Annotated in this window: 77 protein-coding genes and 4 tRNA genes; 30 read left to right on the top strand and 51 right to left on the bottom strand. The window is 61.0% G+C overall.

Annotated elements, in window-relative coordinates:
- The 3 genes from tuf to GHK62_RS01800 all read right to left on the bottom strand — a co-directional run.
- Positions 1 to 1118 (bottom strand): elongation factor Tu (gene tuf, locus GHK62_RS01810; protein ID WP_153436641.1); only part of this gene is annotated, 1118 nt, incomplete at its 3' end.
- 263 nt (positions 1119 to 1381) lie between these two features.
- Positions 1382 to 1455 (bottom strand) — tRNA-Gly (locus GHK62_RS01805).
- A 23-nt stretch (positions 1456 to 1478) separates the two neighbouring features.
- Positions 1479 to 1563 (bottom strand) — tRNA-Tyr (locus tag GHK62_RS01800).
- A 214-nt stretch (positions 1564 to 1777) separates the two neighbouring features.
- On the opposite strand from GHK62_RS01800, the gene GHK62_RS01795 reads away from it, so the two are divergent.
- Positions 1778 to 2653: a TrmH family RNA methyltransferase gene (locus tag GHK62_RS01795; protein WP_153436640.1), complete on the top strand. Its 876-nt coding sequence runs from the start codon at positions 1778 to 1780 to the stop codon at positions 2651 to 2653.
- Positions 2654 to 2659: 6 nt separating this feature from the next.
- Here GHK62_RS01795 and GHK62_RS01790 read toward each other — a convergent pair whose 3' ends face one another.
- Positions 2660 to 2932 carry a hypothetical protein gene (locus tag GHK62_RS01790; protein ID WP_153436639.1) on the bottom strand — a complete coding sequence of 91 codons (273 nt, stop codon included), beginning with the start codon at positions 2930 to 2932 and terminating at the stop codon, positions 2660 to 2662.
- A 109-nt stretch (positions 2933 to 3041) separates the two neighbouring features.
- Positions 3042 to 3662, bottom strand: a complete 621-nt coding sequence (locus GHK62_RS01785) for an FMN-dependent NADH-azoreductase (protein WP_153436638.1) — start codon at positions 3660 to 3662, stop codon at positions 3042 to 3044.
- A gap of 136 nt (positions 3663 to 3798) precedes the next feature.
- Between GHK62_RS01785 and GHK62_RS01780 the strand changes: the two genes are divergently transcribed.
- A complete protein-coding gene (locus GHK62_RS01780) occupies positions 3799 to 4749 on the top strand; it encodes a LysR family transcriptional regulator (protein ID WP_153436637.1) in 951 nt (316 codons plus the stop codon).
- 35 nt (positions 4750 to 4784) lie between these two features.
- Here GHK62_RS01780 and GHK62_RS01775 read toward each other — a convergent pair.
- Positions 4785 to 4860 (bottom strand) — tRNA-Thr (locus tag GHK62_RS01775).
- A gap of 154 nt (positions 4861 to 5014) precedes the next feature.
- Between GHK62_RS01775 and GHK62_RS01770 the strand changes: the two genes are divergently transcribed.
- Positions 5015 to 5788, top strand: coding sequence for an NAD kinase (locus GHK62_RS01770; RefSeq protein ID WP_153436636.1), 774 nt, complete (start codon positions 5015 to 5017; stop codon positions 5786 to 5788).
- Positions 5789 to 5878: 90 nt separating this feature from the next.
- Positions 5879 to 6391 carry a hypothetical protein gene (locus tag GHK62_RS01765; protein ID WP_153436635.1) on the top strand — a complete coding sequence of 171 codons (513 nt, stop codon included), beginning with the start codon at positions 5879 to 5881 and terminating at the stop codon, positions 6389 to 6391.
- A gap of 68 nt (positions 6392 to 6459) precedes the next feature.
- On the opposite strand, the gene prfB is transcribed toward GHK62_RS01765, so the two are convergent.
- From prfB to GHK62_RS01750, 3 genes are all read right to left on the bottom strand, one after another.
- Positions 6460 to 7591, bottom strand: a protein-coding gene (prfB, locus tag GHK62_RS01760) for a peptide chain release factor 2 (protein ID WP_153436634.1) whose coding sequence is annotated in 2 segments (ribosomal slippage) — positions 6460 to 7521 and positions 7523 to 7591 — 1131 coding nt in all. Because the reading frame shifts where the segments join, the coding sequence is not laid out codon by codon here.
- 210 nt (positions 7592 to 7801) lie between these two features.
- Entirely contained in the window at positions 7802 to 10255 is a 2454-nt protein-coding gene (locus GHK62_RS01755; protein WP_153436633.1) for a penicillin-binding protein 1A, read from the bottom strand.
- A 356-nt stretch (positions 10256 to 10611) separates the two neighbouring features.
- Positions 10612 to 11856, bottom strand: a complete 1245-nt coding sequence (locus GHK62_RS01750) for an N-acetylmuramoyl-L-alanine amidase (protein ID WP_153436632.1) — start codon at positions 11854 to 11856, stop codon at positions 10612 to 10614.
- A gap of 743 nt (positions 11857 to 12599) precedes the next feature.
- On the opposite strand from GHK62_RS01750, the gene GHK62_RS01740 reads away from it, so the two are divergent.
- Positions 12600 to 15395: an Rne/Rng family ribonuclease gene (locus GHK62_RS01740; protein WP_167528124.1), complete on the top strand. Its 2796-nt coding sequence runs from the start codon at positions 12600 to 12602 to the stop codon at positions 15393 to 15395.
- 173 nt (positions 15396 to 15568) lie between these two features.
- Here GHK62_RS01740 and GHK62_RS01735 read toward each other — a convergent pair whose 3' ends face one another.
- Positions 15569 to 16726 (bottom strand): pyridoxal phosphate-dependent aminotransferase, encoded by a 1158-nt coding sequence (locus GHK62_RS01735; RefSeq protein WP_153436631.1) that lies wholly within the window; start codon positions 16724 to 16726, stop codon positions 15569 to 15571.
- Positions 16727 to 16960: 234 nt separating this feature from the next.
- Here GHK62_RS01735 and GHK62_RS01730 point away from each other — a divergent pair, with 234 nt between their 5' ends.
- The 5 genes from GHK62_RS01730 to aat all read left to right on the top strand — a co-directional run bounded on the left by GHK62_RS01730 (position 16961) and on the right by aat (position 20806).
- The gene (locus tag GHK62_RS01730) at positions 16961 to 17725 is read left to right on the top strand and encodes a DsbA family protein (protein ID WP_153436630.1); all 765 of its coding nucleotides are present in this window, start codon (positions 16961 to 16963) and stop codon (positions 17723 to 17725) included.
- 156 nt (positions 17726 to 17881) lie between these two features.
- Entirely contained in the window at positions 17882 to 18328 is a 447-nt protein-coding gene (gene aroQ, locus GHK62_RS01725) for a type II 3-dehydroquinate dehydratase (RefSeq protein WP_153436629.1), read from the top strand.
- 24 nt (positions 18329 to 18352) lie between these two features.
- On the top strand, positions 18353 to 18829 hold the full coding sequence (gene accB, locus GHK62_RS01720; protein ID WP_153436628.1) for an acetyl-CoA carboxylase biotin carboxyl carrier protein: 477 nt from the start codon (positions 18353 to 18355) through the stop codon (positions 18827 to 18829).
- 9 nt (positions 18830 to 18838) lie between these two features.
- Positions 18839 to 20182 carry an acetyl-CoA carboxylase biotin carboxylase subunit gene (gene accC, locus GHK62_RS01715; protein WP_153436627.1) on the top strand — a complete coding sequence of 448 codons (1344 nt, stop codon included), beginning with the start codon at positions 18839 to 18841 and terminating at the stop codon, positions 20180 to 20182.
- 9 nt (positions 20183 to 20191) lie between these two features.
- Positions 20192 to 20806: a leucyl/phenylalanyl-tRNA--protein transferase gene (gene aat / locus GHK62_RS01710; RefSeq protein WP_153436626.1), complete on the top strand. Its 615-nt coding sequence runs from the start codon at positions 20192 to 20194 to the stop codon at positions 20804 to 20806.
- 73 nt (positions 20807 to 20879) lie between these two features.
- Here aat and GHK62_RS01705 read toward each other — a convergent pair whose 3' ends face one another.
- The 5 genes from GHK62_RS01705 to gatB form a co-directional block, all read right to left on the bottom strand.
- Entirely contained in the window at positions 20880 to 21332 is a 453-nt protein-coding gene (locus tag GHK62_RS01705; RefSeq protein WP_153436625.1) for a DUF2155 domain-containing protein, read from the bottom strand.
- A 212-nt stretch (positions 21333 to 21544) separates the two neighbouring features.
- The gene (locus GHK62_RS01700) at positions 21545 to 21940 is read right to left on the bottom strand and encodes an NADH:ubiquinone oxidoreductase subunit NDUFA12 (protein WP_153436624.1); all 396 of its coding nucleotides are present in this window, start codon (positions 21938 to 21940) and stop codon (positions 21545 to 21547) included.
- A gap of 108 nt (positions 21941 to 22048) precedes the next feature.
- Positions 22049 to 22513, bottom strand: coding sequence for a GNAT family N-acetyltransferase (locus GHK62_RS01695; protein WP_153436623.1), 465 nt, complete (start codon positions 22511 to 22513; stop codon positions 22049 to 22051).
- 152 nt (positions 22514 to 22665) lie between these two features.
- Entirely contained in the window at positions 22666 to 23160 is a 495-nt protein-coding gene (locus GHK62_RS01690; RefSeq protein WP_153436622.1) for a GNAT family N-acetyltransferase, read from the bottom strand.
- 2 nt (positions 23161 to 23162) lie between these two features.
- Positions 23163 to 24665 carry an Asp-tRNA(Asn)/Glu-tRNA(Gln) amidotransferase subunit GatB gene (gatB, locus tag GHK62_RS01685; RefSeq protein ID WP_153436621.1) on the bottom strand — a complete coding sequence of 501 codons (1503 nt, stop codon included), beginning with the start codon at positions 24663 to 24665 and terminating at the stop codon, positions 23163 to 23165.
- Positions 24666 to 24891: 226 nt separating this feature from the next.
- On the opposite strand from gatB, the gene GHK62_RS01680 reads away from it, so the two are divergent.
- A complete protein-coding gene (locus tag GHK62_RS01680) occupies positions 24892 to 26979 on the top strand; it encodes a DUF3857 domain-containing transglutaminase family protein (RefSeq protein WP_234886738.1) in 2088 nt (695 codons plus the stop codon).
- 242 nt (positions 26980 to 27221) lie between these two features.
- A complete protein-coding gene (locus GHK62_RS01675) occupies positions 27222 to 27476 on the top strand; it encodes a YjhX family toxin (protein ID WP_153436620.1) in 255 nt (84 codons plus the stop codon).
- 69 nt (positions 27477 to 27545) lie between these two features.
- Here the strand turns inward: GHK62_RS01675 and GHK62_RS01670 are convergent, their stop codons facing one another.
- Complete coding sequence (locus GHK62_RS01670; protein ID WP_153436619.1) at positions 27546 to 28991, bottom strand: GGDEF domain-containing protein; 1446 nt, start codon at positions 28989 to 28991, stop codon at positions 27546 to 27548.
- Between the two features lie 462 nt (positions 28992 to 29453).
- On the opposite strand from GHK62_RS01670, the gene GHK62_RS01665 reads away from it, so the two are divergent.
- The gene (locus tag GHK62_RS01665) at positions 29454 to 29948 is read left to right on the top strand and encodes a nucleoside deaminase (protein ID WP_153436618.1); all 495 of its coding nucleotides are present in this window, start codon (positions 29454 to 29456) and stop codon (positions 29946 to 29948) included.
- A gap of 100 nt (positions 29949 to 30048) precedes the next feature.
- Here GHK62_RS01665 and gatA read toward each other — a convergent pair whose 3' ends face one another.
- From gatA to GHK62_RS01650, 3 genes are all read right to left on the bottom strand, one after another.
- Positions 30049 to 31530: an Asp-tRNA(Asn)/Glu-tRNA(Gln) amidotransferase subunit GatA gene (gene gatA / locus GHK62_RS01660; RefSeq protein WP_153436617.1), complete on the bottom strand. Its 1482-nt coding sequence runs from the start codon at positions 31528 to 31530 to the stop codon at positions 30049 to 30051.
- A 49-nt stretch (positions 31531 to 31579) separates the two neighbouring features.
- Complete coding sequence (gatC, locus tag GHK62_RS01655; protein WP_153436616.1) at positions 31580 to 31867, bottom strand: Asp-tRNA(Asn)/Glu-tRNA(Gln) amidotransferase subunit GatC; 288 nt, start codon at positions 31865 to 31867, stop codon at positions 31580 to 31582.
- 104 nt (positions 31868 to 31971) lie between these two features.
- A complete protein-coding gene (locus tag GHK62_RS01650; RefSeq protein WP_153436615.1) occupies positions 31972 to 32676 on the bottom strand; it encodes a metal-dependent hydrolase in 705 nt (234 codons plus the stop codon).
- A 152-nt stretch (positions 32677 to 32828) separates the two neighbouring features.
- Between GHK62_RS01650 and ruvX the strand changes: the two genes are divergently transcribed.
- Positions 32829 to 33311: a Holliday junction resolvase RuvX gene (ruvX, locus tag GHK62_RS01645; RefSeq protein WP_153436614.1), complete on the top strand. Its 483-nt coding sequence runs from the start codon at positions 32829 to 32831 to the stop codon at positions 33309 to 33311.
- On the opposite strand, the gene GHK62_RS01640 is transcribed toward ruvX, so the two are convergent.
- Entirely contained in the window at positions 33260 to 33598 is a 339-nt protein-coding gene (locus GHK62_RS01640) for a DUF6105 family protein (protein ID WP_153436613.1), read from the bottom strand. The two genes, ruvX and GHK62_RS01640, sit on opposite strands and share 52 nt — an antisense overlap.
- Positions 33595 to 33738 (bottom strand): hypothetical protein, encoded by a 144-nt coding sequence (locus tag GHK62_RS01635; protein ID WP_153436612.1) that lies wholly within the window; start codon positions 33736 to 33738, stop codon positions 33595 to 33597. Before GHK62_RS01635 ends, GHK62_RS01640 begins: the two co-directional genes overlap by 4 nt.
- A gap of 402 nt (positions 33739 to 34140) precedes the next feature.
- On the opposite strand from GHK62_RS01635, the gene GHK62_RS01630 reads away from it, so the two are divergent.
- Positions 34141 to 34959, top strand: a complete 819-nt coding sequence (locus GHK62_RS01630; protein WP_153436611.1) for a hypothetical protein — start codon at positions 34141 to 34143, stop codon at positions 34957 to 34959.
- A gap of 56 nt (positions 34960 to 35015) precedes the next feature.
- Here GHK62_RS01630 and GHK62_RS01625 read toward each other — a convergent pair whose 3' ends face one another.
- Both GHK62_RS01625 and GHK62_RS01620 read right to left on the bottom strand, forming a co-directional pair.
- Entirely contained in the window at positions 35016 to 35906 is an 891-nt protein-coding gene (locus GHK62_RS01625) for a calcium-binding protein (RefSeq protein ID WP_153436610.1), read from the bottom strand.
- 85 nt (positions 35907 to 35991) lie between these two features.
- Positions 35992 to 37644: an acyl-CoA dehydrogenase family protein gene (locus GHK62_RS01620; RefSeq protein ID WP_153436609.1), complete on the bottom strand. Its 1653-nt coding sequence runs from the start codon at positions 37642 to 37644 to the stop codon at positions 35992 to 35994.
- A 251-nt stretch (positions 37645 to 37895) separates the two neighbouring features.
- Here GHK62_RS01620 and GHK62_RS01615 point away from each other — a divergent pair, with 251 nt between their 5' ends.
- The 10 genes from GHK62_RS01615 (at position 37896) to rpmG (ending at position 49863) form a co-directional block, all read left to right on the top strand.
- Positions 37896 to 38837 (top strand): aspartate carbamoyltransferase catalytic subunit, encoded by a 942-nt coding sequence (locus GHK62_RS01615; protein ID WP_153436608.1) that lies wholly within the window; start codon positions 37896 to 37898, stop codon positions 38835 to 38837.
- Entirely contained in the window at positions 38834 to 40126 is a 1293-nt protein-coding gene (locus tag GHK62_RS01610; RefSeq protein ID WP_153436607.1) for a dihydroorotase, read from the top strand. Before GHK62_RS01615 ends, GHK62_RS01610 begins: the two co-directional genes overlap by 4 nt.
- Before the next feature lie 29 nt (positions 40127 to 40155).
- The gene (plsY, locus tag GHK62_RS01605) at positions 40156 to 40767 is read left to right on the top strand and encodes a glycerol-3-phosphate 1-O-acyltransferase PlsY (protein ID WP_184108529.1); all 612 of its coding nucleotides are present in this window, start codon (positions 40156 to 40158) and stop codon (positions 40765 to 40767) included.
- Entirely contained in the window at positions 40767 to 41918 is a 1152-nt protein-coding gene (dprA, locus tag GHK62_RS01600) for a DNA-processing protein DprA (protein WP_153436606.1), read from the top strand. Before plsY ends, dprA begins: the two co-directional genes overlap by 1 nt.
- A 228-nt stretch (positions 41919 to 42146) precedes the next feature.
- Positions 42147 to 44822, top strand: coding sequence for a type I DNA topoisomerase (gene topA / locus GHK62_RS01595; RefSeq protein WP_153436605.1), 2676 nt, complete (start codon positions 42147 to 42149; stop codon positions 44820 to 44822).
- A gap of 2 nt (positions 44823 to 44824) precedes the next feature.
- A complete protein-coding gene (gene rnr, locus GHK62_RS01590; RefSeq protein WP_153436604.1) occupies positions 44825 to 47194 on the top strand; it encodes a ribonuclease R in 2370 nt (789 codons plus the stop codon).
- Between the two features lie 41 nt (positions 47195 to 47235).
- Positions 47236 to 47691, top strand: a complete 456-nt coding sequence (locus GHK62_RS01585; protein WP_153436603.1) for a DUF983 domain-containing protein — start codon at positions 47236 to 47238, stop codon at positions 47689 to 47691.
- A complete protein-coding gene (locus tag GHK62_RS01580) occupies positions 47688 to 48404 on the top strand; it encodes an NUDIX hydrolase (RefSeq protein ID WP_153436602.1) in 717 nt (238 codons plus the stop codon). Before GHK62_RS01585 ends, GHK62_RS01580 begins: the two co-directional genes overlap by 4 nt.
- Before the next feature lie 13 nt (positions 48405 to 48417).
- Positions 48418 to 49602, top strand: a complete 1185-nt coding sequence (locus tag GHK62_RS01575; RefSeq protein ID WP_153436601.1) for an MFS transporter — start codon at positions 48418 to 48420, stop codon at positions 49600 to 49602.
- A 93-nt stretch (positions 49603 to 49695) separates the two neighbouring features.
- Entirely contained in the window at positions 49696 to 49863 is a 168-nt protein-coding gene (gene rpmG, locus GHK62_RS01570) for a 50S ribosomal protein L33 (RefSeq protein ID WP_153436600.1), read from the top strand.
- A 553-nt stretch (positions 49864 to 50416) separates the two neighbouring features.
- On the opposite strand, the gene GHK62_RS01565 is transcribed toward rpmG, so the two are convergent.
- On the bottom strand, positions 50417 to 51784 hold the full coding sequence (locus GHK62_RS01565) for a PleD family two-component system response regulator (protein WP_153436599.1): 1368 nt from the start codon (positions 51782 to 51784) through the stop codon (positions 50417 to 50419).
- A gap of 17 nt (positions 51785 to 51801) precedes the next feature.
- Positions 51802 to 52173 (bottom strand): response regulator, encoded by a 372-nt coding sequence (locus GHK62_RS01560; protein ID WP_037382972.1) that lies wholly within the window; start codon positions 52171 to 52173, stop codon positions 51802 to 51804.
- Positions 52174 to 52407: 234 nt separating this feature from the next.
- Here GHK62_RS01560 and GHK62_RS01555 point away from each other — a divergent pair, with 234 nt between their 5' ends.
- Both GHK62_RS01555 and GHK62_RS01550 read left to right on the top strand, forming a co-directional pair.
- Positions 52408 to 52680 (top strand): DUF3572 domain-containing protein, encoded by a 273-nt coding sequence (locus GHK62_RS01555; RefSeq protein ID WP_153436598.1) that lies wholly within the window; start codon positions 52408 to 52410, stop codon positions 52678 to 52680.
- A 2-nt stretch (positions 52681 to 52682) separates the two neighbouring features.
- Positions 52683 to 53339 (top strand): hypothetical protein, encoded by a 657-nt coding sequence (locus GHK62_RS01550; protein WP_153436597.1) that lies wholly within the window; start codon positions 52683 to 52685, stop codon positions 53337 to 53339.
- 89 nt (positions 53340 to 53428) lie between these two features.
- On the opposite strand, the gene GHK62_RS01545 is transcribed toward GHK62_RS01550, so the two are convergent.
- The gene (locus tag GHK62_RS01545) at positions 53429 to 54016 is read right to left on the bottom strand and encodes a GNAT family N-acetyltransferase (RefSeq protein WP_153436596.1); all 588 of its coding nucleotides are present in this window, start codon (positions 54014 to 54016) and stop codon (positions 53429 to 53431) included.
- Positions 54017 to 54091: 75 nt separating this feature from the next.
- On the opposite strand from GHK62_RS01545, the gene GHK62_RS01540 reads away from it, so the two are divergent.
- Together GHK62_RS01540 and GHK62_RS01535 are read left to right on the top strand one after the other, a co-directional pair.
- On the top strand, positions 54092 to 55384 hold the full coding sequence (locus GHK62_RS01540; protein ID WP_153436595.1) for a DNA polymerase IV: 1293 nt from the start codon (positions 54092 to 54094) through the stop codon (positions 55382 to 55384).
- A gap of 160 nt (positions 55385 to 55544) precedes the next feature.
- A complete protein-coding gene (locus GHK62_RS01535; protein WP_153436643.1) occupies positions 55545 to 56771 on the top strand; it encodes a L,D-transpeptidase family protein in 1227 nt (408 codons plus the stop codon).
- A 46-nt stretch (positions 56772 to 56817) separates the two neighbouring features.
- Here the strand turns inward: GHK62_RS01535 and dnaE are convergent, their stop codons facing one another.
- Positions 56818 to 60312: a DNA polymerase III subunit alpha gene (dnaE, locus tag GHK62_RS01530; protein ID WP_153436594.1), complete on the bottom strand. Its 3495-nt coding sequence runs from the start codon at positions 60310 to 60312 to the stop codon at positions 56818 to 56820.
- Positions 60313 to 60805: 493 nt separating this feature from the next.
- Between dnaE and GHK62_RS01525 the strand changes: the two genes are divergently transcribed.
- The gene (locus tag GHK62_RS01525) at positions 60806 to 61273 is read left to right on the top strand and encodes a DUF5680 domain-containing protein (RefSeq protein WP_153436593.1); all 468 of its coding nucleotides are present in this window, start codon (positions 60806 to 60808) and stop codon (positions 61271 to 61273) included.
- A gap of 115 nt (positions 61274 to 61388) precedes the next feature.
- On the opposite strand, the gene GHK62_RS01520 is transcribed toward GHK62_RS01525, so the two are convergent.
- The 24 genes from GHK62_RS01520 to GHK62_RS01405 form a co-directional block, all read right to left on the bottom strand.
- Entirely contained in the window at positions 61389 to 62075 is a 687-nt protein-coding gene (locus GHK62_RS01520; protein ID WP_153436592.1) for an ABC transporter ATP-binding protein, read from the bottom strand.
- An 18-nt stretch (positions 62076 to 62093) separates the two neighbouring features.
- Positions 62094 to 63404, bottom strand: a complete 1311-nt coding sequence (locus tag GHK62_RS01515; RefSeq protein ID WP_153436591.1) for a lipoprotein-releasing ABC transporter permease subunit — start codon at positions 63402 to 63404, stop codon at positions 62094 to 62096.
- An 18-nt stretch (positions 63405 to 63422) separates the two neighbouring features.
- Positions 63423 to 64751: a proline--tRNA ligase gene (proS, locus tag GHK62_RS01510; RefSeq protein WP_153436590.1), complete on the bottom strand. Its 1329-nt coding sequence runs from the start codon at positions 64749 to 64751 to the stop codon at positions 63423 to 63425.
- A 764-nt stretch (positions 64752 to 65515) separates the two neighbouring features.
- Positions 65516 to 65785: a DUF1467 family protein gene (locus GHK62_RS01505; RefSeq protein WP_153436589.1), complete on the bottom strand. Its 270-nt coding sequence runs from the start codon at positions 65783 to 65785 to the stop codon at positions 65516 to 65518.
- 159 nt (positions 65786 to 65944) lie between these two features.
- Complete coding sequence (gene mce / locus GHK62_RS01500; protein WP_153436588.1) at positions 65945 to 66349, bottom strand: methylmalonyl-CoA epimerase; 405 nt, start codon at positions 66347 to 66349, stop codon at positions 65945 to 65947.
- Between the two features lie 60 nt (positions 66350 to 66409).
- Positions 66410 to 68077 (bottom strand): ribonuclease J, encoded by a 1668-nt coding sequence (locus tag GHK62_RS01495; RefSeq protein ID WP_153436587.1) that lies wholly within the window; start codon positions 68075 to 68077, stop codon positions 66410 to 66412.
- A gap of 25 nt (positions 68078 to 68102) precedes the next feature.
- Positions 68103 to 68870: a biotin--[acetyl-CoA-carboxylase] ligase gene (locus GHK62_RS01490; RefSeq protein WP_153436586.1), complete on the bottom strand. Its 768-nt coding sequence runs from the start codon at positions 68868 to 68870 to the stop codon at positions 68103 to 68105.
- Positions 68867 to 70312, bottom strand: coding sequence for an NADH-quinone oxidoreductase subunit NuoN (gene nuoN, locus GHK62_RS01485; RefSeq protein ID WP_153436585.1), 1446 nt, complete (start codon positions 70310 to 70312; stop codon positions 68867 to 68869). The genes GHK62_RS01490 and nuoN overlap by 4 nt, the downstream gene beginning before the upstream one ends.
- A gap of 19 nt (positions 70313 to 70331) precedes the next feature.
- The gene (locus GHK62_RS01480) at positions 70332 to 71843 is read right to left on the bottom strand and encodes an NADH-quinone oxidoreductase subunit M (protein ID WP_153436584.1); all 1512 of its coding nucleotides are present in this window, start codon (positions 71841 to 71843) and stop codon (positions 70332 to 70334) included.
- Positions 71843 to 73837: an NADH-quinone oxidoreductase subunit L gene (gene nuoL, locus GHK62_RS01475; RefSeq protein WP_153436583.1), complete on the bottom strand. Its 1995-nt coding sequence runs from the start codon at positions 73835 to 73837 to the stop codon at positions 71843 to 71845. Before nuoL ends, GHK62_RS01480 begins: the two co-directional genes overlap by 1 nt.
- Positions 73838 to 73844: 7 nt before the next feature.
- Positions 73845 to 74153 carry an NADH-quinone oxidoreductase subunit NuoK gene (nuoK, locus tag GHK62_RS01470; RefSeq protein ID WP_066869967.1) on the bottom strand — a complete coding sequence of 103 codons (309 nt, stop codon included), beginning with the start codon at positions 74151 to 74153 and terminating at the stop codon, positions 73845 to 73847.
- A gap of 28 nt (positions 74154 to 74181) precedes the next feature.
- Entirely contained in the window at positions 74182 to 74796 is a 615-nt protein-coding gene (locus tag GHK62_RS01465; RefSeq protein ID WP_153436642.1) for an NADH-quinone oxidoreductase subunit J, read from the bottom strand.
- A 144-nt stretch (positions 74797 to 74940) separates the two neighbouring features.
- Positions 74941 to 75432: an NADH-quinone oxidoreductase subunit NuoI gene (gene nuoI / locus GHK62_RS01460; protein WP_136504284.1), complete on the bottom strand. Its 492-nt coding sequence runs from the start codon at positions 75430 to 75432 to the stop codon at positions 74941 to 74943.
- 64 nt (positions 75433 to 75496) lie between these two features.
- Positions 75497 to 76540: an NADH-quinone oxidoreductase subunit NuoH gene (gene nuoH / locus GHK62_RS01455; RefSeq protein WP_153436582.1), complete on the bottom strand. Its 1044-nt coding sequence runs from the start codon at positions 76538 to 76540 to the stop codon at positions 75497 to 75499.
- Positions 76541 to 76560: 20 nt separating this feature from the next.
- Positions 76561 to 78642: an NADH-quinone oxidoreductase subunit NuoG gene (gene nuoG / locus GHK62_RS01450; protein WP_153436581.1), complete on the bottom strand. Its 2082-nt coding sequence runs from the start codon at positions 78640 to 78642 to the stop codon at positions 76561 to 76563.
- A gap of 115 nt (positions 78643 to 78757) precedes the next feature.
- The gene (locus GHK62_RS01445) at positions 78758 to 79402 is read right to left on the bottom strand and encodes an NADH:ubiquinone oxidoreductase (RefSeq protein WP_153436580.1); all 645 of its coding nucleotides are present in this window, start codon (positions 79400 to 79402) and stop codon (positions 78758 to 78760) included.
- Positions 79403 to 79408: 6 nt separating this feature from the next.
- Positions 79409 to 80713 (bottom strand): NADH-quinone oxidoreductase subunit NuoF, encoded by a 1305-nt coding sequence (gene nuoF, locus GHK62_RS01440; RefSeq protein WP_153436579.1) that lies wholly within the window; start codon positions 80711 to 80713, stop codon positions 79409 to 79411.
- 11 nt (positions 80714 to 80724) lie between these two features.
- A complete protein-coding gene (locus tag GHK62_RS01435; protein WP_153436578.1) occupies positions 80725 to 81864 on the bottom strand; it encodes an NADH-quinone oxidoreductase subunit E in 1140 nt (379 codons plus the stop codon).
- Positions 81865 to 81880: 16 nt separating this feature from the next.
- Positions 81881 to 82135 carry a hypothetical protein gene (locus tag GHK62_RS01430; RefSeq protein ID WP_136504278.1) on the bottom strand — a complete coding sequence of 85 codons (255 nt, stop codon included), beginning with the start codon at positions 82133 to 82135 and terminating at the stop codon, positions 81881 to 81883.
- Positions 82135 to 83325 (bottom strand): NADH-quinone oxidoreductase subunit D, encoded by a 1191-nt coding sequence (locus tag GHK62_RS01425; protein ID WP_153436577.1) that lies wholly within the window; start codon positions 83323 to 83325, stop codon positions 82135 to 82137. The genes GHK62_RS01430 and GHK62_RS01425 overlap by 1 nt, the downstream gene beginning before the upstream one ends.
- Before the next feature lie 56 nt (positions 83326 to 83381).
- Positions 83382 to 83987: an NADH-quinone oxidoreductase subunit C gene (locus GHK62_RS01420; RefSeq protein WP_153436576.1), complete on the bottom strand. Its 606-nt coding sequence runs from the start codon at positions 83985 to 83987 to the stop codon at positions 83382 to 83384.
- A 19-nt stretch (positions 83988 to 84006) separates the two neighbouring features.
- Entirely contained in the window at positions 84007 to 84585 is a 579-nt protein-coding gene (locus tag GHK62_RS01415) for a NuoB/complex I 20 kDa subunit family protein (protein WP_153436575.1), read from the bottom strand.
- Positions 84576 to 84941, bottom strand: coding sequence for an NADH-quinone oxidoreductase subunit A (locus GHK62_RS01410; protein WP_153436574.1), 366 nt, complete (start codon positions 84939 to 84941; stop codon positions 84576 to 84578). The genes GHK62_RS01415 and GHK62_RS01410 overlap by 10 nt, the downstream gene beginning before the upstream one ends.
- 306 nt (positions 84942 to 85247) lie before the next feature.
- Positions 85248 to 85324, bottom strand: a tRNA-Asp gene (locus GHK62_RS01405).
- Positions 85325 to 85445 lie beyond the last annotated feature (121 nt).

Below are 85445 nucleotides of genomic sequence, written 5' to 3'. Positions count from 1 at the left end.
GCGAAGCGCAGCTTTTCTTCCATCGCGATCGGCACGATCAGCTCGACGTCAACCGTCACGTTGTCGCCCGGCATCACCATTTCCGTGCCTTCCGGCAGCGTCACGATGCCGGTCACGTCCGTCGTGCGGAAGTAGAACTGCGGACGATAGTTGGTGAAGAACGGCGTATGACGGCCACCTTCTTCCTTCGTCAGGATGTAGGCTTCCGCCTTGAACTTCGTGTGCGGCGTCACCGAACCCGGCTTGCACAGGATCTGGCCGCGTTCGACGCCGTTGCGGTCGACACCGCGCAAGAGCGCACCGATGTTGTCGCCGGCCTGGCCCTGGTCGAGCAGCTTGCGGAACATTTCGACGCCCGTGCAGGTCGTCTTCGTCGTCGGACGGATGCCGACGATCTCGACTTCCTCACCGACCTTGATGATGCCGCGCTCGACGCGACCGGTCACAACCGTACCGCGGCCCGAGATCGAGAACACGTCTTCGATCGGCATCAGGAACGGCAAGTCGATCGGGCGCTCCGGCGTCGGGATGTAGGCGTCAACCGCTGCCATCAGCTCGCGGATCGCGTCTTCGCCGATCTTCTTGTCGCTGTCTTCAAGCGCGGCGAGCGCCGAACCCTTGATGATCGGAATGTCGTCGCCCGGGAATTCGTAGGACGACAGCAGTTCGCGCACTTCGAGCTCGACGAGCTCGAGCAGCTCGGCGTCGTCAACCTGGTCGACCTTGTTCAGGAACACGACGATCGCCGGAACGCCGACCTGGCGGGCGAGCAGGATGTGCTCGCGGGTCTGCGGCATCGGGCCGTCGGCCGCCGAAACAACCAGGATCGCGCCGTCCATCTGCGCCGCGCCGGTGATCATGTTCTTGACGTAGTCGGCGTGGCCGGGGCAGTCGACGTGCGCATAGTGACGGTTCGGCGTCTCGTATTCGACGTGCGCCGTCGAAATGGTGATACCACGGGCCTTTTCTTCCGGCGCAGCGTCGATCTGGTCATACGCCTTGAACTCGCCGAAGTACTTCGTGATCGCTGCCGTCAGCGACGTCTTGCCATGGTCAACGTGGCCAATCGTGCCAATGTTAACGTGCGGCTTGTTGCGCTCAAATTTGCTCTTTGCCATGGGTACGTTTCCTGTGGTCAAATAAGATGGATCAGCCGGCTCGGCCGGTTTGTCGAGCCGTTTAAGGGTTTCCCGGGATTTGCGCAAGACTTAATTGTGTGCGCCGGGACGGTGCTGCACAGCCGTTCAGCGCCACAGGATCGAACGACGTGCCGGATATCAGTGCGGCGGTAAATCGAGCGCGCGAACACAAGCACAATCATCGACATGCGACGTTTACTTGAAGCGCTGTCTGAACCGTACCTTGCGATGCTGGAATGAGCTGGAGCGGGTAGCGGGAATCGAACCCGCGTATTCAGCTTGGAAGGCTGCTGCTCTACCATTGAGCTATACCCGCGGGCCTTCGATCCTGAAGCAGAATGGTGGAGGGAGTTGGATTTGAACCAACGTAGGCTGAGCCAACGGATTTACAGTCCGTCCCCTTTAACCACTCGGGCATCCCTCCATTATTCTGTCGGGATCAATCGACCAAGCATTTGAGATCGTGAAGGAAGCGGCGACGTTTGCTGCCGCCTCGCGATCTGCGCCGGGTATATGACCGCCCTCCTTCGTCCTGTCAACACGGCGAAACGCAAAATTTCAGAAATTCTCCACTGCGGCGCTGGCGATGATTGCCGAAAGCGTTTCCAACGACGACCGAACCTTACTATAAGACGCGCATGAGCAAGGACAAGAGCGGCGACAAGAGCGCCAGGGACACCCATTATGCCAATCTCCGGCGCGCCCACCGCGACGCCCGGCGCGAGCGCGGCGAGATCCCCACGCCCCGGCAGGACAAGCGCAAGAAGATGCCTGCCGACTGGAAGCCTCCGGCGCTGGCGCCCGAGCAGGTGCTTCTCTACGGCCTGCATACGGTTCGCGCTGCCCTCGACAATCCGGAACGGAAAATCGTTCGCCTCTCTGTAACCCAGAACGCAGCTGCCCGGCTCGAGCTCGGCGACCTGTCCGCGCTTCCCTTTCCAACCGAAGTCGTGACGCCGCAGGATCTGGACAGGATCCTCGGCCCGGACGCCATCCACCAGGGCGTGATGCTGGAGACGCGGCCGTTGCCGCACCGTAGGCTCGAAGCGCTGCGCGACTGCCCGCTGATTCTGGTTCTCGACCAGGTGACCGATCCCCACAATGTCGGGGCGATCATGCGCTCCGCGGTCGCCTTCGATGCCGGCGCGCTCATCACCACGATGCGCCACAGTCCGACCGAGTCGGGCGTCCTGGCAAAATCCGCCTCCGGCGCCCTGGAACTGATCCCTTATATCCAGATCACCAATCTCGCCGACGCGATCGATGAACTGCACAAGCTCGGCTTCCTGACAATCGGTCTCGATTCGGAAGGTCCGGAGCCGCTCGAAGGTACATTCGCCGGCAACAGGATCGCCCTCGTATTGGGGTCGGAGGGCAAGGGGTTGCGGCAAAAGACGCGTCAGACGGTAAGGGCGCTTGCCCGGCTCGACATGCCGGGAGCAATCAAGTCGCTCAACGTCTCGAATGCTGCGGCGATCGCGATGTATGCGGCAAGACAGTTCTTGAAGATCTAGACGGCTTTAATCGAGGAGCATGTCCGCTGGTCCGATTTCGGCCGTCGGGCATCCGTCACGCAGCTTCTTCCAGGTGCTCACGTTGAGATTCATTTCGCAGCGCGCCAGATAGGAGATGCCGCCGACCCTGATGCAGGCGGTTTGCCCGATTTCGTATTTCGATCCGTCACGGTTGCGGCAGGTGCAGCGCGCGTCAGGCGGGGCCGCGAGAACACCTCCGGCGGCCATGATCGCCGCCAGCGACAGCGTTGCTATCGGCATCGCGCGCAGACGTTTCATACGTGGATATTAGCGCGAAATGACGACCAGTAAAAACGGAGAATGCCGGCTGCTTTCACAGCCGGCATTCTCCGCAACGAACCGATATCTCACGGTCCAGATGAACGTCTTAGCTCGCCAGACGAAGGACGTTGCCGGCAGTGATCGCCTTTTCGGCCTCAGCAATCGCGAACTGCTTCGAATCGTCGCCGAGGTTGAGGCCCTCAGCGCGGACGAATTCGACATCGGTGATGCCGAAGAAGCCGAAAACTGTCCTCAGGTAGCTTTCCTGATGGTCCATGGCTGCAGCCGGGCCAGCGGAATAATGTCCGCCGCGGGTCGATGCGATGATGACCTTCTTGCCCTTTGCGAGCCCCTCCGGGCCAGCTTCGGTGTAGCGGAAGGTCTTGCCGGCGACGGCGAGCCGATCGATCCACGCCTTCAGCTGGCTCGGAATGGAGAAGTTGTACATCGGCGCACCGACCACGACGGTGTCAGCGGCCAGGAATTCTTCCAGCATCCGGCGACCGCTCTGAACGTCGGCGGCGAGAGCCGGTTCGACGCCACCGAGATCGGCCGGGGCCATGATCTGCGAGCCGGTGAGGTGCTGCACACCGTTGGCCACCAGGTCGCGATAGGTGATCTCGGCGTCCGGCCGGTCGGCCTTGATCTGAGAGACGATCGCTGCTGTCAGGCGACGGGAAACCGAATGTTCTCCGAGAATGCCGGAGTCGATATGAAGGACTTTCATGGGAGGCACCTTTATGTTGCGTTGCGGTGTCCTTCATATGATCGGAAAACAATCGCAGGATAAGTGCGCAGATATTTGACATTCTGTTTCCTGATAGAAACAATCTTTCGTGGAACGACGGCCTTGGAGGCAGGAAATGCAGGACCTTAATGACATCGCGCTCTTCGCGGCCGTCGTAAGAAACAATGGCTTCAGCGCGGCAGCGCGAGACCTGAACATGCCAAAATCGAAGCTCAGCAAGCATGTCGCGCGCCTGGAAGAGCAACTTGGCGTCCGTCTGCTCGAGCGCTCGACCCGCAAGCTGCGGATGACCGAAATCGGGACCGTCTTCTACGAGCATTGCCAGGGATTGCTGGAAGGCGTCGAGGCGGCCGAGGCCGAAATCGCGGCGGTGCGTGCCGAGCCGACGGGGATCGTCCGGCTCGGTTGCCCATTTGGCTTCACGCCGATGCTGGCTGACATCCTGCCCGGCTTCCATCGCCGATATCCCGGCGTTCGTTTGCTGATCACGACGACCAACAGGCGCCTTGACCTCGTCGAGGAGCGAATCGATGTCGCTCTGCGCGCTCGCGAACAGCTTGACACCGACAGTCAATTGATCGTGCGCCAGTTCGGCACGGTGCGCCAGCGACTCGCGGCAAGCCCGACGCTTCTCGCCCGTCTCAATGGCATCACCGTCGACAATCTTGCCGAGATGCCGACGCTTTCGACGAACGAGCACCATACCAACGACACCTGGCGGCTGCGTCATACTGACGGAACCACAATCGAAATTGGACACCGGCCGATCATCGGCTGCAGCGACTTCCTCATTCTTGAACGCGCCGCGATCGAGGGTATGGGAATTGCGCTATTGCCGGACCACATCTGCGAACGCGCCTTCCGCACCGGCGTCCTCGTTCCGGTCCTGCCGGAATGGACGTCGGGCGATGTCATGGTCCACCTCGTTTTCCCCTCTCGCCGCGGTCTGCTGCCCGCAACGCGCGCCCTGATCGACTATCTCGCCGAAAACCTGTTCACCGCCATGGCGCGCTGCGTCGAGTTCGACCCGAGACCGGCGGCATCGTTCGACCTGATCGGAAAGTGAATGTATGGGGAATACGGCTAAGCCGTTGAAAAAAATGGTGCCCCCAGAGAGACTCGAACTCCCGACCTACTGATTACAAATCAGCCGCTCTACCAACTGAGCTATAAGGGCACTTTCCGCGCTGGGAGTTATCATATTCTGATTCCGTGTAAAGCAAAAATGCGGCTTCTCCCAATTTTTCGGGTGCGTTCACGACGAGGCCGTGCCAGAAAATGGGATTAGCAACCCGACCGCCCTGCCCTTTCACGATGACGGACTGAGTCTTATGGCCCGCAAGTTCAACACACTCGCCTTCCTCGCCTCCTCGGCAGAAGAGGCGCAAAAGGCGGCCAAGGATCTCAAGGCCATTTATGGCAATCACGAAGCGGACGAGGCCGACGTGATCGTCGCACTCGGCGGTGACGGCTTCATGCTGCATACGCTGCACAAGACGATGAACTCCGGCAAACTCGTCTATGGCATGAACCGCGGCTCGGTGGGCTTTCTGATGAACCGCTACAGCACGGAAAACCTGCATCGCCGCATCGAAAAAGCTGTCGAGAATGCCTTTCACCCCCTGGAGATGCAGACAACGGACGTCAACGGCAACATATTCACGGCATTGGCGATCAACGAAGTCTATCTGTTTCGCCAATCCTATCAGGCCGCCAAACTGAAGGTCATCATCGACGGCAAGACGAGGCTTGAGGAACTGACCTGCGACGGCCTTCTCCTGGCGACGCCGGCCGGCTCGACGGCATACAACCTCTCCGCGCACGGCCCGATCCTGCCGCTCGAAGCACCACTGCTGGCGCTCACGCCCGTCAGCCCGTTCCGCCCACGGCGTTGGCGCGGCGCGCTGCTGCCCAATCACGTCACCGTCGAGATCGAGATCCTCGAGGCGGACAAGCGACCGGTCAACGCGGTCGCCGATCACCAGGAGGTGAAGTCGGTCGTCAAGGTTCGCATCGCCGAATCCGAAAAGCTGACCGCCCGGATCCTCTCCGATCCGGACCATTCCTGGTCCGATCGCATTCTTGCAGAGCAATTCTCCAATTGAAATCACACGTTGCAAGACCAATGTGATATGGTTCAAAACGGTAGCCGCCGGCCCCCGCCGTTCAGGCATTTCAGGAGGATGCGTCGACCGATGTATAAAGCCCTGCTTCTCGCGTTTTGCCTCGCCCTGCCCGCAAGCAACCTCTGGGCGCAAGAATCCCCCATCCTTCCCTCGAACATTACCTTTGTGACCAGCACCGGTTACTGGGAGGAAAGCGGCGCAGCGCTTTCACAGGATAGTGCGGAGAAAAATGCCGGCGGCGCGGCATCCGGTTCCCAGGGAAGCTCACCTGGCGGTAAGCGTGGCTACTACAAGCTCATCGCGGTTCGCCAGAACGACGGCACCGCTCAAGTGCACCTTCAGCAGGTTGCCTCGACACCCGCCGGTCCTGAAGTGCTTTCGTCGGCCGAGCTGGAAGAATTCACCGCATTGAAGCCCTATGTCACAGACATCCGGCCGGAAACTTCGACCGGAATCACCGAGCAACCGGGCATGTTCGCAACCGTCTATCTGAAGACGGACCCTTCGGCCAGGGAACCGGAATCCTGGACCGTGGTGATCGATGATGTCGGCGACATCAAGATCGAGCGCGCAACAAACTGACACCGCCACAATAAAGAAGGCCGGGCGCATGCACCCGGCCTCCAATGGTCTAGTTTCCTGGGATTGCGCTAGCTCAAGTCTTCGACAACGGCATCCGCGCCGCCCTGTACACGGTGGGCCAGAGCCGCCTCCATGAAGTCGTTCAATTCGCCGTCGAGTACATCGCCGGGGCTCGTGCTCTCGACGCCCGTCCGCAAATCCTTCACCAGCTGGTAGGGCTGGAGAACATAGGAACGGATCTGGTGGCCCCAGCCGATATCGGTCTTGGAGGCCGCCTCGGCATTCGCCGCTTCCTCGCGCTTCTTGAGCTCGGCCTCGTAGAGCCGCGCGCGCAACATGTCCCAAGCCTTGGCCCGGTTCTTGTGCTGAGAGCGCTCCTGCTGGCACTGCACCACGATGCCGCTCGGCATGTGCGTAATGCGCACGGCAGAATCGGTCGTGTTGACGTGCTGGCCACCGGCGCCCGAAGAACGGTAGGTATCGATCCGGCAGTCGCCTTCGTTGATATCGATCTGAATCGAATCGTCGACCACCGGGTAGACCCAGATGGACGAGAACGAGGTATGCCGCCGGGCATTGCTGTCGTAGGGCGAGATACGGACAAGCCGGTGCACGCCCGACTCCGTCTTCAGCCAACCATAGGCGTTGTGACCCTTGACGAGGAGCGTGGCGGACTTGATGCCGGCCTCTTCCCCGTCCTGGATTTCCATGAGTTCCACCTTATAGCCCTGGCGCTCGGCCCAGCGGGTATACATGCGCAGCAGCATGTTCGCCCAGTCCTGGCTTTCCGTGCCGCCGGCACCCGAATGGACTTCGAGATAGGTGTCGTTCTGATCCGCCTCGCCCGAAAGCATGGCCTCGACCTGCTTCTTCGCGGCTTCGTTGCGCAGCTGTTTCAACGCTTCTTCGGCGTCCGCGACGATCGCTGCGTCGCCTTCTTCCTCGCCAAGTTCGATCAGCTCGATATTGTCGTTAAGCTGTTGCTCGAACCGGCGCAGGCCGTTTATGCCGTCGTCGAGCTGTTGGCGCTCGCGCATCAGCTTCTGCGCCTCGGCGGCATCGTTCCAGAGCGACGGGTCCTCAGCCTTGTTGTTCAACCAGTCCAGTCGTCTTATCGCCTGGTCCCAGTCAAAGATGCCTCCTCAGCAGGCTTATGGCCTGCTTGATTTCGTCGACAATGTTTTCGATTTCGCTTCGCATGTTCCTGCTTCTTGTGAACCCGTAAAAACGTGACGCTCAAATAGCGACGCCCGCCGCCGATGTAAAGGCGACGGGCGGTGCTTCTTATCTGTGCATGTCGTTATCCCAAAACCGCTGCGCACTTTTGGGCGACATGCATTTGGATTTTGTGCAAGTCGCTATCCCAAAACCGCTGCGCACTTTTGGGCGACATGCATTGGATGGAAAGGGTCAGAACAGGCCGTTGGAGCCGGACGTCACCGCCTGGTTCGCCTGCGGCGAGTTCCTCAGGATCTCCTCAGGCGGCACGTATTGATCGAGACCACCGATGACGGAGAAGGAATCGGCGGGGCCAGTGCCCGGCTTGAAGGCCTCGATGATCGTGTCCGGCTCGCCTTCGACAGCCGCCATGCCTGTCTTTCGGTTGACGGGAATGAGGCTCATGCCTTCCGGCACCACGAACTTGCTGGGACGTGTGCCCTTGACCGCCTCCTGGATGAAGGCGTTGAAGATCGGCGCCGAGAGGCTGCCGCCGGTCGCCCCGCGACCGAGCGGCGCCGGATCGTCGAAGCCGAGATAAAGGCCGGCCACGAGGTCGGGGGTATAGCCCACGAACCAGGCATCCTTCTCGTCGTTGGTCGTCCCCGTCTTGCCGGCAATCGGACGGTCGAGCTTGATCTTGCCAGCTGCCGTGCCACGCGTGATGACGCCCTCCATCATCGACGTGATCTGATAGGACGTCATTGGATCGAGAACCTGCTCGCGGTTGTCCGTCAGCACCGGCTCTTCCTGGCTCGCCCAGTCATCGGCATTGCAGTTGTCACAGGTCCGATCCTCGTGGCGGAAGATGGTCTTGCCATAACGGTCCTGAATCCGGTCGATCAGCGACGGCTTGATCTGCTTGCCGCCGTTGGCGATCACGGCATAGGCCGAAACCATGCGCAGCACCGTGGTCTCGCCCGAGCCGAGCGACATCGAAAGCAGTGGCGCCATCTTGTCATAGATTCCGAAACGCTCTGCATATTCGGCAACGATGTTCATGCCCATGTCGTTGGCAAGCCGCACTGTCATCAGGTTGCGCGACTTCTCGATGCCCAGGCGAAGGGTGGAAGGACCGGCAGAGCCGCCACCGTAGTTCTCCGGGCGCCAGACCTGGCCGCCGGCAACGATCTCGATCGGCGCATCGAGGATGACCGAGGCCGGCGTATAGCCATTGTCGAGCGCGGCCGCGTACACGAAGGGCTTGAACGACGAGCCGGGCTGGCGCATCGCCTGCGTCGCACGGTTGAACTCCGACTGGGCGTAAGAAAAGCCGCCGACCATCGCCAGCACGCGGCCGGTGTGCGGATCCATCGCGACCAACCCGCCCTGTACCTTCGGCGGCTGGCGCAGCCGATATTCACCCTCTTCGCCCGCCGGTTCGACATAGATGACATCACCCGGTCCGAGCACACCTTCCGGCGATTTGGCGGTCTTGCGCTGGCCACCGGCAGAACGGTAGGCCCACTGCATGTTCTTTGCCGAAATGTGCCCTGTCACGCGCTCCGGGACGATCTTGCCGGATGCTTCCTTCTCCGGCTGGATACCGATCTGCGCACCCTCGGTGTCGACCGAAAGGACAACTGCCAGCTTCCACTCCGGCACATCGCTGAGGCTCGGGATCTTGCCGAGCGGCTCGCCCCAGTCGCCGCCGATCTCGATCGTCTTGATCGGGCCGTGGAAGCCGCGGCGCTCGTCGTAGTTCAAAAGGCCGTCCTGCAGCGCCTTGCGCGCCACGATCTGCAGATGCGGATCAAGCGACGTACGCACCGAGAGGCCGCCCTCATAAAGCGCGTTGTCCCCATACTTCTGGATGATCTGACGACGCACTTCCTCGGCGAAGAAGTCGGACGCGAAAAGGTGAGCGCCACCGCGGCGCGGGGTGACCCCAAGCGGCTGCTTCTTGGCGTCTTCGCCATCCGCCTTGGTCACGTAGCCGTTTTCCACCATCCGGTCGACCACCCAGTTGCGGCGCTCGATCGCGGCTTCCGTCTTGCGGAAGGGATGATAGTTGGCCGGCCCTTTCGGCAATGCAGCGAGATAGGCGGCTTCGGCAACGGTCAGTTCGGTTACCGACTTGTCGAAATAGGTCAGCGCGGCGCCGGCAATTCCGTAGGAGTTCAGGCCGAAGAAGATCTCGTTGAGGTAGAGCTCGAGAATTCGATCCTTGCTGTAGGCCTGCTCGATGCGGAAGGAGAGGATTGCTTCCTTGATCTTGCGATCGATCGTCTGGTCGGAGGTCAGCAGGAAGTTCTTCGCGACCTGTTGGGTAATCGTCGAAGCGCCGACCGGGCGCCGCCCGGAGCCGAAGTTCTGCAGGTTGACGGCGATGGCGCGGACGAGACCGGTGATGTCGACGCCGGGATGCTGGTAGAAATTCTTGTCTTCGGCAGAAATGAAGGCCGCCTTGACGCGATCAGGGATCGCCTGGATCGGAAGGTAGAGGCGCCGCTCGCGGGCATATTCGGCCATCAGGGCGCCATTGCCGGCGTGGAAACGAGTGGTTACCGGCGGCGCGTATTTGGCCAGCACCTCGTAGTCCGGCAGATCCTTGGTGATGGCGCCAAGGTAGATCGCGACGGCCGCAGCAACGCCAAGCAGCAGAAACGCACCAATGCCGAAAAAATATCCAATCAGTCTGATCATCAGTCAGATACCGGTACCTAATTATCGTCCCATCGCCAGGTCGTCGTCGCATGATGCGAAGGCCCGGAGGCTTCGTGTTCTCGCAAACGAAATCGACCTCGCCAAAACTCTTCGTCAGAAATCGTCTGGTATAGCGGCTACGCGCTCCCTCATATGGCGAGGAAGGTCAAGCATCAACACTCTTCCTCAACAAATCCGGGCACCTTTTCCCTAAGTGCCCGGATTGTGAGTAAAATAGGGCTGGTTTCCGATTATCCCGTGCGCATCCTGTTGAAAAGCATATCGCTGTTACCCGGGCGACACAAATCACTTCCCGTACGCCGCAACCACGCCCGATGCAGTCGATTGCGCCGAACCTAGCCGCCATTTGCGACTGCTGTTTCGCGATAGCGTCGAACGGCCGCCGCTAGCAGGCCCGACACCTTCTTGCGCCATACCGGATCAAGTAATTGCTTCTCATCGTCCTTGTTCGAAAGGAAGCCGAGTTCAAGCAGGATGGAGGGCACGTCCGGTGCCTGCAGGACGCGGAAACCCGCGTGGCGATGGGGATTGTTGATCAGGCCGATCTGGCCTTCGAAGGACGAAACGACGGTGCGCGCGAGATTGACCGAGAAGGCCTGGGTTTCGCGGCGCGTGAGATCGATCAGGATGTCCGCCACTTCCGCCGGCTCGCTTTGCAGCGGTACTCCGGCGATCTCGTCGGACAGGTTTTCGCGCTCAGCCAAGCTGGCTGCGAGATGGTCGGATGCCTTGTCGGAGATGGTATAGACCGTGGCCCCGCGAATGTCCTTTTGTTTCAGCGTGTCGGCGTGAACGGAGATGAACAGGTTGGCGCCTTTCTGCCGCGCGATCTGCACACGCTGCGGCAGCGACAGGAATTCGTCGCGATCGCGGGTCAGGAATGCCTCGACACCGGCTTCGCGCTTCAGCGTCGCGACCAGTTCCTCCGCGAAGGCGAGCGTCACATGCTTTTCCTCGGTCTTGGTGACGGTGCCGATGGCGCCCGTATCGATGCCGCCATGGCCGGCGTCGACAGCAATGACAAAGGCGCCGGGGTCCTTCACGACGGCGACCGGCCGATCGGTCTTTACCGCACGCATCGTTCCCGTCCATTGCTGGTCTACGAGAAGTTCATCGAAGCGGGCCTTGTCGATCTTCTCGGCATCAAGGATGAGTCGAAAGCTCTTGCCGTCCTCTTGCGGCTTCACTTCCGCATGGCTGACTTCCACCGGCCCCTTGGCGGACAGGACGACCCGCGACGTGCCGCCCCCCATTCCCCCATAGCGGATTGCGTCGAAAAGTCCGCGCGGCTCCAGGCTCTCCGGCTTCAATCCGAAGGAGGTTTCCGGCAAGTCGACGATGACGCGGACCGGATTTGCGACATAGTGGATTGAGAATTCCGGCTTGCGGTCGAATTCGACCACAATGCGCGTACGGGCATCGTCGCCAGCGATCCGGGCAGCAAAGGCGAGCAGTGGTTCGGCGGCCCGCACGGCGGTCGCGCTCGCGGTCGTCGCAACAAATGCAAAGGCGATTGCGCACAGAGAGCGACGCCACGACGTCACCGATCGCAAAGAACACAGACGTTTCGCCGAAGGCATCACACCGGGCTCCCCACCATTTTCTTCAGATACCAGCGGCCTGCCCTTCCGGCAAACCATCAACCCCTCAACCAATGAACCCTCATGGTTAATCAAATCTTGACAAAACCCTTATAATGGTCGCGTCGCAACGCGACTCGCTGGCGCGAACGCGTTCCTTATCGATCGATTTCACCGGGGCAAGCGAATCGATCAATATTGTGGCGGCAAAGGCTTTTCCCTTGCCAATGTGACATAGAAACCATAAAAGCGTCACAAGGAGAAAGTGTTGACGGGATAGAATCGTCGGCCGGGCAGCCGGAGCTTTTAGAGAAGCTTGGCGCCAGGAATGATCGAGCCGGAATTGCCGGTTGCAACCGTATCATGCCTTACGCGGCCGCAGGTATTCATCCGCCGTCGCCGCATTTCCTCCCCGTATACTGGATCGCAAATTTCCGGCGGTGGCCGGAGTTCTTGACGGTGATTTTCACCAGATGCCCGCAAGCGGGCGCATTCATCGGGCCTCCCCTTGGAGGTCCAGGACATTGGCATTCTTGTTTGGTCTTTGATGTGACTCAGCAGTATCGGTCAGAAGTAAAGAGGCCCCGGGACGTGACCGTTCCGGCTGCCGTCTGGCTGCTGCACCATCGCCTGCACCAAACAGGACCTTTCACATCCGGCGCAGCTTTCGACGTGTTTGACAGCCTTCCCAAGGAAGCAGGTCTGTCTGCCGTTTCACTGTTGCGCCGAGGAGCACAGCTTAGATGGCAGAGAAAATGCTTATCGATGCGTCTCACTCAGAGGAGACGCGCGTCGTTGTCGTTCGCGGGAACCGCATAGAAGAATTCGACTTCGAATCGGAACATAAGAAGCAGATCCGCGGCAATATTTACCTGGCCAAGGTGACCAGGGTGGAGCCTTCGCTCCAGGCCGCTTTCGTTGACTACGGCGGCAACCGCCACGGGTTCCTGGCTTTCGCCGAAATCCATCCGGACTATTACCAGATCCCCCTCGCCGATCGTCAGGCGCTTTTGAAGGCGGAAGCCGAAGAGGCCCGCCGCGACGACGACGTCGAGCCGGTCGAGACGGCGAGCGAGCGGAAACCGACGACGGTAGAAGCCGAGCCGGAAACCGTAGCAGAGATTGCCGAGGTCACAGAGGTTGGCGAGGTCGCAGAACTCGTTGCGGCAAACGCCGAAGCGCCTGCGGAAGTTGAAGCCGTCGCCGAGAAGCCAAAGGCGAAGGCAAAGCCGAAGCGCACCCGTCGCACCAAGGCGAAGGCTGCCGAAGAAGCTTCTGAGGCGGCCGAGAGCCAGGACGCAGGCGAAGAGGGCGGCGGCGAGATGGCCGCCATGGTCGACACCGATTCGATTTCCGAAGACGTCGATACGCGCCGTCGCCGCGACGAGGACGATGACGACGACGACGCCCATGACGGCGAAAAGGAAATCATCGAATCCGTCGGCGCCGAAGACGCCATGGAAGAGGTGCCGGACCGTCAGATCCGCAAGCCTCGCAAGCAGTACCGCATTCAGGAGGTGATCAAGCGCCGGCAGATCCTGCTGGTCCAGGTTGCCAAGGAAGAACGCGGCAACAAGGGCGCTGCGCTCACCACCTACCTTTCGCTCGCCGGCCGCTACTCGGTTCTGATGCCGAACACCGCCCGCGGCGGCGGCATTTCCCGCAAGATCACCAATCTCCAGGACCGCAAGCGGCTCAAGGAAATCGCCCGCGGCCTCGAAGTGCCGCAGGGCATGGGCGTGATCCTGCGCACGGCCGGTGCGAACCGCACCAAGGTCGAGATCAAGCGCGACTTCGAATATCTGATGCGCCTGTGGGAAAATGTCCGCACGCTGACGCTGAATTCGACCGCACCTTGCCTCGTCTACGAGGAAGGCAGCCTGATCAAACGCTCGATCCGCGATCTCTACAACAAGGACATCAGCGAGATCATCGTTTCCGGCGAGGAAGGCTACAGGGAAGCCAAGGGCTTCATGAAGATGCTGATGCCGAGCCATGCGAAGGTCGTGCAGCCCTATCGCGACGTGCATCCGATCTTCTCGCGTTCCGGCATCGAGGCGCAGCTCGATCGCATGTTGCAGCCGCAGGTAACGCTGAAGTCGGGCGGCTACATCATCATCAACCAGACGGAAGCGCTCGTTTCGATCGACGTCAACTCCGGCCGCTCGACCCGCGAGCACTCGATTGAGGACACGGCCCTCCAGACCAACCTTGAGGCTGCCGAGGAAGTGGCGCGCCAGTTGCGTCTTCGCGACCTTGCCGGGCTTGTCGTCATCGACTTCATCGACATGGAGGAAAAGCGCAATAACCGCGCGGTCGAAAAGAAGCTCAAGGATTGCCTGAAGAACGATCGGGCACGCATCCAAGTCGGCCGCATCTCGCATTTCGGCCTGCTCGAAATGTCGCGCCAGCGCATCCGTGCCTCGGTTCTTGAGAGCACGATGCAGACCTGCCCGCACTGCAACGGCACCGGTCACGTCCGCTCGCAGTCCTCCGTCGCGCTGCATGTGTTGCGCGGCATCGAGGAGTATCTGCTCAAGAACACGACGCACGACATCACCGTGCGTACGATCCCCGAAATCGCCCTGTACCTGCTCAATCAGAAGCGCGGCACGATCACGGATTACGAGCAGCGCTTCGGCGTCTCGATCATCATCGAGGCCGATGCCCATGTCGGCGCGCAGCATTTCGCGATCGACCGGGGCGAGCCGGTCGAGAACCCGGTCAAGATCGAACAGCTTCTGCATTTCGAGCCAGAACCGGAAGAAGAAGACGTGGTGATCGAGGAAGATCTGGACGAGGAGGAAGCGGAAGAGACCGCGACCGAGCGTCCGGAGCAGGCGAAGGCGCAGCAGGCCGACGAACAGGGCGGCCGCAAGCGCAAGCGTCGGCGTCGGCGCCGCGGCAAGGGTGGCGGTCAGGCGCCGGAAGCGGTCGCAGCCGAAGCTGACGAGACGATCGAGAGCGTCGCCGACGAAACCGAGGAGGCCGAGGGCGAGGAACACGCTCTGGAGGCTGCCGAAGCAGCAGACGATGGCGACCAGAAGCGCAAGCGTCGGCGCCGCGGCAAGCGTGGCGGCCGCCGCAACAAGCTGGAAGCGACCGAGGGCGAAACCTCCGGCGAAATCGCCGCGGAGGCTGCCAGCGAAGACGCCGCTGTGGAAGGAGCGGTAGAAGCCGCGGATACCGCAGACGCGGTTTCGGCCGAGGCCGCATCCGTGGAGACGGTGTCGGAAGAATTGAAACCGGCCAAGCCGAAGCGTACTCGCAAGAAGGCGGCGGCCAAGGCCGACGCTGACGAGGCGGCGCAGGAAGCGGTCGAAGCACAGCCGGAGACGGCAGATCCCGCGGCAGAAGCGGTGGAGGAAGCCGAGGCCGATCTCGAAGAGACAAAGCCGACCAGGGCCAATCGTGACCTCGCGACGATTGCGTCCGAACCGGTTATCACCTCGAATGTTTCGAGCAAGACGGAAAACAACGACGAGGAACCCCCGAAGCCGAAAAAGGGCGGCTGGTGGCAGCGTCGCGGCTTCTTCTGAGCCGGAGATTGAGTGACTGATATGGAAAAGGCCCGGGTTCACTCCGGGCCTTTTTCTTGGTTACTGCGGCCACGGAGGCACGTCGATCGTCGCAATGATTACGGTCGAGAGTGCATCATTCGCTTCCGGCGAAGATTGCGAAGACGGCCAGACCCACTTGAACCGGCATTCAATCAGGCCAGCCAGTGCGCGACGCGATCCATTGCCTCCGACATCTCGGCTGCGGATCCGGCATAGGAAAACCGCATCGTTCGGTGGCCTTCCAGGGGATCGAAGTCGAAGCCGGGCGTCGCCGCAACATTGATTTCGGCCAGCATCCGCCGTGCGAAGGCCATGCTGTCATTGGTGAACCGGCTGACGTCGACATAGGCATAGAAGGCGCCATCCATCGGCGAGGCGATCGAAAGGCCGATTTGCGGCAGGCGCTTCATCAGCAGTTCGCGGTTGGCGGCATAAGCGGCCTTGTACCCGTCCAGCTCTTCATGTGCATCGAGCGCCGCCTCGGCAGCGATCTGGGAAAGCTCCGGCGGCGAGATATAGAGGCTCTGTGCCAGGCGCTCGAAGCCGCGCACCTGCGCCTCGGGCAACACCATCCAGCCGATGCGCCAACCGGTCATGCAATAGTATTTCGAGAAGGAGTTGATCACGACCACGTCGTCGGTCACCTCAAGCGCGGTGGCCTCTTCGCCGACGAATGTCAGACCATGGTAGATCTCGTCGGAGATGAAGGCGATCCGCTCGGCACGGCAATAGTCCGCGAGCGCCTTGAGGCCGGCCCGGCCTGTCACCGTTCCTGTCGGGTTGGCCGGGCTTGCAAGCAGAACGCCCTTGAGCGGCCTGCCGATGCGCTCGGCCGCGCGCGCGAGGCTTTCCGGCGTCAGGGTGAAGCCGGTCTCCCTGCCCGCCTCGACCTCGACGACGGTCAGACCCAGCGCCTGCAGGATGTTGCGGTAGGCTGGATATCCCGGACGGGCGATGGCGACGCAGTCACCAGGATCGAAGAGCGCGAGGAACGCCAGATTGAAGCCGGCTGACGAACCGGTAGTGACTGCAATGCGCTGCGGATCGAGGGTGATGGCATGGCGGCTTTGATAGTGGCGGGCAATCGCGGTCTTCAAGGAAAGAGTACCGAGCGCGTCCGTATAGCCCAGACGCCCATGCTCAAGGGCACGTCTGGCCGCTTCAAGTGCCGCCTTCGGTGCCGGATGGACCGGTTGCCCCACCGCCATCGAGATAACCGGATGGCGGGCATCGCGACGCCGTGTGGCTTCCGCCAGCACATCCATGGCATGAAACGGCTCGACGGCACTGCGTTTCGACATCTGTGTCAATGGAAATCCTCAAGAAGCGGTTATCTGCGCCCCTTTGCCTGATCATTTTGCGCTTCACAAGTGCGAGAGTGCCGTACTTCCGCCGATTTTGCCGTTTCGTTTCGCCCCGGCACCCCCTATGCTCGTATCAGGAGAGTGCGAGAGTCTTGATAATTGTTGTCTTTCAAACACGCACATTGACGCAAACGTGTGAAATGAACGACAGACAGAGTACGGAAAGACAACGAGGAAAGAATGACCTTCAAGAAGATGATTGCCGCCGGAGCGCTGCTTGCCCTTGCTGCCAGCGTAGCATTGCCGCAGACGGCCGCCGCGCTCGATGCAAAGCAGAAAGAAGAAATCGGCGCCTTCATCAAGGAGTACCTGCTCGCCAATCCGGAGGTCATGCTCGAAGTGCAGGAGGCCCTTACAGCCAAGCAGCGCGCCAAGCAGCAAGAAGCGGCCGAAGCGGCGATCGCCACGAACAAGAAGGCGATCTTCCAATCCGAATATGACGTCACGCTTGGCAATCCCGACGGCGATGTGACGATCGTCGAGTTCTACGATTACAACTGCGGCTATTGCAAACGGGCGCTTTCCGACATGGATCAAATCCTCGCGGCGGACAAGAATGTGCGTTTCGTGCTGAAGGAATTGCCGATCCTCGGACCTGATTCCCTTGCCGCCCACAAGGTCAGTGCCGCTTTCCGCCTTATCGCTCCGGAGAAATACGGCGACTTCCACCGTGCTTTGCTCGGCGGCGAAGAGCGGGCGACGGAGGAAACGGCGATCGCCGTCGCGGCGAAACTCGGCGTCACCGAAGAACAATTGCGTGCGAAAATGGAAAAGGAGCCGCAGGACGCTGCCATGCGCGAGGCCTATTCGCTCGCAAACGAACTCGGCATTACTGGAACACCCTCCTATGTGATCGGCAACGAAGCCGTCTTCGGGGCCGTCGGCGCTGACGAGATCTCCACGAAGGTGGAAAACATGCGCAGCTGCGGCAAAACCGTCTGCTGACCCCGCGAACGCTGAAAATGCGAAGCGGCCTTGCTCGGGCCGCGACCCCTCTCGAGCGCCATCGCTTGTGGACAAATCCCCCGGGAACCCAAGGGGCTTTCCCTCGCGGGACCATCAGTCTATAGGTAACCCTCCATTATCGGACCGGAATCCCTTATGCCCTCGACGATTTTTGTGCTGAACGGCCCCAACCTGAACGCGCTCGGCAAGCGCGAACCGGGCATTTATGGCGGCCAAACGCTCTCCGATATCGAGGCCATGTGCACGTCCGAGGGAAAGTTGCTGGGCTTCGATGTCGATTTCCGACAGTCGAACCACGAAGGCACCCTTGTGGACTGGCTGCACGAAGCCGGCGACAAGGCCGCGGGCGTCGCGATCAACCCGGGCGCCTATGGCCACACGTCGATTGCCATGCATGATGCCATTCGTGCGATTGCGGTCCCCGTAGTCGAACTGCATCTTTCCAACATCCACGCGCGCGAGGAATTCCGCCACAAGTCGATGATCGCACCCGCCGTCAAGGGCGTGATCTGCGGCTTCGGCGCACAGAGTTACATTCTGGCGCTGCATGCGCTAAAGAACCTGACGGACAAGTCGAAATAAGAAGAACACGAGGCTCATATTCCCATGGCTGAAAAGAAACCGGGTATCGACCAGGCGCTGATCCGCGATCTCGCCAATATCCTCAAGGATACCGACCTGACCGAGATCGAAGTGGAGCAGGAAGACTTGCGCATCCGCGTTTCGCGCAACGGCACGCCGGTCGCGATGTCGATGCCGGCAATGCCCACTTACCAGGCACCGCCCTCGGTTGCCGCCGCACAGCCTGCTGCGGCGCCTCAGCCGGCTGCCGAGAGCGGCCGCAGCTCCAAAAATGCAGTAACCGCCCCGATGGTCGGTACGGCCTATCTGGCTCCTGCGCCGGGCGCCCGTCCCTTCATCGAGGTCGGCGCGATGGTCAAGGAAGGCCAGACGATCCTGATTATCGAGGCGATGAAGACGATGAACCAGATTCCGGCACCGCGCGCCGGCAAGGTCACCGAAATTCTCGTTCAGGACGCGGCCCCGGTCGAATATGGCGAACCCTTGATCGTGATCGAATAAGGCATGGCGATGATCTCGAAAATCCTCATTGCCAATCGCGGCGAAATCGCCCTGCGGGTGTTGCGCGCGTGCAAGGAGCTCGGCATCGCAACCGTTGCCGTACATTCGACGGCCGATAGCGACGCAATGCATGTTCGTCTCGCGGACGAAAGCGTCTGCATCGGACCGCCGCCCTCACGCGAGAGCTATCTGAACATCCATCAGATCGTCGCCGCCTGTGAAATCACCGGGGCCGATGCCGTGCATCCGGGCTACGGCTTCCTCTCGGAAAATGCCAAGTTCGCCGACATCCTCGACGCGCACGACATCACCTTCATCGGTCCGACGGCAGAACACATCCGCCTGATGGGTGACAAGATCACCGCCAAGAAGACGGCGGAAGCGCTCGGCATTCCCGTCGTTCCCGGGTCCGATGGCGAGGTAAAGCCGGAGAACGCCCTTGAGGTTGCCCGCAAGATCGGCTTCCCCGTTCTCATCAAAGCGACGGCCGGTGGCGGCGGGCGCGGCATGAAGGTCGCAAGGACCGAAGCCGATCTTGAGCATGCCGTCGCGACGGCGCGCGCCGAAGCGGCAGCAGCGTTCGGCAATGACGCCGTCTACATGGAAAAGTTCCTCGGCAAGCCACGCCATATCGAAGTCCAGATCGTCGGCGACGGCGAGGGCAATGCGATCCATCTCGGCGAGCGCGACTGCTCGCTGCAGCGCCGTCACCAGAAGGTCTGGGAAGAAGCCAACTCCCCTGCCTTGAACGTCGACCAGCGCATGAAGATCGGCCAGATCTGTGCCGACGCGATGAAGAAGATGAAATATCGGGGCGCCGGCACGATCGAATTCCTCTACGAGGACGGCGAGTTCTATTTCATCGAAATGAACACGCGCCTGCAGGTGGAGCATCCGATTACCGAGGCAATCACCGGCATCGATCTTGTGCACGAGCAGATTCGCGTCGCATCCGGCGCCGGTCTTTCTGTCAAGCAGGAAGACGTCGTCTTCTCAGGCCACGCCATCGAATGCCGCATCAATGCGGAAGACCCGCGCACCTTTGTTCCCTCCCCGGGCACGATCACGCATTTCCATGCGCCGGGCGGCCTCGGCGTGCGTGTCGATAGCGGCGCCTATCAGGGCTACCGCATCCCGCCCTATTACGACAGCCTGATCGGCAAGCTGATCGTCCACGGCCGGACCCGCGTCGAGTGCATGATGCGGCTTCGCCGCGTGCTTGATGAGTTCGTCATCGACGGCATCAAGACGACCTTGCCGCTGTTCCAGGACTTGATCAATAATCAGGACATCGCCAACGGTGATTATGACATCCACTGGCTGGAGCATCATCTAGCCGCAACATCCGCATAGGACAAAGAATTGAAAGGGACGCGCAGCAAACAACCGGACATAACGCCGGACATGTTGTTGCGCGCCTATTCGATCGGCCTCTTCCCGATGGCCGACTCGGCCGACGATCCGGAACTCTTCTGGGTGGAGCCGGAAATACGCGGAATCATCCCGCTCGACGCCTTCCACATTTCACGGAGCCTGGCGAAGACCATCCGCAGGCGCCCGTTCGAGATCCGCTACAACACCGCTTTCGAAGCGGTGATCGACGGATGCGCAAGGCCCGCGCCGGACCGGCCAACGACCTGGATCAACGAAAAGATCCGCTCGCTCTATGCGGCACTGCACCGAATGGGCTACGCGCACAGCGTCGAAGCGTGGCAGGATAACGCTCTTGTCGGCGGCCTCTATGGCGTCTCGCTCGGCGCGGCCTTCTTCGGCGAGAGCATGTTCTCGTTGCGGAGCGATGCCTCGAAGATCTGCCTCGTCCACCTTGTCGAACGGCTGCGGGCGAAGGGATTTCAACTCCTCGACACCCAGTTCACAACCGAGCATCTGAAATCCTTCGGTGCAATCGATGTGCCCAAAGCCGAATACGAGGTTTTGCTGGCGAAAGCGATGGCCTCGCCGGACCTGACATTTTAACCGCGCCACCTACGGCGGTAGCGGTCCCCCTGCCCGTCTGATGAGCGCGGCGCTTAGCGATGCCGCTTAAGGACTATTGCTTCGCTGCCGTGTCCGGCGGCGGCACGTCGGAAGTCGCCTTGCAGGATTGCAGCCAGACGTCATAGACGGGGTGCTCAACCGCATTCAGGCCCGGGCTGTCGGCGAACATCCAGCCGGTGAAGATGCGCCGGATCTTGCGATCGAGCGTGATCTCGTCGACCTCAACGAAGGTCGTCGTCTTCGGTGCCTCGGTGTCGTCGCGGCTGTAGCAGACGCGTGGAGTAACCTGCAGCGCGCCGAACTGCACAGTCTCGCCGATATAGACGTCGAACGTGGTGATGCGGCCGGTGATCTTGTCGATGCCGGAAAAAACCGCGACGGAATTGGAAAGACGGGTTGCGCGCGCGATATCGGTGGACGACATCAACGGCAGCGCCATCAGGAGCGCAAAGCCCGCTCGACGGGCCGCCAGGCCGATCCAATTCTGCAGACAGAAACCTGCCATTTCCGTCAGTCCCCCGCGCTTAATATTCGTCCCTGGAGCGGCTCGTTTCCGATTGAAACGTGCACCAACTCGAACTCCTTGCTTTCCGCTTTTCCGGATGGCGAACCGATTCCCTTGCCCGGAACTGCTCCAGGTTCAGGCGCTAAACCCGAATTGTGGCTGCGCCGTGATCGAGGGGATTCGTTCACATCTTGCGCGGATGAAACCGCAACTCAGGAGCGCGGCGTCCAGGCGTCGTAGTCGCCGGTCACGCGTGGGCGCTCGCCCGCGCCCACGATCGATCCCTTCGGGCGATAGGCCTGCGCCGTGCCAGTCGCGTTTGCACGGTGCGGCTTCTGCCATTCCCTCGGGACGTATTTCTCGTCGGCGGGGGAAACGTCTGTGCGGTGGTGCATCCAGCCGTGCCAGCCCGGCGGAATGGCGGAAGCCTCGGCAGGCCCGTTATAGATCACCCAGCGCCGCGTACGACCTTCCGAATCCGTGCCGCCCTGATAGTAGACGTTGCCGAACTCGTCCTCGCCCACGCGCTTGCCAAAGCGCCAGGTATGAAAACGGGTACCGATCGTCTGTTCGTTCCACCAAGTGAAAATCTGCAGCAGAAGCTTCATGGGTGTCTTCCTTCACCGGCCGTTGGGAAGGTAGCCGGACATCAATATCATGCACCCGCTTATGCCCCGCCACTCCTGCCTTGTCCAGTGATTCCGCTTTGCCGCCAGTCATTTCACCCGCATCTTGAAGCCGAGATGACTGCGCTCGAATCCAAGGCGCTCGTAGAAGCGATGCGCATCGACGCGCACGGCATTGGAAGTCAGTTGGACCTTCGCCGCTCCCCGCGCCCGCGCCTCCGCAATCGCGTGACGAACCATATGTTCGCCGATGCCGCGGCCACGCATGTCTTCGCGCGTTTGTACAGCCTCGATCATCAAGCTCGAGCTGCCGCGGCCGGGAAGCGATGTCAGAAGCGCAATCTGAAACGTGCCCACGACCTCGCCACCGAGATGGGCCACATAGAGCGTCTGATGCGGTGATCGACTGATCTCTTCGAATGCGGCAAGATAGTCACCGAAGGCTTCCGGCTCGGCCGTGTCGCCGTGCCCGCCCAGCCGGTCGTTCGCAAAAAGGGCAATGATCGCCGGCAAGTCGCCGCGCTCGGCTTCTCGGATTTCAAGGTCGATCGTCATTTCCGGTTTTCCTGTGATCGTCATCCTGCCGCGCAACAATCAGCAGGAGGCAACAGTTTGATGACAATCGGCGTGCATTGATTGCGAGCTAATGCATGTCGCCCAAAAGTGTACAGCGGTTTTGGGACAACGACATGCGTAAACCCAATGACCTAAAGCCTCTTCTCAAGGATCAGCGCCGGCACGCCCGATTGCTCGTCTCCGCAGTTCGGTGTCTTCCCGACTTCGGCAAAACCATGCGCCCGATAGAACGCCAATGCGTGAAGGTTCTGCGGCTCGACTTCCAACCGCATGCGCTCCGCGTCGGGAAAACAGGTTTCGAGTTCGGCGAACATATCGCGGCCGATGCCCTGCCTTTGATATTGCGGAAGGACGTAGAGCTGGTGAAGGACGACGGTCTTCGCCAGCGTCTCCGACATCGCCGCATAGCCCATGCCGGCAAGCTCGCTGCCGTTGTCGGCAACGACGAATTCCGCGTTCTTCCGTTGGAGGCGCTTTCGCAGGGCGTCAACCGAATGCCATCTGGCGGTGAGCTCATTAACCTTGTCGGCGCCGTAAAACGCGTCGTAGGTCGCGTGCCACGTCTCGGCCAGCAAGGCACGGACCTTCTCCAGGTCGCGCTCACTGGCCGTGCGGACGAAGAACATCGTTACTCCTCGATGCCGAGCTTGGCCTTGACGAGGGCTTGGACGGCTTGCGGATTGGCCTTGCCGCCGGTCGCCTTCATCACCTGGCCGACAAACCAGCCCGCAAGTGAAGGCTTTGCCTTGGCCTTTTCCACCTGGTCCGGATTGGCGGCAATGATTTCATCAACCGCCTTCTCGATCGCGCCGGTATCGGTGACCTGCTTCATGCCGCGCGTCTCGACGATTTCCGCCGGATCGCCGCCCTCGTTCCAAATGATTTCGAAGAGGTCCTTGGCGATCTTGCCGGAGATGGTCTCGGCTTTGATGAGGTCGATGATGCCGCCGAGTTGAGCGGGAGAAACCGGAGTCTCTTCAATGGTTTTGCCGGCTTTGTTCAAGGCCCCCAACAGGTCATTGATGACCCAGTTCGCAGCCATCTTGCCATCGCGACCTTCGGCTACGGCCTCGAAATAGTCGGCGATCGCCTTCTCCGAAACGAGAACCGAGGCATCGTAGACGGAAAGGCCCATATCGCGGATGAAGCGCTCCTTCTTGTCGTCCGGGAGCTCCGGAAGATCGGCTTTCAGGGCCTCGACGAAGGCGTCGTCAAATTCGAGCGGCAGCAGGTCCGGGTCGGGAAAATAGCGATAGTCGTGCGCCTCTTCCTTCGAGCGCATGGAGCGCGTCTCGCCCTTGTTCGCGTCGAAGAGCCGAGTTTCCTGATCGATCGTGCCGCCGTCTTCCAGAATGGCGATCTGGCGGCGCGCCTCGTATTCGATCGCCTGACCGACGAAGCGGATCGAGTTGACGTTCTTGATTTCGCAGCGCGTTCCGAACGCTTCGCCGGGGCGGCGAACGGAAACGTTGACGTCGGCCCGCATCGAGCCTTCGTCCATGTTGCCGTCGCAAGTGCCGAGATATCGTACGATCGAACGCAGCTTGGTGAGATACGCCTTCGCCTCGTCCGACGAGCGCATGTCCGGCTTCGAGACGATTTCCATCAGCGCGACGCCCGAGCGGTTGAGATCGACATAGGACATCGACGGATGCTGGTCGTGCATCGATTTTCCGGCATCCTGCTCCAGATGCAGGCGTTCGATGCCGATCTCGACATCCTCGAACTGGCCCTGGCGGTCGGGCCCGATGGAAATGATGATCTTGCCCTCGCCGACGATCGGATCCTTGTACTGCGAGATCTGGTAGCCCTGCGGCAGGTCCGGATAGAAATAGTTCTTCCGGTCGAAGATCGAGCGATTGTTGATCTTGGCCTTGAGGCCGAGACCGGTGCGAACCGCCTGCTTGACGCACTCTTCGTTGATGACCGGCAGCATGCCCGGCATCGCGGCGTCGACGAGCGAGACATTGGCATTGGGCGCATTGCCGAACTCCGTCGACGCTCCCGAAAACAGCTTCGAATTGCTGAGCACCTGGGCATGGACCTCCATGCCGATGATGACTTCCCAGTCGCCGGTGGCGCCAGGGATGAAGCGTTTCGGATCGGGAGTGCGGACGTCGACAATGCTCATGTCATGCTCTTCTTTGAAGCCTGAATTTCGAGCTTTCTCGGTAGAGCAATTGCACCTCCGGTGCAAGGCTTGTGAGGTGCCTCGCACCCCGGCGGCACGCTCGCATCGATACAGCACACCCGACCTACGCAACCTTGACGTTCGTACGGCTATCTTCTAGAAAATCCTGCCGCTACCTATTCTGAATTGACATATCAGCCTGGACCAATCGATTGGTGGCCGTTCCATGACCGAACGAGCGCAGCGGCTCAATAGAAGGGTCCGGTTGATGGAGCGTCGCAGCTCGTTCGTTTTTCTTCTTGCTCTCGTCTTGATGCTGCTGGGGTCGGGTTTTACGGCCAGGGCGGACGAACAAGTGCGCAAGACGCCAGCCGAAAATTGGGTGGAAATCGTCGGCATTCCTGAACTCGATCCGGCACGCAGCGCCGAGATCAGGAATGGCATCGCTTTCCTCCTGACGGATACGCAGATTCGGCATAGAAACGGCGGGTACGCGATATTCGGGCGCCTGGTTTATAAAGTGACCGACCGGGCCGGTCTGGAAAGCGGAGCAAGGCTGGACATAGAATTCGATCCTTCGCGCGAGAGGCTGTCCTTCAACCGGCTAATGATCATCAGAGACGGAGTTGTCATCGACAAGCTCGGTGACGCTAAGTTCGAGATATTTCGCCGGGAGACGGATTCCGAAAGAGGTATTTTTGACGGCCGCCTCACGGCGCATGTCGATCTCAGCGATGTGCGCGTCGGCGATATCGTGGACTATTCCACAACCTATGACGTCACCCCGACGGTGGCGAAGGATCTGCTGTACACTCGCTTCCAGGCTGAATGGGGCGAGCCCGTCGCCCTCACAAGGGAACGGATCATCTGGCCGACAGAAAAGCCGCTCAACATACGCGCGGTCAGGACAGGGCTGAAGCCAAGGGTCACACAGTCCGGGGGCGAAACGTCCTATCTATGGGAAACGGCCAATCCTGCGCCAGTGAAACCCCAGGACAATCTGCCGGTCGACTATCCTAATTTCGGCTTCGCTGAAATATCCTCAGAGTTCGACTGGCAGCCCGTCGTAGATGCCGTCCTTCCTTTCTATCAACCGACGGAGAGCTTTCCAGCCGATTTCGAGGCCAAGCTCGCTGAAATCGAAGCCCGCCATGGTGCACGCGAGGATCGCCTCATCGCCGCATTGCGACTAGTCCAGGACGAGATCCGCTATGTCAGCCTGTCGATGGGAGCGGGCTCATATGTGCCACGCCATCCTGAAGCGGTACTGGCCAGCGGCTTCGGCGATTGCAAGGACAAAGCGCTGCTCCTCGTTTCAGCCTTGCGGCGGCTGGGTATCGAAGCCGAGGCGGCTCTCACTGACATCGATGAAGGCAGGGCGCTTGAACATGCCGTTCCTGGGCTTCAGGCTTTCGACCATGTGATCGTCAAAGCGAAGATAGGCGAACGGGTCTGGTGGCTCGACGCGACCGACTACCTGCAGGGCGGACGCGCGGCGAACATTGTTCCGCCCGATTATGGCTTTGCATTGCCGCTGGTTGCTTCTGGAGCCGCGATCGAGAAACTTCCGGTGAAGGAACTGTTGGAGCCGACCCAGTCGGTCGCGGAACGGTTTGCGTTCCCGAGGCGCGATGGCGAACCCTTGGTGCTCACCGTAAACACGATCTACCGCAACGCTGATGCCGATCGGATGCGCCGCAGGCTTGCACATGCATCGAAAGCCAAGCTCGCCGACGACTACATTCAATACTACAGCCGGCAGTATCCGGGCATCAAAAGCACGGCGATGCTCGAAACCGCAGATGACCGTGACCTCAATGTTCTGACGACAAAGGAGGCTTACGAACTTCCCTCCGAGGCTCTCCTCGCCAATGACCTCGCCAAGAATTTTCCGTTGCGGGCAGATATCGGCATCGGCGGCATGCCGGCACCGACCGCGGTTGGACGTACCGGACCGATCGCGCTTGGATCTCCGGTCTACAAGAGCCACAAGGTCACCGTGACCAACCTCAAGTCCCAATTCTCCCCGCCGGAAAGGCCGGACGTCGAGAACCCGCACTTCTCACTCAAACTGAGGGGGTCGCCCCTTCCGACTGGTCTCGAACTGGAATGGAGCTTTCGAACACTGGAAGAACGCGTGCCCGCTGAAGCGATTAGCGCCTATCTCCAAGCCGTTGCCGACAGCGACCGCAAGTCGGAATGGTACTATGACTTCACCTATGCCGACACCGCTGCGGCAAGCAGCGACGATGTGTCGACGCTCAGTATCGACTTCCTTCGGGCCATCAGGACCGCTGTTCTTCTTTTACCGTAGTCGCCTGTCCAGGCGATGACTCCGCCTCCCTCTTTGCAACCTTGACGTTAGCACTTTCGTCTTCTAGAAATCCGGCGTCCGAATGGAGTCTTGATGTTCTTTCAGTCTGAGTCCCGGTAAGGGCCCTGCCCGCAGTCACCACGACTTGCGCGCACGGGCCGGAAACGTGAACCCCGCTCATCTCAGGATTTGCGGAACGTTTTCCTGCGTTCTCGAGAACGCCATTCCGGAACTCTCAAACCATGGACATTTCGCGCGCGGAACAGCGCATTCTCCATCATCTGGCCCAGGGCGGCCGCATTGAAATCATCCGCGAAGGCAAGGCAGTCGCCGAAATCCGCTGCTTCACACGTGACGGCTGGGTGTATCCCGGCGTGGACCTCGAGCTTTTCCGAAAGCTCAAACGCAAGAGGGCGATCAAGTCCTCCGGCGGCAAGCCCTATCGCATCACGGAGCGAGGCCTCTATCTCGTCAGATCGGAACTCAACAACCGCTGACGATCGAGGTCCGCGCCTACCCGGAGGTCGCAGCCTCCGGGTCTTCCGTATATAGGCCATCGTGCGCCTTCAGATTCGGGCGATCTCCTCCCGTGGAGTCCTCTTTTCCGCGGCGGAAATCGGCCCGACGACGCGATCCCGTCCCGCCGCCTTGGCGCCATAGAGAGCGGCGTCGGCTTCAGACAGCAGATGCGCCAGTTCCATCTCCGGCGGCATCGAGGTTGCGATACCGATGCTGGCCGTAACGTCGAGCCTCTCGCCATGCTCAAGATCGACGGTCACGGAACGCACAGCATGCAAGACGCGCTCGGCCACCGCCCTTGCGTCCTGGGGGGACTGGCGCACTAGCACGATTGCGAACTCCTCCCCGCCAAGCCGGCCAAAGAGATCGCCCGCCCGCAGGTTGGCGCGGATGGTCCGCGCCACGACCTGCAAGACGCGGTCCCCGACGGCATGGCCATGGGTGTCGTTGATGCCCTTGAAATGATCGATGTCAATCATCATTGCGTAGGCAGGTTCGTTGCTTTTCTCCAGTTGCGCGATCACGCTGTTCGCCCGCGCCATGAAGGCCCCGCGCGCCAGACACTGCGTCAGAAAATCGTAGTCGACCGCATGCGAAAGACGGGCGATCAGACTGCGGCGCGCTGAGTCGACACTCGCCACCGTCAAGGGCCCGAGGGCCAGCAGAGTTATCCCGAGCCGGGTCGATGTCAGCGTCGCTTCTGCAACCCCGCTCACGCCGAGACGCAAGGCGTCGGAGGCGACCGCCATCTGCGTTAAAAGACTGACGATCATCGTCAGTGTCGTGGTCGCGAAGAGACCATAGCTCAGCGCGCACCAAATCAATGCGGGAACCGGGAAGGCGATAGCGCCCGGACCGCCGACAATCAAAGCGGCACCGCAGGAAAGCACGAGCAGGATCAGAGGCAAGGGATTCGCCAACAAGGCCCGGCCGCGCTTCGAAAACGCCTTCCGTCTCGACCTGCGAACAAGCGACGGCATGGTCTGGAACACCGGCACCACAATTGTGTAGTTGACAAGGTCCGTCGTCAGCCAGGAAAGGTAAGCAGTCCAGGCGGGCTCACCGAAAAAATGCACGCTTGCAGAGGCCCCAACCACGGAAGCGCAAACACCAGCGGCCGTTGCCACAGCGAACATGTAGAGGACGGAGAGCGGTCGGCGCAGGCGTCGATCCTCCTCGCGAAGCTGCATGAAGAGGGTATAACCAAGGCCGACACCAATCAGGTTTGCGGCGTTCAACCCGATCGCCAACCAAAGACCGGATCCAGTGACGAGATCAGCCATCACATAGCCAGTTGCCGCCGAGAGCCAGCCCGCCGGCGAGGCCAGCGACGGATTGCGCAGCATCAAGCCGAGCAAAACCGCGTTCGCGGGCCAGATAGAGGCCAGCATTCCCACCGGGCGGCTGAAAATACCGAGCAGCGAGGCGCTGAAAACGACCAGTCCAAGGCAGAAAATCGAAAACGGATGAAAGGTGAACTTAACAAACGTCAATCGTTCAATACTATTCTTAAATGCCGGCAACGACCGTCCTCCACGTCGCTACGTAATTTCATGGGCCCTAATATTTCAGGAGTAGTGAACGAGGTGTGAATAAAGGCGCCAGGAGCTATGCAATCTGGGAAAGGCAGCATCCGTGAAAGAGGGACTGTAGAACCGCTCCACATGGTTGCGCGGCCGACAGAGGAAGGCTGAAGCTGATGGTCCCGAGTGCCGTGATCCAGTCTGCATCACAGCCAGGGCCTTTCGCGGCAGTTCTTGTGGTGGCGAAGAATCGGTCTTGCTGACGAATTCATAAAGGAACAAAGTTGACTTTTGATACCTGTTCATCGGGGAATTTCAGATAACCGGCGCTGGCTGGCAGCTTTCTACTTGGCGGAGAACACAAATTGCCCGCTTCGTTACCGGGATGCATAGATGGTGAATGAACTGCGATAGTTCTCGGGAGCTCACAAAATGGCAGGCACCAAGCGATCTTATGACGAGTCACTTTTGCGGAAGGCCTTCGATGTAGCGCGGCGTTCGCGCGAACGCGGGGATCACCCATTTGGTTCAATTCTCGCCGACCATGATGGCAATGTTTTACTGGAACAGTGCAATGGCTACAGTTCGGAAGGTGGCGACCGCACCGCCCACGCGGAGCGGCTTCTCGCCACGCGCGCCGGCAAAGCCTATGCTTTGGATTTCCTTGCCGGATGCACGATGTACACATCCGCGGAGCCATGCGCCATGTGCTCAGGCGCGATCTATTGGGCAGGCATAGGGCGCGTTGTGTTTGGCCTGTCCGAGAGAGAGATGAAACGACAGATAGGCGATAACCAGGAAAATCCGACGCTTGATCTCCCCTGCCACGTCGTGTTCGCCGCCGGTCAGCGTCCAACGGAAGTCGTCGGCCCCATGCTTGCGGAAGAGGCGGCGAAACTCCACGAAGAATACTGGTCTCGCCGTTAGCAGAAATGCACGGACTGTCCTGTAGCGCGCCTCAGGCGCGCTACAGGACTTTGAATTACTGCATGTCCTTGTTCCTCAAGGAAACATGCAGCAGCCGGCGTTACCACCACTTGGACGGTGTGAAGCGGCCAGCGGCCTGTTCGATGACATGCGCCGTCTTGAACAGCGTCTCCTCCTCGAACGGCTTGCCGATAAGCTGCAGACCGAGCGGAAGGCCCTTGCGATCAAGCCCGCCCGGCACCGCGATGCCCGGCAGCCCCGCCATGTTGACCGTCACGGTGAAGATGTCGTTCAGATACATCTTCACCGGATCGGCAGCGAGATCCTCGTCCGCAATGCCGAAGGCCGAGGACGGCGTCGCCGGCGTCAGGATCGCGTCGACGCCTGCATCGAAAACGAGCTCGAAGTCGCGCTTGATCAGCGTCCGGACTTTCTGCGCGCGCAGGTAATAGGCGTCGTAATAGCCGGCGGAGAGCACATAGGTGCCGATCATGATGCGGCGCTTGACCTCCTGGCCAAAGCCGGCGGCGCGCGTCTTCTCGTACATGTCGATGATGTCCTTGCCGTCGACGCGCAGGCCGTAGCGGACACCATCATAGCGCGCCAGGTTCGACGACGCCTCGGCGGGCGCGACGATGTAATAGGCCGGCAGCGCGTATTTCGTATGCGGCAGCGAGATGTCGACGATCTCGGCACCGGCATCCTTCAGCCAGGCAATGCCCTGCTGCCAGAGCGTCTCGATTTCCTCGGGCATGCCGTCGACGCGGTATTCCTTCGGGATACCGATCTTCATGCCCTTGATCGACTTGCCGATCGACGCCTCATAATCCGGCACCGGGAGATCGACGGATGTCGTATCCTTCGGATCGATGCTGGCCATCGACTTCAGGAGGATCGCCGCATCGCGCACGTCGCGCGCGATCGGGCCGGCCTGGTCGAGCGAGGAGGCAAAGGCAACGACACCCCAGCGCGAGCAGCGGCCATAGGTCGGCTTGATGCCGACGGTGCCGGTGAAGGCGGCCGGCTGGCGAATGGAACCGCCCGTGTCGGTCGCTGTAGCACCGGCGCAGAGGTGGGCTGCGACCGCCGCCGCCGAGCCGCCGGAGGAGCCGCCGGGCACGAGGTCCAGATTGGAATTCTTCGCGCGCCACGGGTTCTTGACCGGTCCGTAGTAGGACGTCTCGTTGGACGAGCCCATTGCGAACTCGTCCATGTTGAGCTTGCCGAGCATGACCGCGCCGTCATCCCAAAGGTTCTGGGTGACGGTCGATTCGTAGCGCGGCTTGAAGCCGTCGAGAATGTGGCTGCAGGCCTGTGTATGGATGCCTTCGGTGCCGAAAAGATCCTTGATGCCGAGCGGAATGCCTTCCAACGCACCGGCCTTGTCGGCGGCAATACGAGCGTCGGAAGCCTTGGCCATTTCGCGCGCCTTTTCCGGGGTCACGGTAACATAGGCGTTGATCGTGTCATTGGCCGCCTCGATCGCGGCGATGTAGGCATCCGTCAATTCGACCGCAGTGATTTCCTTGGCGGAAAGCTTCTCGCGGGCTTCGGCGATCGTGAGGCTTGTAAGTTCGGTCATGGTGCAATCGGGCTTTCGCAATCGGAAACGTCAGGGCGTGAGGCGGTTCTTACTCGACCACCTTCGGGACGAGGAAGAAGTTGCGGTCCGAATTCGGTGCATTGGCAACGATGTCGTCAGCCTTGTCGCCGTCGGCGACGGTGTCGGTGCGCTTCTTCATGTTCATCGGCGTGACCGAGGTCATCGGCTCGACGCCGTCGACATTCACCTCGGAAAGCTGCTCGACGAAGCCGAGAATGCCATTGAGCTCGCCCATCATCCGTTCGGCTTCCTCTTCGCTGACGGCGATGCGGGCAAGGCGCGCGACGCGCTTTACGGTGGCAAGGTCTACGGACATGATCGTCTCCGGTATCTCAAACTTTCCCCCGCTATAAAGACGAGTTGCGCAACGTGCAACGGGCGAATGTCGCCGACCGCACCCACGCCAGCCGCCTTTGCTTATCAGAGAGTGACGACGCCACCGACTTCAGGCGTCGCAACCAGCGTCGAGGCACCGTCCATGCCGGCGACGAAGGTCTGCGGCGTCTGGTCGATGATCGGGAACGAACCATAATGGCAGGGGATGGCGGTGTTGAACTTGAAATAGCGTTGGCAGGCAAGAGAGGCTACGGCGCCGCCCATGGTGAAGCGGTCGCCGATCGGCACGATGCCGATGTCGGGCTCGTGCAGCTCGTGGACCAGCGCCATATCCGAGAAGATATCCGTGTCACCCATATGATAGAGCGTCGGCTCGTCGTCGAAGTGAAGCACCAGGCCGCCGGCGCTGCCGAGCGAATGGGAAACGCCATCTTCGGTGATCTGCGCCGAGGAATGAAGCGCGGTGACGAGAGTTACCGAGAAGGCGCCAAGCTGGATCGTGCCGCCGGTGTTGCCCGGATCCATATTCGAGACGCCCTGCCGTCCGAGCCACATGCAAAGGTCGAAATTGCCCACCACCATGGCTCCGGTTTCCTTGGCGATCGCGACGGTGTCGCCGACATGGTCGCCATGGCCATGCGTGAGCAGGATGTGCGTCAGCCCCGCGGTCGCCGCCTTGCGCTCGCTTTCACGAAATGCCGGGTTCCCGGTGAAGAAGGGATCGATCAGGATTTTGGCCTTCGCCGTTTCGATGTGGAAGGCGGAATGGCCGAGCCATTTGATCTTCATGACGTTCTCCTTGGGTCACGGTAAGTTTGAGCGAAGCGACCGAACATGCGTGATCGTTTTTAAAGGGTTAGGCGGACCGCTCTGATGATTTATCTGTCGGACAAGCATATGGATCAAAGGACACAAGTGGAAAGATCGAATCGGGAAATCCCATGGCAATTCTTACAATCGAAGAACTGGCAGCGTCCTTGCCGCCCAACCGGGCGATTGCGGGCCTCGATCTTGGCACCAAGACGATCGGGCTGTCGGTCTCCGATCTCGGTCGGCGCTTCGCGACGCCGCGCGACGTGATCCGGCGTGTCAAGTTCGGCGTCGACGCGGAAGCGCTTCTATCCGTGGCAGCAAAGGAAAAGATCGCGGCCTTCGTCATCGGCCTGCCCGTCAACATGGACGGAACCGAGGGACCACGCTGCCAGGCGACGCGCGCCTTTGTCAGGAACATGGGAGAGAAAACCGATATTCCCTTCGTGCTCTGGGACGAACGGCTCTCGACGGTGGCGGCGGAGCGGGTCCTGATCGAGATGGACGTATCCAGAAAGAAGCGGGCCGAGCGCATCGACTCCGCCGCCGCCTCCTTCATTCTTCAGGGAGCGCTCGACAGGTTGGCATCGCTCGCGAACGCCTCCCGCGATTGAGCGGCCTGTGCGCCGAAACGTCGCCGGTACAAGGCGACGATCTGGCGACGTTTCCTGAGCCCTACGAGCGCAAATACGATGGCGCTATCGACGACCATCGCCCGCGCGACGAGCGGCGGGATGGTTTCGGGCGGTATTCCGAGCACGTGGCCATAGATCGCGAAAACCAGGTCATGCGCCTGACGCGTCAACATGAAGACGCCGAAGCTCATGTCGTAATAGGAAAGACCGTACCAGCCGGTCAGCAGCGTGACCGGGGCGGCCCAAAATATCAGGAGCCACTTCATGCGCTCCCCCTTTCCACGATCTGCCGGCAAAACAGCGGATAGAGCGCTCGCTCGGCCAGCACGAACAGCAAAAGAGCCACCGCGAGCCTCCCGATGTCGAGCGGCAGCCCCGCGAAAAACATCATCATGATGATCAGCAAGCCAGTTCTCACCGAACCGCTCCGTTCCCTATTTCCTCGAATTGCCCGGCCAATCTCCACCCTTGGGGGCGCGCCCGCAACGTAAACCATTTGTTAAGGTTAATATTCACAGACGAGCGGTGGCTTGCGGTGCGAAGACCAACGCAACACTGCGTCGCCCCCGGGTGCAGAGGCGGCGGACATCAGCGCAGGCTTTCCACAACCGCAGAGCACCCGACGCGGGTCTGCCGGATTTCCCGTGTCGGGTAGCAATTCTGAGCAGGCCGTGGTTACATTTCCTTAAGGAATTTCCCCGCATGGTTGTGCCACGAACCTGCACGCAGCCGGAATGAATATCGGATTGCATCATGAGCATCCCGGCCCCCCATGAAGGTCCTCCCGGGACGAGAGATGGGTACCGCCATGACGGTAATTTCCGCGAATTCCGCTGCATTGACAATTCTTGCCCAGAGCACATCCTTCGCGCAGAACGCTTCCGGCAACGCGGCCGATGCCATTCTGGATATCGTTTCCGGTCGGACAACAACCAGTGGCGCGGCAACGGATGCAGTCGTCTCGGCGGCAGCGAAGGCAAGGGCTTCGGAAAAGGTCGCCGATGCTCCGCGTGCAGTCGGCGGTTCGGTCTCTTCAGAAATTTCCACGGCCGCAACGAGCGCGATGAGCGCAGCGGTCGTCAACAGTTTCAACTATGATGATCCACTCATCGCATTCACGCCGATCAAAGCGTCGGCGGAGAATGCCGAGGCCTTCGTAAGGCAAGCGGTGTGGAGTCTTGGGCAATACAATCGCCGGCTCGAGCCGGATCGCACCGTGCTCCCTCGCGATGAATATAATGCTAAATATGCGGAGTGGGGTGCCACCAGGATTGCTAACGGCGAGGATGCGGCAAAAGTCAATCGAGAAGTAGAGTACTTCACAAGCGACAAGATGTATCAGAAAGAGGTTCATTACGCTCAGACGGTCAATGAGGGGAACCGTAGAATGTCGGAGATTGGCGAAGACGGACTTGCCGCAGCAAGAGCACGCCTATCCGAAGTTTTCGGCCGCGACCTCAAGATCACGTATGATGGAGATGGCAAAGCGAAGATCGAAGCTTTTGAGTTACGCTACAGTAACGGGCAAAAGATGCTCAGCTATGGTGAGGACGGCTCATTAGCGACGTACAATGAAGACGGAAGCGTTCGGAGTACATACACCGAAAAAGACGTGGCGCAGATCTAAGGCGTGTCGTTTAGTCATGCCCCACCGTCTTTTTTTTTACGGTGGGGCAGATCCTACTATGCGTATAGGCCGAAGTCGATGAAGGAACTGTTGATCGACGAGGACGCAACCCCAACCAGCGTAATATCAACATCACCAACGGTGATGTGCGCGTTGCCATTTATATCGTCAACAATCGTCAGGTCGCTGAAATCATCAGCAAGGCCGACATCGAACCGCAATCTCTCCGTGCCGATTTCGAAATCTTGAATCGTGCTTTGATCACCGGCAGATGTGAACTGGAACGTGTCGATACCACTTCCACCCCATAAAACGTTGCCACCGTCGCTGCCGTCGAGAAGATCATCGCCAGCGTCGCCATACAACTCGTCGCTACCTTGACCACCACGAAGCTGGTCTGTGCCTGCTCCACCGTACAAATCGTCATCCCCGGCGTCACCGAATAGCTGATCGTTTCCACCCTGGCCATTTACTTGGTCATTACCATCGCCACCATAGAGCCAGTCATTACCTGCAGCGGTGTAGCTTACCGCCCAAGGATTATCAGTGGTCGTATCACCATACAACGTGTCGTTGCCGCCGTTACCATATAGCGTGTCGTTGCCGCCATCGCCCTCGACATACTCGCCGAGGCTGCCGCCGGTGAACGTGTTGTCATTGCCGCGGCCATAGATCTTCACACCGGCCGTCATGGACGTGACACTGGAAAAGTCGACATCTCCGGCGAAGTAGATGGGCTTAATCGTGCCAGATATGTTGAACACGATGCTTTCAACGCTGTCCAATCCGTTGTCGGCGATCATGATGGCGGTCCAGGAGTAACCGGACTTGGGGGCGACGTAGATTCGATCGGTTCCGCCACCGCCAATGAAGGTGTCCCAATTATTATTGACGCCGCCGACGGTTCCACTCTCGCTTCCAGCGAGCTGGAATGTATCGTTTCTCACAACGCCGTATCGGTCACCTATGAATGTCTCCGCCGCGCCCGTTCCGCGCAGGCGTCCGAGATGCTTGAACCCACTGAATGGGCGGTTACGTCGCCGCCGGATAGAGCAGATCGAGCACGTAGGCGGAATCGAAGCGCGAATCGAGCATGCCGTAAGTCGACCGCCAGCCGGCTGCCAGGCGCGACTCCAGAAATGCGTCGGCGATGCGTCCCGCGCCGAGCCGGTAGAGTTCGGCGGCCGCTGCCGCGAGCGCAAGCTGCTCGACCAGCACGCGGGCCGCGCCTTCGTCGCGTTCGCAGAGCGACATGGCCGCGCGCAGAACGTCGATCGTCTTGCGACCGGAGGGGCCGAGATCGCGGCTGAAGATACCGAAGAGCTGTTCGAACAGCTCCTTGCGACGCCCGAGCACGCGCAGCACGTCGAGCGCCATGACGTTGCCGGATCCCTCCCAGATGGCGTTGACCGGCGCCTCGCGATAATGCCGGGCGAGCGCGCGCTCCTCGACATAGCCGTTGCCGCCGAGGCATTCCATCGACTCGTAGATCAAGCCGGGAGCGATCTTGCAGCACCAGTATTTCGCGACCGGCGTCATGATGCGGGCATAGGCGGCGTCCTCGGCACTGCCGTGCGCCTTGTCGAAGGCATCGGCCAGACGGAACGACAGCGCGCTCGCCGCCGCGACGTCGAGCGCCATGTCGGCCAGAACCCGCGTCATCATCGGCTGACTGATCAGCGCCTTGCCAAAAACCTTGCGGCCACGGGTGTGGTGAACGGCTTCGGCGAGCGATGCGCGCATCATGCCGGCGGAAGCCAGCGCGCAGTCGAGCCGCGTCAATGTCACCATGTCGAGGATCGTACGGATACCGGCGTCAGGCGTTCCCAGGATGAAGCCGAACGTGTCGGAAAACTCCACCTCTGACGAAGCATTGGAGCGATTGCCGAGTTTGTCCTTCAGACGCTGGAAGCGCAGTCCGTTCGCCGAACCGTCCTCGAGCAGTCGCGGCACCAGGAAGCAGCCGAGCCCGTCGCGCGTCTGGGCGAGCATCACGAAAGCATCGCTCATCGGCGCGGACATGAACCACTTGTGGCCGTTCAGACGGTAGATGCCCTCCCCCACGCGCTCCGCGGTTGAGGTGTTGGCCCGGACATCGGTGCCGCCCTGCTTCTCCGTCATGCCCATGCCGATGGTGACGGCGCTCTTCTGCATCCATGGGCGGTTGGAGGAATCATATTTGCGCGAGAGGATCTTCGGCGCCCATTCCTTCTGGACCGCCGGAGACGCGGTGATGGCGGCAACCGACGCGCTCGTCATCGTCAGCGGGCAGAGATGGCCGCATTCGAGCTGCGCCGTCAGGTAGAAGCGGATCGCCCTCGCCTTGTGCGAGCGGCCTCTTTCATCCGCCAGGTTCTCCCAGGCGGACGAATGCAGACCCGTCGTCATCGACCGGCGCATCAGCGCGTGCCAGGCCGGATGGAACTCGACGACATCAAGGCGCTCACCGCGCGGGCCGTGGGTCTTCAGCTTCGGCACGCCCTCATTGGCCATACGCGCCAGTTCCTGCGCTTCCGGCGAGGTGACGTAACGTCCAAGCACGTCGAATTCGTCACGCAACGTCTTCGGCATGCTCGACGTGATGTCGACGACGAGAGGATCGGAGCGATAGGCGTTGACACCGGACCAGGGTTTTGGCTGGTTCAGCTCGGCGAGTTTCTGTTCAGTCCGGTTCATCTGATTCATGGGCCGGTTCTAGCGCAAGTTTCGCAGGCGCGAAACAGGCGCGCCCTGGAGCCGACGCAAGTTTTCTGCGGAAGGGGTGGTGCGCCGCTTGCCCGGCCCCTGACCACGCTTTATAGAGCGAGCCAATCTACAGCGCCGCGCGTCTCATCGACGCGCAAAGGTCGCTGTAGCATATTGAATTGCTGCATGTCTTTTTCTTTAAGTCGAGGTCGATTTAAGGAGACATGCGGTAGAGAGTGCAAGGGCGGCTCATGATCACTTTCCCGCATCGCCACCTGCTCGGCATCAAGGGCCTCACGGAACAGGACATCACGCTCCTGCTCGATCGCGCCGACGAAGCCGTCAAGATCTCCCGGCAGCGGGAGAAGAAAACCTCCTCGCTGCGCGGGCTGACGCAGATCAATCTTTTCTTCGAAGCCTCGACCCGGACGCAGTCCTCGTTCGAACTGGCGGGCAAGCGGCTTGGCGCCGATGTGATGAACATGTCCGTCGGCAATTCCTCGGTGAAGAAGGGCGAGACGCTGATCGATACGGCGATGACGCTGAATGCGATGCATCCGGACGTGCTGGTCGTGCGCCACTCCTCGGCGGGTGCTGCGGCGCTGCTTGCCCAGAAAGTTTCCTGCTCGGTCGTGAATGCCGGCGACGGTCAGCACGAGCACCCGACCCAGGCGCTCCTCGACGCGCTGACGATCCGCCGTGCCAAGGGCAAGCTCTCGCGGATCATCGTCGCGATCTGCGGCGACGTCCTGCATTCGCGCGTCGCCCGATCCAACATTCTGCTGCTGAACGAGATGGGAGCGCGCGTACGCGTCGTCGCCCCGGCGACACTGCTCCCCTCCGGCATCGCGCAAATGGGCGTCGAGGTCTACCACTCCATGGCGGAAGGACTGAAAGGCGCGGACGTCGTCATGATGCTGCGGCTGCAGCGCGAGCGCATGGCCGGCTCTTTCGTGCCGTCGGTGCGCGAATATTTCCACTATTACGGCCTCGACGCCGAAAAGCTGAAAGCGGCCAAGGACGATGCGCTGGTGATGCACCCGGGGCCGATGAACCGCGGCGTCGAGATCGCTTCCGAAATCGCCGACGGCCCGCAAAGTGTCATCGAACAGCAGGTCGAGATGGGCGTTGCCGTGCGCATGGCCGTGATGGAAACGCTTCTCCTCTCGCAGAACCAGGGGCCGCGCCTATGACCAGACCACTCGTTCTGAAAAACCTGCGCATCGTCGATCCGTCGCGGGCCCTCGACGAAACGGGCACGATCATCGTCGGCAGCGACGGCCGCATTCTTGCAGCCGGCAGCGACGCCCAGAACCAGGGCGCGCCGGACGGCGCCTTCGTCAAGGACTGCGCCGGCCTTACGGCGGTCCCCGGCCTCGTCGATGCGCGTGTCTTCGTTGGCGAACCCGGAAGCGAGCATCGCGAGACGATCGAGTCGGCTTCCCGTGCGGCGGCGACAGGCGGCGTTACCTCGTTCATCGCCATGCCGGACACAGATCCGGTTATCGACGAAATCGCCCTCGTCGAGTTCGTGCAGAAGACCGCGCGCGACAAGGCGCTTGTCAACATCCATCCGGCTGCAGCCCTCACCAAGGGGCTGCTCGGGGAAGAGATGACCGAAATCGGGCTCCTTCGCGACGCGGGCGCCGTCTGCTTCACCAACGGCCGGCAGCCGGTTCACGACGCGCTGGTGCTGCGCCGCGCCATGACCTACGCGCGCGAATTCGGTGCTGTCGTCGCGCTTGAGGCCCGCGACAAATATCTCGGCGCCAACGGCGTCATGAACGAGGGCTTGCTCGCAAGCTGGCTCGGCCTTCCGGGCGTGCCGCGCGAAGCGGAGATCATTCCGCTCGAACGCGACCTTCGCATCGCCGGCCTGACCAAGGCCGCCTACCACGCCGCCGAGATTTCCGTGCCCGAGTCGGCAGACGCCGTGCGCGTCGCGCGGGAGCGCGGCACCAACGTCACCTGCGGCATCTCGATCAATCACCTGACGCTGAACGAAAACGATATCGGCGAATATCGGACCTTCTTTAAATTGTCGCCTCCGCTGCGCGGCGAAGATGATCGCGTTGCGATGACCGAGGCACTTGCAAACGGCACGATCGACATCATCGTATCGTCGCATGATCCGCAGGACGTCGACACCAAGCGCCTGCCCTTCTCCGACGCCGCCGATGGCGCGATCGGTCTCGAAACGCTGGCAGCGGCCGCGCTTCGCCTCTACCACAGCGGCCAGGTGCCGCTGATGCGGCTGATCGATGCGATGTCCACGCGCCCGGCGGCGATCTTCGGCCTCGAAGCTGGCACGCTGAAGCCGGGCGCGAAAGCCGACGTCACCGTTCTCGACCTCGATGAACCCTGGGTCCTCTATGAGAAAGCGCTGGTTTCACGCTCGAAGAATACGCCTTTTGAAAATGCCCGCTTTACCGGACGCGTCGTCCAAACTTATGTTGCGGGCAAGCTGGTGCATTCAGCGTAGACCGGAGCTGATAGGCGGGGGAGGAACCGGTGGAGTTATTATCCTGGCAGCTCGGGCTGCCCGCGACGTTCGCATGTCTCGTCTTCGGCTATCTTCTGGGGTCGATCCCCTTCGGCCTCATTCTTACGCGCATGGCAGGCCTCGGTGACGTCCGCAAGATAGGCTCGGGCAACATCGGCGCCACGAACGTACTTCGAACCGGCAACAAGAAGCTTGCCGCGGCGACCCTCCTCCTCGATGCGCTCAAGGGCACAGCCGCTGCCGCCATCGCCTCTCGGTGGGGCATCGAGGCTGGCCTTGCCGCGGGCCTCGCCGCTTTCCTCGGACATCTCTATCCGGTCTGGCTCTCGTTCAAGGGCGGCAAGGGTGTTGCAACCTATATCGGCGTGTTGCTGGGCCTTGCACCGGTAATGGTGCTCGTCTTCGGTGCAATCTGGCTCGCCATGGCCAAGATCACGCGTTACTCGTCGCTGAGCGCCCTCACAGCGACAGCCCTCGTGCCCGTTGCGCTTTATGCGACCGGGTATGGAAAAGTGGCACTGCTGTTCGCTATCATGACCGTCATCACCTGGATCAAGCATCGTGCCAACATCCAGCGACTGCTTAGCGGCACGGAAAGCCGGATCGGGGAAAAGGGATAATGTTGAACGTCAGCGCCCAACGCACAGGAATCGCGCTGACGGAACGGCAGAAAATCGCCTGGCTGCGGCTGATTCGCAGCGACAATGTCGGTCCCGCTACCTTCCGGGACCTGATCAATCACTTCGGCACGGCAGAAGCGGCGCTTGAAGCGCTGCCCGACCTTTCCCGGCGCGGCGGCTCGGATCGCACATTTCGCATTGCGACCATCGCGGATGCGGAACGGGAGCTCGAGGCGGCGCACCGGTTCGGCGCCGTCTTCGTCGGGATCGGCGAGCCGGATTATCCCCCGGCATTGAGAGAGATCGACGGCGCTCCGCCGCTCATTGCCGTGAAGGGCAATGTCCGGGCGGCGACGCGCCCTTCCCTTGGTATCGTCGGTTCACGCAATGCGTCAGTGAGCGGAGCGAAGTTCGCCGCCATGATCGCGCGCGATGCTGGAGCGGCAGGCTATGTCATCACCTCGGGGCTCGCCCGTGGAATCGATACTGCCGCCCATCGCGCAAGCCTCCGGACCGGCACGATCGCGGCACTTGCCGGCGGCCTCGACCAGCCCTATCCGCCTGAGAACATCGAGCTGCTGCAGGAGATCACTTCCGGCGAAGGACTGGCGATCAGCGAAATGCCCTTCGGCTGGGAACCCCGCGCCCGCGATTTTCCGCGGCGAAACCGGCTCATCGCCGGCGTCAGTCTGGGAGTCGCCGTCGTCGAGGCGGCCAATCGGTCCGGTTCGCTGATCACCGCCCGTTATGCCGCCGACTTCGGCAGGCTGGTCTTCGCGGTTCCCGGATCACCGCTCGATCCGCGCTGCCATGGCACGAATGATCTCTTGAAACAGGGCGCGACCATTACGACATCCTCCGCCGACGTCCTGGAGGCGCTGGCGCCCCTCACGCGAGACGACCTCCTGACGCGGCTGGACGTAAAGGAGCCGACGATCGAGAACACGCGAGCAGCACCTGCGGCACCGGACGACAGCGAACGCAACCGCATCATCGAAGCGCTCGGGCCGACGCCGGTCGAAATCGACGATATCATCCGCCACACCGCGCTCTCGCCCTCGCAGGTTCACCTCGTGCTTCTTGAACTGGATCTCGCGGGCCAGCTCTGCCGGCATGGGGCGAGCCTGGTGTCTCTCGTCCCCAAGGAATGACGTGCCGCCACGGGCTGCTCCGCGCCATCGAAGCCCACGCAGACTCGCGGAAAGAACGACCCTCGGTTGAGAAAACTCGCAATTTGCCGTTTGGTTGCGGTCTGTGGCGATATTGCTATTTTCAATGAAACCCCTTGACCGCGCCCGAATCCCTGTCCATTTCGTGGCGTCAATATCCGGCGCGCCGCATTTGCGCACTGCCAAAAGAGATTGTCTCAGAGAATGACGATGAATGTTGTAGTGGTGGAATCGCCTTCCAAGGCCAAGACGATCAACAAGTACCTGGGTCCCGGCTACAAGGTGCTTGCTTCGTTCGGCCACGTGCGGGACTTGCCGGCCAAGGATGGGTCGGTGCGCCCGGACGAAGACTTCGAGATGTCCTGGGAGGTTGACGGCGCTTCAGCGAAACGTATGAAGGATATCGCCGACGCCGTGAAATCGTCGGACGGCCTGATTCTCGCAACCGACCCGGATCGCGAGGGCGAGGCAATCTCCTGGCATGTGCTGGACCTTCTCAAGAAGAAGAAGGTCATCGGCGACAAGCCGGTCAGGCGCGTTGTCTTCAACGCGATCACGAAAAAGGCCGTGCTCGATGCAATGGCCGAGCCGCGCGATATCGATATCTCGCTGGTCGACGCCTATCTCGCCAGACGGGCGCTTGACTATCTCGTCGGGTTCAACCTTTCCCCGGTCCTTTGGCGCAAGTTGCCGGGCGCGCGTTCGGCCGGCCGTGTGCAGTCCGTGGCGCTGCGCCTCGTCTGCGATCGCGAAGCGGAAATCGAACGTTTTGTCACCGAGGAATACTGGAATATCTCTGCGCTCCTGAAGACGCCGCGCGGCGACGAGTTCGAAGCGCGCCTCGTCTCGGCCGACGGCAAGCGGCTGCAGTCGAAAGCGATCGGCAATGGCGAAGAGGCCAATCGGCTGAAGACCCTGCTCGATGGCGCGAGCTATGTGGTCGAAAGCGTCGAGGCAAAGCCGGTCAAGCGCAATCCGGCACCGCCCTTCACCACCTCGACGCTGCAACAGGCTGCCTCTTCCAAGCTCGGGTTCTCCGCCTCGCGTACTATGCAGGTTGCCCAGAAGCTCTACGAGGGTGTCGATATCGGCGGCGAGACCGTTGGTCTCATCACCTATATGCGTACAGACGGCGTGCAGATGGCGCCCGAGGCGATCGACGCTGCGCGCCGGGCAATCACCAGCCAGTTCGGTGAACGCTACCGGCCGGAAAAGCCGCGCTTCTACTCCACCAAGGCGAAAAACGCCCAGGAAGCGCACGAGGCCATCCGACCGACGGATTTCAACCGTGTGCCCGACCAGGTGCGCCGCTTCCTCGACGGCGATATGCTCAAGCTTTACGATCTCATCTGGAAGCGCGGCATCGCGAGCCAGATGGCTTCGGCCGAAATCGAACGGACGACCGCCGAGATCATCGCCGACAACGCCGGCAAGAAGGCGGGCCTCAGGGCCACCGGCTCCGTGATCCGTTTCGACGGCTTCATCGCGGCCTATACCGACATGAAAGAAGACGGTGAGCAGGCCGACGACGGCGACGAGGACGGTCGGCTGCCGGAGATCAACGCGCGGGAGAACCTCGCCAAGCAGAAGATCAACGCCACCCAGCACTTCACCGAACCGCCGCCGCGCTATTCGGAAGCGACGCTGATCAAGAAGATGGAAGAACTCGGCATCGGCCGTCCTTCGACCTATGCCGCAACAGTCACGACGCTCCTCGACCGGGACTATGTGACCACCGACAAGCGCAAGCTGGTACCCCAGGCCAAGGGCCGCCTTGTAACCGCCTTCCTGGAGAGCTTCTTCACGCGCTATGTGGAGTATGACTTCACCGCGTCTCTGGAGGAGAAGCTCGATCAGATTTCCGCCGGCGACCTCAACTGGAAGGACGTCCTGCGCGAGTTCTGGAGGGATTTCTTCTCCCAGATCGAAGATACCAAGGAACTGCGCGTCACCAACGTCCTCGATGCCCTCAACGAGGAGCTGGCGCCGCTCGTTTTCCCGAAACGTGAGGACGGCAGCGATCCGCGCATTTGCCAGGTCTGCGGGACCGGAAAACTCTCGCTGAAGCTCGGGAAATACGGTGCGTTTGTCGGCTGCTCCAACTACCCGGAGTGCAACTACACGCGCCAGCTTTCCTCCGAAAGCAATGGCGATGCGGAAGCGTCGGTATCGAGCGAGCCGATGAGCCTCGGCAAGGATCCGCATACCGGCGAGGAAATCACGCTGCGCAGCGGGCGGTTTGGTCCCTATGTCCAGCGCGGCGAAGGCAAGGACGCAAAGCGCTCCAGCTTGCCGAAAGGCTGGACGCCGGCATCGATCGACCATGAAAAGGCGATTGCACTGCTGTCGCTGCCGCGCGACATCGGCGCGCATCCGGAAACCGGCAAGATGATCTCCACCGGTCTCGGGCGCTACGGACCCTTCGTGCTGCACAACGGCACCTACGCCAATCTGGATTCGATCGAGGATGTCTTCGCGATCGGGCTCAACCGCGCGGTTTCGGTGCTCGCGGACAAGCAGTCGAAGGGCGCCAACGGCTCCCGCGGACGTACTGCCGCGGCCGCGCTCAAGGAACTCGGAGAACACCCGGACGGCGGCCCGATCACGGTGCGCGACGGGCGGTTCGGTCCCTATGTAAACTGGGGCAAGGTCAATGCCACGTTGCCGAAGGGCAAGGATCCGCAAACCGTGACCGTCGAAGAAGCGCTGGCGCTCATTGCCGAACGAGCCGCCAAGGGCGGCACGACGAAGGGCAAGGCGACCAAAGCCAAGTCAACGACGACAAAGACCGCCAAGACTGCCTCGAATGGCGCGGTAAAGACTGCCAAGCCGAAGACCGCCGCCAAGGCGAAACCGAAAACGGCCGCGAAGGCCAAGAAGGACTGACGTTGACCAGAATCCCGCGCGACCCGACGGAACGGCCCGCAAAGGGCGCAAACAAGAAGAAGGGCCGCGCGGCCAAGGCGGCACCTGCCGCCGAAAGGGAGACGATCATTCATGGCGCGGTTCCGCCGCGCGATGTGCTGATGCGCTTCATCGCAGAGAACCCGCAGCAGGCCTCGAAGCGGGAAATCGCCAAGGCTTTCGGCCTGAAGGGAGAGGCACGCGTCGAACTGAAGGCCCTGCTCCGCTCACTGGAAGAGGATGGGCTGGTCGAGAAGAAGCGCAAATCGCTCGTGCGCCCGGGCGGTCTGCCGCCCGTCACCGTTCTCGATATCACGATACGCGACATCGATGGCGAATTGATCGGCCGGCCGGCGGAATGGCTGGATGACGACGGCGTCGCGCCCGCCGTCCTTATCAAGCAATCCGCTGTCGGCAAGGCAAAAGGCAAGGCGCCCGTCGGCGGTCTCGGCGACCGGGTACTGGCGAAGATATTTCCCTCGAAGGACCGCGGCGGCCCCGCCTATACCGCGCGCATCATCAAGGTCCTCGACAAGCGCAAGGATGCCGTGCTCGGCGTCTTTCGCCCCACTCCCGGCGGCGGCGGGCGGCTGATGCCGATCGACAAGCGCGGCGAAGAAATCCTGGTCGATCCGGAATTCACCGGTAACGCTCAGGACGGCGATCTTGTGGAGGTGCATCTTGCCCGCCTAGGGCGGTATGGCCTGCCGCGCGCCCAGGTGCAGAACGTCATCGGCTCCGTTGCGTCGGAGAAGGCGATCTCGATGATCGCCATTCATGCGCATGGAATTCCCTACGTCTTTTCCGAGCGGGTGCTGAACGAGGCCGAGGCAGCACGTCCGGCGACGATGGAACACCGCGAGGACTGGCGCTCGCTGCCGCTCATCACCATCGATCCGGCCGATGCCAAGGACCATGACGACGCCGTCTACGCGGAGCCGGACCCCTCGCCCGACAATCCGGGCGGCGTGATCGTCACCGTCGCGATTGCTGACGTCTCCTGGTATGTGCAGCCGAAGTCCGCTCTCGACCTTGAAGCGTTGAAGCGCGGAAACTCCGTCTATTTCCCCGACCGTGTCGTGCCGATGCTGCCCGAGCGCATTTCCAACGATCTCTGCTCCTTGAAGGAAGGTGTCGACCGTCCTGCGCTTGCTGTCCGGATGCGCTTTTCGAAAGAGGGTCGCAAGGCCGGACACACGTTCCACCGCATCATGATGCGCAGCGCCGCCAAGCTTTCCTACAACCAGGCCCAGGCCGCGATCGACGGGGCGCCGGACGACAAGACCGGCGCAATCCTGGAAACGATCCTCAAGCCGCTCTGGGAGGCGTACCGCATACTCACGCGCGGACGCGATCGGCGTCAGCCGCTCGAGCTCAACATGCCGGAGCGCAAGATCATCCTGAAGCCCGACGGCACCGTGGACCGCGTCTTCGTGCCGGAACGCCTCGACGCGCATAAGCTGATCGAGGAAATGATGATCCAGGCGAATGTCGCCGCGGCAGAGACGCTGGAACAGAAGCGGCAGGCGCTCATCTATCGCGTTCACGATCAGCCGTCGCTTGCAAAACAGGAGACGCTTCGCGAATTCCTCGCGACGCTCGACATCTCGCTCGTCAAGGGCGGCAACATGCGTTCGAACCACTTCAACGGAGTTCTCTCCAAGGCAGAGGGCAAACCTTACGAGACGATGGTCAACGAAATGGTGCTGCGCTCGCAAAGCCAGGCGATCTACAGCCCTGAAAATATCGGGCATTTCGGCTTGAACCTGATGAAGTATGCCCACTTCACCTCCCCTATCCGACGCTATGCCGATCTGGTCGTCCATCGCGCCCTGGTCACCGCGCTCGGCCTCGGCGCGGGCGGGACGACGCCGCAGGAGGAAGGTGCGCTCGACGATATCGCCGCCGAGATTTCCACCTTCGAGCGGCGCGCGATGGCGGCCGAGCGCGATACGATCGACCGGTTGATCGCGCATCACCTGAACGGGCGCATCGGCGAGGAGTTCGACGGTCGCGTCTCAGGCGTCACCAAGGCGGGACTTTTTGTCACCCTGCCTGCCTATGGCGCCGACGGCTTTGTCCCTATATCTACGCTCGGACGCGACTATTACATCTATGACGAGGCCCATCAGGCCCTGTCGGGCGAAAAATCCGGTCTTGGCTACCGTCTCGGAGATCCCGTACGCGTCAAACTGGAGGAGGCCGTGCCGCTCGCCGGTGCGCTCCGCTTCGAGATGCTGAGCGAAGGGCGAAAGATGCCAACCGCAACACGCTCCTTCCACAAGGCCGGCCGCCGCGATCGGACGGGTGCGCGCAAGCGACCTGGAACGCGGCCACCGCGAGGCAGGAGATAGCAACCGACAGGAATGCGGTGTCGGACATGAAGGATATCGATATGAAGACAGCGGCCATCGAAAAGCTCCAGCTTGGGGGAGCGGAGGACGGAGAGCGTGCCGTCACGCGCTCGATCAAGCGCGGTTTCCTCGGCCGGTGCCCTGCCTGTGGCGAAGCGCGCCTTTTCCGGGCCTTCATCAAGTCCGTCGATGCCTGTGCTGCGTGCGGCGAGCGCATGGATCACCATCGCGCCGACGACTTCCCGCCCTATATCGTCGTGACGATCGTCGGCCATGCCGTGCTCGCCGGCTACATGATGACCGACCTCGTGTTCCCGCTTTCGACCTGGCAGCATCTGGCGATTTGGGCGCCAGTCACGCTTGCGAGTTCCGTTGCGCTGCTGCAGCCGGTCAAGGGTGCCGTCATTGGACTGCAGTGGGGTCTCAGGATGCATGGTTTCGGCGGCAAGGAAGATACCCCGGAAGACATCCTTCCGCCGCGAGACGCCTCGGCATGACATTGGAGCGCCGTAGTGGCAGCGCAGCTTCGCCGCAATCCGGCCCCCCGAGAGGACGGCCCGTAAGGCCGCGGGACGCAGCTTCGATCATGGTCCTCGACCGGTCAGAGGCGCGCGTTCGTGTGCTCATGGGAAAACGCCACAGCGCCCATGCCTTCATGCCCGACGTCTATGTCTTCCCCGGCGGCCGGCGCGATCCCTCCGACTATCGGCTGGCCTTTGCGGGCGATCTCGATCCGGCCGTTCTGCAATCGCTGAAGTCGGTCGAAGGGCGACCGCTGACCGAAGCCCGGGCGCGGGCGCTCGCTCTGGCCGCCGTGAGGGAGCTTTACGAGGAGGCCGGCGTCCGCGTCGGCAAGCCAATCGTCGAACCGAGTGCCGCACTTCCCTTCCTTCCCGATCTTGCAGACTTGCGCTATATGGCTCGGGCCATTACTCCTCCGGGACACTCGAGGCGGTTCGACACACGTTTCTTCGCGGTTTTCGCGGATGAGGCCGATATCGACGCCTCGCTGATTCTGGAAAGCCGGGAGCTTCAGGATTTGCAGTGGATCGATGTGAACGACCTTCCACCTCTCCGGATACCGGAGATCACCGCCACGATCCTTGCGGACCTGAGGAGCAGCCTCGAATCGGATCCCTCCCTTCCTCGTGAAAGGTCAGTGCCGTTTTACTTCATGCGCCGTGGGCGCTTTGTCCGCACGCTCCTCTAAGGGTTCTTATCGAATGTCAAAGCCGCCGTCCGGTACGCCTGCACCGGTTGACGAAATTCACTGGCTTTCGCTGATTGCGGCCGTTGCTGCAATCACGGCGGTCGGCATTGCCATCGGCCTGGGGTTGCCGCTGCTCAGCATCATCATGGAGAAGCGCGGAATCCCCTCGACACTGATCGGGTTCAACTCGGCGATGGCCGGCTTCGCTTCCATGGCGGCAGCACCGTTCACGACGAAATTCGCGCACCGGCACGGCGTCGCCCAGACAATGCTCCTGGCGATACTTTTTGCGGCTGTGAGCGCGCTCGGGTTTTACTACATCACGAATTTCTGGCTGTGGTTTCCGTTGCGCGTCGTCTTTCACGGCGCGATTACCGTGCTTTTCATCCTCTCCGAATTCTGGATCAACGCAACGGCACCTCCCAACAGGCGCGGTTTCGTGCTCGGTATCTACGGCACCGTCCTTTCGCTCGGTTTTGCCAGCGGTCCCCTGCTCTTCTCGATCCTTGGCAGCGAAGGTATATTGCCCTTCGCCGTTGGCGCCGGCGTGATCTTGCTTGCGTCGATACCGATCTTTCTGGCGCGCAATGAAAGCCCGGTCCTCGACGAGAAGCCCGAGCTCCATTTCATGCGCTATGTGTTCCTCGTTCCCACGGCAACCGCCGCAGTGTTCATTTTCGGCGCCGTCGAATCGGGCGGTCTCTCGCTGTTCCCGATTTTCGGCACGCGGGCCGGCTTTACCGAATCGCAAGCTGCGCTGCTGCTGACCGTCATGGGAGTCGGGAACTTCATCTTTCAGATTCCGCTGGGCATGCTGTCCGACCAGGTGAGAGATCGCCGCACACTTCTCTCAGCGATGACGCTGATCGGCCTCATTGGCGCCCTCTGTCTCCCGATGCTGGTCGAAAGCTGGGCTCTGATGGCGCTCGTGCTGTTGTTCTGGGGCGGTTGCGTTTCCGGCCTCTACACGGTCGGCCTCAGCCATCTGGGTTCCCGCCTCCAGGGCGCCGATCTTGCAGCGGCCAATGCCGCCTTTGTTTTCTCCTACGCCGTCGGCACTGTTGCCGGCCCGCAGGTGATCGGCGCCGCAATGGACGTTACCGGCAACGACGGTTTTGCCTGGGCGATCGCGGCTTTCTTCGGGCTTTATGTTGCGCTTTCAGTGGTCCGGATCGTTTTGAAGCCAAAACGGCCTTGACTTTTCGGTCGCGATTTGTAGTTTCGCGCCAACCTTGCCCGTGGCCCGCAACCGGTTGTCCACGGCTTTCATTTTTATAAAGGCAGGACGACCATGGCGAAAGCTACCACCATCAAGATCAAGCTGCTGTCGACAGCCGACACGGGTTTCTTCTACGTCACGACCAAGAACAGCCGTACGATGACGGAAAAGATGACGAAGACCAAATACGACCCGATCGCAAAGAAGCACGTCGAGTTCAAGGAAACGAAGATCAAGTAAGATCAGCGTTCCATTCAGTCTTAAGGCGCCGGGCCGCAAGGACCGGCGCTTTTTCTTTTGTCTGGTCGCCTTCGACGAGCATCTCAACTGCGCGCCGCTCGCGTCGCCGAATGGAACTATCTAGCTGAACTGGAACGAAAAACGCCGCCTCTTGCGAAGCGGCGTTTTGAAAGGGGGTCGGCTGGCTTCCGACTGCGGCACGAGGAATCCGCGAGCGTCGAGAACCAGCCGACCGACCCCACGACCCAGGAGATGCGGCGGACCTGAGCATCATGGGGTAACCGATTGGTGATGGAAGTCACGCTTCCATACGTATCAGCATTGCCTGAAAATAAAAAAAAATCAACGAATTCTTAATCGCCGGAGCCAGGTTGCTCGGCGTTTGGTTAATTCTGTCTCATATTCGGACAATGCCGAATCTGCCGCTTATGGAAATGCTTTGCCCCAGCACCCGCGACGCAGCGGAGAATACAACTTTAAAGAAACTTAACAAGAGCCTGAAAAGAGCATTCTAATCGCGGCCGATTGACCGCATTACTTGCCGCCCTCAAGGTTAGGCGGCCGCCGCTACAACCCTGTTGCGCCCGTTGTTTTTGGCTTGATAGAGCGCCATGTCGGCGCGCTTCAACAACGCCTCCGGCGTATCGCCGTCCGCCCTTAGGCTGGAGATGCCTAGCGAGGCCGTGACGGGATGAACCGTATCAGCCTGGGGAATAGCGAAGGCTCGACTCTCAACCATCAGACGAAGGCGTTCGGCGACGATTGCAGCCATTTCCGGGGTAGTGTCGGGCATGACGATCACGAATTCCTCGCCACCAAACCGGCACGCGAGATCCGCACCCCGGACCGTCGCGCGTACGCGGTTGGCAAACTCGCGCAACACTTCGTCGCCCGCATCATGGCCGTAGGTATCATTGATGTGCTTGAAGCGGTCGATATCGGTGATGCAGATGGAGAGCGGTCGTCCGCGGGCAGCGGCGCGGTCCATCAGCAGCTTCAGATGATTGTCCAGGTAACGCCGATTGTGCAGGCCCGTGAGATCATCGGTGATCGCCAGTTCGATAGTCTGCTGGACGCTCGCCCGCAGCCGGTCATTGCAGTGCTTGCGGCGGATCTGCGTCAGCGTGCGAGCCACCAGCTCATTGGGATCGACGGGGCGCATGACATAGTCCGTCACGCCAAGTTCGAGCGCCCGAACGACCATCTCGTCGCGTCCCTGCTCCGTGACCAGCAGGATCGGTATGAAGCGCGTGCGCTCCAGCGAACGCAGTTGCGAGCACAAACGCAGCGGATCGTAATCGTCAAAGTTCGCGTTGACGATGACCAGGTCGAAGTTGCTTTCGGCCGCCTCGAACAAGGCAGCCTGAGGATCCGATATGATCGACACGTCGGCGATCGGTTTCAGGGCGCGCAGGAGCCGCTCCTGGGATGAGGCGCGCGCGTCGACCAGCAGAATGTTACCCGGCTCATCCGGGCGATCCGGGCGGGCAAGGTCCTGCAGACCGATCGTGTGCGCCGTTTGCGCGCGAAGGCGCAATTCGTCGCTGACGTTCTTCAACCGCACCAGGCTCTTGACGCGCGACATCAGTTGCAGGTCGTTGACCGGTTTGGTGAGGAAGTCGTCGGCACCGGCCTTCAATCCACGTACCCGATCGGACGGTTGATCGAGCGCCGTCACCATCACCACTGGAATATGCGCGGTCCGGCTGTTCGCCTTCAGCCTCTCGCAGACCTCGAAACCATCCATGCCTGGCATCATGATATCGAGCAGCACCAGGTCCACGGGCGTCTTTTCGCAGATCGCCAACGCAGATTGCCCGTCCCCGGCCGTCAAGACGTCGAAATATTCAGCCAGCAGCCGCGCCTCGAGGAGCTTCACGTTGGCTGGTACGTCATCGACGACGAGGATACGTGCTGTCATCTCAAGTTTCCCGCCGCTCAGGCATCGCCCAGATAGGTCTTGATTGTTTCGATGAATTTCGGAACCGAAATCGGTTTGGAGACATAGGCTTCGCAACCGCCCTGGCGAATGCGCTCCTCATCGCCCTTCATGGCGAATGCGGTTACGGCAATGACCGGAATGACATGCAGCTCATCGTCTTCCTTGAGCCACTTGGTGACCTCCAGGCCGGAAACCTCGGGCAACTGGATATCCATCAGGATCAGGTCGGGCCGGTGTTTGCGCGCAAGCTCGAGCGCCTCCATGCCGTTGCGCGTCTGGATCGTCTGATAGCCAGAAGCCTCAATCAGGTCGCGGAAGAGCTTCATATTCAGCTCGTTGTCCTCAACAATCATCACCTGTTTGGGCATGTCGATACCTTACTGTCCGCAGCCGCCTTGCAAGTCCACGAGATCTCGATGTGATCGATTCCAATAAGCGAGAGCGGGATGCGAGCGGAAAACCGCAAGCACTTTTCCTCATCCCGCTCTGGACATATAAGTTGCACAATCAACGACTCGGCCCATTTCCTCAGCCGCGAGGCTAGCGCTATTTGGTTGAAAAATGGGTAATTCCGGGCGAAAGATGACGAGAGGTTCGACACCATGAAGAGCGCTGACGAAACGGCAATCGCCATCCTCGCCTGGCTCGCCGACGAACCGGAACTTCTGTCCCGCTTCCTCGGCCTGACCGGCACCGACCCCGGTTCACTGCGCGCGGCAATCGGCGAGCCGGGTTTCATGGGCGGCTTGGTCGCCTTCCTGATGGACCACGAGCCGACGCTGATGGCCTTTTGCGAGGCGACGCAAACGCGACCGGAAGAAGTGGTCCGCGCGCACCACCTTCTCTCCGGTGCATCGGATTTCGAGGATAGTTGAGCATGGCCGCCGGCCGACCCGACGACGTCATTCGTCTGGGGCACAGACCCCTGATCGTCAGCGACGTCGATGAAGTTGTCCTGGAATTCCTGACGCCGTTCAAGCTCTTCCTCGAAAGCCGTCAGCATAGGCTGTTGCCCCGCTCCTTCCGCCTGAGCGGCAACATCGTCGATCTGCAAAACGGCGAAGCAGCGAGCGAGGCCGCCGTGAAGGCTTTGCTCGACGCCTTCTACGATGCGCAGGAGCAGTGGCAGACACCGGCCGCGCTGGTGGTCAATGCACTTGCGGAACTCTCCGCCGAGGCGGACATCGTGTTTCTCACTGCGATGCCACCACGGCATGCGGCCAAGCGACGTGCGCTGCTCGACGCCCTCGGCCTCCCCTATCCGCTGCTCGCCTCCGAGGAACCCAAGGGCCCGCTTGTCGAGCAACTGCACGGAGGCCGGGAACTCCCCATGGTCTTCATCGACGACATCCTGCGCAATCTCCATTCGGTAAGGGATCACGCACCTGCGTGCCTTCTCATAAACCTGATGGCCAACACCGAATTTCGCGCTCTTGCCCCGGTACCCGATGCCGGCATTCATGCGGCTGCGGATTGGACGGAGGCCGCGCCACTGATCCGCGCGCACTTCGGACGTTGGGCGCCACGGAGATGAGTCGCATTTCAAGCGGCTCCTTCGGCGCGTTGTCACTGCGTCGGAGACGACGTCCGATTCCAATACCCGCCGAATCCCAGCAGTTGTGCTCATCGGCTCAAATCCAGTCGCATCAGCGGTCTGCCGTCCTTGCGCCGCGCAACCGTCTCGAAACCGGCAAGGTCGAAGATTGCCGTGGAGCCGATGCACAGCGTTGGCGATTTCGACTGCTTGGCGTGGTCGATCGGGCATGCGTCGAGAAAACGGGCACGCCCGGCCCGTGCATGGTCGATCGCCGCAGCAAGCAGGCGATGGCTCAATCCGTTGCCACGCAGGCGCGGCAGAAGGAACAGGCAACTCAGCGCCCAAACCGTTCGGTCCTCGGCCTCGAAATCATGAAGCGGTCGCGAGACCGTGCGCGGCGAATTGAATTGGGGGACGTCATGACGCGGGCCGACCTGCACCCAGGCCACCGGCGCGCCCTCACAATATCCGAGTATGCCGGGTGGCGGTCCGGCTGCGATCCGATCTTTGATGAAGCCCTTGCGCTCATCCGACGACATACGCGTGCGGATGGCGTTTGGCAGCCGCAGGGCAACGCACCAGCAGCCGCAAAAGGCGCCTTGCCGGCCGAAGAGCTGTTCGAAGTCGTGCCAACGCTCCGCCGTGACCGGCTCGAATTCAAGGACGATATCCAAAACGGCCTCCGATCTCCGCCTTGAGACTCAGTAGCGTAGAGCGTAAAGTCGCCGCGTTCAACATTTGTTCCGGATATGCCCGACAGCGCCGCATCGATTCCTGGCTTCTGCCGAGACTGCCTCAGGGAGCAGGCCACCGAACCACGACGGTGTCTGTCTTGCGGCAGCCCGCGGCTTCTTCGCCACTCCGAACTCTACAAGCTGACGCTCGCGCATATCGACTGCGATGCCTTCTACGCGTCGATCGAGAAGCGCGACGATCCGGAGCTTGCTGACAAGCCGGTGATCATTGGCGGCGGCAAACGCGGCGTCGTTTCGACCGCCTGCTACATCGCCCGCATTCACGGTGTTCGCTCCGCCATGCCGATGTTCAAGGCGCTGGAAGCCTGTCCGCAGGCGGTTGTGATCAAGCCGGACATGGAGAAATATTCGCGCGTCGGACGCGAAGTACGGTCGCTGATGCTGGAGCTGACACCGCTTGTACAGCCGCTGTCGATCGACGAAGCCTTCCTCGATCTCAGTGGCACCGAACGTCTCCATCACGATCCCTCGGCCCGGACACTTGCCCGGTTCGCGAAGCGCGTGGAGCAGGAAATCGGCATCACCGTCTCCGTCGGCCTGTCCTACTGCAAGTTCCTCGCCAAGGTTGCGTCCGACCTGCAGAAGCCACGTGGCTTCTCTGTCATCGGTCAGGCCGAGGCGGTGGACTTCCTCAAGGAGCGTCCGGTCACACTGATCTGGGGTGTCGGCAAGGCCTTTGCCGCGACGCTCGAAAGGGACGGCATCCGCACCATCGGCCAATTGCAGATGATGGAGGAAGCTGACCTGATGCGCCGCTACGGCACGATGGGCCAAAGGCTCTACCGCCTCTCGCGCGGCCAGGACGAGCGGATCGTGGAAACGGACGGAGAGGCCAAGAGCGTGTCGTCGGAAACCACGTTCAACGACGATCTGTCGCGCCCGGAGGAACTGGTCCCGCACCTCAGGCGGCTCAGCGAACAGGTGGCGCTGCGCCTACGCAAGGCGGAGCTCGCCGGACAAACCGTCGTCCTCAAGCTCAAGACCGCCGACTTCAAACTTCGCACACGCAACAGGCGGCTCGACAGCCCGACACGTCTGGCGGATCGTATCTTCCGCACCGGCCTCCAACTTCTGGAAAAGGAGGTCGACGGTACGCGATACAGGCTGATCGGCATCGGCGTCAGCGACCTGTCCGATCCCGGTCTTGCCGATCCGCCGGACCTCGTGGATCCGGCAGCGACGCGGCGCGCGGCTGCCGAGGATGCCATCAACAAGCTGCGCGACAAATTCGGCAAGACGACCGTCGAGACGGGCTATACCTTCGGCCCCCGGCGTCGCGATCAGTAGCCCGGTCGCGTAAAGAGGTACAGCACTTCAAGATGCTATAGCGACCCTTATGCGCCCGAAAGAGGCGCGGCGCCGTAGGCCTGCTCGCACGGATCGAATTCCTTAAATATTGGCGGATACGCTCATTCGACGGTTCTTGCGTTGGAATGAGAGTATGGTTTTGCGTTTCACTCTCGGAGGCGGATTCGCCCTCCTGCTGGTCTCTGCGTCGTCCGCGTTTGCCGCCAGCGATCAACCGCTGCAGGTGATCGTCTCGACGAAGCAGCAATCGATCGCCGTCTATGACGGCAATGCCGTCATAGCCACCTCGAAGGTGTCGACCGGGAAAGGCGGCCATTCGACGCCGACGGGCATCTTCTCGATCCTCGAAAAGCGCCGCCACCACAAGTCCAACATCTATTCGAACGCGCCGATGCCGTTCATGCAGCGGCTGACCTGGTCCGGAATTGCCCTCCACGGCTCGGACCACGTACCAAAATATCCGGCCTCGCACGGTTGCGTGCGGTTGCCCAGCAAATTTGCGGCAAAACTGTTCAAGATGACCAGGCACGGAATGCACGTGCTGATTTCTGATCGACAGGTGATTCCGACCGAGGTTTCGAGCGCCACGCTTTTCCAGCCGAACCAAGCGCTTGAAGAAAAGCCGGCTCCACTTTCGGATGTTCCGCTGCGTCCCGCACTCAGCCAAAAGGAGAACGATCCCCTCGAAGTGGCCATGATCAAGACGGCCTCAGTGCCGGCCGCTTCCAGCCAACCGCAGGCACCGATCCGCATCTTGATCACGCGGCGCAGCACCCGCGACACCATCCACGAGCTGCAGGTGCTGCTAAGCAGCCTCGGCTTCGATGCCGGCATTCCGGATGGCTGGACCGGTCCCGCCACGTATGATGCCGTGCGTGCCTTCCAGTCTGCCGAAGGCCTTCCACCTGACGGCAACATAACCCCGGAACTGATCGACAAAGTGTTCCGCAAGGCCGGCCGCGAAAAGCCGTCAAACGGCATACTGCTCGTGCGTCAACGGTTCCAGCCGCTCTTCTCGGCCGACGTTGATATCGAGCAACCCGAAGCTGCGCTGGGAACGCATTTCCTGCAGTTCCAGGATCACGATGCGGCAAGCGGCGCCGGCAAGTGGTTTGGTGTTTCCCTGGAAAATCACTTGCCTGTGTCGATGAAAAAACGCCTCGGCATTTCCCTCGATGCCGATCCTTCGGCATCCGATGCCCTTCAAGCAACGCTGGAGCGGATCACCGTCGCCGCTGACGTGCGGGCGCGGATCGCAGGCCTCCTCGTCAACGGATCGTCCTTGTCAATCTCCGACGCGGAGAGCGGACAGGAGACCGGCGAGGGAACGGATTTTATCACCATCACGCGCACTTCCGCGCGCTGACAGACCCGGAGCAGATCCGTACAGAAGGCCGTTACACTTATTTTCCCTAGACGAGCTCGACGTCGACGACACCGGGGGCCGAGCGAAGCGCCGCGGCGATCTCCGGCGAAATCCGGTATTTCCCGTTGAGCTCGACCTCGATCTCACGCTGGCCGTTTTCCTTGATGACCACGAATGAGACGAGACCATCGCCCTTCGTGTTGAGATGGGAGGCGATGGAGCGCAGCGGACCGGCGTCGCGAACAAACACCCTCAGCGCCTTCTGCATCTGCAGCGACTCCTCTTCGAGAGACCGCAGAGTCTGAATGCGAAGGCCGATTCCTTCCGGACGCTCCTCGGCGGCGACCGTCATGACCAGCGATTTGCCCGGCTCGAGAAGATCGCGATACTGGTTCAGCATTTCCGAGAAGAGAACGGCCTCGAACTGGCCTGATGCGTCCGAAAAGGCGACGATCCCCATCTTGTTGCCGGTGCGCGTCTTGCGCTCCTGCTTGGACGTCACCGTTCCGGCCAGGCGGCCGGCGGTCGCCCCCTGCTTCACGGCGGCAGCGAAATCGGCAAAAGTCTGCACGCGCATCTTCGCCAGCAGCTTGTTGTAGGTATCGAGCGGATGGGCGGAAAGATAGAAGCCGAGCACCTGGAACTCCCGGTGCAGCTTCTCGGAGGCGAGCCAAGGCGTGTAGGCCGGCAGCGCGATTCTCTCCGGACCGGTTGCGGCACCGGCGCCGAACATATCGCTCTGGCCGCTCACCTTGTTTTCCTGCGCGCGCTGGGCAAAGCCCAGGACCCGATCAAGGCCGCCAATGAGTTCGGCCCGGTCGTAGCCGAAGCAATCGAATGCGCCTGCAGCGATCAGGCTTTCGAAAACGCGCCTGTTCAGGAGCTTCGGGTCGATCCGGAGGCAGAAGTCCTCGAGGCTCGCGAAGGGGCGATCACCGCGGACAGCCACGATGTGCTCGACGGCCGACTCGCCGACGCCCTTGATCGCGGCAAGCGAATAGTAGATGCGGTTGTGGCCGGTCTCGAAATGGCGGAAGGAGGTCTGCACCGACGGCGCGATCACTTCGATACCGAGGCGCATGGCGTCCTGACGGAAATCGTTGATCTTTTCCGTATTGGACATATCGAGCGTCATCGACGCGGCGAGGAACTCAACCGGATAATGCGCCTTCATATAGGCGGTCTGGTACGAGACGATCGCGTAGGCGGCCGCATGCGACTTGTTGAAGCCGTAGTTGGCGAACTTTGCAAGCAGGTCGAAGATCAGGTCGGCCTGCGGTTTCGACACCCCGTTCTTGACGGCGCCTTCGACGAAGCGGGCGCGCTGCTTGTCCATCTCCTCCTTGATCTTCTTGCCCATGGCGCGGCGCAACAGATCGGCCTCGCCGAGCGAATAGCCCGAGAGCACCTGAGCGATCTGCATCACCTGCTCCTGGTAGACGATAACGCCCTGCGTCTCCTTCAGCAGGTAGTCGATCTTCGGATGGATCGACTCGATCTCTTCCTCGCCGTGCTTGCGGGCGTTGTAGACCGGAATGTTCTCCATCGGGCCCGGACGGTAGAGCGCAACGAGGGCGATGATGTCCTCGATGCAGTCCGGCCGCATGCCGATCAGCGCCTTGCGCATGCCGGCGCTTTCCACCTGGAACACGCCGACCGTCTCGCCGCGGGAAAGCATCTCGTAGGTCTTCACGTCGTCAAGCGGAATGCTCGCAAGATCGATATGAATGCCGCGCTTGGCGACGAAATCGACCGCGGTCTTCAGCACCGTCAGCGTTTTCAAGCCGAGGAAGTCGAATTTGACGAGGCCGGCCTGCTCCACCCATTTCATGTTGAACTGGGTGACCGGCATGTCCGAACGCGGATCTCGGTACATCGGCACCAGCTTCGAAAGCGGCCGATCACCGATGACGATGCCGGCGGCGTGCGTCGAAGCATGGCGGTAGAGGCCCTCGATCTTCTGGGCGATATCGAGGAGGCGCGCCACGACCGGCTCCTTTTCCGCCTCCTCCTGGAGCCGCGGCTCCTCCTCGATCGCTTTCGAAAGCGGCGTCGGATTGGCGGGGTTATTCGGCACCAGCTTGCAGATCTTGTCGACCTGACCATAGGGCATTTCGAGCACGCGGCCGACATCGCGCAACGCCGCACGCGCCTGAAGCGATCCGAAGGTGATGATCTGCGCCACCTGCTCGCGGCCGTATTTGCCCTGAACGTAGCGGATCACCTCTTCACGCCGGTCCTGGCAGAAGTCGATATCGAAGTCGGGCATCGACACGCGTTCGGGATTGAGGAAGCGCTCGAACAGCAGCGAGAACCGCATCGGATCGACGTCGGTGATCGTCAGCGCATAGGCAACGAGCGATCCCGCACCCGAGCCGCGGCCCGGGCCGACGGGAATGTCGTGCTGCTTGGCCCACTTGATGAAGTCCGAAACGATCAGGAAGTAGCCCGGGAACTTCATGCGTTCGATGACGCCGAGTTCGAAGGCCAGCCGCTCGCGATAATCCTCTTCCTTGTAGCCGGGTGCCATGCCGAGCTTCGCCAGGCGACGCTCCAGCCCCTCCTCCGCCTGCCGACGAAGCTCTGCAGCCTCCGCACGCTCGGCTTCCTCCGGGTCATCCGAAGCGCCGGTGAAGCGCGGCAGGATCGGCCCCCGCGTCTTCAGCATGAAAGAGCAGCGCCGGGCGATTTCGATCGTGTTCTCCAATGCCTCCGGCAGATCGGCGAAGAGCGCCGCCATTTCCTTGCGGCTTTTCAGATAGTGGTCCGGCGTCAGCCGGAAACGGCTGTCATCCGAAACCATCGCGTTGTGCGCGACTGCCATCAAAGCGTCGTGCGCATCATAGTCGGCCGGCGCGGGAAAGAACGCCTCGTTGGTCGCCACCAGGGGCACATCAAAGCGATAGGCGAGATCGACCATGCGGCTCTCGTGCCGCCGGTCATAGTTGCCATGCCGCTGCAGTTCCAGGTAGAGCCGGTCGCCGAAGAGCTCGATCAACGCTTTCAGCCGATTTTCGGCCAGAACCGGCGAACCCGCCTTCAATGCCATGTCGATCGGTCCGCTCGCCGCCCCCGTCAGCGCGATCAGTCCATCGGTCCCGCCCTCGGCCAGCCATGACCGTGTTATTCGCGCCGCCTGGCTGCCCTCGCCGTCGAGATAGGCGCGACTGACGAGGTCGACGAGCCGGACATAGCCAGCGTCCGTTGCGGCGATCAGCACGAGCGACGGCAGCTTTGCAAGCTGATGATGATGGCCGCGCCGCTCCGCTTCCGCCTCGTCCTCCATGTCGATCGACAACTGGCAGCCAATGATCGGCTGCAAGCCGTCATCCGCCGCCTTTTGGGAGAATTCGAGCGCAGCAAACAGATTGTTGGTGTCGGCAATGCCAATGGCTGGCTGTTCATCGGCCACAGCCTTGCCGATGATCTTCTTCAGCGGCAGCGCGCCCTCGAGCAGCGAGAAGGCCGAATGCACACGCAAGTGTACAAACTGCGGATCCTTCACAGTGGCGCCCTGCCCAAGGCTTTCGTCATTCGCCATCGTTGCACTCCGATTCCCGTTCGGAGCAGAGGATATCCCGTTTCCGGTGCTTGATGTCCAGCACAACGGCCGGAGCCACCGTCTTTTTTCAACATTGCATCCGAGGCAGCGCAGGTCCGACGCGGCCACGCCATGCGAAGCCGCACCAGCGCAGAAGGATCAGAATCCGAGCGCAATCACTGAAATGCTGGCGATGAACAGGCTCATGGAGGCGAAGGCGGCGAGATCACGAACGAAATCAGTCATAATATGGCTCCTTTCCGCTATTGTTTTTCTTTTGTTCTTTTTTTGTTCCGAAGTCAAGCAAGCCTGAATAAAAGATCCCGTAATTCAAAGTTCATGGTTAACGCGTGTGGCTGGGCACCAGATTGCAACTCCCAAGATCCAAACCAAACCGCAGGCAGTTCGGAGGTCGGCACCGTTTGTTCCCTTTTTGTTCTTTACAAGCTGGCGATGTTACGGCATCCTCGCTGGCGAAAATGGGAGGACGCTCATGTTCAGCATCGAGGAACTCACCGACTTCATCGTCGAGGCGAAATCGAGAACCTATGTCGGCGGCGGCGCGGCGCTCCCTGCCTGCAGACCCGGCTCACGCGATATCGGTCACCAGCGCGGTGCGTGGAGCTATCTCGACAGCTATTTCGGCGGAACGGATTTTGCCGGCCAGGAAACCGTCTGGCACGGAGGCAACCCGCGCTGGGCGATGAATTATTTCGGTCGAATCATCCGTCCGGACCTAATCGACGCGGAACGAGCCGGCGCCGTCATCAAAACTGCACTGCAGACCATGTACCGCGACAGGCGCCATTTCCTCGGCGGCACGCGATATCAGCACGCCTACGGTTGTTACGTCGACAGCAGCCGCGGGGCGACCGATCATTTTTCCGGACGCGAGGTCATCTTTGTCGATGGCGAAGAGGCCTATGAGCTCGATTATCGCGGCGGGCTCATCGTTCCTTGACCAGCTCGCGATGATCCTGGGCCGAAGCGACCCGATCATAAACCTGGTCACTCCAATGAGTCGGAGCGGGACGCGCGCGGGAAGCCGCACACTTTCCTCCTGCTCTACCCGCGCACTACTTCAGTTCGACGACCTTCCCGTCCTCGATCGTCACACGGCGATCCATCAGGGAGGCGAGTTCATGATTGTGCGTCGCAATCAGTGCGGCAAGGCCCGACTGGCGTGCCAGTGCCTCCATCGCCTCGAACACATAGCCGGCGGTCTCGGGATCGAGATTGCCGGTCGGCTCATCGGCCAGCAGAACGAGCGGCGCATTGGCCACAGCACGGGCGATGGCGACGCGCTGCTGCTCGCCGCCCGAAAGCTCAGCCGGCCTATGGCTGCCACGGTGGCCGATGCGCATATAGTCGAGCAAAGCGGCGGCTCTCTCCGCCGCTTCTGCCTTCGGAAGGCCGGCGATCAGTTGCGGCATCATGATGTTTTCCAGCGCGGAAAATTCCGGCAGAAGGTGATGGAACTGATAGACGAAGCCGATTTCCTTTCGCCGGATAGCCGTGCGCCGATCATCGCTGAGCCCGTTGCAAGCCAGTCCATTCACGACGACTTCGCCCGCGTCCGGATGTTCGAGCAGGCCCGCGACATGCAAGAGCGTCGACTTGCCGGTTCCCGAAGGCGCCACGAGCGCGACGGTCTCACCGCTTCGCAGCGTGAAATCGACGCCCTTGAGAATCGGGAGGTAGGTGTCGCCCTCGCCATAGTGCCGCTCGATGCCGGAGAGCTGCAGTGCCACACGCGCATTCATTTTGCGTTCTTGTCCTTGTTATTCGTACCGCAGGGCCTGCACCGGATCGAGGCGCGAGGCACGCCAGGCCGGGAAGATCGTGGCAAGGAAGGAAAGGGCAATCGCCATGATGACGACGGCAATCGTCTCGTCCGCATTCATATCGGCGGGAAGCTGGCTCAGGAAATAGAGCTCGGGATTGAAGAGCGTCGTTCCCGAGACCCACGAGAAGAACTGGCGGATCGATTCGATATTAAGGCAGACGACGACGCCAAGGAGCACGCCGGCGATCGTGCCGGCGACCCCGATGGCGGCGCCGGTCATGAAGAAGATGCGCATCACCGATCCGGACGTTGCGCCCATGGTTCTGAGGATTGCAATGTCGCTGCCCTTGTCCTTCACCAGCATGATGAGGCCAGAAATGATGTTCAAGGCCGCAACCAGCACGATCAGCGTCAGGATCATGAACATCACGTTGCGCTCGACCTCAAGCGCAGAGAAGAAGGTTTTGTTGCGGTCGCGCCAGTCGGTGATGAAGATCTGCCGGCCGGCCGCATCTTCAATGGGCTTGCGCAGGGAATCGACCGCGTCCGGATGTTCGGCGAAAATTTCGATCGATTGGACGAGGCCCTCGGCGTTGAAGTAAAGCTGCGCCTCCTCGAGCGGCATGAAGATGATCGTTGCGTCATATTCCGACATGCCGATTTCGAAGATCGCCGAGACGGTATAGGCCTTGACGCGCGGATTCATGCCCATGGGCGTCACATCGCCGTTCGGCGAGGTCAGCGTAATCGTGCCGCCGACACGGATGCCCAGCTGTTCGGCCATGCGCGAACCGATTGCAACACCGCTGCCAGACGCAAAGCCGACCAGATCGCCGGACTGGATGTGCTCGGAAATGGATTTCAGCTTCGAGAGGTCGTCAGGACGGACCCCGCGAACGAGGGCCCCTGTCGACGCATCACCGTAGCCCTGGGCGAGCACCTGTCCCTCGACCATCGGGATCGCCATGGTCACGCCCGGCACCGCCGAAAACTTATTGGCGAGTTCCGCGTAGTTGGTCAGCGGACCATCGAGCGGCTGCACGATGATATGGCCGTTCATGCCGAGGATGCGGGAAATGAGCTCGGTCCGGAATCCGTTCATCACCGCCATGACGATGATCAACGTCGCAACACCCAGCATGATGCCGATGAATGAGAAGCCGGCTATGACCGAGATGAAGGCCTCTTTCCGACGCGAGCGCAGATAGCGCCAGGCCACCATGCGCTCGAACGCGGAAAAGGGACGGCTGGAAGGCACGCCCGACTTAGCGGCAGCCTGCACCTGGTCTTCAGTCGCCGCGGTCATCTTCGCTTCCTTCGTCCTTTATCTCGTCGCAACCAGCTTGTTGATCGCGGCTTCGATCGTCATCGTCTCGCGCGCGCCGGTCTTGCGATCCTTGATCTCGACTTCGCCGTTCGCAACCGACCGCGGTCCAACGATGATCTGGACAGGGACACCAATAAGGTCGGCGGTCGCAAACTTCGCGCCGGCGCGGTCATCGGTATCGTCCAGAAGCACGTCGAATCCGGCCTTCCCTAATCCCGAGTAGAGCGTGGCGCTCGCCGCATCGCAAGCGGCATCACCCGCTTTCATGTTGATGACGACGACATCGAACGGGGCGATCGACTTCGGCCAGATGATACCGTTTTCGTCGTGCGATGCCTCGATGATCGCGGGCACAAGACGGGTCGGGCCGATACCGTAGGAGCCCATGTGCACGGTGTGCTCCTTGCCGTCCGGTCCGAGCACCCTCGCGCCCATCGCTTCGGAATATTTTGTGCCGAAGTAGAAGATGTGGCCGACCTCGATGCCGCGCGCCGACAGGCGTTCGCTCTCGGGAATGGCGTTGAAGTCCGCCTCATCATGCATTTCCGAGGTTGCGGCATAACGTGAGGTCCACTTCTCGAAGATCGCCTTCAGGCCGGCGACATCGTCGAAATTGGTATCCTCGCCCGGGATGTCGAATCCGAGGAAGTCCTTGTGGCAGAAGACTTCCGACTCGCCCGTGTCGGCAAGGATGATGAACTCGTGGCTGAGATTGCCGCCGATCGGCCCTGTGTCGGCGCGCATCGGGATGGCACGCAAGCCCATGCGGGCGAAGGTGCGCAGATAAGCCGCAAACATCCGGTTATAGGCGTGCTCCGCCCCTTCGCGATCAAGATCGAAGGAATAGGCGTCCTTCATCAGGAACTCGCGCGAGCGCATCGTGCCGAAGCGCGGACGGATCTCGTCGCGGAACTTCAACTGGATGTGATAGAGGTTGAGCGGCAGGTCACGATAGGACTTCACGTAGGAGCGGAATACGTCCGTGATCATCTCCTCATTCGTCGGGCCATAGAGCATCGGCCGGTCCTGCCGGTCCTTGATGCGCAGCATTTCCTTGCCATAGGCATCGTAGCGTCCGCTCTCCTGCCACAGCTCCGCCGACTGCAGGGTCGGCATCAGGAGCTCGATTGCGCCGGAGCGGTTCTGTTCTTCGCGAATGATCGCGTTGACCTTGTCGAGCACGCGCTTGCCAAGCGGCAGCCAGGTATAGATGCCGGCAGATTGCTGGCGGATCATGCCCGTCCGCAGCATCAGGCGGTGGGAAACGATTTCCGCTTCCTTCGGATTTTCCTTCAAGATGGGCATGAAAAAGCGGGACAGGCGCATGACAGGTTCCAGAACTTGGTGGACTTCGCACTATCGGCGGATTCGGGCGAAATGACGTTGTGCTTCGGCCACCTTCGCCCGAGCAAGGAGAAGCGGCTTAGCCCATTGCGATCGTACTCTTGAATTTCTCCTCCGACACGGCCGGTGGAAAGCATTTCGAGCTCAGCGTTCATAACCGCTTCGCGCGCGGATGAAAACCCTGCCGCAGCGGGAAGAAAACCACATAATAGATGGCGTTTGGTGGGAAATGCGCGGGGCTGGCCTGCGTCAAAAGAGCACGGTAGTAACAGAACAAGGACGGCTCCTGTCAACGGAAAAAAATTACCGGACTGTAGCAAAAATGCAAAAAAAGCAGATGACAGCGCCCAATGTTTGAGCTAATTTCGGCTCACAAAACAGGCAAGAAGACCAAATTCTTGCCGGAATTCGCGGTCAAGTCTTGGGAGGATAAGATCTTAGGCGCGCTCGTTCGCTGCCGCCGGAAACGGATTAAAGATCACGCGAAACTTAGAAAACAAGGCTTTACGCCTTGTTTTTTTTTGCTTTTCGCAGCCTCCCTTTCACCGAAGCACTGTTGAAATATGTCAATTCTCTGGCAGTCAACCCGAGAATTTTCGTTGCCGCTTGGGTCCCGGCGTCGGCGCCACCCGTTCTCCCTCGGAACTGCGAGAAAACAAATATTCAACTGCGAATTTGGCGGCGGGCTTTTGCCCGCTGGCACGATTTTTGCCCATCGGCAATTCGCAGTAGGCCTCGGCAGCCATTCAATAAAATTTCGGCGCGAAACGCGGGATGGAATCGATCCCGTATCCCAGTTTGACCGAAACGAAATACCAGCCGAGGTGAATGGCAGCAGCGATGGCGGTGGTCAGCAGCACGACGCGCAGGGCGCGGAACCGCGCGGGAGCGCTTTCGACACTGCCGGGCACGACATCGTTTTCCTCCGCTTGCGTGCGCACTCCCAGCGGCAGAACGGCAAAGAGCGTGAGCCACCAGATGATGAAATAGATAGCAAGGGTCGAAAAAACGGACATTGCAGGTCTCAATTCTTATCGCTGGATGGCCCTGCAGCGCCGCGCGTCTGATCAGACGCGCAGAGGACGCTGTCGCACTTTGAATTGCTGCAAGGCCATCGCGTCCGCCTTATAGCGCCACTCAGCCCGGCCGGCAAACAAGTGGGCCGCGCCCGACTGTCACACCTCTTCCAGTTCGATCAAGGTGCCTTGAAAGTCCTTAGGGTGCAGGAACAGAACCGGTTTGCCATGGGCGCCGATTTTTGGCGTGCCATCGCCGAGCACCCGCGCTCCCGCCTCCTTCAACCGGTCGCGAGCCGCAATGATGTCCGCCACCTCATAGCAGATGTGGTGCATGCCGCCCGCAGGGTTCTTCGCAAGAAAAGCGGCAATCGGGGATGCCGCGCCCAACGGCTCCAGCAGTTCCACCTTCGTATTCGGGAGCGTTACGAACACGACCGTGACACCGTGCTCGGGAAGCGCCTGCGGCTCGGTGACGTTTGCGCCGAGCATCGTACGGTAACTTTCAGCCGCCGTTGCCAAATCCGGCACGGCGATCGCCACATGATTTACCCTTCCCAACATCGAATGCTCCCTTCCTTCGAGGCTCCGCAGTGGATTACGTCGCGCCTTCAGGTGGGGAAATCAGACTTTGGTAACAAAAACCGTGACAACCGGCTTCTTGCCCCATACCTGATTGGCGGTACTGCGCACAGCGCGGCGAACCGCTTCCTGCAACATGGCGAGATCCTTCCGCTTTGCCCGAGGGATACTTTCCACCGCGCCGAGCACAGCGTCGTAGAGCGTATCGCCCATATCCTCGCCCTCGTCGTCGAATTCCGGAAGTCCGATCGGTACGACATCCGGATCACCGAGGAAATCATAGCGATTGTCGAGCACGACATTGACGGAGACGTGGCCGGCGAAGGAAAGCTTACGCCGCTCGCCGATGCCCATCTCGTCGAAGTCGCCGATCAACGTTCCGTCCTTGTAGATGCGACCGTGCGGCGCCTGGTCGATCACCTCCGCTGGGCCGGGTGCCAGGCGCAGGATTTCACCATTGCGCAGCCGCGGCACACTAGCGATACCGGAGTGCAGCGCCAGTTCGGCATGTGCGGTCAGGTGGGCTGCCTCGCCGTGGACGGGCACGACGATCTGCGGCTTGACCCACTGGTACATCTGCTGCAGCTCGTTGCGCCGTGGGTGGCCGGAAACATGCACGAGCGCCTCGCTGTCGGTAATGATGTGAATGCCCTGCTCGATCAGACCATTCTTGATGTCGTTGATCGCCTTCTCGTTTCCTGGAATGGTACGCGACGAGAAGACGATCGTGTCACCCGCCGAAAACGCTACATTGCGCATCTCATCCCGGGCGATCTTGGCGAGCGCCGCCCGCGGCTCCCCTTGGCTGCCGGTCAGGATCACGACGACCTTGTCGCGCGGAATATAGCCGAACTCGTCCTCAGCCAGGAACGGCTTCAGACCTTCCATCAGGCCGAGGTCCCTGGCGACGTCCACAACGCGCTTCATCGAACTGCCGAGCAGCAGAACCTCCCTGCCCGCTGCCTCCGCCGCTTCGGCGACAGAGCGGATCCGGCCGACATTCGAGGAGAATGTGGTGATGCCGACACGACCTTCAGCATTCGCGATGATCTTGGCGAGACTTTCAGAAACCTGTTGTTCGGATGGCGAAACGCCGTCGCGAAGCGCGTTGGTGGAGTCGCAGACGAGCGCCAACACGCCTTCCTCGCCGATCTGGCGGAAACGCGCTTCGTCCGTGATCGGGCCGAGCGACGGCTCAAGATCGATCTTCCAGTCGCCCGTGTGCACGATAGTGCCGAGCGGCGTGCGGATGACGAGCGACATCGGCTCAGGGATCGAATGGTTGACGCCGATTGCCTCGATGCTGAAGGGGCCGACATTGATCCGGTCCCCCTGCTTGAAGATCGTGACCGGAATTTCGCCGCGGCTTTTTTCGAAATCGCGCTTCGCCTCGAGCATGCCGGCGGTGAAGGGCGAAGCATAGACCGGAACGTTGAGGCCCGGCCAAAGGTCGTTCAACGCACCATAGTGGTCCTCATGCGCGTGCGTGATGATGATCGCCTTCAGATTGCGGCGCTCCTCGGCGAGGAAGGCGATGTCCGGCAAGACCAGTTCGACGCCGGGCAGTTCCGGGCCGGGGAAAGTCACACCGCAATCGACCATGATCCACTGGCGGTTGCCGGGCCGGCCATAGCCATAAAGGCCGAGGTTCATGCCTATTTCGCCGACGCCGCCAAGCGGCAAGAACACCAGTTCTTCTTCCTGCGCCATATCGTTGCGCGCCCCTATTCTTCAATCATCCAAAAAATACATCACCGGCGGCAATCGCCTGCTGGGTGCCGGATCCCGTGTCGAGCAACAACCGGCCGTCCTGATCAATACCGGCAAAGCGGCCCGAAAGCGACCGATCCGGCAGGTTGACGGTGATCGTCTCGCCGATCCCCCGCGCCGCCGCACGCCAGAGCTCGATGATCTTGGCGATGCCTGCGCCGCGGTCCCAGAGCGAGAGCATCTCGGCCACAGCGAGAAAAAGATGTGCGAACAGCTCATCCGGCGACGCCGACGCCCCCTCGCGACGAAGTGACGTCGCGGGGTAGAGCGCTCCTTCAGGTGCGATGCCGACATTTACCCCGATGCCGATGACCAGTGCCCGGCGGCCGTCGGCAAGTTCCTCTCCTTCAAGAAGAATGCCGCATACCTTCTTGCCATCGACGAGGATGTCGTTCGGCCATTTGATTTCCACCGGCGCCGCGGCCGGCGGCATTACTGTCCGGATCGCCCGATGCGCGGCCACCGCGACGGCAAGCGGCAGCGAATGCAATCGCGCAATCGGCGCCGGATCGATGAGAAGCAGCGATGCGTAGAGGTTGCCGGGCTCGGAAACCCATGCGCGGCCGCGACGGCCGCGGCCGCCCGTCTGCCGGCCGGCGGTGATCCAGAGATTGCCGGGATCACCTTCGCGCGCCTTCGCCAGACACTCGCTGTTGGTCGAGATGGTCTCGGCAAGCGCAACATGCCGGAAGTCGTCAGGCGAAATCCGGCCGCCGCCCTTCCCGCCGGTCAAAAGAAGGTCCGCGCCGCAACTTCCGCGGCGCTTCCGAGCGGTCCGCCGATCAGCACGTATCCGAGAACGAACAGACCGGAGAGGCCGAAGACAAGGCGCAGTTCGCCGGCGGTGCGCGCGAACTCACCCTTGGCCTCATCGAACCACATGACCTTGATGACGCGCAGGTAATAATAGGCACCGACGACAGACGCGAGCACGCCGATGATCGCGAGCGCGTAGAGATGCGCCTCGATGGCGGCGACGAACACGAAATACTTCGCGAAGAAGCCTGCGAGCGGCGGGATGCCTGCCAGCGAGAACATCAGGATCGTCAAAGCCGTCGCCATAAACGGATTGGTCTGCGAGAGGCCGGCAAGGTCATCGATATTCTCGACGTGCTCGCCTTCCTTGCGGCGCATGGCGAGAATGCAGGCGAAGGTGCCGAGCGTCATGATCATGTAGATCAGCATGTAGAGGATCACGCCGCGCACGCCCGCCATCGAGCCAGCCGCAAGACCGACCAGCGCATAACCCATGTGACCGATCGACGAATACGCCATCAGCCGCTTGATGTTCCTCTGGCCGATTGCCGCGAAAGCGCCGAGCAGCATGGAAGCGATCGAGATGAAAACGACGATCTGCTGCCAGTCCGCGACCACCGGTTCGAAGGCATTGATGACGATGCGAACGAGGATCGACATCGCCGCGACCTTCGGTGCGGCTGCGAAGAAGGCGGTGACCGGGGTCGGTGCGCCTTCATAGACGTCCGGCGTCCACATGTGGAACGGAACCGCGGAAATCTTGAAGGCTAGGCCCGCGAGGATGAAGGCCAGACCAAAAACGAGGCCCAGCGAACGGCCTTCCGCCGTAAGGGCCGCGGCGATCTCGTCGAAACCGGTATGGCCGGTGAAGCCGTAGACGAGCGACATGCCGTAAAGCAGCATGCCCGACGACAGGGCGCCGAGAACGAAGTATTTCAACCCGGCTTCCGTCGAACGGACGCTGTCACGATTGATCGCCGCCACGACATAGAGCGCCAGCGACTGCAGCTCCAGCGACAGGTAGAGCGAGATCAGGTCGTTCGCGGAGATCATCAGCAGCATGCCGAGGGTCGCCAGCACCAGCAGCACCGGAAACTCGAAGCGGTCGATCTGGGTCGAACGGGCATGACCGACGGTCATCACCATCGCCGTAATCGAGCCGATCAGCGCCAGGACCTTCATGAACTTGGCGAAGGGATCGGAAAGGAAGGCGCCGCCATAGGCCTCACCCTCGCCTGTCTTCAGGACGAGCCACAGCCCGGCGATGATCAGCAGTGCGACGGCAAGTCCGGTTACGGTTGGCGTGGACGACCTTTCGTTCGAAAAGACGCCAATCATCAATAGCACCATCGCGCCGGCCGCGAGGATCAGCTCGGGAACCGAGAGTTGCAGGCTTGCGAAGAGGGTTTCAGCAGTCATGTCCAGTCACGTCCTGTGGTCATTGCACCGAAAGCGCAACGTCTTGCGCTGCCTGCAGGGCTGCGGAGTAGTTGTTTACGAGCAGATCCACGGAGGCCGCGGTCGCATCGAAGACCGGTGCCGGATAGACACCGAAGAAGATCGTCAGAATCACCAGCGGATAGAGGATAAGCTTCTCACGTGCCGATAGATCGAGGAGCGCCTTCAGGCTTTCCTTCTCGAGCGCACCGAAAATCACCCGGCGATAGAGCCAGAGCGCATAGGCGGCCGAGAGAATGACGCCGCTGGTGGCGAACAAGGCGACCCAGGTATTGGCGCGGAAGGCACCCACCAGCGTCAGCACTTCGCCGACGAAGCCCGAGGTCCCGGGAAGGCCGACGTTCGCCATGGTGAAGACCATGAAGGCGACCGCGTATTTCGGCATGTTATTGACGAGGCCGCCGTAGGCCGCGATCTCGCGGGTGTGCAGGCGGTCATAGACGACGCCGACGCAAAGGAAGAGCGCTCCCGAGACGATGCCGTGCGACAGCATCTGGAAGATTGCGCCCTGCACGCCCTGCGTATTGGCGGCAAACGTGCCCATGGTGACATAGCCCATGTGCGCCACCGAGGAATAGGCGATCAGCTTCTTGATATCGGTCTGCATCATCGCCACCAGCGAGGTGTAGATGATCGCGACGATCGACAGCGTGAACACGAACGGCGCGAAATAGTCCGACGCGAGCGGGAACATCGGCAGCGAGAAGCGCAGGAAGCCGTAGCCGCCGAGCTTCAAGAGGATGCCAGCCAGAATGACCGACCCCGCAGTCGGCGCCTGGACGTGCGCGTCGGGAAGCCAGGTGTGCACCGGCCACATCGGCATCTTCACCGCGAAGGAGGCGAAGAAGGCAAGCCATAGCCAGGTCTGCATCTCGCGCGGGAACTTGTAGGCCAGCAGTTCTGTGATATCGGTCGTGCCGGCCTGCCAATACATCGCCATGATGGCGAGCAGCATCAGCACCGAGCCCAACAGCGTGTAGAGGAAGAACTTGTAGCTCGCATAGACGCGATCCCTGCCGCCCCAGACGCCGATGATGATGAACATCGGAATGAGGCCTGCTTCGAAAAACACGTAGAAGAGCACGATGTCGAGCGAGACGAAGACGCCGAGCATCAGCGTTTCCAGCATCAGAAACGCGATCATGTATTCCTTCAGGCGCTTCTCGATCGTGAGCCAGCTCGCCAGCACGCAGAACGGCATCAAGAGGGCGGTCAGCGGCACGAACAGCACGGAAATGCCATCGATGCCGAGGTGATAGGAGATGCCGGTGCCGAGCCACTCGCGCTTCTCGACCATCTGGAAGCCCGGGTTCGAGGGGTCGAACTGATACCAGATGTAGAGCGAGACGGCGAAGGTGAAGATCGTCGTCAGCAGCGACACGTTCAGGATGTTCCGGCGGCCGTAGACGCTGTCTTCCCTTGTCAGCAAGAGAAGCAGAACGCCGACGAGCGGCATGAAGGTGACCGCGGAAAGTACGGGCCAATCGGTCATCAGAAAGAACTCCCGAGCATCATCCATGTAACGAGCGCAGCGATGCCGATCAGCATGGCGAACGCGTAGTGATAAAGGTAACCGGTCTGCATCCGCACGACGCGATCGGTTACATCGAGGACACGCGCCGCAACACCGTTCGGTCCAAAGCCGTCGATCACCCGGCCGTCACCCTCCTTCCAGAGGAAGGTGCCGAGGCGCTTGGCGGTACGAACGAACAGGAAATCGTAGAGCTCGTCGAAGTACCACTTGTTCAGCAGGAACTGGTAAAGACCGCGGTGCTGGTTGGCGAGGTACTTCGGCGTCTCCGGCGAGCGGATGTACATGTACCAGGCGGTGTAGAGGCCGAGCGCCATGGCCACGAACGGGCTCCACCGCACCCACAGCGGAACGTGGTGGTATTCCTCGAGAATTTCATTTTCCGGCAGCGTGAAGAGAGAGCCCTGCCAGAACTCGGCATAGTGATGGCCGAAGAAATAATCGTGGAACAGGAAGCCCGCGACAAGCGCGCCGGCGGCCAGGATATAAAGCGGCACCAACATCACCTGCGGCGATTCATGGACGTGATGCATGACATCCGAGGAAGCCCGCGGTCTGCCGTGGAAGGTCATGAACGTCAGGCGCCACGAATAGAAGCTCGTGAACAGAGCGGCGATTACCAGAAGGATGAAGGCGAAGGTAGAGACGGCACTATGCGAGGCGAAGGTCGACTCGATGATCGCATCCTTCGAGAAGAAGCCGGCCGTGCCGATGACGGTTCCGGGAATGCCGACGCCCGTCAGCGCAATCGTGCCGATGAACATCATCCAGTAGGTGACCGGAATGTGTGTGCGCAAGCCGCCCATGTAGCGCATGTCCTGCTCGCCATCGACGGCGTGGATCACCGAACCGGCACCAAGGAACAAGAGCGCCTTGAAGAAGGCATGCGTGAAGAGGTGGAAGATCGCGGCGCCATAGGCGCCGACGCCGAGCGCCACGAACATGTAGCCGAGCTGCGAGCAGGTCGAATAGGCGATGACGCGCTTGATGTCGTTCTGAACGAGGCCGACGGTCGCGGCAAAGAAGGCGGTGATGGCGCCGATCAGCGTGACGACCGTCAATGCATCGGGCGAGAGTTCGAACAGCGGCGACATGCGCGCGACGAGGAAGACGCCGGCGGTGACCATGGTTGCGGCATGGATGAGGGCCGACACCGGGGTCGGGCCTTCCATGGCATCCGGCAGCCATGTGTGCAGAAGGAACTGCGCCGACTTGCCCATCGCGCCCATGAAGAGCAGCAGGCAGGCAGCCGTCACGGCGTTCGCTTTGTCGAGATGCATACCGAAGAGCGTGATGACGGCTTCCCCGGCTTCGGCGCCTTCTGCAGGCAGGTAGCTCTGGGCGGTGGCGAAAACGGTTTCGAGATTGATCGAACCGAAAAGCACGAAGACCAGGAAGATGCCGAGCGAGAAGCCGAAGTCACCGACGCGGTTGACTATGAAGGCCTTGATCGCCGCAGCGTTGGCCGAAGGCTTCTTGTACCAGAAGCCGATCAGCAGATAGGACGCAAGGCCCACGCCTTCCCAGCCGAAGAACATCTGCAGGAGATTGTCCGACGTGATCAGCATCAGCATCGCGAAGGTGAAGAGCGACAGATAGGCGAAGAAACGCGGCCGGTTCGGATCATGATGCATGTATCCGATCGAATAGATGTGCACCAGCGTCGAAACCGTGTTGACGACCACGAACATGACGGCCGTCAGGGTGTCGACACGGAAGGCCCATTCGACATCGAAGCTGCCGGACTGGATCCAGCGCAGTACCGAAACCTTGAGCATTTCCTCTTCGCCGAGCGCGACGTTGAAGAAAACGAGCCAGGACAGCGCGACCGCGATAACCATCAGCCCGCTTGTCACATATTCGGATGCCTTGGCACCGATCTGCGTGCCCAGAAGACCAGCAACGAGAAAGCCGATCAGAGGCAGAAAGACGATAGCCTTGATAATGGTGTCCATAGCCCAATCAGCCCTTCATCGTGTTGATGTCTTCGACGTCGATCGAGCCGCGGTTGCGATAGAAGACGACGAGAATTGCAAGTCCGATAGCCGCTTCGGCGGCCGCCACCGTCAGAATGAACAGCGCGAAGACCTGGCCGGTGATGTCGTTCAGGAAGGCCGAGAAGGCCACCATGTTGATATTGACAGCGAGCAGGATCAGTTCCACCGACATCAGGATGATGATGACGTTCTTCCGGTTGAGAAAGATGCCGAAGACGCCGAGCGTGAACAGGATGGCGCTGACGGTCAGATAGTGGGAAATTCCGATTTCCATGTTGTAGTTCCTCGACCTCGCGTCCGGATTAGATGCCCTGCCCCGGCTTGACCGTGATCACCTCGACAGCGGTCTCGGGTGCGCGGGCAACCTGCCGCGGAATGCTCTGGCGCTTGATGTTCTGGCGGTGGCGCAGCGTCAGCACGATGGCGCCGATCATGGCGACGAGCAGCACGAGCCCCGCGATTTGGAAGAAGTAGATGTAATGTGTGTAGAGAACGTCGCCGAGTGCGGCCGTATTGGTCCGCTCGCTTACCGGCGGAATCGGCATCGCGATACCCTTGGCGATTTCCGGCGAGAAGGTCGTGCCGCCGACGACGATGATGAGTTCGGCCGCAAGGATCAACCCGATCAGAGCGCCGATCGGCGCATATTCAAGCACACCCGCGCGCAGCTCCGCGAAATCGATGTCGAGCATCATCACGACGAACAGGAACAGAACCGCCACCGCGCCGACATAGACGACGAGCAGGATCATTGCCAGGAACTCGGCCCCCGTCAGCAGGAAGAGCCCCGCCGAGTTGAAGAAGGTCAGGATCAGGAACAGAACCGAATAAACCGGGTTCTTCGATGCAATGACCATGAATGCCGATGCCACCGCAATGAAGGCAAAGAGATAGAAAAAAAGAACCTGCAGACCCATGATCGGTGCCTTTTTCGTCTTGCTCGGCGTGAAGGCGCCTGCCTCCACTCCATGGGCAAAGCCGGACACGGTCCGGCCGGCGCCCAATACCTGTTTCACATGCGTCGCTCTTAAGCGGCGCGATACAGCGTCACGCAGATAGCCTCAGCGGTAGGGCGAGTCCATCGCGATGTTGCGCGCGATTTCCCGTTCCCAACGGTCGCCATTGGCGAGCAGCTTTTCCTTGTCGTAGTAAAGCTCTTCACGCGTTTCGGTGGCGAATTCGAAGTTCGGCCCCTCGACGATGGCGTCGACCGGACAGGCTTCCTGGCAGAACCCGCAATAGATGCACTTCACCATGTCGATGTCGTAGCGCACCGTGCGGCGCGTGCCGTCGTTGCGGCGCGGGCCGGCCTCGATGGTGATTGCCTGGGCAGGACAGATCGCCTCGCACAGCTTGCAGGCGATGCAGCGCTCTTCCCCGTTCGGATAACGGCGGAGCGCATGCTCACCGCGGAAACGCGGGCTGACCGGCCCCTTTTCGAAGGGATAGTTCACGGTCGCCTTCGGCCTGAAGAAATAGCGCATGGACAAGAAGAACGCGCCGACGAATTCCTTGAGGAACAGCGAGTTGACGGCTTGCGAGAGACCGGCCATCATTTACCTCCAAACTTGCCGGCCTCGGAGACGCCGGCGGTATGCAGCGAAGCGCGGACGGACATCAAGCCCACCCCATCAGCTTCAAAACGAATGCGACGATGACGACCATGGCGAGCGACAGCGGAAGGAAGACCTTCCAGCCGAGGCGCATCAACTGGTCGTAGCGGTAGCGCGGCACGAAAGCCTTGACCATCGCGAACATGAAGAACACGAACGAGGCCTTCAGCACGAACCAGACGATGCCCGGGACCCAGTTCAGGAACCACACGTCGAGCGGGGGAAGCCAGCCGCCGAGGAACAGGATCGTCGTCAGCGCGCACATAAGGCAGATCGCCGCGTATTCGCCGAGCATGAACATCATATACGGAGTAGAGCCGTATTCGACCATGAAGCCGGCAACGAGTTCGGATTCGGCTTCGGGCAGATCGAAGGGCGGACGGTTCGTCTCGGCAAGTGCCGAGATGAAGAACACGACGAACATCGGGAACAGCGACAGCCAATGCCAGTCGAGGAACGACGCCGGTAGGCCGATCATCGTTCCAAGGCCGTCGGTCTGTGCGGTGACGATGTCCGTCAGGTTGAGCGAGCCGACGCAAAGCAGAACCGTGACGATGACGAAGCCGATCGAGACTTCGTAGGACACCATCTGCGCGGCGGAACGCAAGGCGCCGAGGAAGGGATACTTCGAGTTAGACGCCCAGCCGCCCATGATGATGCCATAAACTTCAAGAGAAGATATGGCGAAGACGAAGAGGATGCCGACGTTGATGTTCGCGATCACCCAGTTTGCGTTGAGCGGAATGACCGCCCAGGCAGCAAGCGCAAGCGTCACCGAAACCAGCGGCGCAAGGAGGAAGATCGTCTTGTTGGCACCAGCCGGAATGACCGGCTCCTTGAAAACGAATTTCAGGAGGTCGGCGAAGGACTGGAACAATCCCCAGGGACCGACGACGTTCGGGCCGCGGCGGAGCTGCACAGCGGCCCAGATCTTGCGGTCGGCCAGCAGAATGTAGGCGATGAAGACCAGCAGCGCGACCAGCAGCAGCAACGACTGGGCGATCATGATGATCGCAGGCCAGAGATAGGTCGAAACGAAAGCGTCCATGATACTCTATTCCCTCGCGCTCATTCCGCCGCAGCTTTGAAATTGTTGCGTGCCAAAGCCGAGCATTCGGCCATGACGGCGGATGCGCGCGCTATCGGGTTCGTCAAATAGAAGTCTTTGACCGGAGACGCAAACGCGGATTTTGCCATCGCACCTGCTTTTTGTGCGAGTGCGGCAATTTCATCGCTGTCGCCGGCTGCGATAGCGTCGATCTCGGCGAAATGCGGATGTGCCGCGTAGAGTTTCGCACGCAATTCGCCAAGCGAATCAAAGGGCAGCTTCCGGCCGAGCACATCGGAAAGCGCGCGGATAATGGCCCAGTCCTCACGCGCGTCGCCCGGGGCGAAGCCCGCGCGGCTACCAACCTGTACCCGGCCTTCTGTATTGACCCAGGTCCCGGACTTTTCGGTATAGGTCGCGCCCGGGAGAATGACATCGGCCGCATGTGCGCCGTTGTCCCCGTGCGAACCAATATAGACGGTGAAGCCGGCCTTTCGCGCCGAAAGGTCGATCTCATCCGCACCGAGCAGGAAGAGCACGTCGGTGCCGGCGACCATTTCCGCGGCCGACTTGCCGCCCTTGCCGGGGACGAAGCCAAGATCGAGAGCGCCGACGCGCGAGGCTGCGGTGTGAAGCACGGCGAAGCCGTTCCAATCCGCACCGACCGCGCCGACCGCGACTGCGAGCTTTGCCGCATTTGCGAGGACGGCCGCACCGCCCTCCCCTGCCAGCGCACCCTGGCCGACGACGATCAGCGGCCGCTCGGCCTTCTTCAAGGTGGCGACGAACTTGGCCTTGCCGGAAAGGAGTTCGGCAAGCGTTTCGCTGCCCGCGCCGAGATATTCATAGTCGTAGCGCAGTTCACTCTGTTCGCCGATCACGCCGATCGGAAAATTGCCCATGCGGTAGCGCTTGCGGATGCGCGCATTGAGCACGGACGCTTCAAAGCGCGGGTTGGAGCCGATAATGAGCAGCGCATCGGCGTTTTCGATACCCTGGATCGTCGGGTTGAAGATGTAGCTGGCGCGGCCGAGCGATGGGTCGAGTGCGGCACCGTCCTGCCGGCAGTCGATGTTCTCAGAGCCGAGCGACGCAACAAGCTCCTTCAGAGCGTACATCTCTTCGACGGAAGCGAGATCGCCGGCGATCGCACCGATCTTGTCGCCCGAGGTGTTTGCCACGGCAGCCTTGATCGCCTGGAACGCATCGCTCCAGCTTGCGGGCTGTAGACGGCCATCCTTCTTGACGTAGGGACGGTCGAGGCGCTGTGTCTTCAGCCCATCCCAGATAAAGCGGGTCTTGTCGGAGATCCACTCCTCGTTGATGTCCTCGTTGACGCGGGGCATGATGCGCATCACTTCGCGGCCGCGCGTGTCGACGCGGATCGCGGAACCGACGGCGTCCATGACGTCGATCGACTCCGTCTTGTTCAGTTCCCAGGGACGGGCCGTGAAGGCGAAGGGCTTGGAGGTCAGAGCGCCGACCGGGCAAAGGTCGACGACGTTGCCCTGCAGTTCTGAGGTCATCGCCTGTTCGAGATAAGTGGTGATCTCGGCGTCCTCGCCGCGGCCGATGAGGCCGAGCTCGGCAATGCCGGCGACTTCCGTCGTGAAGCGGACGCAGCGCGTGCAATGGATGCAGCGGTTCATCACCGTCTTCACCAGCGGGCCGATATATTTGTCCTCGACCGCGCGCTTGTTTTCCTGGTAGCGCGAGCTGTCGATGCCGAACGCCATGGCCTGATCCTGCAGGTCGCATTCACCGCCCTGGTCGCAGATCGGGCAGTCGAGCGGGTGGTTGATCAGCAGGAACTCCATGACGCCTTCGCGCGCCTTCTTGACCATCGGCGTGGTCGTGAACACTTCCGGCACCTCGCCATTCGGGCCGGGACGCAGATCGCGCACGCCCATGGCGCACGAGGCTGCCGGCTTCGGCGGTCCGCCCTTCACTTCGACCAGACACATGCGGCAGTTGCCGGCGACCGAAAGCCGCTCATGGAAACAGAAGCGCGGAACCTCGGCGCCGGCCTCTTCACACGCCTGGAGCAGGGTGAAATGATCCGGGACCTCGATCTCTTTTCCGTCGACTTTCAGCTTTGCCATCTTCGCACTCAATCCTGTCTTCCGTCCGCCTGCCTCTCGGCGGCAGACAATTCCGTTACGGCCACGCCGCTTGGTGGCGATGGCCGCGGAGGGGTCATCGCCTCATAATCTTTCATCACACGCCCTTGAGCGCCTTCGCCTGCCCTACCCAATCGTCGCGCAGGATGCGGCCGTCGAAGCCGAGTTCCTTATCCAGTCGCGCCACGTCCGCGTCGCTTAAGGCGGCGATGTCGGCAAAGCGGCGGATGCCCCTGGCGTTCAAGACCTGCTCAAGCTTCGGACCGATGCCGGAAATCCGCTTGAGGTCATCGGCTGCAACCGACGGCTTTGCAGACTTGGCCGGCGCCTTCGCTTTTGCCTTCGGCCTGGACACCCTGGAGGGCCGCGCAACAACGGGAGCCGGCAATGCTTCCGGAGCTTGCGCTACCACCCGCTTGGCCGGCGCTGCCGTAGGCTTCGGCGCGGCTGCCTGTGGCAGCACCGGCGCCAAGATGCCTTGCTGCATTGCACTCACAGCGCCCTGCATGGCGCCGAACATGATGCCGGCGATATGGCTCGACAGGCCGAAGCCAAGCGCCGTCGCGGCCGCGACCGCGGCCGTCGGATGCGCCATCAGCGGGTGCAGCGGCAGGTTCGGCATGTTTTTCATCCATTCGGCCATGCCGAACGGATCGGCCGGGTCGACGTCGAGGGACCGCGCGAATGGAATGACTACGCCGGCCTTTTCCATGCTTTGTCCGTCCTTACGTGCCCCGGCCATCGGTCGTTACTCCGCTGCTTCGAGCACCGCGCCGTGTGACGTCGCGTTGCGTGTGTATTCGTCGATGCGCTTTTCGATCTCCGGGCGGAAGTTGCGGATAAGGCCCTGAACCGGCCAGGCGGCCGCATCGCCAAGCGCACAGATGGTGTGGCCCTCGATCTGCTTCGTCACATCGAAAAGCATGTCGATCTCGCGCTTCTGCGCACGGCCTTGCACCATGCGTTCCATCACGCGCCACATCCAGCCCGTGCCCTCGCGGCAAGGCGTGCACTGGCCGCAGCTCTCGTGCTTGAAGAATGCCGAGATGCGGGCGATCGCCTTGATGATGTCGGTGGACCTGTCCATGACGATCGCCGCAGCGGTGCCGAAGGACGACTTGACTTCGCGCAGACCGTCGAAATCCATCGGGCAGTCGATGATGTCTTCGGCTTTCACGACCGGGCACGACGCACCACCCGGAATGACGGCCAAGAGATTGTCCCAGCCGCCGCGGATGCCGCCCGCATGCTTTTCGATCAGCTCGCGGAACGTGATGCCCATCGCCTCTTCGACGGTGCACGGCTTATTGACGTGGCCGGAGATCATGAACAGCTTCGTGCCGACATTGTTCGGGCGGCCGATCGAGGAGAACCAGCTCGCGCCGCGGCGCAAAATGGTCGGCGCGACCGCGATCGATTCAACGTTGTTGACGGTCGTCGGGCAGCCGTAGAGACCCATGTTTGCCGGGAACGGCGGCTTCAGGCGCGGCTGGCCCTTCTTGCCCTCAAGGCTTTCGAGCAATGCGGTTTCTTCGCCGCAGATATAGGCACCGGCGCCGTGATGGACGTAGATGTCCATGTCCCAGCCGTGCTTGTTGTTCTTGCCGAGCAGACCAGCGTCATAACATTCGTCGATCGCCGCCTGCAGCGCCTCGCGCTCGCGGATATATTCGCCGCGCACGTAGATGTAGGCGGTATGGGCGCCCATGGCGAAGCTCGCGACCAGACAGCCTTCGATCAGCGTGTGCGGATCGTGGCGCATGATGTCGCGGTCCTTGCAGGTGCCGGGCTCCGACTCGTCCGCGTTGACCACGAGATAATGCGGCCGTCCGTCGCTTTCTTTCGGCATGAAGGACCACTTCAGCCCGGTCGGGAAGCCGGCGCCACCGCGGCCGCGAAGGCCGGAAGCCTTCATCTCGTTGATGATCCAGTCGCGGCCCTTTTCCAGGATCTCTTTGGTGCCGTCCCAGTGGCCGCGCGCCATGGCGCCCCTCAGGGATTTGTCCTTGAGGCCGTAGAGATTGGTAAAGATGCGGTCTTCATCTTTTAGCATGGTTCACCTCTTTACCGCGGCTTCTTGCCGAAAACCTTGATGTATTCGGCTTCACCGCCCTTGGCGAGCGCCTTGGCCTGCTTGACCCAATCGTCGCGCTCGATACGGCCCTTGAAATTCAGATACCCGTCGACCCATTCGCGCTCGGCCTTCTTCCAGGAGGCAACCTGCGCAAACGTGTAGATGCCGATCTCATGCAGGATCCCCTCGATCTTGGGGCCGACGCCCGAGATCAGCTTGAGATCGTCGACCGTCGCCGGCTTCTCGATACTCGCCGGGCGGTTTTTGTCTTCGAGAGACGGCCGGCCTACGACCGCAGGCTTGGCAGGCTTGGACTTGTCGACGGTCTCGCCTTCGATCTTGGCGATGGTTGCCGCTTCTTTCCGCGCGGTGGCCGGCGTCTTCAATGTGGGATTGGTAACCGCGCTTGCGGTCTTCGCCCTTGCTGCGTTCGCCGGCGGGATGCTGACCGCCGGCTCGTTCGAGGTCTTCTTCGCCCGGCCGGGATTTGCCTGTGCGGGGCTATTTGTCGTCGCCGGATCCAGCGCCAGCAATGTCGTCGGACCGCCAACGGGCGCGGAATAGACGCGGTCGATCTGCGGGCCGGGCGTAACTGCCGCACCCTTGCCTGCTTCGAAGTCGTCGATAATCTGTTCCAGGCGCTCAGGCGTCAGGTCTTCGAACGTATCCTTGAAGATCATCACCATCGGCGCATTGACGCAGGCGCCCTGACATTCGACTTCTTCCCACGACAGGGTACCGCTCTCGTTCAGGGTGAAGGGATCCGAGGCGATCTTGCTCTTGCAGACCTTGATCAGGTCCTCGGCGCCGCGCAGCATGCACGGCGTGGTTCCGCAAACCTGCACGTGCGCACGCGTGCCGACCGGTTTCAGCTGGAACTGCGTGTAGAACGTCGCAACCTCGAGAACGCGGATATAGGGCATGCCAAGCATGTCTGCTACCGACTCGATCGCTGCCTTCGTGACCCAGCCATCCTGCTCTTGAGCGCGCATCAGCAGGGGAATGACCGCCGACTGCTCGCGGCCTTTCGGATATTTCTTGATCGTTGCCTTCGCCCAGGCAGCATTCTCTTTGTTGAACGCAAAGCTCGCTGGCTGGACAGTGTCTTCGGCTAGTCGACGAACGGACATTCTAGTGGACACCTTATCAGTTAATCGAACCGCACCGCGATTTCGCCACGGAGACGAATTCGCAGGCATAGGCTGACTGGTCTTTCTGCAAAAATACGATGTAGCGCGTGCCGTTGGCGACCGCGGCCTTGATCTCATAGCCCTTCGACAGGAGCGCGGACATGGAGCCGCCGCGCAATGCCTCGGACGACGCGCTGTTCACGTCCTCCTGGGCGAAAGCCGCAGAAGTGAACGCAAGAAGCCCGAGAACGGCAAGCGGCGCCAGACGCATCAGCGGTCTACCTCGCCAAACACGATGTCCAGGGATCCGAGCACGGCCGAGACGTCGGCGAGCTGGTGTCCGCGACAGATGAAGTCCATGGCCTGCAGGTGGGCATAGCCCGGGGCGCGGATCTTGCACCGGTATGGCTTGTTGGAACCATCGGAGACCAGATAGACGCCGAATTCGCCCTTGGGCGCCTCGACCGCGGCATAAACTTCGCCGGCCGGGACGTGGTAGCCCTCGGTATAGAGCTTGAAGTGATGGATCAAGGCCTCCATCGAACGCTTCATCTCGCCGCGCTTCGGCGGCACGATCTTGCCGTCCATCGAAGAGACCGGCCCGGCCTTGGCGTCGCCGAGCAGGCGGTTCACGCACTGGCGCATGATCCTCGCAGATTCGCGCATTTCGATCATGCGGATCAGGTAGCGGTCGTAGCAGTCGCCGTTCTTGCCGATCGGGATATCGAATTCGAGATCGGAATAGCACTCATAGGGCTGCGCGCGACGCAGGTCCCAGGCGGCGCCCGAGCCGCGCACCATCACGCCGGAGAAGCCCCAGGCCCAGGCATCCTCCAGCTTTACGACGCCGATATCGACGTTGCGCTGCTTGAAGATACGGTTACCGGTAAGCAGCTCGTCGATATCGTCGACGGTCTTCAGGAACGGATCGATCCATTTGCCGATGTCCTCGACGAGCTGATGCGGCAGGTCCTGGTGCACGCCGCCCGGCCGAATATAGGCCGAGTGCATGCGGGCGCCACAGGCGCGCTCGTAGAAGACCATCAGCTTCTCGCGCTCTTCGAAACCCCAGAGCGGCGGCGTCAGCGCACCGACGTCCATCGCCTGCGTTGTCACGTTAAGAAGATGCGAAAGGATACGGCCGATTTCCGAGTAAAGAACACGGATAAGCTGACCGCGGATCGGCACCTCAGTGCGTGTCAGTCTTTCGACGGCAAGCGCGAAGGCATGCTCCTGGTTCATCGGCGCAACATAGTCGAGCCGATCGAAGTAGGGGATGGCCTGCAGGTAGGTCTTGGCCTCGATCAACTTCTCCGTGCCGCGATGCAGGAGGCCGATATGCGGATCGACGCGCTCGACGATTTCGCCGTCGAGCTCAAGCACGAGACGCAGAACGCCGTGCGCCGCCGGATGCTGCGGGCCAAAGTTGATGTTGAAGTTGCGAACGTTATGTTCGGTCATACCGATTGCTCCAGGCCGGTTGGCGTCCTCGCCGGACCGCCACGGGCCGACTTAAATCACCGTGCCTTCGCCTTCTCGTCGCCGGGCAGGACGTATTCGGTCCCCTCCCAGGGCGAAAGAAAATCGAAGTTGCGGAACTCCTGCTTCAGCTCGACGGGTTCGTAGACGACCCGCTTGGCTTCGTCGTCGTAACGCACCTCGACGAAACCGGTCAGCGGGAAGTCCTTGCGCAACGGATGGCCTTCGAAACCGTAGTCCGTCAGGATGCGGCGCAGATCCGGATGCCCGGTGAAGAGGATGCCGTACATGTCGTAAGCTTCCCGCTCGAACCAGTCCGCACCCGGATAGACCAAAGTGGCAGAAGGCACGGGGTCGCCGTCGGCAGTTGCGACCTTGACACGGACACGCAGGTTCTGGCGCGGCGACAGCAGATGATAGACGACGTCGAAACGATCCGGCCGCTGCGGGTAGTCTACGCCGCAGACATCGATCAGGCTGACAAAACCGCACTGCACGTCGTCGCGCAGGAAACTCAGGAGCGCAATGAGGTGCTCGGCCTCCACCGTCAGGGTCAATTCGCCGTATTTGATCGACGAATCGGCGATCAGCGCACCCCGCATCTCGCGCAGATAGGAGGCAAGCTCGTTCAGGGCTTCACTCATCTTAAAGACTCCCCTGCCCTTAGCGCTCGATCGTGCCGGTCCGGCGGATCTTCTTCTGCAGCAGAAGCACGCCATAGAGCAGCGCTTCTGCCGTGGGAGGACAGCCTGGCACGTAGATGTCGACGGGCACGACGCGGTCGCAACCGCGCACGACCGAATAGGAATAGTGATAGTAGCCGCCGCCGTTGGCGCAGGAGCCCATCGAGATGACATAGCGGGGCTCCGGCATCTGGTCGTAGACCTTGCGAAGCGCGGGTGCCATCTTGTTGGTAAGCGTGCCGGCGACGATCATGACGTCGGACTGGCGCGGTGAGGCGCGCGGTGCGAAGCCGAAACGCTCGGCGTCATAGCGCGGCATCGACATCTGCATCATTTCGACAGCGCAGCAGGCAAGACCGAAGGTCATCCACATCAGCGAACCGGTGCGGGCCCAGTTGATCAGCTCGTCGGTCGAGGTAACGAGAAAACCCTTGTCGGCAAGCTCGTTGTTGATCTCGCCGAAGAAAGCGTCATTGCTGCCGATCGGCTTGCCGGTCGAGGGATCGATGATCCCCTTCGGCTGCGGCGCAACGAGCGTGGTGCCGGATGTTAGTTCCATTCCAGCGCTCCCTTCTTCCATTCATAGATAAAGCCGACCGTCAGCACCAGGAGGAAGACCATCATCGACCAGAAGCCGAACCAGCCCATTTCCCTGAACGAGACAGCCCAGGGGAAGAGGAACGCCACTTCCAGATCGAAGATGATAAAGAGGATCGACACGAGATAGAAACGGATGTCGAACTTCATGCGGGCGTCGTCGAACGCATTGAAGCCGCATTCGTAGGCCGACAGCTTTTCCGAATCGGGCGCCTTGAAGGCGACAGCAAAAGGGGCGACCAGGAGTGCGAGGCCGATCACAAGCGCGATTCCAATGAAAATCGCGATCGGAACATAGGAACCGAGAAGTTCAGTCATTGTTATCCGTCCCTGCCTGCGGGAGAGCGCCGGAGAAGCGCTAAAACAACAAATCTCGCAGGCCGAAAAATATGTTGCAACGCCAGAGTGGTTAGCGCAGGCCGCGCCCGCGCGCAAGCCTTCAAGGGGCATTTAAACCGCTTCGCGACACAAGGATAATGCGACATCATTCGGCGCAGCAGCGTCAAAGCGCGCATTTGTGGGAACGGACGAACTTTGCCGCAGATGGTTGCGCACCGAGACACAATGCCGCAATGCAAAACACGGAAATCCGCGCCACCAGATCGCATCGAAAGACAGGAGAAATGGCGCGAGTGACGGGGCTCGAACCCGCGACCTCCGGCGTGACAGGCCGGCACTCTAACCGACTGAGCTACACCCGCGCATCATGGCCATCTGGCCATTATTACATCATCGGCACATTTTGAGAATGCCGCTGCTTTGCCTTTCAAGAGTGGCGCGAGTGACGGGGCTCGAACCCGCGACCTCCGGCGTGACAGGCCG

This window comes from Sinorhizobium terangae (genome assembly GCF_009601505.1).
In the GTDB taxonomy this organism is placed as follows: Bacteria; Pseudomonadota; Alphaproteobacteria; order Rhizobiales; family Rhizobiaceae; genus Sinorhizobium; species Sinorhizobium terangae.
Note: the sequence above shows the minus strand (reverse complement) of the source record. Positions and strands in the feature narration are given on the sequence as shown.

Excerpts from the sequence above, each read along its gene's own strand:
- GHK62_RS01795 (WP_153436640.1), top strand. The coding sequence starts at position 1,778 with ATGAGCAAGGACAAGAGCGGCGACAAGAGCGCCAGGGACACCCATTAT.
- GHK62_RS01790 (WP_153436639.1), bottom strand. The coding sequence starts at position 2,932 with ATGAAACGTCTGCGCGCGATGCCGATAGCAACGCTGTCGCTGGCGGCG.
- GHK62_RS01785 (WP_153436638.1), bottom strand. The coding sequence starts at position 3,662 with ATGAAAGTCCTTCATATCGACTCCGGCATTCTCGGAGAACATTCGGTT.
- GHK62_RS01780 (WP_153436637.1), top strand. The coding sequence starts at position 3,799 with ATGCAGGACCTTAATGACATCGCGCTCTTCGCGGCCGTCGTAAGAAAC.
- GHK62_RS01770 (WP_153436636.1), top strand. The coding sequence starts at position 5,015 with ATGGCCCGCAAGTTCAACACACTCGCCTTCCTCGCCTCCTCGGCAGAA.
- GHK62_RS01765 (WP_153436635.1), top strand. The coding sequence starts at position 5,879 with ATGTATAAAGCCCTGCTTCTCGCGTTTTGCCTCGCCCTGCCCGCAAGC.
- GHK62_RS01755 (WP_153436633.1), bottom strand. The coding sequence starts at position 10,255 with ATGATCAGACTGATTGGATATTTTTTCGGCATTGGTGCGTTTCTGCTG.
- GHK62_RS01750 (WP_153436632.1), bottom strand. The coding sequence starts at position 11,856 with ATGCCTTCGGCGAAACGTCTGTGTTCTTTGCGATCGGTGACGTCGTGG.
- GHK62_RS01740 (WP_167528124.1), top strand. The coding sequence starts at position 12,600 with ATGGCAGAGAAAATGCTTATCGATGCGTCTCACTCAGAGGAGACGCGC.
- GHK62_RS01730 (WP_153436630.1), top strand. The coding sequence starts at position 16,961 with ATGACCTTCAAGAAGATGATTGCCGCCGGAGCGCTGCTTGCCCTTGCT.
- aroQ (WP_153436629.1), top strand. The coding sequence starts at position 17,882 with ATGCCCTCGACGATTTTTGTGCTGAACGGCCCCAACCTGAACGCGCTC.
- accB (WP_153436628.1), top strand. The coding sequence starts at position 18,353 with ATGGCTGAAAAGAAACCGGGTATCGACCAGGCGCTGATCCGCGATCTC.
- accC (WP_153436627.1), top strand. The coding sequence starts at position 18,839 with ATGATCTCGAAAATCCTCATTGCCAATCGCGGCGAAATCGCCCTGCGG.
- GHK62_RS01705 (WP_153436625.1), bottom strand. The coding sequence starts at position 21,332 with ATGGCAGGTTTCTGTCTGCAGAATTGGATCGGCCTGGCGGCCCGTCGA.
- GHK62_RS01700 (WP_153436624.1), bottom strand. The coding sequence starts at position 21,940 with ATGAAGCTTCTGCTGCAGATTTTCACTTGGTGGAACGAACAGACGATC.
- GHK62_RS01695 (WP_153436623.1), bottom strand. The coding sequence starts at position 22,513 with ATGACGATCGACCTTGAAATCCGAGAAGCCGAGCGCGGCGACTTGCCG.
- GHK62_RS01690 (WP_153436622.1), bottom strand. The coding sequence starts at position 23,160 with ATGTTCTTCGTCCGCACGGCCAGTGAGCGCGACCTGGAGAAGGTCCGT.
- gatB (WP_153436621.1), bottom strand. The coding sequence starts at position 24,665 with ATGAGCATTGTCGACGTCCGCACTCCCGATCCGAAACGCTTCATCCCT.
- GHK62_RS01680 (WP_234886738.1), top strand. The coding sequence starts at position 24,892 with ATGACCGAACGAGCGCAGCGGCTCAATAGAAGGGTCCGGTTGATGGAG.
- GHK62_RS01675 (WP_153436620.1), top strand. The coding sequence starts at position 27,222 with ATGGACATTTCGCGCGCGGAACAGCGCATTCTCCATCATCTGGCCCAG.
- GHK62_RS01665 (WP_153436618.1), top strand. The coding sequence starts at position 29,454 with ATGGCAGGCACCAAGCGATCTTATGACGAGTCACTTTTGCGGAAGGCC.
- gatA (WP_153436617.1), bottom strand. The coding sequence starts at position 31,530 with ATGACCGAACTTACAAGCCTCACGATCGCCGAAGCCCGCGAGAAGCTT.
- gatC (WP_153436616.1), bottom strand. The coding sequence starts at position 31,867 with ATGTCCGTAGACCTTGCCACCGTAAAGCGCGTCGCGCGCCTTGCCCGC.
- GHK62_RS01650 (WP_153436615.1), bottom strand. The coding sequence starts at position 32,676 with ATGAAGATCAAATGGCTCGGCCATTCCGCCTTCCACATCGAAACGGCG.
- ruvX (WP_153436614.1), top strand. The coding sequence starts at position 32,829 with ATGGCAATTCTTACAATCGAAGAACTGGCAGCGTCCTTGCCGCCCAAC.
- GHK62_RS01640 (WP_153436613.1), bottom strand. The coding sequence starts at position 33,598 with ATGAAGTGGCTCCTGATATTTTGGGCCGCCCCGGTCACGCTGCTGACC.
- GHK62_RS01630 (WP_153436611.1), top strand. The coding sequence starts at position 34,141 with ATGACGGTAATTTCCGCGAATTCCGCTGCATTGACAATTCTTGCCCAG.
- GHK62_RS01620 (WP_153436609.1), bottom strand. The coding sequence starts at position 37,644 with ATGAATCAGATGAACCGGACTGAACAGAAACTCGCCGAGCTGAACCAG.
- GHK62_RS01615 (WP_153436608.1), top strand. The coding sequence starts at position 37,896 with ATGATCACTTTCCCGCATCGCCACCTGCTCGGCATCAAGGGCCTCACG.
- GHK62_RS01610 (WP_153436607.1), top strand. The coding sequence starts at position 38,834 with ATGACCAGACCACTCGTTCTGAAAAACCTGCGCATCGTCGATCCGTCG.
- dprA (WP_153436606.1), top strand. The coding sequence starts at position 40,767 with ATGTTGAACGTCAGCGCCCAACGCACAGGAATCGCGCTGACGGAACGG.
- topA (WP_153436605.1), top strand. The coding sequence starts at position 42,147 with ATGAATGTTGTAGTGGTGGAATCGCCTTCCAAGGCCAAGACGATCAAC.
- GHK62_RS01585 (WP_153436603.1), top strand. The coding sequence starts at position 47,236 with ATGAAGACAGCGGCCATCGAAAAGCTCCAGCTTGGGGGAGCGGAGGAC.
- GHK62_RS01580 (WP_153436602.1), top strand. The coding sequence starts at position 47,688 with ATGACATTGGAGCGCCGTAGTGGCAGCGCAGCTTCGCCGCAATCCGGC.
- GHK62_RS01575 (WP_153436601.1), top strand. The coding sequence starts at position 48,418 with ATGTCAAAGCCGCCGTCCGGTACGCCTGCACCGGTTGACGAAATTCAC.
- rpmG (WP_153436600.1), top strand. The coding sequence starts at position 49,696 with ATGGCGAAAGCTACCACCATCAAGATCAAGCTGCTGTCGACAGCCGAC.
- GHK62_RS01565 (WP_153436599.1), bottom strand. The coding sequence starts at position 51,784 with ATGACAGCACGTATCCTCGTCGTCGATGACGTACCAGCCAACGTGAAG.
- GHK62_RS01560 (WP_037382972.1), bottom strand. The coding sequence starts at position 52,173 with ATGCCCAAACAGGTGATGATTGTTGAGGACAACGAGCTGAATATGAAG.
- GHK62_RS01555 (WP_153436598.1), top strand. The coding sequence starts at position 52,408 with ATGAAGAGCGCTGACGAAACGGCAATCGCCATCCTCGCCTGGCTCGCC.
- GHK62_RS01550 (WP_153436597.1), top strand. The coding sequence starts at position 52,683 with ATGGCCGCCGGCCGACCCGACGACGTCATTCGTCTGGGGCACAGACCC.
- GHK62_RS01540 (WP_153436595.1), top strand. The coding sequence starts at position 54,092 with ATGCCCGACAGCGCCGCATCGATTCCTGGCTTCTGCCGAGACTGCCTC.
- dnaE (WP_153436594.1), bottom strand. The coding sequence starts at position 60,312 with ATGGCGAATGACGAAAGCCTTGGGCAGGGCGCCACTGTGAAGGATCCG.
- GHK62_RS01525 (WP_153436593.1), top strand. The coding sequence starts at position 60,806 with ATGTTCAGCATCGAGGAACTCACCGACTTCATCGTCGAGGCGAAATCG.
- GHK62_RS01520 (WP_153436592.1), bottom strand. The coding sequence starts at position 62,075 with ATGAATGCGCGTGTGGCACTGCAGCTCTCCGGCATCGAGCGGCACTAT.
- GHK62_RS01515 (WP_153436591.1), bottom strand. The coding sequence starts at position 63,404 with ATGACCGCGGCGACTGAAGACCAGGTGCAGGCTGCCGCTAAGTCGGGC.
- proS (WP_153436590.1), bottom strand. The coding sequence starts at position 64,751 with ATGCGCCTGTCCCGCTTTTTCATGCCCATCTTGAAGGAAAATCCGAAG.
- GHK62_RS01505 (WP_153436589.1), bottom strand. The coding sequence starts at position 65,785 with ATGTCCGTTTTTTCGACCCTTGCTATCTATTTCATCATCTGGTGGCTC.
- mce (WP_153436588.1), bottom strand. The coding sequence starts at position 66,349 with ATGTTGGGAAGGGTAAATCATGTGGCGATCGCCGTGCCGGATTTGGCA.
- GHK62_RS01495 (WP_153436587.1), bottom strand. The coding sequence starts at position 68,077 with ATGGCGCAGGAAGAAGAACTGGTGTTCTTGCCGCTTGGCGGCGTCGGC.
- nuoN (WP_153436585.1), bottom strand. The coding sequence starts at position 70,312 with ATGACTGCTGAAACCCTCTTCGCAAGCCTGCAACTCTCGGTTCCCGAG.
- GHK62_RS01480 (WP_153436584.1), bottom strand. The coding sequence starts at position 71,843 with ATGACCGATTGGCCCGTACTTTCCGCGGTCACCTTCATGCCGCTCGTC.
- nuoL (WP_153436583.1), bottom strand. The coding sequence starts at position 73,837 with ATGGACACCATTATCAAGGCTATCGTCTTTCTGCCTCTGATCGGCTTT.
- nuoK (WP_066869967.1), bottom strand. The coding sequence starts at position 74,153 with ATGGAAATCGGAATTTCCCACTATCTGACCGTCAGCGCCATCCTGTTC.
- GHK62_RS01465 (WP_153436642.1), bottom strand. The coding sequence starts at position 74,796 with ATGGGTCTGCAGGTTCTTTTTTTCTATCTCTTTGCCTTCATTGCGGTG.
- nuoI (WP_136504284.1), bottom strand. The coding sequence starts at position 75,432 with ATGGCCGGTCTCTCGCAAGCCGTCAACTCGCTGTTCCTCAAGGAATTC.
- nuoH (WP_153436582.1), bottom strand. The coding sequence starts at position 76,540 with ATGGACGCTTTCGTTTCGACCTATCTCTGGCCTGCGATCATCATGATC.
- nuoG (WP_153436581.1), bottom strand. The coding sequence starts at position 78,642 with ATGGCAAAGCTGAAAGTCGACGGAAAAGAGATCGAGGTCCCGGATCAT.
- GHK62_RS01445 (WP_153436580.1), bottom strand. The coding sequence starts at position 79,402 with ATGGCCGGGGCACGTAAGGACGGACAAAGCATGGAAAAGGCCGGCGTA.
- nuoF (WP_153436579.1), bottom strand. The coding sequence starts at position 80,713 with ATGCTAAAAGATGAAGACCGCATCTTTACCAATCTCTACGGCCTCAAG.
- GHK62_RS01435 (WP_153436578.1), bottom strand. The coding sequence starts at position 81,864 with ATGTCCGTTCGTCGACTAGCCGAAGACACTGTCCAGCCAGCGAGCTTT.
- GHK62_RS01430 (WP_136504278.1), bottom strand. The coding sequence starts at position 82,135 with ATGCGTCTGGCGCCGCTTGCCGTTCTCGGGCTTCTTGCGTTCACTTCT.
- GHK62_RS01425 (WP_153436577.1), bottom strand. The coding sequence starts at position 83,325 with ATGACCGAACATAACGTTCGCAACTTCAACATCAACTTTGGCCCGCAG.
- GHK62_RS01420 (WP_153436576.1), bottom strand. The coding sequence starts at position 83,987 with ATGAGTGAAGCCCTGAACGAGCTTGCCTCCTATCTGCGCGAGATGCGG.
- GHK62_RS01415 (WP_153436575.1), bottom strand. The coding sequence starts at position 84,585 with ATGGAACTAACATCCGGCACCACGCTCGTTGCGCCGCAGCCGAAGGGG.
- GHK62_RS01410 (WP_153436574.1), bottom strand. The coding sequence starts at position 84,941 with ATGACTGAACTTCTCGGTTCCTATGTTCCGATCGCGATTTTCATTGGA.